Source organism: Streptomyces sp. NPDC026301 (assembly GCF_055567935.1).
Genome location: NZ_JBVHPN010000016.1, coordinates 1 through 114893, shown reverse-complemented (window position 1 = coordinate 114893; position 114893 = coordinate 1). Strand labels below are relative to the sequence as shown.

Genomic DNA, 114893 nt, shown 5'->3' with positions numbered 1-114893 from the left:
CCGCGACGGTGTGTCAGGTGCCCCGCACGGCACCGGACTTGTGGCCGACCGTCGGGTGGTCGGCCTTTGCCGACCGCCCTGGTGGTCAGCCCTCCAGCGAGGTCATGACGTGCTTGATGCGGGTGTAGTCGTCGAAGCCGTAGGCGGAGAGGTCCTTGCCGTAGCCGGACTTCTTGAAGCCGCCGTGCGGCATCTCGGCGACGAGCGGGATGTGGGTGTTGATCCACACGCAGCCGAAGTCGAGCTTCTTGGACATCCGCATGGCGCGGCCGTGGTCCTTGGTCCACACCGAGGACGCGAGCGCGTACTCCACACCGTTGGCCCACTCGGTGGCCTGGTCCTCGTCGGTGAAGGACTGGACGGTGATGACCGGGCCGAAGACCTCCTGCTGGACGATCTCGTCGTCCTGCTTGAGGCCGGAGACGACGGTCGGGGCGAAGAAGTAGCCCTTCTCGCCGACCTGCTGGCCGCCGGCCTCGATCTTGGCGTGCGCGGGGAGGCGCTCGATGAAGCCCTTGACCTGCTTGAGCTGGTTGGCGTTGTTCAGCGGGCCGTAGAGCACGTCCTCGTCGTCGACCGCGCCGGTCTTGGTCTCCGCCGCGGCCTTGGCGAGCGCGGCGACGAACTCGTCGTGGATGGACTCCTGGACGAGCACGCGGGTGGCGGCCGTACAGTCCTGGCCGGCGTTGAAGTAACCGGCGACGGAGATGTCCTCGACGGCCTTGGCGATGTCGGTGTCCTCGAAGACCACGACCGGGGCCTTGCCGCCCAGCTCCAGGTGGACCCGCTTGAGGTCCTTGGAGGCGGACTCGGCGACCTGCATGCCGGCGCGCACGGAGCCGGTGATGGAGGCCATCGCCGGGATGTGGTGCTCGACCATCAGGCGGCCGGTCTCGCGGTCACCGCACACGACATTGAACACGCCGCGCGAGTGGCCCAGCTCGTCCAGCACGCTGCCGATGATGTCGCCGATCAGGACCGTGGACGCCGGGGTGGTGTCCGAGGGCTTGATGACGACGGTGTTGCCCGCCGCCAGGGCCGGCGCGAACTTCCACACGGCCATCATCATCGGGTAGTTCCAGGGCGCGACCTGCGCGCAGACGCCGATCGGCTCGCGCCGGATGATGGAGGTCAGGCCCTCCATGTACTCGCCGGCCGAGCGGCCCTCCAGCATCCGGGCCGCACCCGCGAAGAAGCGGATCTGGTCCACCATCGGCGGGATTTCCTCGGAGCGTACGAGGGCGATCGGCTTGCCGCAGTTCTCGGACTCGGCGGCGATCAGCTCCTCCGCGCGCTCCTCGAAGCGGTCGGCGATCTTCAGGAGCACCTTCTGGCGCTCGGCGGGGATCAGGTCGCGCCATGCCGGGAAGGCCGCCTCGGCGGCGGCCATCGCGGCGTCGACATCGGCGGCCGCGGACAGCGGCGCTGTGGCGTACACCTCGCCCGTCGCCGGGTTGACCACGTCCGTGGTGCGGCCGTCGGCGGCGTCCCGGAACTCCCCGTCGATGTAATTGCGCAGACGACGCAGTTCGGTGGTCACGTGCGACCCCTCCTGTCAGGTGTCCGGTGTCTGATGACCGGTGTCTGGTGTCCGGTGGATGAGATGCCCACCCTAACCATGCGAGCCCCGTTTTCGACATACCCACGCGCCAGTAACAACGAATTTCGTGGCATGACCTTCAGTGAACAACTGATTTCGGCGAATCGGGCTTGCGCGACGGACGATGCTGGTGCACAGTGAGGGACGTGGCCACTCGTGACAGAAACGGCACTCCGTCGATCGACTCCGTCTCCCTGGCGATCATTGAGCAGCTCCAGGAGGACGGGCGTCGTCCGTACGCCGCGATCGGCAAGGCCGTGGGCCTGTCCGAGGCGGCCGTACGGCAACGCGTACAGAAGCTGCTCGACCAGGGTGTGATGCAGATCGTCGCCGTCACCGACCCCCTCACGGTCGGTTTCCGGCGGCAGGCAATGGTCGGAATCAACGTCGAAGGCGACGTCGACAACGTGGCAGAAGCCCTCACGGGCATGTCCGAGGTCGAGTACTGCGTCGTCACCGCCGGTTCCTTCGATCTGCTGATCGAGGTCGTCTGCGAGGACGACGATCACCTCCTGGACGTCATCAACAAGCGCGTCCGCACGCTTCCCGGCGTGCGATCCACCGAAAGCTTCGTCTACATGAAGCTGAAGAAGCAGACCTACACCTGGGGAACGCGATAACCATGAGCGCCGACCTTTCGAAGACGGCGTACGACCACCTGTGGATGCACTTCACCCGCATGTCGTCGTACGAGAACGCCCCCGTGCCCACCATCGTTCGCGGTGAGGGCACCAACATCTACGACGACAAGGGCAAGCGCTACATCGACGGCCTCGCGGGCCTCTTCGTGGTCAACGCCGGCCACGGCCGCGTCGAGCTCGCCGAGACCGCGTACAAGCAGGCCCAGGAGCTCGCCTTCTTCCCGGTGTGGTCCTACGCCCACCCGAAGGCCGTCGAGCTCGCCGAGCGCATAGCGAACTACGCCCCGGGCGACCTGAACAAGGTCTTCTTCACCACCGGCGGCGGCGAGGCGGTCGAGACCGCCTGGAAGCTCGCCAAGCAGTACTTCAAGCTCACCGGCAAGCCGATGAAGCACAAGGTGATCTCCCGCGCGGTGGCCTACCACGGCACCCCGCAGGGCGCCCTGTCGATCACCGGTCTGCCCGGCCTGAAGGCCCCCTTCGAGCCGCTGGTCCCCGGCGCGCACAAGGTGCCGAACACCAACATTTACCGCGCTCCGATCCACGGCGACGACCCCGAGGCCTTCGGCCGCTGGGCCGCCGACCAGATCGAGCAGCAGATCCTCTTCGAGGGTGCCGAGACCGTCGCCGCGGTCTTCCTGGAGCCGGTGCAGAACGCCGGTGGCTGCTTCCCGCCGCCGCCCGGGTACTTCCAGCGCGTCCGCGAGATCTGCGACCAGTACGACGTGCTGCTCGTCTCCGACGAGACGATCTGCGCCTTCGGCCGCCTCGGCACGATGTTCGCCTGTGACAAGTTCGGCTACGTGCCGGACATGATCACCTGCGCGAAGGGCATGACCTCGGGCTACTCCCCGATCGGTGCCTGCATCATCTCCGACCGCCTGGCCGAGCCGTTCTACAAGGGTGACAACACCTTCCTGCACGGCTACACCTTCGGCGGTCACCCGGTCTCCTCGGCCGTGGCGCTGACGAACTTCGACATCTTCGAGCGCGAGGGCCTGAACAAGCACGTCCTCGAGAACGAGTCGAACTTCTACTCCACGCTGCAGAAGCTGCACGACCTGCCGATCGTCGGCGACGTCCGCGGCAACGGCTTCTTCTACGGCATCGAGCTCGTCAAGGACAAGGTCACCAAGGAGTCCTTCACCGACGAGGAGACCGAGCGCGTCCTGTACGGCTTCCTCTCCAAGGCGCTGTACGACGCCGGTCTGTACTGCCGCGCCGACGACCGCGGCGACCCGGTCATCCAGCTGGCCCCGCCGCTGATCGCCGACCAGACCGTGTTCGACGAGATCGAGCAGATCCTGCGCGGCGTCCTCAAGGAGGCGTGGACCAAGCTCTGATCCGCGGTACCGAGCCGTCCCTCCGGCCCTCACCGGGGGGAAGGGGCGGAGCGGGGCCACGGACCCCGCTCCGCCCGACACGCTCGGCGGTCCGTGACGGGGTTCCGCACAGGGATCTCGAATAACGGAAGAAACGGCGGCCGAGGTCACTCATATCCAGCCATATGAGTGAACCTCGGCCGTCTTCCGTGCTGACCGGTGAATGGCGGGACCCGGCAGTACCTACCGTGCTTGTGACCGATACCCTCCATGGTCGTTCACCCGGTCAGGGGAACGAGGACGCGAGCGAGCACGAGGTGCGCAGATGGTGGCCCCGCCCGACAACGACGTTCTATGGGCTCGCGGACTGCACCACGCCCACGGTCAGAGCCCCGCACTCACCGGCATCTCCCTCGGTGTGCGCGAGGGCGAGATCCTTGCCGTCACCGGTCCGCGCGGCTGCGGCAAGACCACGCTCCTGGAATGCCTTTCCGGGCAGCTCGTCGCGGACAGCGGCGAGGTCTGGTTCAACAGTCATCCGGTCCACACCCTCTCCGCGACCAGCCGCGAACGGCTCCGGCTGGACCGCTTCGGCTGGATCGGCACCGAGCCCCGGCTGGTCCCCGAGCTGACCGCCTGGGAGAACGCGGCCCTGCCCCTCCTCGTACGGGGCGAGGGCCACCGCGCGGCCAAGCAGGCCGCCACCGAGTGGCTGGAGCGGCTGGACGTGGCGCAGTGCGCCAAGCAGCGGCCCGCGGCCCTGGACCGGGCGCAGCAGCAGCGGGTGGCCGTCGCCCGGGCGCTGGCCACCGCCCCGCAGGTGCTCTTCGCCGACGAGCCGACCGCGCCGCTGCACCGCGCGGACGCGGCCCAGGTGCTCCGTACGATCGTCAACGCGGCCCGCAGCCACGCCCTCAGCGTGGTGCTGGCCACCCAGGAAGCGGAAGCGGCGACGCTCGCCGACCGCACGATCGCCCTGCTCGACGGCCGGCGGGCCGGCGCCGCACAGGCCGAGGGCCCCGCCGAGACGGAAGGCAGGGAAGAGTGCTCGCTCTCCGTCTAGCCCGGGGCGCACGCCCGGCGGTGCAGCTGCGCCGCCTGCTGGTCGTCGCGGCGGCGGCCGGCACGGCCTTCCTGCTGCTGGCCACGCTCGGCCACGCCGTCGACGCGCCGCGCGGCGAGGCCGCCGGCTCGGCGCTGCGGCTGGCCTGGTGCCTGGTCCCGCTGGCCGCCACGGCCCAGTTCGCCGTCGCGGTGGCCCGTACGGACCCGGCCGCCCGGCTGCGCGGCGGCATGTCCGCGGCCGGCCTCGGCCCGGTCCGGCTCACCCTGATCGCCGCCGCCTCCACCGTGCTCGCCTGCGCCCTGGGCAGCGTGCTCGGCCTGCTGGTCTTCCTGCGGCTGCGCGGCGGCCTGGGCGGTACGCCGATGGGTCCGGCGGCGCTGCTGGGCCGCGGCCCGCTCCCGTACGCGGCGGTGGGCGTGCTGCTCGCGGCCGTCCCCGTGGTGGCCGCCGTCGCGACCGCCGCGGCGCTGCGGCCGGGGCGGAACGCGCCGGCCGAGCCGTGCGCCGACGCCCCGCCCCGTACGGCCACCGCCACGCCCGCCGGGCTCCCCTGGGGCATCGCGCTCGGCGCCGCCGGGCTCGCCCTGGAGGTCTATGCGGCGGGTCACACCGGCCCCGGCGCCCGGCTGCTGCCGCTGCCGGGACGGCTGGTCACCGGCGAGGCGGGCGTGCTGGTCGGCTGGCTGCTGTCGGCGGCCGGGCTGGTGCTGGCGGCGCCCGGCCTGGTCCACGCGAGCGGGCGGGTGCTGGGCGCGGGCCGGGCAGGCGCGGCACGACTGCTGGCCGGGCGGGTCCTCCAGGAGGAGTCCCGCCGGGTGGGCCGCCCGCTGGGCATCCTGATGGCGGCCGCGTCGGGCGCCTACACCGCGTTCACCCTGTACGGCCACGGCGCCCCCGGCTCCCTCGGCCCGCTCTCCGCGCTCGGCGGCGGGCTGGTACTGGCCTGTACCGCGCTCAGCGTCCTGACCGCGGTCACCGAATCCCGCACGGCCCGCGCCGCGACGACGGAAGCCCTCCGCCGCCTCGGCACCCCGTCCGGCCTCCTCCACCGCGCCGCCGCCCTGCGCACGTGCGTACTGGTCGTGGTCCTGACAGCGGTCACGGGCGGCGTGGCACATCTGGCGGCGGGACCGCTGGTGGGCTGAGGGGCCGGCTCTTCGGGGCACGCCGCTTGATTGGTGCGCCCCGTACGGATCAGTCCTCCGCCCGCAGGACCACCACGTCCTCCGCGACGAACGCCGCGCCGACCCTCTCGCCCACCTCCGGCGCGTCCGCGAGCGCGCAGGCCGCGTCCAGTTCCGGGCCGGCCGCCGGGCGCAGCCGGAGGGAGACGTGCGTACCGCGGAAGGTGCGGGCCGCGACCGTGCAGGGCAGGCCCTCGCGGGCGGGCACCAGGCGGACGCCGGCCGGGCGGACGAGCAGGCGGCACTCGCCCTCCGCCGTACCGTCCGGGACCGGCACCTTGCCCCACGGCGTGTCCGCGGCCTCGCCGGTGACGGTGGCCGGCACGACGTTGTCGAAGCCGAGGAAGCGGGCGACGAACTCGTCGGCGGGCCGCTGCCAGACCTCCAGCGGCGTACCGGTCTGCGCGATCCGCCCGTCGCGCATGACGACGACCCGGTCGGCGAGCGCGAACGCCTCGCCCTGGTCGTGCGTCACCGCCAGCACGGTCGTCCCCAACTCTCCGAAGAGCCGCCGCAGTTCGACGACCAGGCGCTCGCGCAGCCCGCGGTCGAGCTGGCCGAGCGGCTCGTCCAGCATCAGCAGCCGGGGGCTGGGCGCCAGCGCCCTGGCCAGCGCGACGCGCTGCTGCTCGCCGCCGGAGAGCGAGCCGACGGCCCGGCGCTGGGCGCCCGGCAGGCCCACCAGGTCGAGCAGTTCGGCGACCTTGCGCTCCTGCTCGGCGCGTGCGGCGCCGCGCATCCGCAGCCCGAAGGCGACGTTTCCGGCCACATCGCGCTGCGGGAAGAGCTGGTGGTCCTGGAACATGAGGCCGACGCCCCGCCGGTGGGTGGGCACGGTACGCAGGTCCCGGCCGTCCAGTACAACCTCACCCGCGTCGGCCTGCTGCAGCCCGGCGATCACCCGCAGCAGCGTGGACTTGCCGCTGCCGCTGGGCCCCAGGACGCAGACGGTCTCGTGCTCGGCGACGTCCAGCTCCACCGTGTCCAGCGCGGCGTGCGCCCCGAAGCGCACGGTGAGGCCGTTCAGCCGCAGGAGCGGGCCGTCGGTCCGGTCGTCCGTCCGGTCATCGGTCCGGTCATCGGTCCGGTCATCGGTCCGGTCGTCGGTCACCTAGAACTCTCCCGTCCGGTCGGTGCGTACCCGCTCCAGCGCCAGCAGCGCCCCCGCGCACACCACCATCAGAATCGTCGACAGGGCCATCGCCTGCCCGTAGTTGAGCTCGCCCGCGCGGCCCAGCAGCCGCGCCACGGCCACCGGCAGCGTGGGCTGGTCCGGGCGCGCGATGAACACCGTCGCGCCGAACTCGCCGAGCGAGACGGCGAACGCGAAGCCGGCCGCGATCAGCAGCGCCCGCCGCACCAGCGGCAGATCGACCTCGCGCCACACCTGCCAGGGCGTGGCCCCCAGTACCGCCGCGGCCTCGCGCAGCCGCCCGTCCACCGCGCGCAGCACCGGCAGCATGGTCCGTACGACGAACGGCACGCCCACCAGGGCCTGCGCGAGCGGTACGAGCCACCATGAGGCGCGCAGGTCCAGCGGCGGCTCGTCGAGGCTGATCAGGAAGCCGAAGCCGACGGTCACGGCGGAGACGCCGAGCGGCAGCATGAGCAGCGCGTCGAAGCCGCGGACGAGCCGTCCGCCGCGCCGGGTCAGCGCGGCCGCCGCCAGCCCGCCGACCACCACGGCGATGGCGGTGGCGGCGACCGCGTACGCCAGGGAGTTCCACAGGGCGGTCAGCGGCGGCACGGTGAACGTCGAGTCGGCGCCGGCCGCGGCCTGCAGCGCGCGGTAGAAGACCAGGCCGTAGCCGTCGGGCCCGGCGAAGGACCGCTCGACCAGTACGGCCAGCGGCAGCACCAGCAGTACGGCGATGACCACAAGCGTGCCCCACAGCAGCGCCCACTGCCCGGCCCCGCGCGGCCGGCGTGCCGTACGGGTCGCGTCGACCAGCTTCAGCGCGCTCTCGCGCCGCCGGACCGTCCAGGCGTGCAGCGCGAGCAGTCCGAGTACGGCGGCGAACTGCACGAGGGTGAGCACCGCCGCGGTCGGCAGGTCCAGGAAGTCGGCGGTCTGCCGGTAGATCTCCACTTCGAGGGTGGCGAAGCGCGGGCCCCCGAGGATCTGCACGATCCCGAAGGAGGTGAAGGTGAAGAGGAAGACCATCAGCGCGGCGGCGGCCACGGCGGGCGCCAGCGCGGGCAGCGTCACCCGCCGCCAGGCCGCGAACCGCCCGGCGCCGAGCACCCGCGCGGCCTCCTCCTGGCGCGGGTCCAGCGCGCTCCACAGCCCGCCCACGGTGCGTACGACCACCGCGTAGTTGAAGAAGACGTGCGCGAGCAGGATGGCCCACACCGAGGTGTCCAGCCGTACGCCCCACAGGTCGTCGAGCAGGCCGCCGCGGCCCACGAGGGCGAGGAAGGCGGAGCCGACCACGACGGTGGGCAGCACGAACGGCACGGTGACGACCGCCCGCAGCAGCCCCTTTCCGGGGAATGCGAAGCGCGCGAAGACATATGCGCCGGGGAGCGCGATCAGCAGCGTGAGCGCCGTGGAAGCCGCCGCCTGCCACCCGGTGAACCACAGGACGTGCAGCAGGTCCGGATCGGTGAGGACCTCCCCCACCCGCCCGAACTGCCAGCTCCCGCTCTCCCGCAGCCCCCGGCCGACGATCATGGCGACCGGGTAGGCGAAGAAGAGCACGAAGAAGACGAACGGCACGGCCATCAGCGCGAGCCGGGTGGCCGTGGCACGCCCCGGCCGCCGGAACCGCCCTCCGCCCCGGCCCGCCCCAGGGCCTTCGGTCTCTACTTCAGGACGAGCGAGGACCACTGCTTGATCCACTGTTCGCGGTTCTTGCTGATGTCGGCGGGCGCCACCGTCTTCGGATCGGCGATCCGCTGCCCGTACTTCGTGAACAGCTCGGGCACCTTCGCGCCCTCGACCACCGGGTTCACGAACATCTGCAGCGGCATGTCCTCCTGGAACTTCTTGCTGATCAGGAAGTCCAGCAGCGCCTTGCCGCCCTTCTCGTTCGCCGCGCCCTTCAGCAGTCCGGCGAACTCGGTCTGCCGGAAGCAGGTCCCGGTGGCGACGCCGGTCGGCGCCTCCTTCGGCGCCGGCTTCTTGTCCATGACCTCGGCGGGCGGGCTGGAGGCGTAGGAGACGACCAGCGGCTTGTCGCCCTTGCTGCCGGCCGCGCCGGAGAACCGCTCGTAGTACGCCTGCTCCCAGCCGTCGACGACCTCGACGCCGTTGGCCTTGAGCTTCTTCCAGTAGCCCTGCCAGCCGCCCTTTCCGTACTGGGCGATGGTGCCCAGCTGGAAGGCCAGCCCCGGCGACGAGGTCGCGGAGTTCTCGGTGACCAGCAGCCCCTTGTACCGCGGCTTCACAAGATCACCGAACGTCTTCGGCGGCGCGATCTTCTTCCGCTCGAAGTAAGCCTTGTCGTAGTTCACACAGATGTCGCCGTAGTCGACGGGCGTGACGCGGTGCTGCGCCTTGTCCAGCTGCAGCTGCTCCGGCACCTCACCCAGCCCCTTCGCCTCGTACGGCGTGAAGAGCCCCTCGTCCAGCCCGCGCGACAGCAGCGTGTTGTCGATCCCGAAGAAGACGTCCCCCTGCGGGTTGTCCTTCGTCAGCACCGCCTGGTTGACGGCCTTGCCCGCGTCCCCGCCCTTGACGAGCTGGACCTTGTACCCGCTCTGCTGCTCGAACTCCTTCAGAACGGACTTCGAGGCCGCGAAGGAGTCGTGGGTGACGAGCTTGACGGTCTTGGAGTCGCCCGCCTCGTCGCCGCCGGAGGCGCCGCAGCCGGCCAGCGCCGCGCCGCCTACCGCCAGGACAACGGTGACCGCGGTGGCTCTACCGAAAGATCTCACTTGTTCATTCCTCCTGGCTGGCCAGGAAGAGACGCGGCCCCGCCCGCGGCGTCCGGCGGGACCGGTGCCGCGGGCGGGGCGCAACAGCATGAGGAGACCGAACTTCCTACCCGGAATGACCCGGGCGAGGTTCAAGGGTCTGCGGCAGCGGCTTCGGCCTCACTGTCCGCACTCTCAGCGCTGTGGCGCTCCCCTGTCGGATGGTGCGTTATATGTGATGTAAACGTTCGACGCTACGGTACCAGCGCCCGCTCACGCGTCCGAGGCCGCGACCGGCCCGCACACGGACCGGCCCTGCTCGTCTTCGGGGATCGGTCCGCTCAGCGCTCCGAGGCGGCGAGCTGCCCGCACGCGCCGTCGATCTCCTGCCCACGGGTGTCCCGTACGGTCACGGGCACGCCGTGCGCCGCGATCGCCTCGACGAACGCCTTCTCGTCCTCGGGCCGCGAGGCGGTCCACTTCGACCCGGGCGTGGGGTTCAGCGGAATCAGGTTCACATGCACCCGCTTCCCCTTGAGCAGCCGCCCGAGCAGGTCCCCGCGCCACGCCTGATCATTGATGTCCCTGATCAGCGCGTACTCGATCGAGATGCGGCGCCCGGACTTCTCCGCGTACGTCCACGCCGCGTCCAGTACTTCCCGCACCTTCCACCGCGTGTTGACCGGCACGAGCGTGTCCCGCAGCTCGTCGTCCGGGGCGTGCAGCGAGACGGCGAGGCGGCACTTGAAGCCCTCGTCGGCGAAGCGCAGCATCGCCGGCACCAGTCCCACCGTGGACACGGTGATCCCCCGCTGCGACAGCCCCAGCCCGTCCGGCTCGGGGTCGGTCAGCCGCCGGATGGCCCCCGTCACCCGGTTGTAGTTGGCGAGCGGCTCGCCCATCCCCATGAACACGATGTTCGACAGCCGCGCCGCGCCACCAGGGATCTCCCCGTCCCTGAGCGCCCGCATCCCATCGACAATCTGATGAACGATCTCGGCAGTCGAGAGGTTCCGGTCCAGCCCCGCCTGCCCCGTCGCGCAGAACGGGCAGTTCATCCCGCACCCGGCCTGCGAGGAGATGCACATCGTCACCCGGTCCGGGTACCGCATCAGCACCGACTCGACCAGCGTCCCGTCGAACAGCTTCCACAGCGTCTTGCGCGTCTGGTCGTCGTCGCACGAGATGTGCCGCACCACGCTCATCAGCTCCGGCAGCATCTCGGCCGCCAGCTTCTCCCGCGCCGCGGCCGGGATGTCCGTCCACTGCTCCGGGTCGTGCGCGTACCGCGCGAAGTAGTGCTGCGAAAGCTGCTTGGCGCGGAACGGCTTCTCCCCGATCGCCGCGACGGCCTCCTTGCGCTCAGCAGGCGTGAGATCGGCAAGATGCCGCGGCGGCTTCTTGGCCCCCCGCGGCGCGACAAAAGTAAGTTCTCCAGGTGCAGGCATGGTCCGTCCAGTGTGGCAGATCATCCACCCCACCCCACCTGCCCACGAGGTGGAGCCGGTCACCCCGGGGGCCCCTGCTCGGCCGGCCGGCCACGCGCGCCGTCCCATGCGCAAGGGCCCGTCGTCCTGGAGGACGGCGGGCCCTTGGGGTGCGCGTGCGGCAGTGGGGGGTGTCGGGGCTGGTCAGCCCGTGCCGACGAAGATGACCAGGAGGAGCCAGACGATCGGGGCGGTCGGCAGGAGGGAGTCCAGGCGGTCCATGATGCCGCCGTGGCCGGGCAGGAGCGTGCCCATGTCCTTGATGCCGAGATCGCGCTTGATCATGGACTCGCCGAGGTCGCCGAGGGTGGCGCTGGCGGCGACCGCGAGGCCCAGGAGCAGGCCCTGCCACCACGCGCCGTTCTCGATGAGGAACTCCATGCACAGCGCGCCCGCCGCCATGGCGAAGGCGACCGCGCCGACGAGGCCCTCGCGGGTCTTGCCGGGGCTGATGCGGGGGGCGAGCTTGTGCTTGCCGAAGCGCCAGCCGACGGCGTACGCGCCGGTGTCGCTGACGACCGTGAGCAGCAGGAAGGTGAGGACCCGCTGCGGTCCGTCCGCGTCGGCGGCGAGCATCAGGGCGACGAACGTCGCCAGGAACGGCACGTAGAACGCCGCGAAGACGCCGGCCGTGACGTCCCTGAGGTACTGCTCCGGCGCCTCGGTCATCCGCCAGACCAGGACGGCGAGCGCGGTGAGCGCCATCGCCACCCAGGCGCCCTCGGCCCCGCGTACGTACCCGGCGACGACCATGGCCGTACCGCCGACCGCGAGCGGTACGAGCGGTACGCGGATGTCCTTGCGCTCCGCGAGGCGGGAGGTCAGCTCCCACAGCCCGACGACCACCGCCACCGCGATGACGCCCACGAAGACGGGCTTGTAGACGAACAGCGAGAGCACGATGACCGCGCCCAGGCCGATGCCCACCCCTATGGCGGCCCGCAGATTGCGGCCCGCGCTCTTCTTCGCCGGCTTGTCCGAAGAGGGGCTGTCGTCCGGTGCCGGCGGGGATGTGGGCATGGGTTCCTGGGGGTGGTCATCGCGGAAGAGGGGGCCACTCAGCCGAGCGGCCCCCCGATCGTCCCGGTGGTCGTCCTGGTCTCCGCCTGCGTCGGGCACGGTGGGCATGGGCCGAGTCTGCGCTGCCGCGGCCCAGTCGTGCACGGGACCCGCCGACGGGGCCGGGGGCCCCTCCCGGCCGTGGCCGGGGGTCGGTCCCGCGCCGGCTGCCCATGGGCCGGCGCCGGGTGGGGTCCCGCCTGCCGAAGGCGAGGGCCGGGCCCCCCAGGATGACTCGTTCATCACACCTCGAGCAGCTCGGATTCCTTGTGCTTGAGCAGCTCGTCCACCTGCGCGACGTACTTCGCGGTGGTGTCGTCGAGCTCCTTCTCGGCGCGGCGCACCTCGTCCTCGCCGGACTCCTTGTCCTTGACGAGCTTGTCGAGGGTCTCCTTGGCCTTGCGGCGGATGCTGCGGATCGAGATCTTCGCGTCCTCGGCCTTGTTCTTGGCGACCTTGATGAACTCCTTGCGGCGCTCTTCAGTGAGCTCGGGGAAGTTCACGCGAATGATGTTGCCGTCGTTGCTCGGGTTGACGCCGAGGTCGGAGTCGCGGATGGCCTGCTCGATGTTGCGCAGCGCGCTCTTGTCGAACGGGGTCACCACGGCCATCCGCGGCTCGGGCACCGAGAACGACGCCAGCTGGTTGATCGGCGTCAAGGCACCGTAGTAGTCCGCCACGATCTTGTTGAACATCGCCGGGTGCGCACGCCCGGTGCGGATCGCGGCGAAGTCCTCCTTGGCGACCACGACGGCCTTCTCCATCTTCTCCTCGGCCTCGAGGAGGGTCTCTTCGATCACCACTTGCTCCTGGTCTTAATCGTAAGAAGCAGAGCCTCGCCCCTGCGCGCGTCTTCTCCTGCACGGTGTCCGACCGGCAGGCGGTTGTCCATCCCCGTGCCGTGGTCTTCCCACGGCCGGGAGTTGCCGCGCGTACGGGTATGCCGTCCGTACGGCGCGTACGGACGTGTTCTCCGTACGGCCGTACGAACACGTGCTGCCCGTACGGATCCGCGGCGGTGCGGGCCGTCAGGCCCTGGTGCCCTGATCGCTGACGAGCGTGCCGATCTTCTCACCCTTCACGGCGCGCGCGATATTGCCCTCGGCGAGCAGCTCGAAGACGAGGATCGGAAGCTTGTTGTCGCGGCACAGCGTGATGGCGGTGGCATCGGCGACCTTCAGGTCGCGGGTGATGACCTCGCCGTATTCGAGCGCGTCGAACTTCACCGCGTCGGGGTTCTTCTTGGGGTCGGAGTCGTAGACGCCGTCGACCCCGTTCTTGCCCATGAGCATGGCCTGGGCGTCGATCTCCAGGGCGCGCTGCGCTGCGGTGGTGTCGGTGGAGAAGTACGGCATGCCCATGCCCGCACCGAAGATGACGACGCGGTCCTTCTCCAGGTGGCGGATGGCGCGCAGCGGGATGTACGGCTCGGCGACCTGGCCCATGGTGATGGCGGTCTGCACGCGGCAGTCGATGCCCTCCTTCTCCAGGAAGTCCTGGAGGGCCAGGCAGTTCATGACCGTGCCGAGCATGCCCATGTAGTCGCTGCGGGACCGGTCCATGCCCCGCTGCTGCAGCTCTGCGCCGCGGAAGAAGTTGCCGCCGCCGATCACGATGGCGATCTCGTACCCGTCACGGACCACGGCCGCGATCTCACGGGCGATGGCGTGCACGACGTCCGGGTCGACACCGAGTCCCCCGCCGCCGGCGAACGCCTCCCCCGACAGCTTCAGAAGGAAGCGCCCCTTCCCCTTTTTGTGGGACTCGTGGGCTTTGTCCGCGCCGTCGGCACCGTGATTCATTGCGCTCTCCTCGTGCACATACGAAGAAGGCCATTGCCGGGGGTCTGGTCAGATCCCTGTACGGCAATGGCCTCCTCGTCACATCTGCGGTCGGCCGATGAGCGGCCGACTGCGTACGACCCTAGCGGGGCCGCGGGTCATTCGCTGCCCTGCGACAGGCCCTCGGCCCCGAAGGCCGTGGCCCGGCGGCAAGGCTTCGGCTCAGCTCAGATGCCGACCTTGATGCGCGCGAAGCGCTTCAGGGTGACACCGGCCTCCTGGAGGACCTTCTCGACGGACTTCTTGTTGTCGAGCGCGTACGGCTGACCGAGCAGCGTCGCGTCCTTGAAGAAGCCGTTGAGGCGACCCTCGACGATCTTCGGCAGGGCAGCCTCGGGCTTGCCCTCCGCGCGGGTGGTCTCCTCGGCGACGCGGCGCTCGGCCTCGACGACCTCGGCCGGGACGTCCTCGCGGGACAGGTACTTCGGCGCGAAGGCGGCGATGTGCTGCGCGATGCCCTTGGCGACCTCGGCGTTCTCCTTGTCGAGCTCGACGAGGACGCCGATCTGCGGGGGCAGGTCGGGCATGGTGCGGTGCATGTACGACAGCACGAAGCCGTCGGTGAACTGCGCGAAGCGGTCCAGGACGATCTTCTCGCCGAGGTTGGCGTTGGCCTCGTCCACGAACGCCTGGACGGTCTTGCCGGCCTCGATCTCGGAGGCGAGCAGGGCCTGGATGTCGGCCGGCTTGGTGGCGGCGACGTGCTCGGCGATCTGCTGGGCGACGGCCTGGAACTTGTCACCCTTGGCGACGAAGTCGGTCTCGCACTTCAGCTCGACGATGACACCGGAGGTGTTGTCGTCGGCGATCAGGGAGACGACGGCGCCGTTCTCGGCGGAGCGGCCCTCGCGCTTGGCGACGCCCTTCTGGCCCTTGATGCGCAGCGCCTCGACGGCCTTGTCCACGCTGCCGTCGGCCTCGTCCAGCGCCTTCTTGCAGTCCATCATGCCGGCGCCGGTGAGCTCACGGAGCTTCTTGACGTCAGCGGCGGTGTAGTTCGCCATGATCTGTGAATCTCTTCTCGAAAGTCGAAAGATCTACGGGTGGACGGCGGGGCGGTGCTTGTGGCACCGGCCCCGCCGTCATCATCCGATGCTGAGGTGTCAGGCCTGCTCGGCCGGCTTCTCGGCCTCGGCCTCGGCGGCGGGCGCCTCGGCGGTGGGGGCCTCGGCAGCGGCGGGGGCCTCGGCGGCGGGCTCCTCGGCGGCGTCCTTGGCCTTCTCGCCCTCGAGCAGGTCACGCTCCCACTCGGCGAGCGGCTCGCCGGCGGCCTTCTCGCCCTTGGCCTCGGCACCACCGGAGCGGGCGATGAGGCCCTCGGCGACGGCGTCGGCGATCACGCGGGTGAGCAGGGTGACGGAGCGGATCGCGTCGTCGTTGCCCGGGATCTTGTAGTCGACCTCGTCGGGGTCGCAGTTGGTGTCGAGGATGGCGACGACCGGGATGTTGAGCTTCCGGGCCTCGCCGACCGCGATGTGCTCCTTCTTGGTGTCCACGATCCAGACGGCGCTGGGCACCTTCTGCATCTCGCGGATACCGCCGAGGGTCTTCTCCAGCTTGGCCTTCTCGCGCGAGAGCACGAGAAGCTCCTTCTTGGTGAGACCGGAGGCCGCGACGTCCTCGAAGTCGATCTGCTCGAGCTCCTTGAGGCGCTGCAGACGCTTGTAGACGGTCGAGAAGTTGGTCAGCATGCCGCCGAGCCAGCGCTGGTTCACGTAGGGCATGCCCACGCGAGTCGCCTGCTCCGCGATGGCCTCCTGGGCCTGCTTCTTGGTGCCGACGAACATGACGGAGCCGCCGTGCGCGACGGTCTCCTTGACGAACTCGTAGGCGCGGTCGATGTACGACAGCGACTGGAGCAGGTCGATGATGTAGATGCCGTTGCGCTCGGTGAAGATGAAGCGCTTCATCTTCGGGTTCCAGCGACGGGTCTGGTGCCCGAAGTGGACGCCGCTCTCCAGCAGCTCCCGCATCGTGACGACGGCCATGGCCGTTCTCCTCATGTTTCTCGGTTCCACCGCGGCCGGGCGGCCGCTGTGCCTGACGCCCCTGCGCGCCTGCCTGAACCGACTCCGGTGGTGTACCGGGAACCTTCCAGGACCGAGGGACGCGGCCACCGTGGTGCAGCGCGCTCCGCTGCGCCTCTGACGAAGCACGGGGAGTCACGCGCCGGTGGCGGGGCGTGCGAAGTCGACCCGGTCACCCGGATCGCCACAAGAAGTGTACGGGACCGCCGAACCGCCTAGCGACATGCTGCGGGCGGGGGAGGTTTGGCGGTGGGGAGGGAGGGGCGGAGACCGGAGGCCGAGGGGGAACGGAGAGTAAGCCGAAGGGGGCGAGGCGAAGGGAAGGCCGCTCACTCACACGCGTGACGGCGTTGTCCACAACCGCGAAGTAGTCCACAGCTTCCGACCAAGATCCCCCCGGATCTGCCCCGGTCCGCGACCGTCATGCCATGCGCCACTCACACCGCCTCCGGCTTCCCCGGGTCTCTCACTGTCCGCCACTCTCGCTCGGCCAATCTCCAAAGCCTCATCCGTCTCGCTTGGCTCGGCTGCTTCGCCTGCGGCTAACGGGGCTCTTGCTCCCTCCCGCCGTCATGCGGGTGCTCGCCTACTTGTCGTCCCGGCGTCCCGGTCGACTCCTCCCCCGCGTCATCCCCCGCGTGACGGCTCGCGCCGTCCTGAGCATTGCCGCTTGCGCGCTCGGCTGCATGATCGGCTGCGTGCTCCTGCTCGGCCCTGCGCTCTTCACTCCGCGCTCCCTCGGGCCGGACCACAACACCCCGACCACAACCGGCACCGCCCCCGCGCCACATCTCGCGCCCATCGCACATGCCCGTCCCTTCTCCGGCGACATGCCACCGCCGGAGGACCGTCCGGGCAGGGATTCCGGCCCCGGACCGAGTACCCCGGAGGGCACTTCCGAGAGCCCGCCACGACCCGCGGCATCCGGGGCATCCGGGGCATCCGGGGCTCGGGCGCGCTCAGGGACTTCCGGGACTCGGGCGTGGCCGGTGACCGGGTCGGCCGGCGCGCGTCCAGCCATCGCACGCCCCTGGTTGCCTCCACCCACCCCCTGGGCGGCCGGCCACCGCGGCGTGGACCTCACCTCGCGTGCCGGAGCGACCGTACGAGCCGCCGCCCCCGGCCGCGTCTCTTTCGCGGGCAAGGTCGCCGACCGAGGCGTCCTATCCATCGAGCTGTTCGGCTCCGGCCGACCACCGCTGCGCATCACGTACGAGCCCGTACGTCCCACGGTCCGCAAGGGCGATCGCGTCAAAGCGGGCCAGCCGGTCGCCGTCCTCCAGTCCGGCCCGTACCACTGCGACACCCCGTGTCTCCACTGGGGCTTACGCCGCGGCCGCACCTACTTGGACCCCCTGTCCCTCCTCCCACCGTCTCTGCTCGCCCCGCCCTCACCTCGCCTGCTCCCGGTTTTCCACATCCCCGAACCCACCCCGCCCCCAGCCCACAGAACGGAGACACCACCCCTCTCCCCCACAGCCGCCGACGCCCCCATCCTGGCGGCAACCACAGCCCTCGCAGCAATAGCCGCCTGGTCCCACGCCCGTATCCGGAGCCAACGCTCGCAGCAAGCTCCCATCGCCCCGCCCCGGGCCAGCCGCCATCACGGCGACACCGCCCTGCTCGACCAACGGCGCAACGAGAGAGCACTCCCCCGTTGACCGGCCGGCCGGAGCGACTAGCGACCGGCCGGAGCGGCGAGCAAACGGCTGGTCGGGATGACCGGCGTACTGAAGTACCGGGACGGCCCCCGGCTAGGTGAGTGGGGAGGAGGCAGGTGTGTCTGCCTTGGGGTGGTGGTGGTGGAGGGTGGGCGGGGGGGAGGGGGGAGGGGGAGGGGATCAGCCGCGGACGCCGTGGAGGGTCATGGCGACCGCCGCCTCCGTGATCTCCGTAGGATCCTCCGCCGCGCCCAGTTCGATGCGGCGGACCGCGGCGTCGACGACGCCCTGGAGGAGCATCGCGGCGAGCCTCGGCTGCTTGTGGCCCAGGGCGCCCAAGGCCTCGACGATCATGGCGATCAGGCCGCCGTGTGCGGCGCGGATCTTCTCGCGAGCGCCGGCGTCCAGCTCACCCGCCGAGATCGCGACGACCGCGCGGTGCCGGCGGTCGCCGACGAGGGCGAGCTGCTGCCGCACGTACGCCTCGATCTTCTCCTCGGGCGCCTCGACGCGCTCCATCGCGGCCTCGACCTCCGCCGCCCATACCGGGAAGTCGACCGCGCAGAGCTCTTCGACGACGGCGGCGCGGGAGCGGAAGTACTCGTACACGGAGGACCGCGCGAGGCCGGTGCGCTCGGCGAGGGCGGGGAAGGACAGCGCCTCCGTACCGCCTTCGGACAGCAGAGTACGAGCAGCGTCCAACAGGGCGTCGCGCTGCATGGTCCGGTGCTCGGCCACTGAGGCCGCTCGAATCCTGGGCACGCCACCACTGTACGGATGCGGCCCGGGCCACGGCACTCCGCGGCACGGGTAACGCCGTCAGTAGTACTCAGCGGCCCACATCGGCCAGCTTGGCGCGCAGCTGGAGGACGGACTTGGTGTGGATCTGGCTGACCCGGCTCTCGGTGACGCCGAGGACGTTGCCGATCTCGGCGAGGGTGAGTCCTTCGTAGTAGTAGAGCGTGACGACGGTCTTCTCGCGTTCGGGGAGGGTGTTGATGGCGCGGGCGAGCAGGCGCCGCAGTTCGCGGTCCTCGGCGATCTCGACCGGGTTCTCGGCCGCGGTGTCCTCGAGCGTGTCCATCAGGCTCAGCCGGTCGCCGCCCTCACCGCCGGCGTGCAGCAGCTCCTCCAGGGCGACGACGTTGGCCAGGGACAACTGGCTGAAGACGGTGTGCAGTTCTTCGAGCGCGATGCCCATCTCCGCGGCGACCTCCGCCTCGGAAGGGGTGCGGCGCAGCTGGGCTTCGAGCGTGGCGTACGCACGCTCGACCGCTCGCGCTTTCTGGCGGACCGAGCGGGGGATCCAGTCCAGGGCCCGCAGTTCGTCGATCATCGCGCCGCGGATGCGGGTGATCGCGTACGTCTCGAACTTGATGGACCGTTCCGGCTCGAACTTCTCGATGGCGTCGATCAGCCCGAAGACGCCGGAGGATACAAAATCCGCCTGCTCGACGTTGGGCGGCAGGCCGACGCTGACGCGCCCCGCGACGTATTTGACCAGCGGCGAGTAGTGCAGGATCAGCTGCTCCCGCAGGCGTTCGTCACCCGTCGCCTTGTAGGAGCGCCAGAGCTCCTCTAGCGAGGTGGGCGCTGCCGGGCGCACGCTGCCGCGGGCGGCGGGGGGTACCGCCGCGCGGTCAGACCCGGAAGTGTGCTGGGGCATTCGTCGCCTTGAGCCGTTCTGCCGAGACGCTGGTGAAGAGGTGCGTGAGGGTCGTGTGGTCCGTGGAGGGCGGATGCCTTGCGAGCGTAGCGTGACTGTGGTGTCGCGGTGTGCGATCGCAGCGTGTTCGTGCGTGCGCAGATTCGTCCGGTAGTCCGCACCCTCGGATGACGACGGGAGCCTGCGCGGCCGTCCGCACGAAACTCGCAAAGATGCATCCTGCGGTCATTCACCTCACCCTTTCACCCGTTCGCCCCAGGTCAAGGACCGCCTCGCCGGTAACCTCCTGTCGAATGGGCAACGGGAAGCAACTCCCAGCGACTACCGCATCTTTGAACGAATCCGAGCGCCTGTAGTTCGAAGAGCTTCGCTTGGGTCGTTTCCTGGGCCGTACCCGAGTCACGGGCGATCTTCGAGACGTCGGTCGCGCCCCTCAACGGCAGGGCTTCCAGCAGGCGGATGGCGACCGGATCCAGTAGATCGCGGGCCAGGACCGGGCCGCGGGGAACGGGGGCAAGATCACCGATGCTGCCCACCAGTTCGACCACCTCGGCCGCGTCGGCGACCAGTACGGCCTCGCCCCGCAGCAGTTGGTGGACACCGGCCGACAAGCCGCTGGTGACCGGGCCGGGAACACCCATTGTGAACCGTCCCAGCTCGGCGGCGCGGCGGGCAGTGGCCAGTGATCCGCTGCGCAGCGCGGCCTCGACGACGACCGTTCCCCTGGTAAGGGCGGCGATCACACGGTTGCGTTGGATGAACCGGCTCGCGGTCGGATGAGCGCCGGGTGGCAATTCCGCGACGATCAGCCCCTGTTCGGCGATGCGTCCGATCAGCTCGGCGTGTCCGCTGGGGTAGATGTAGTCGACGCCGGAGGCCAGTACCGCCACGGTCGGGCCGCCTGCCGCCAAGGTGCCCCGGTGCGCAGCGCCATCCACGCCGTACGCGGCACCGGACACCACCGACCAGCCGCGTTCGGCGAGTCCCGCGCCCAAGGTCCCCGCCACATGTGCACCGTACTCCGTACAGGCACGGGCGCCCACGAGGGCGACGGAGCGCAGGGCCCACAGGCGCAGGTTCGCCCTGCCGCGCACCCACAGGCCGACCGGGCGGGCATCTCGCAGGTCGTCCAGCTGGTGGGGCCATTCCTCGTCGCCGGGGCAGACGAAACGACCGTTGAGCGCGGTGGCGGCAGCGAGGTCGGCTTCGGGCGACGCTGCCTCGGCGCGTAACCGCAGGCCCGCGATCTTCGCCTCGCCGGCTCCTTCGGGCGGGTCGCCGTCCCCGAGGAGGGAGCGCCAGAGCGCCACCGGGCCCATTCGCCGCAGCCATGCGCCGGCCACTTCATCGCCCGGTTCGAGTACCCGGGTGAGAGCTGCCCGGGCCAGCCGATCGGCTTCCGGCGCGGAGCCGGCTTCCCTTCCTGCGGTGGAGTCACGGATTTGTCGTGTGGGCAGGTCACCGGACGCGGCTTCCAAACCGGACGCGTCTTCGAGAGAGGTCATGGCCGACTCACCGCCAGGGGAATGCCGCGGCGGACACCGGTACGCAGCTCCAGGGCCCAGTCGACGTCCTCGGCCGTCGGACGGTCGCGGCCCGCGAGGTCTGCCGTGGTCCAGGCGACGCGCAGGACGCGATCCAGGCCGCGGGCGGTGAGCAGGCCGTTCTCCAGGTCGCGCTCGGCCTGGACGAGCGCGCCCGGGGCCACGGTCCACCGGGTGCGCAGTTCATGGCCGGGGACTTCGTTGTTCGTCTGCCAGGGAGTGCCGGCGAAGCGGTGGGCGGCGCGTTCCCTGGCGGCGCGGATCCGGTCGGCGGCATCGGCGGTGGATTCGCCGCGGGCCCCCGCGACCAGTTCGCTGCGGGCGACCGGTTCCACGGCGATCCGCAGGTCGATCCGGTCCATGAGCGGCCCGGAGAGCCGGGCGCGGTAGCGGGTGATCGAGGACGGGCGACATTCGCAGCCGCCGGCGATGGTGCCGTGGCGTCCGCACGGGCAGGGATTGGCGGCCAGTACCAGCAGGAAGGACGCCGGGAGCCGCATCATTCCGGCGGCGCGCGCGACCACGACGTGTCCGGACTCCAGAGGCTGGCGCAGGGCGTCGAGCACCTTGGCGTTGCACTCGGCGGCTTCGTCGATGAACAGGACGCCTCGGTGGGCGAGGGACACCGCGCCGGGCCGGGGCAGTCCGCTGCCGCCGCCGACGAGCGAGGCCATCGTGGCGGAGTGGTGCGGTGCGCAGTACGGCGGGCGGCTCACCAGGGGCTGGCCGGGCGGCAGCATGCCCGCCACCGAGTGCACCGCGGTGACCTCCAGCGATTCCTTGGGCGACAGGGGCGGCAGCAGGCCGGGGAGCCGCTCGGCGAGCATGGTCTTGCCCGCGCCCGGTGGCCCCTTCAGGAAGATGTGGTGCCGCCCGGCGGCAGCCACCTCCAGTGCGCGGCGAGCGCCGTGCTGGCCCGCGACCTCCGCCATGTCCGGTGGGCGGGCGTCGGGAGGCAGCCCGGCGCAGGATCCCGAGCCCGGTACGACCAGCCCGGCGAGCAGCGGGTCCGGGCGGCCCGGCTCGTCGCCCTCGTCCTCCTCTTCGGGAACCGGTCCGTCGGTGAGCACGGCGATGAGCTGGCGCAGGCTGCGGACGCCCAGGACGGAGACGCCGGGGACGAGCGATGCCTCGGCGGCGGTCCGCTCGGGGACGACGACCTGGCGGTATCCCGCGTCGGCGGCCGCGAGGACCGCCGGCAGCACGCCGCGCACCGGTCGTACCCTGCCGTCCAGGCCCAGCTCGCCGATCATGACGAGGTCGGTCAGCTCGCGTGGGTCGATGAGCTCGGCAGCGCCGAGGACGGCGCAGGCGACTGCCAGGTCGAAGCCGCTGCCGCCCTTGGGGACGGAGGCCGGGCTGAGGCCTACGGTCAGCTTCTTCTGCGGCCACTCGGAGCCGGAGTTGACCACGGCGGCGCGCACCCGGTCACGCGACTCGATGAGGCTCTTGTCGGGGAGACCGACGAGGGTGAAGGCCGCGACGCCTGGTTCGAGGTCGGCCTGCACCTCGACGACCACGCCTTCGACGCCGACCAGCGCGACCGAGCACGTACGGGCGAATCCCATCAGGTCACCCCCCGTACGTGGGACACGACGGGCGCGCCGCGGGCGGGGAGCTGGACACCGATCACATCGATGCGGACGCCGCCCGGTGGCGGGCCTCCGTGCGCCGCGGTCCAGTGCTCGGCGAGGAGTCCCAGGCGCCGCGCTTTCGTGGGCGTGATGGCCGCCATGGGGTGTTCGTACGGGCCTGCGCGTCTGGTCTTGACCTCGCACACGACGAACGCGTCGGCGTCGGCGGCGACGATGTCGATCTCACCGAAGCGGCAGCGCCAGTTCCGGTCGAGGACGCGCATGCCGTGGGCGGTCAGCCACCGCGCGGCGAGGTCTTCGCCGTACCGCCCGAGTCCGGAGCGGCGGCATCCGCCGCGGGCACGGCCGCCGGGGCTGCCCCGGCCCTGCGGGCGCTTGCGCTGTGTCTTTGCCGAGTCGGCCGCTCGCGTCGAGCGGGGGCGTGATCGGGCTCGTACGGGCTCTGCCGCACCGCTTCCGGCCGCGGTGTTCTCTGCTGTGGCGTTCATCCGGCACCACCTCCGGCACCGACTGTGACGCTTCTGCCGCCGAGTATTGGATCTTGGTGGACAACTCAGCGGCTGTGCATAACGCCGTCACCCGTGAGGGTGAAATGACCGCGCCGCGCGTGGCAGCGAAATGCCCACTCGGCCGATCACGAGGAAACGGTCACTCAGCCGCTCGGCAGCTCGAGGTCGCTCTTGTTGAGCTCCTCGATGTTCACGTCCTTGAAGGTCAGCACGCGGACCTGCTTCACGAACCTGGCCGGGCGGTACATGTCCCACACCCAGGCATCTGCCATGGAGACTTCGAAAAAGACCTCACCCTGGACGGAGTGCACCTGCATCTCGTAGTCGTTGGTGAGGTAGAACCGGCGCTCGGTCTCGATCACGTATTTGAACAGTCCGACGACATCGCGGTACTCCCGGTAGAGCTTCAGCTCCATCTCGGTCTCGTACTTCTCGAGGTCCTCGGCGCTCATGGCAGATCCCCTTCAGCCGTGCGTCCCCCTATTGTGCGTCAGACACTCTCGGTCTCCAGGACCACCGGCGCACTAGGGGGTCCTTCGTCGAGCAGTGTGCGCAACAGCTCGGCAAGTCTGGTCGGATACACCGTCTCATGCGATGCGGAGAGTTCCGTCACCGTCCACCATCTCAGACCCGCCACGCTGCGCCGTTCCAGCTCCGTCAGGCCGCTCAGCCGCGTCGCGGTATTGCGTGTACGCGCCAGGTAGTACCACTCGTCCTGGTCCCAGCGCCGCCCGTCGAACGGGAACGAGCAGTGCCGCTGCCACAGCACCGGCCCGAGCTCCGCGTCCGTGATCCCGGTTTCCTCGGCGAGCTCCCGGAGGGCCGCCTCTTCCCGGCTCTCGGTGCCCTCCAGCCCGCCGCCCGGCGTGAACCACCATGTCCTCGACGGTTCGTCCGGTTCGAAGCCGTGCATCAGCAGGACCCGGTCCTCGGGGTCGAGCAGGATCACCCGGGAGACGCGCCGCAGTGCCGTGCCCGCCGGTATTCCGGCCTGCTCCTGTGTACCGGTATCCGCTTCAGACACGCGTACGCCTCCTCCGGTTCGCGATCGGCCCGTACGCCGCTCCCCCCAGTATCAGCACCGCGCCGGCCACGATCGCCACCACGATGGGCTGCACCGGGCCGGGCCGGGACGTGCCGCCCGGCAGGGCGGAGAAGGCCGTGGGCCGCTGCATCATGCCGAGGCCGGCGATCGGCCACGCCTTGGCGTCCACCCGGGCGTCGACCGCGTCGCGCGGCACGGCACCGTGATCGCCGTCCGTGAGGTGCACCCGCGAGTCCATGGAGTCGCTGCGGTGATCACCGAGCAGGAAGAGCTGCCCCTTGGGGACCCGGGCCTTGAAGCCGACGGGAGACGCCGGGCCATTGCCCTGGAGATACGGTTCTTCGATGGGCTTGCCGTTGACGGTGAGCTTGCCGTCGGTGTTGCAGCAGGCGACCTTGTCGCCGCCCACCCCGACGACCCGCTTCACCATGGGCATGTCGCCCCAGACGGAGTCCTGGAAGACCACGACGTCGCCGCGGCGCACCTCGGAGCCGTCCACATGCTGCGCAAGGACCCGGGCGCCGGCCGCGATGGTGGGCGCCATCGAATCGGTCGGGACCGTGTACGGACGGTAGAGCACCGCGCCCCATATAAAACCGCCCAGGAACAGCACACAGCCGACGGCCACCGCCAGACCGGACAGCACGCTGCCCACGGTCCGGCCGTGGCCGCCGCTCGTACGCCCCTTGCTCCTGCTCATCCCGCGCTCCCACCCCGCGGGCCGCCCCGCGTCGAAGATCCGGGACGGCACCTTACCTGGGGTTACTTTGCACAGTCAGCCTCCGGCCGACGGCCCGATGAGAGCCTTCGGGCGCCGTTTCCCGACGTACGCGGCGTATCGACGACACGTCCGCCGGACGCACACAGATCCCTCACCTACGGGCGGTGCGGTCAGCTGTCGCGGGGCTCCTTGCCGGTCGCTCCCACCGCCACATTGGCGGGCAGCTTGGCGAGCACCCGCCGGCGCCGCCACAGCACGATCGGTACCGCACCGGCCACGCCCAGCGCCGCCGGCGCAGCGGCCATCGCCTGGCTCAGCCCCGGCTGGTCGAAGGTGTCCGGCACCGGGAGCAGCGACCACCGGTTGATCGGCCAGGCGATCGTGAACGCGCGGCCCACGACCTCGTCCTCCGACACCGTGCCGTTGCCCTTCAGATCCTGGTGGTAACGCGAGTCCAGGGAGTCCTGGCGGTGGTCGCCCATCACCCAGATCCGGCCTTCGGGCACCTTGATCGGGCCGAAGGGCTTGTCACCGCACGGGGTGTTCCCGGCGAAGAGGTACGCGTCCTCCTGAAGTGCCTTGCCGTTGACCTTCACCGGTCCCGTGCCCTTGCACTCGACCGTGTCGCCACCGACCGCGATGACCCGCTTGATCAGGTCCTTCTCCTCCGCGGACGGCATCAGGCCGATCCAGCTGAGGACCTTCTGGACCGGATTCGGCGTCGGGGTGGGCACTTCGTTGAGCCAGCCGCCCGGGTCGTGGAACACGACGACCTCGCCGCGCTCCGGCTCCGCGCCGAACCACGGGGTCAGCTTGTCCACCAGCACCCGGTCGCCGCGCTGCAGGGTGTTCTGCATCGAGTCGGACGGGATCGAGAACGCCTGCACCAGGAAGGTCTTGATGACCAGCGCCAGGGCCAGCGCGATGAGGATCAGGAGCGGCAGCTCCTTCCAGAAGGAACGCGGCGGCTTCTTGTCCTTCGTCACGCCGCCGTTCTCCTCTTCCTGTCGCGCGTCCTGCGGCTGCTGTTCCTGATGCGCCGTGTCCGCTACGGGGGACCTATCGCGCCCCTCTGGTTCTTCGGGCTCTTCGGTTCCGGACCGTGCGCCGACCGCCACGTCCCCCACATTCACTCCTTACTCCAAGCCGCCGCCTGCTCGTCAAACGGTGCAGGCCCACCACTCCCATAACGAGCGGGAGTTCCGCAGGGGTCGGGAGGACGGTCAAACCTTCGGGTGACAGAGTATGCGGCGCCGTGGCCGCCGTCGCCGGTGCGCCCGGCGCGTCGCGCACAGAAGCGTACGTATCGGGCTCTTCCAGGCGCTGCCAGTGCTTGAACGGCCAGGCGATCACCACGGCGCGGCCCACGACGCTGCTCTCCGCGACCGTCCCCCGATACGGCTCGTTCAGGTGATACCGGGAGTCGGCGGAGTTGGACCGGTGGTCCCCCATGACGAAGAGCCGCCCGGTCGGCACGTTGACCTCGAACTTCAACTGCGAGGGCGGATTGCCCGGATGGACGTACGGCTCGCTCAACGGCGTCCCGTTGACGGTGACCCGGCCGCTCTTGTCGCAGCACTTGACGGTGTCGCCGCCGACCGCGACGACCCGCTTGATCAGGTCCTGCTCGTCCGCCGACGGCAGCAGCCCGATGAAGGTGAGGGCTTCCTTGATCTGCTTGACCCCCACCGGATCGTCGGCCACGGTGGTGCGCTCGCCCGCGAGCCAGTGGTTCGGGTCCTTGAAGACGACCACGTCCCCCCGGTGCGGCTCGGCGCCGAACCACGGGGTCAGCTTGTCGACGAGCACCCGGTCGCCGATCTGGATCGTCTGCTCCATGGAGCCCGACGGGATCACGAATGCCTGCACGAGGAACGTCTTCAGGACCAGGGCGATCGCCAGCGCCACCCCGATCAGGATCGGTATCTCCTTCAGGTACGAACGCTGTCTGCGCCTCTTGATGCGCTTCGCCTGGCGTCGTCTGTCGGCCCGCCCGCCGGTCGCCGGCAGCGTCGTACGGGTCGCGGTGCCGCCCGCGCCGAGGTCCGCGCCATAGGGGCCGGCACCTGCCCCATGGGGGGCAGCGCTGGGCACACCGGAGTCAGCGCTGGGCACACGGGAGTCGTGCGCGTCGTCCGGTACGGAGCCGTGCGCCTCCGTACCGTGGCCCTCCGGTGGTGCGCCTGTGCGGTGGTGCCCGTGGCGCGGGCGCCCCCTGTTACCCATGGGGCCCTGCCGGAGCCGGTATGCCGTCGAACGCGCGGGGTCGCTCCAAGGAGGTCCAGCGGCCGACCGGCCAGCCGATCCAGTCGGCGCGGCCGATCACCTTGTCCAGCGGAACGGTGCCGCCGCCCGGGTCGCCCAGGTGGTCGCGGGAGTCGCTCGACCTGGCGCGGTGGTCTCCCATGACCCACAGCTTCCCTTCGGGCACGACCACGTCGAAGGGCACGTCCGACGGGCTGTCTCCGGGGTGGAGGTAGGGCTCGTCCACCGGTTCGCCGTTCACCTTGATCCGTCCCCGTTCGTCGCAGCAGGTCACCCGGTCCCCGCCGACGCCGATCACCCGCTTGATGTAGTCCGTCTCCGCGGCCGGCACCAGGCCCACCGCGGCTCCGGCCCCGCGCAGCAGCTTCGTCACCGGGTTGCCCGCCGGCGCTTCCTGTACGAACGATCCCGTGCCGTCGAACACCACGGCGTCCCCCCGGCGCGGTTCGCCGCCGAACCGGTACGCCAGCTTGTTCACCAGCACCCGGTCGCCGACCCGGAGCGTGTTCTCCATCGACGAGCTGGGGATCAGGAAGGGCTGGACGACGAAGGCGCTCAGCAGCCCCACAAAGGCCAGACAGGCCAGTACCAGCAGAACCGGCCCACGCCGCAGCAGCGGGCGCTCAGCGGCCTCCTCGCGGCCTTCCTCGCGGCTCTCGCCGACGCCCGCCGCCGGCCCGTCGCCGGACGCGCGCGCGGCCCGCTCCCGCCGCCGGGAAAAACGCGCGGAGCGCGACCCCTTCTCCGCCCCTTGGTCAGGGGCTGGAGAGGAGTCGCGCTCCGGAAGCGTTGAAGGCTGTGCGTCGGTGTCCATCGAGCCCAGAGCCTATCCGGCCCGGGGTTAAGGACACCGTACGGCTGCTCAGCTCTCGCGCTTCTCCTTGATCTTGGCGGCCTTGCCGCGCAGCTCGCGGAGGTAGTACAGCTTGGCGCGACGGACGTCACCGCGGGTCACGACCTCGATCTTCTCGACGATCGGGGTGTGCACCGGGAAGGTGCGCTCGACGCCGACGGAGAAGCTGACCTTGCGGACCGTGAAGGTCTCGCGCACGCCGGCGCCCTGACGGCGGATGACAACGCCCTTGAACTGCTGCACACGGGAGCGGTTGCCCTCGATGACGCGGACGTGGACGTTGACGGTGTCACCCGGGCGGAAGGCGGGGACGTCGCTGCGGAGCGACCCGGCGTCGACGGAGTCGAGAAGGTGCATGACCTACTGCTTTCTTCGCTGATGCCACAGGTCATCAGCGGAATTCGTGATGATCGTTCGGAGGCCGGACGGGGAGTCCGGGTGCCGGTCCGTCGGGCGGGCGTCGTTCCCCCTGTGGCAGGGGCGCGCGCCGGACGCACAGCAGCGGCCTATTCTTCCACGGCCTCAGTCGTCCGCCCAAATCGCCCGTCCGTTCCCGGGGCCCATCCCAGGATGGAGAGGGTCTCGCGGTCCTTCTTGTCGAAGGCGGCGGGGTCGGCGCGTTCGATCAGGTCCGGGCGGTTCAGGTCCGTACGGCGGAACGCCTCGTCGCGGCGCCAGCGGGCGATCTTGCCGTGGTGGCCGCTGAGCAGCACCTCGGGGATGCCGCGACCACGCCACTCCGGAGGCTTGGTGTAGACCGGCCCCTCCAGGAGGTCGGCCATCGCTCCGGGTGCGAAGGAGTCGTCCTGGTGGGACGCGGCGTTGCCCAGTACTCCGGGGAGGAGACGGGCGATGGCCTCGACCATGACCAGGACGGGCGCCTCGCCGCCGGCCAGCACGTAGTCGCCGATGGAGACCTCACGGACGTCCAGCCGGTCGCCGTACTCCTCGATGACGCGGCGGTCGATGCCTTCGTAGCGGGCCGGGGTGAAGACCAGCCACGGCTTCTCGGAGAGCTCGACGGCGAGCTGCTGGGTGAAGGGCCGGCCGCTGGGCGTCGGAACGACGATCACCGGCTGCTCCTCCCCCTCGCCCGACGCGATGACCGAGTCCAGCGCCTCGCCCCACGGCTCGGGCTTCATGACCATGCCGGGGCCGCCGCCGTACGGGGTGTCGTCCACGGTGTTGTGCTTGTCGTGCGTGAACTCACGCAGGTCGTGGATGCGGACGTCCAGCTGCCCTCGGGCGCGCGCCTTGCCCACCAGGGAGACGTTCAGCGGTTCGAGGTACTCGGGGAAGATCGTGACGACGTCGAGACGCATGGTCAGGCGTCCTCACTGCGCGCTGCCCGACCGCCCTCGTGCGCCTCGCCGCCTTCGGACGCCTTGCCGCTTTCGGGCGCGGGGCCGTCTTCGGGCGTGCTCGCGGAGTCCGCGTCGGCCTCCGCGTCCCGGCGGGAGGCGACCTCCGCCTGGGCGTCGTCCAGCAGCCCCGGCGGCGGGGCGATCACCGCTCGCTGCTCCTCGAGGTCGATCTCCGGCACGATCTCCGCGACGAACGGGATCATGACCTGGCTCCCGTCGGGGCGCTCGACGATCAGCAGGTCGTGGTACGGCAGGTGGGAGACCTCGAGGATGCGGCCGACCTCGACGCCGTCCTCGGTCACCACGTCGAGGTCGATGAGCTGGTGGTCGTAGAACTCCTCGGGGTCCTCGGGAAGTTCCTCGGGGTCGATCTCGGCGATCAGGAGGGTGTTACGGAGCGCTTCGGCGGCCGTACGGTCCTTCACGCCCTCGAAGCGCAACAGCAGGCGACCGCTGTGCACGCGACCGGTCTCGATGGTCAGCGGGCCGGTGGACGCGGGGTCCGTGGTCAGGACCGCGCCCGGCGCGAGCCGCAGCTCCGGCTCGTCCGTGCGCACCTCCACCGTGACCTCGCCCTTGATCCCATGGGCGCGCCCGATCCGCGCGACTACCAGCTGCACAACTGTGCCTTGCCTTTCTTCACGGCTCATCCGCCGCCGCTCTCGCGGAGGTGGTTCTCGCCGGCGTGGTTCCTCAATGGATGGTTGCGGTCGAGGAGGTATCACCGCAAACCGGCACGGGCCGGGGAGGGCCGAAGCCCTCCCCGGCCCGTGCCGGTGTTCCGATGCTCAGCGGACCTGATCCACGTCGACGAGGTCGACACGGATACCGCGGCCGCCGAGGGCACCCACAACAGTACGCAGAGCGCGCGCGGTGCGGCCGTTACGGCCGATCACCTTGCCGAGGTCGTCCGGGTGTACCCGGACCTCCAGGACGCGTCCACGACGCAGGTTGCGCGAGGCGACCTGCACGTCGTCGGGATTGTCGACGATGCCTTTGACGAGGTGCTCAAGAGCCTCCTCGAGCATGCTCAGGCCTCGGTCGACTCGGACTTGGCCGTCTCGGCCTCGGCCTCGTCCGCCTTCTTGTCAGCCTTCTTGGCCTTGGGGGTGATGGCCTCACCCTTCGGCTCGTCACCGGCGTCCTTGGCGGCGGCCTCGAAGAGGGCGCGCTTGTCGGCCTTGGGCTCGGCAACCTTCATCGGGGCCGGGGCGGGCAGACCCTTGAACTTCTGCCAGTCACCGGTGACCTTGAGGATGGCCGCGACGGGCTCGGTCGGCTGCGCGCCGACACCCAGCCAGTACTGGACACGCTCGGAGTCGACCTCGATGCGCGAGGGGTTCTGCACCGGGTGGTACAGGCCGATCTCCTCGATGGCCCGGCCGTCACGGCGGGTACGGGAGTCGGCGACGACGATGCGGTAGTGAGGCGCGCGGATCTTGCCCAGACGCTTCAGCTTGATCTTGACTGCCACTGGAGTGGTGTCTCCTGGTCTTGACGTGGTTGGGCACAACGAGATGCCACGTGGGGTTGCGGTACTCGGAGTGCCCGATGGACGCGCCAGCCGGAGGCGAGAGGGTTCCTGTGCGGCTGTCGAGTACAGCTAGACATTGTGCCATACGAGCAGGGGGCCGCCGACCTCGGGCGCCCGGTCGCTGACCAGGGCGGGCCGGCCCGCGCCCCGCCGCCCGGGGTGTGCGGCCGGCCGCGGTCGGACGGGCGGCCGGCCCTGTGCCCCGGTCAGCCGACCGCGGCCACCTCGGGGATGCGGAACGGCTTGCCGCAGCCGCCGCACATGATGGGGGCCTGGGCGAGCACGGAGGGGACGACCCGGACGTTGCGCCCGCAGTCGCAGACGGCCTTGACCCTTACGCCGCCACCGGAGGAGCCGTGCCGCGCGGCCGGGCCGCGGAAGCTGCGGCTGCTGTCGGCCGCGGTGGCGACGGTGTGCGCCTTGAGCGCTCTGGCGAGCCGCTCGATGGTGGGGCGGTACCGCCTTCTGGCTTCGGGGTTGAGCGTGACCAGGGAGAAGCCGCTGCTGGGGTGCGGCTCGTCGGCGTGGTCCAGGCCCAGCTCCTCGGCGATCGCCAGGAATCGGCGGTTGTGGTAGCGACCGGCGCGTGAGGTGTCGCGGACGCCACGGGATGCGGCGATGCCGTGAACTGCCTCATGAAGCAGCCGTTCGAAGGAGAGCTCGGCGCCGCAGGCGGACGAGGACTCTCCGATCAGGGATTCGGGCGCGGCCAAATCCGGCAGCTCGGGATGGTGCCGTTGAATGTCGGCCCAAGCGAGCGCCAGCTCGGCGGCGAGAACAGGTGTCGTGCTCACGTCGTGACAACGAGCCGGTACCGCTCAGTGTTCCGATTCCGGGGCATCCCAAATAATTTGCACGTACCAGTCAGTTTCCACTCATGCGGCCCGTGGAGGGCGGGTGCGTCTTTCTGTGGACGAGACGCGCACCGGGTGCCGAGCCGGTATGTATCGACGTGTACGTCCGGCGCACCGGACGGGCGGACGCTACGGGGTGCCTGCGCACATCGTGTCCCGCGGGCCCCGAAGAGACGGCGTGGTCTCAGGGCCGGCCGCGTGATCATGGTGATCGTACCGGCGATGCCGCGACCGTCCGAAGGCGGCCCGTCCACGTGATGCGGACGCCCTACGGCCGGGGGTGCGAAGCGCCGTACGCCACCCGGGTGAGGGGCGCCTCGAAGCCCCTGAAGGGCGCCGGAGAGCGGCCGTCTCCATGTCCGCCGCCGACCGGTCGGCGCCCGGGCGGCGCAAACGGGGGCGCGCGGTAGACAACCGGGCGCAACCCCTGGACTCTGGGATCGATGGGGGGTTGTCTGGACCGGGGGGTACAGCGCAACAAATCGGGGGCGGAAGACCATTTTCCTCAAGCTCGGGCTCTCGGCGGATAGGGGCGCTTTCCATGACACCCACGCTCGTACAGCACGGCCTCCAGCGTTCCGGCCCTTCCGGTCACCCTGCACCGGACGGCTCCGGTTCGGGGGCGCGCGCCCGCGACTGGGCCGAAATCCAGGAACGGATGCTGGTGCCGCTGTATGAGGCCGTGTACCAGCGGCTGGATGTCGGCCCGCGCACTCGGCTGCTGGCACTGGGTTGTGGTTCCGGCCTCGCCCTGCTGATGGCTTCAGCCCGTGGCGCGCAGGTCAGCGGGGTGGACATGGACGAACCGCGGCTGCGGCTGGCCCGGGAGCGGCTGGCGCCGGAGCAGGGCCCCGAAGCGGGCGGCAGCTCCGGGGAGTCGGCCGCGTGCCTGGCGCACGGCGGACCCGAGTGCATGGATCCTCCCCAACAGGGCCGCTTCAATCTGGTGACGGCGTTCCACCCGGTGGGCTGCGTCAGCACCGTCGACGGGCTGACATCCTCCTTGCAGACGGCAACGGCCCTCGCAGAGCGCGGCAGCCCGGTGGTGCTGGGCGGCTGGGGCCCGGTGGAGCGATGCGCCACGGCAGGCGTACTCCGAGTGGCGCAACGGCTCACGGATCCGTCCCTCCCCCTCGAAAGGACGACCTCGCCCGCGGCGGCCGGCTGGCGGCCCAGCAGCCGGGACGACCTGGAGGAGCTGGCGGAGCGTGCGGGGCTGCGGCCGGACGGTTCGGGCCGGGTGGCCTGCCCGTTCGGGTACGCCGATCTTCCGAGCGCGATGCGCGGGTTGTTGTCGACGGGCCTGTTCGACGCGGCGCTGCAGGTCGCCGATCCGGCGCAGGTGGAGAAGGAGCTGTCGGAGGCGCTGCATCCGTACCAGCGCGCGGACGGCACGGTCTGGATGCCGAACGTCTTCCGCTACTTGATCGCCCGGACGCGCTGAGCTCACTCAGCTGCCGTCCATAGCCCTCAGTCCTCAAGCCTTCAGTCCTCAGTCCTCGGATCTTCCGAAGTCGCGGGAAGTGGACGCGGACGTCATTCGCGTGGGCACCACGGCTTGGCGCTGCGGCTCGGCGCCACGGCTCGGCGCTGCGGCTCGGCGCCAGCAGGTCGAGCCGCCATGAGTGCCGGCGATGACGTCCGCGTCGGCTGAGCTCCGCATATCGGCATCGCGCACTCACCCCCATTCGCCCGTTCGTGAAAATGGCTTGGCAAAATCCAGAATCCTGGTTATTGTCATTTGCATGAACAGCGTGGACGAGCGGTTCCTCACCCGCAACGGACTGGCTGCCCGGCAGCTCGCGGCCCTGTTGCTCAATCACGACGAGGACACCCGCCTCCCGCGCGTCCGCGACTTCGCCGAGGAGCTCGGCGTGGGCAACGGCACGGTCCAGGCCGCCCTTCAGCTCCTGGAGGAGGCAGGTGCAATCGAGACGGTCGCCCGCGGCCACCTCGGCACGTTCCTCCTGCGGGCCGATCGGACCATACTGTGGCGCCTGTCGGGGCTCGGCACGCTGCTCGCCGCCATGCCCCTCCCCTATTCGCGGCGGTACGAAGGACTGGCCACCGGCCTGCGCACGGCTTTCGAGGGCGCCGGCGCCCCGTTCGCGATCACGTTCATGCGGGGCGCGGCCACCCGCGTCGAGGCCCTGCTGGAGAGCAAGGTCGACCTGGTCGTGCTCTCCCGCTTCGCCGCCGACCGGTTCCTCGACGAGCTCCCCCTGGAGCTGGTCGCCGATCTCGGCCCGGCCACGTACGTCGGCGCGCACGGCCTGCTGCTGCGGCACGGAGTGGATCCGGAAAAGCCGGGGCTTCGGGTGGCCATCGACTCCGCGTCGGAGGACCTGCGGATGCTGGCCGGGCGGGCGTTCGCCGGACGCGACGACATCCAGTGGGTGGAGGCGTCATACATGCAACTGCGGGACTTGTTCGCACGCGGCGAGGTGGACGCCACGGTATGGAATCTCGATGAGGTCCAGGACCACCTCGGGCCGGATGTCGACGTACTGCCGCTGGGCGACGAAATCACCCGCGACCTGTCTCTGCGCAACTCCAGCGCCGCGCTCATAGGACGGGCCCAGGGCGCCGCCGCCCTGAGTGCGGTGCGAGACGGACTGGACCTGTCCCTCGTCACCGATCTGCAGGGGGAGGTACTGCGCGGCGAGCGCATGCCCTCGTACTGACCTTGGAAGCGGCGGACCCCGGAGAAACCCCGACGCCGCCGCCCTCCCCCGCCACGAAACCAACCGTCGGCCTCGCCCACGAACGGCTCCTCCCTGCCCGAACCGAGCGTCAACCGCAGAGCACACCTTCACTCATTCGAAAAAGAGTGCTCACGACTCTCCCCAATATCCAAAATCCTGGTTACTGTCGATACCAAGTCCACCGCAGGCATCGCGAGGAAAGGACGCCCCATGGAGGACCGACTCGCCCTCCGCCTCCAGCTCTTCCGGGACAGCGGACAGGCGCCGCCGCAGGTGACTCGATTCGTCGAGGAGGAGCTGACCGCCCTGGCGGGCGAAGGCCACCCCGTCACCGAGGACACCGCCGGCATGCTGACCAGTCACCTCGTGATGGCCCTCACCCGGCTGCTGAACGGCGAGCCCATAGAGCAGTTCCTCACCGACGAGGACGTGGCGGCGGAGCTCGCCGACCAGCCCCGGGCCGTCGAGCGGGCCCGTGCCATATCCCTGCGCGCCGAGAAGGAATTGGGCGCCGCGCTGCCCGACTCCGAGATCAATTTCCTGGCGATGCATCTCGCCGTACTCCGCAAGAACGGACTCAGAAGGGACGTGTCATGACGAAGATCCTCACCGGCGGTGTCCGCAAGCTCGAGGTCGCCGAGACGGTGCAGAAGCTGGCCCTGGACGGCGTCGACGTCGCCGTCTCCAGCGACATGGACGCGGCGATGAAGCTGCGTGCCGGACAGGCCGATTACTACCTGGGTACCTGCCACACCGGCGCCGGCGCCTCGCTCGGTGTCCTGCTGGGTCTCATGGGCAGCGCCGCCTGCCACACCTTCGGCCGCTCCGTCCCCACCGAGGAAGAGGTGCGCGTCCTCATCGGCGACGGCAAGAAGGTCTTCGGCTTCGGCATGGACAAGATCGACACCGTCGCCCCCGTCATCGCCCGCGCCATCGCGGCCCACGACGCCTGACCCGGTCAAGGCATTGAGGAGTGAGCCGTGAGTGGGAACATCGCCGCCGCAGCCGTCGGCAGCACAGATCTCAGCCTGTCGCTGCCACAGCAGCTGACCGTCATCGTCCTCTGCGCTCTGACGGCCTTCATCTCGCACCTGGCCCTGGCCGTCTTCAATGACGGTGTACGTCCCTTCATGCTGGACTTCATCCAGGGGCGTACGACCCGCAGTGCCACCACGGCCGTGTCCTTCGGACTCTCCGCGGGCTTCATCTTCGGCCTGGGCGCGCCGATGGCGCTGTCCACGGGGGTGCTGAACCCCTGGCTGGTCTTCTTGCCCACCGACATTCTCGGCATTCTCTCGCCGAAGAAGTGGCTCGCGCCGATCCTCGGGGCCGCCTGGGGCGCGGTCATCGTCTTCGGGCTGAACGGCGCCAACAGCCTCGCGCACGACCTGCCGGTCGACTTCCTCACCGCGATGCAGCAGATGTCGACACCGATCCTCTTCCTCTTCACGCTCTTTCCGGTACTGGCGATCAGCAAGCAGTTCGGCAAACTGCGCGGCGGCATCGCGGGCGTGGTCGAGCTGGCGTTGGTCATAGCCACGATGAAGCTGTGGCCGGGTGTCTTCGCCGGAGCCATCGCCATGGCGGTGGGCGTGCTGATGCTGATCGCGTTCGCCGTGGCCAAGGACCTGCGGCAGCGCAGGACGGAGCGGGCTGAGCAGGCCGGAAGGGCCGACGGCCCGGCAGAGGACGCGTCGGGCGGCGACGACCCGATGGCTTCGTTGTTCAGCGCGAGCGCGACCCGGCTGCGCAAGCACCTGCCGCTGTTCATGGTGCTGGGTGCCGGTGTCTGCCTGCTGGCCCAGATGCACATCTTCGGCGGTGGGGAGGCGACCAGCTTCCTGATCGCCAAGGGTGACTACAGCGGCGCGGCCCAAGTGGACTTCTATCGCGTCTTCGGCTTCGTCCCGCTGATCGCCACCACAGCGCTGGCCTCGGGCGCGTACGGCGTCGCCGGCTTCACGCTGGTCTACCCGATCGGCTATCTCCTGCCGAATCCCTGGCTGGCACTGATATGCGGTGCCGTGGTCTTCGCCGTCGAGGTGCTGGCGCTCTCGTGGATCGGCCGGGTGCTGGGGAGGCTGCCGTCGGTGCGGGACTCCTCTGAGCACCTGCGCAGCGCGATCAGCGACTCACTGCAGCTGGCCATCCTCTTCGGTTCCCTGATGGCGGCCAACACCATGGGCGGCGGTCTCGGCATTCTCATCGTCGGCGGGCTCTACCTGCTGAACGAGGCGATGGGCCGGGTCGTGGTCCGCATGGCCGCGGCACCCGCCGCCGTGATCGTCGGCGGCGTCGTCCTCAACCTCCTGTACTGGCTGGACCTGTTCACCCCCGTCAAGGGCTGACGCGCTCCGTACGCAGCTCCGACCGGCGGCGTACGCGAACGGGCGAGCCACCGACCTCCAGCAGGACCGGCCCTCCGCCCTCCGCCCTCCGGCAGGAAGAAAGCAAGGCAGCACCATGCACGACATCCGAACCGTCACCGGTCCTCTCGCCCCCGCCGCCGTACGGGGCCCCGCGCTCGCACACGAGCACTTGGCGCTCGACCTGCGCCGGGACCCCGACCGGGCAGCGGTGCTCGACAGCCGGCACGCCGACGCGGTCACCCGCGAACTCGCCGTGCTGCACGAGGAGTCCGGGCTGTCGCTGGTCATCGAGCTGAGCTGCCGGGGCATGGGCCGTGACGTGGCGGCACTGGCCCGGATCTCCAAGGACTCCGGCGTCCCGGTCGTCGCGGCCACCGGCTGGTACTACGAGCCGTTCCACCCCTCCGAGGTCGGCGACGCCGGCGTCGAGGAGCTGACCGACACACTGGTGCGGGAGATCGCCGAGGGCATCGGCCCGGAGGGCATACTCCCCGGCGTCATCGGGGAGATCGGCAGCCACGGCGACCGGCCCAGTGAGCCGGAGGTCCGCACGCTCAAGGCGGCCGCGCGGGCGGCTGTGGCCACCGGCCTCTCCGTGGCCACCCACGCCCAGCTCGGCCGGGGCGGCCTCGCCCAGCTGGCGCTGCTCACCGCCGAGGGGCTGCCGCCGCACCGGATCTGCATCGGCCATCAGGACCTGCTGGACGACCCGGGTGTGCACCGGGAATTGGCGGAGCGGGGGGCGTACGTCGCCTTCGACACGGTGGGCAAAGAGAGTTACCAGAGCGACGCGGCCCGGCTGCGGCTGCTGCTGGAGCTGGTGGCGGCCGGACATGCGGACCGGGTGCTGCTGAGTTGCGACATCTCCCGGCACGGCTATCTCCGGGACGAGGGCGGACAGGGGTACGGCCATCTGTTCCGGTCCTTCCTGCCGCGGCTGCGGGCGGCAGGGCTGGACGACGACCTGATCGACCTGATGACCCGCCGCAATCCGATCCGCTTTCTCACCGGAGCGCACACAGAGGAGGCGGTCTGAGATGCCCGCACAGGAACGGCTGGCTGGGCAGCGGCCGGGGACCGGGGACGGCCCCGGAGCGGCCTCGACGTCCAAGACCTTGCCGAAGACCTTCCCCTTGCCGACCGTGCCGCTGGCGGACGCCGTCGCGCGGCAGAACCGACTGCTGGAATGCGTCGCACGGCACTTCACAGGCGAGCAGCTCTTCGAGGCGGACGCCGGCGTCGTCCCCGGGCTCGGCCGGCCGCGTACGACCGCCCGGGTGGAGGCCGTACTCGCCGACTTCTTCGGGGCCGAGGACGCCGCCCTCGTCCAGGGGGCGGGTACCGGCGCGATCCGCGCCGCGCTCTCCGCGGTGCTCGGCGCGGGTGATCCGCTCCTCATCCACCGCGCACCGGTCTACCGCACCACCGCCGTCACCCTGCGCGGCCTGGGCATGGCGGTGACGGAGGTGGACTTCAACGACCGTTCGGCGCTGGCGGAGGCGCTGGACAGCGGGCGGTTCTCCTGGGCGTACGTGCAGCACACCCGGCAGCGGCTGGCCGACTCCTACGACCCCGGTGAGGTACTGGCGGCGTGCCGCGCGGCCGGCGTGCGCGCGGTCGTCGACGACAACTACGCGGTCATACGGGTTCCGAAGAGCGGAGTCGAACTGGGCGCCGACGCCTCCTGCTTCTCACTCTTCAAGCTGCACGGACCGGAGGGCGTCGGTGCCGTGGTGGGCTCGGCCGACCTGGTGTCGCGCGTGCACGCGGACAACTACTCCGGAGGCGGTCAGGTCCAGGGGCACCAGGCGCTCGACGCGCTGCGCGCCCTCACCCACGTACCGGTGATGTGGTCGCTGCAGTCCGCGATGGGCGCGGAGGTGGCCGAACGGCTGGCGGCGGGCGAGGTACCGGGCGTCGCCGAGGTCCGCATCGCCAATGCCCAGGACCGCTGTCTGCTGGTGCGGCTGGACCGTCCGGTGGCCCGCGAACTGCCCATCGTGGCCGCACGGTACGGGGCGGCGCCCTACCCCGTCGGCTCCAATTCCCGATACGAGATCGCCCCGTTGTTCTACCGCATGTCGAGCTCGTCCCTTGAGGACGCGCCGGAGCTCGCGGAGTGGACCGTGCGGATCAATCCCATGCGCGCCGGCGCGGATCTCGTGCTCGACATCCTGCGCCGATCGCTGCGCGACCTTCGTGAGACAGGGGGCTGACCGTGTTCCTCGACGCCGTCCTCCACCGCAACCCGGAACTGGTCGCGTTCGCAGCAGAGTTGCACGACACCGGGGCCATTCCGCCGGACACGTACGTCATGGATCTGGACGCCATCGAGTCCAATGCCGAGCTGCTGGCCCGGGAGGCGGACCGGCTCGGTCTGTCGCTGTGGTTCGTGGTCAAGCAGATCGGCCGCAACCCGGAGCTGATCGAGGCCATCGCGCGGCACATCCCGCGGTTCGCGGCCATCGATCCGCCCGAGGCCCGCATTCTGCACGCCGCGGGCGCGCAGGCCGGCAACCTCGGCCATCTCGTCCAGATCCCGGCCCGTGCGCTGCCCGAGATGCTCGCCTGGCGCCCGGAGACCGTCACCGTGTACGACCTGGCGAACGCCCGAGCCGTCTCGGACGCCGCCGCCCGGCTCGGATTCGTGCAGGACGTACTGATCCGACTGGAGGGCGCGGCCGGTGCGGTCTATCCGGGGCAGGAGGGCGGAGTACGGCTCGACGGCGGTGACGACGGCCCGGACGGTGCGGATGGCCCGGACCGAGCGGATGATCGATGCGGTTCCGTCGGTGGTCCGAGCGGTTCGATCGGCGACCGAACCGGGCCGGACGGTCTGGACGGTCTTACCGGCATGGACGGTCTCGCCCGCATGGACGGTCTGGACGCGTTTGTCGCGGAGGCCGAGCGGCTGCCGGGGATCCGGGTGGCCGGTGTCACGGCGTTTCCGTGTGTGCTGTGCGATCCGGATACGGGCGAGCCGCGACCCACGCCCAACTTCGCGCTGGCCCGTGCCGCCGTGGAGCGGCTGGCCGCCCGCGGTTACACAGACCTCAAGCTGAGCGCGCCGAGCGCCACATCGATGGCCACCCTGCCGCTGCTGGCGCGGCTGGGCGCGACGCACGGGGAGCCCGGCCACGCCCTCACCGGCACCACCCCGCTGCACGCCATCGACCATGCACAGCCGGAGAAGCCCGCGTACGTGTACGTCAGCGAGGTCGCCCATACGCTCGCCGACGGCCGGCCCGCGTTGTACGGCGGCGGGTTCTACGCCCGGGGCGGCGCCAAGGAGGCGCTGATCCCGCGTACCGGGGCTCGGTTGCGGGTCGAGGACGCCCCCGCCGCGAACATCGACTACTACCGGCTGCTCGCTCCCGGGGACGCGCGGGTGGGTGACACCGCCGTGCTCGCCTTCCGTACCCAGATCTTCGTCACCCGCAGCAGCGTGGCCGTCGTCTCCGGACTGGCCTCGGGCACGCCGAAGCTCAGCGGCCTCTACGACCCTCTCGGGAGGCCCTACTGATCAGCCACCACCGCCCGCCAGGCGGCCCCGCTCCCCCGTCGTCCCCTCCGTAATCCGTACCTGCTTCACCCGACTCGGACGCCAGGAACCGCCATGAGCAAGATTGTCATCCTCGTCGTCGACGGCTTCGGCATCGGCGCGATGCCCGATGCCGGAGCGCTGCGCCCCGGCGATATGAAGGCCGACACCCTCGGCCACCTCCTTGACCACCACCGCGCGACGACCGGCCGCCCGCTGGAGTTGCCCACGCTCGGCGCGCTCGGGCTGGGCTCCGTGCACCCGCATCCGGATCTCGCGCCACACCCCTCGCTGCCGGTCGCGGCCGGCCGGGCGGCGCTGGGGTATCCGGGCGCGGACACGTATGCGGGGCACCAGACGATGATGGGCGCCGACTTCAGCCGGGTGACGGTGGCCCGGCTCGCCGAGCACCTCCAGGAGGTGACCGCGGCGCTGCGGGCGGCCGGGCACCGTACGGAACTGCTCGACGGCAAGCCGTTGCTGGTGGTCGACGGGCGGGTGCTGGTGCACGACAACCTGGAGGCCGATCCGGGCATCAACTGGAACGCCTCGGCACGGCTGGACGAGGCGCCGTTCGCGCAGGTGCTGGCCGTGGCGCGGGTGGTCAGGTCGGTCGCGCCGGTCGCGCGGGTGATCGCGGTGGGCGGCCACGCCGACGGGCCGCTGCCCGGGTTCGTACGGCACGGGGAGGCCGGCACGGTCGGGCTGGACACCCCGGCCAGCGGCTTCTACCGCAACGGCGGGCTGGAGGTGCAGCATCTGGGCGCGCCGCTGGACCACACCCGGCAGTTGCCCGAGGCCGCCGCCCGGGCGGGCGTGCCCGTCACGCTCGTCGGCAAGGCGGCCGACATCCTTGCCTGCGAGGCGGCGGTGCGCCGGCCGGCGGTGGACACCGGGGAAGTACTGGGGCACACGCTGGACGCGGTGCGCGAGGCCGGGCGGGGCGGGAGCGCGGGGCCGGAAGGGGCGGTGCTGGTGGTCAGCAATGTGCAGGAGACCGATCTGGCCGGGCACCAGCAGGACCCGGAGCGGTATGCGGCCGTGCTGCGGCGGGTGGATGCGGGGATCGCGGCGCTGTTGCCGCTGCTCACGGCGCCCGGGGACCGCCTGATCGTCACCGGCGATCACGGCAACGACCCGACGATCGGACACGCCTTCCACACCAGGGAGTTCGTGCCGGTACTGATCCACCGTCCCGCCGCTGCGGCCACCGAGCGTCTCCCGGACGCCGCGTCGCTGGCGGACGTGGGCGCCACCGCGGCCGTCGCGCTGGGCCTGAGCCCGGCCGGCCTCGCCAGCGGCACTCCACTCCCCCAGGAGTGTCCTATACGCGGCGCAGAGCACACTCACACCTCGCACCTCGCCCATGCCACGGAGGCAGCGGGCCCGGAAGGCCGCACACACTGACGGGGGCGAGGGCGGTGGCAGGGGCCGAGTACGTACACGTCTCCCCGCCTGCGTACGAGGGCCCCAGCCGGATGGTGTACGCGTACGGCCCCGGCCGGAGGGGTCCGGGCGGGGCCGTAGAGGCGGAAGGCGGCTGGCGGTTGCGCGTCAGCCCATGAACTTCTTGAACTCGTCGGGGAGTTCGAAGTTCTGCGGGGCGTCCTGGCCGCCCTGCGGGAGGCCGAGCGGGTTGCCGTTCTGGGCCGCCTCGCGGCGGGCCGCGGCGGCCTCCTCCTCGGCCTTGCGCTTCATGGGGTTGCCGCTGCGCTGCTTGCCCTTGACCTTCTTCTGCTGCTTCTTCTTCTTGGCGCCGCCACCCATGCCCGGCATCCCGGGCATGCCCGGCATCCCCGGCATGCCGCCGCCCTGGGCCATCTTCGACATCATCTTGCGGGCGTCGAAGAAGCGCTCGACCAGGCTCTTCACGGCGCTGACGTCGACACCCGAACCGCGCGCGATACGAGCGCGGCGCGAGCCGTTGATGATCGTCGGATCCTGGCGCTCGACCGGGGTCATCGACTTGATGATCGCGGCGGTGCGGTCCACGTCCCGCTCGTCGAGGTTGTTGATCTGGTCCTTCATCTGCGCCATGCCGGGCAGCATGCCGAGCAGCTTCGAGATGGAGCCCATCTTGCGGACCTGCTCCATCTGGGCCAGGAAGTCGTCGAGCGTGAACTCCTTCGGGCCCTTCTGCAGCTTGGCCGCCATCTTCTCGGCCTCGGCCTGGCTGAAGGTCTGCTCGGCCTTCTCGATGAGCGACAGCATGTCGCCCATGCCCAGGATGCGGGACGCCATGCGGTCCGGGTGGAACGCGTCGAAGTCGTCCAGCTTCTCGCCGTTGGAGGCGAACATGATCTGCTTGCCGGTGACGTGCGCGATGGAGAGCGCGGCACCACCGCGGGCGTCGCCGTCGAGCTTGGAGAGCACCACGCCGTCGAAGCCGACGCCGTCGCGGAACGCCTCGGCGGTGTTGACCGCGTCCTGGCCGATCATGGCGTCGACGACGAAGAGGACCTCGTCCGGCTTGACCGCGTCGCGGATGTCCGCGGCCTGCTGCATCAGCTCCTGGTCGATGCCCAGGCGGCCGGCGGTATCGACGATCACGACGTCGTGCTGCTTGTCGCGGGCGTACTCGATGGAGTCCTGGGCGACCTTGACCGGGTCGCCGACGCCGTTGCCCGGCTCGGGGGCGAAGATCGCCACGCCGGCGCGCTCGGCGACGACGGAGAGCTGGTTCACGGCGTTCGGGCGCTGGAGGTCGCAGGCGACCAGCATGGGGGTGTGGCCCTGCGCCTTGAGCCAGCGGCCGAGCTTGCCGGCCAGCGTGGTCTTACCGGCGCCCTGGAGGCCGGCGAGCATGATCACCGTCGGCGGCTGCTTGGCAAAGCGCAGGCGACGGGTCTCGCCGCCGAGGATGCCGACGAGCTCCTCGTTAACGATCTTGATGACCTGCTGGGCGGGGTTCAGCGCCTGGGAGACCTCGGAGCCGAGCGCGCGCTCCTTGACCTGCTTGATGAAGGCGCGGACGACGGGCAGCGCGACATCCGCTTCGAGCAGCGCAATCCGGATCTCGCGCGCGGTGGCGTCGATGTCCGCCTCGGAGAGGCGCCCCTTGCCCCGGAGATTTTTGAAAGTACTCGCCAGGCGGTCGGAAAGCGTATCGAACACGGCGGTCGTCGATCCTCGGGGTCGGGGGTGGAGTCAATCGGCTTCTAGAGTATCCGCCCCACGGTACAGAACGTCCGGCCCTACCCGAAGAGACGGAGAGGGACGGGCTCACCCCGTGCGCCGGGCGCAGAACGACGCCCCTTCCGGCCGCCCGGGAGCGCCGGGGACACGGAGGACGCCGGGACCGCGAGTGCCGGGAGCGCCCGGTGGTGCGGCGCGGTCGCGGGGGCGGTGCTCCGGGTCACTTCAGGGCGCGTTCCACGGCCTGGGCCACTTCGGTCGCGGTGTCGGGCGGGAGCGGGGCGCCGTCGGGGTCCGTGACGTAGAAGGCGTCCACCGCGTTGGCTCCGAGGGTGCTGACGTGGGCGCTGCGGACCGTGACGCCCGCGTCCTCCAGGGCGCGGCCGATCCGGTACAGCAGGCCCTGGGCGTCCTGGGCGCGTACCTCGATGACGGTGGCGGAGCGGGAACCGCCGGGCGCCACCGTGACCCGGGGCGGCGGCGCCTGGAGCCGGCGCGAGCGCCGTGCGTAGGCGCGTTCGCGCTCGGCGAGGCGGGCCGGGATGTCGAGCGTGCCGTCCAGGGCCCGTACGAGGTCGGCGCGGAGCCGGACCGCTTGGGGCAGCGATCCGTACTCGGCCGCCACCCGCCAGCTGAGGAGCAGCATCGGGCGGCGGGCGGCCGCGGGCGAGGAGACCGTGCCCGTCGTGGGCCGAGGCTCGGCTTCTGGGCGCGTGTCCGCCCCACCGTCCTTCCCATGATCGGCCGCTCCGGACAGCTGCTCCGGCAGGGGCATGACGCGGAGGTCGGCGGCGCGGACCGTGAGGCGGTGCACGGCGAGTACGCCGGCGGTGGCGGGGAGGATTCCCGGGCGGTCCGGAACGGCGATGAGAAGTTCGACGCCGACCGGTTCCTGGGCCCCGGCGGGCTCCGGCCGGGGTGCGGTGTCGTTCGGCGGTGGCTCCGGCGCCTCCGTGGGCGGCTCCGCCCGGGTGTGGAGGGCCAGTACCGGTTCGCCGGTGCGCCATGCTTCGACGGCGAGGCGCTCCTGTTCCGCTGTGGGCTCCCACGGGGTGGGCGTGGTCGCGTCGGGTTCGCCCGCCAGCAGCCCGCCGACCCGGCGGACCAGGTCGGCGACCAGCCCCTCGCGCCAGCGGCTCCAGGCGGCGGGCCCGGTGGCCAGCGCGTCGGCCTCGGTGAGGGCGTGCAGCAGCTCCAGCGTGCCCGCCGAGCGGACCACCTGGGCGACCGCGGCGACCGTGGCCGGGTCGTCCAGGTCACGGCGGGTGGCGGTCTCGACGAGGAAGAGGTGGTGACGGACGAGGGTGGCGATGACGTCCGTGTCCTTGGCGTCGAAGCCGAGCCGGGTGGCCACGTCGCGGGCGATGGTCTCGCCGGACACCGAGTGGTCGCCGGGCCAGCCCTTGCCGATGTCGTGCAGGAGGGCTGCCATGAGGAGCAGGTCGGGGCGGTGGACGCGACGGGTCAGGGCGGAGGCCCGTACGGCCGTCTCGACGAGGTGCCGGTCGACGGTCCAGCGGTGCACGGCGTTGCGCTGCGGGCGGCAGCGCACGCGCTCCCAGTCCGGCAGCAGCCGCGTGATGATCCCCTCGGCCTCCAGCGCCTCCCATACGGGCACGGTGTGCGCGCCCGCGCCCAGCAGGGTCAGCAGCTCCTCGCGGGCCTCGGCCGGCCACGGCACCGGCAGCGGGCGGGCCGCCGCGGCCAGCCGACGCACGGCGTGCGGGGACAGCGGCAGGCCCGCCTGGGCGGCGGCGGCAGCGGCACGCAGCGGCAGCACGGCGTCCCGTTCGGGGCGGGCCGTGCGGGCCAGTACGACCTCGCCGTCGTGCTCCACGACGCCCTCGGCCAGCGGCGAACGCTCGCCCTTGGCCGCCATCCGCCCGCTCCTGCCGCTCATCAGCCCGCGCAGCGAGGGCCGTACGGAGCGGGAGCGCAGCACCCGGCCGACCTCGCGCCAGGTGACGTCACCGGCGTACGAGATCGTGCGGGCCGACTCGTACACCTGGCGCAGCAGTGTGTCCGCGTCGAGCAGGCCGAGGGCCGCCGCGACCTGGTCCTGCTCCTGGAGCGCGAGCCGGTCGGTGGCCCGGCCGGTGACCAGGTGGAGGGCGTCGCGTACGTCCAGCAGGCGGCCGCGGGCGGCCTCCAGGCCGGCCCGGGGGGCGTCGGCGAGCCAGGAGGCGGCCACCGCGCGCAGGGCGGTGACGTCGCGCAGGCCGCCTCTGGCCTCCTTCAGGTCGGGCTCGAGGAGGTACTGCAGCTCGCCCTGGCGGTCGGCCCGGTCCAGGCAGAGCGCGTGCAGCTCCGGGAGGCGTTTGGGGGCGGCCTCGCGCCAGTCGGCGAAGCTCGCGGTGCGCAGGGCGGTGGTGAGGTCGGGGCTGCCGGCGAGGTGGCGGGAGTCGAGGAGGCCGAGCTGGGCCTTGAGGTCGTCGCGGGCGGTGCGGCGGGCCTCGGCGAGCGTGCGGACGGAGTGGTCCAGGTCCAGGCCGAGGTCCCAGAGCGGATACCAGAGGTGGTCGGCGAGGGTCGCGACCTCTTGGGGTGACGCCTTGCCGTCGTGGAGGAGGAGCAGGTCGAGGTCGCTGCGAGGGGAGAGTTCGCCGCGGCCGTAGCCGCCTACGGCGACGAGGGCCGCGCCGGTCACGCCGCTCTGGGCGGCGGCGCGCTCGAAGAGTCCGGCCAGCCAGGTGTCGGTGAGGCGGGCGAGGGCCGCGCGGCGGTCGGGGCCGGTCGTGGTGTCGTCCTGGAGAAGGCGCAGGCGGGCGGCGGGGTAGTCGGGGGCGGGGCCGCCTTGGTCGGCGGGGGCGGCGTCGTGCGTGCTCGGGCTGCCGGTGCTGGGGCCGTCTGTACCGGGGCTACCCGGGGCGGGGCTGTCCGGGGTGCCGGTTGCGGCTGTGTTGCTGCCGGGGCCGGCCGTCCGGTCGACGCCTGCTGTCTCCTCGACGCTGTCGGTCACCTCGCGCGCTCCTTGTTCGTTCGGTGTGGCATCGGCTTGGGGTGGCATCGGCTGCCGGGTGTCTCGCGGCTTGCCGTTGCGTGTCCGGTCGGCGTGGTTGGCGGCCGGTGGTCGCCGCTGCCGGGCGGCTTGTGTGCCCCGGACCCACCCCTTCCCGAAACCGGGGCAACGGCCCCGGGCCCCGTGAAGATGTCCTCAAACGCCGGACGGGCTGGAAGTACCGCCGGGTGGGCGGCCCTCCGGATCGGCCGTCCGGATCGGCCGTCCGGTGCCCGACGGGGGCGGGGCCCCGGCCCCATCAGCGGGCTGGGTCCCGGGGATTCCGCTGGGCGGACCGAGAGGCCGGAGCCCGTCAGCGGGCCGGGGCCTCCGAGTAAGTACTCAGCGGGCCGGAGCCCCGAGCCCCGAAGTACTCAGTGGGCGGGGGTCGCGGAGTACACCGCGGGCGGACGGGCGGACCGTAGGGCATCAGGTGGGCGGCTTCCCGGAGCCAGCAGGCGGGCCGGTATTGCGGGAACCGTCAGGCGGCCAGGCTCCGGAGCCGCCCGCCAACCGAACGGACTGGAGTCCCCGGAGCGCCCCCGAACCGAACGGACCGAAGTCCCCGGAGCGCCCCCCAACCGAACGGACCCGAATCCCCGAACCCGTCCAGCGGGCCGGCCCCGCCGTGAGCCGGAAGCCCACAGAGCCCTTGCCTTCCGCGGACCCGAATAGACCGGTGAGGCCCCGGGCGATCCCGGCAGCACCGACAGCACCGGCAGTCCCGGCGATCCCGACGGTCCCGGCAGACCTGGCGACCCCCGCAGTCCCGGCGACCCCCGCGATCCCGGCGTCCCCAGCGGCCCCGGTGCCGACCCGCCCCCGCAAGGCGGGCACACCCGCCCCCCCCCGCCGAGCGACCCGCCCACCGGCACCCCGCCCACACCAGGGCGAGCGCCGCTCAGAGCGTCGCTCAGAGCGCGTCCGGGCCCCGTTCGCCCGTGCGGACGCGGACTGCCTCGTCGACCGGGACGGACCAGACCTTGCCGTCGCCGATCTTGCCGGTGCGGGCGGCCTTGACGACTACCTCGACCAGTTGTTCGGCGTCGGCGTCCTCGACCAGGACCTCGATGCGGATCTTGGGGACGAGGTCCACGGTGTACTCGGCGCCGCGGTACACCTCCGTGTGGCCGCGCTGCCGGCCGTATCCGCTGGCCTCGGTGACGGTCAGGCCGTGCACGCCGAATGCCTGCAGGGCCTCCTTCACCTCGTCCAGCCGGTGCGGCTTGATTACTGCCGTGATGAGCTTCACGCGTCCACCTTCTTCGCCTTGCCCGGAGTACCGTCCTGGGCCTGAGCCGATGATCCTGCCTGCGGGGCCTGGGCCGTGGCCCCGGCGGCCCCTGCCGGGGTGTCACCGGGGGCCGGCGCCGCTGTACGGGTCAGGGTCGTGCCGCCGCCGGTGCCGCCGTAGTCGTACGCCGTCTCCGCGTGGGCGGCCTGGTCCACGCCCGCCAGCTCCTCGTCCTCGCTGACCCGGAAGCCCATCACCAGGTCGACGACCTTGGCAAGGAGGAAGCTGACCACGAGGGAGTAGAGCAGGACGCAGACCACGCCCACGGACTGCTTGCCGAGCTGGGCCAGGCCGCCGCCGTAGAAGAGTCCCTTGGCGTCGCTCTGTACGCCGCCGGTGGCGAAGAGGCCGATGAGCAGCGAGCCGACGACACCGCCGACCAGGTGGACGCCGACGACGTCGAGGGAGTCGTCGTAGCCGAAGCGGTACTTCAGGCCGACGGCCATGGCGCACAGCACACCGGCGATGATGCCGATCGCGATGGCGCCGAGGGGGCTGACCGCGCCGCAGGCCGGGGTGATGGCGACCAGCCCTGCGACCGCGCCGGACGCGGCACCGAGCGTCGTGAAGGAGCCGTGCCGCAGCTTCTCGTACCCGAGCCAGCCGAGCATCGCCGCGCCCGTGGCGACCTGGGTGTTGAGGAAGGCGACCGCGCCCACGCCGTCGTCGTTGCCGAGCCAGGAGCCGGCGTTGAAGCCGAACCAGCCGAACCACAGCAGGCCCGCGCCGAGCATGACCAGCGGCAGGCTGTGCGGCCGCATCGGGTCCTTCTTGAAGCCGATCCGCTTGCCGACGACGAAGATGACGCCCAGGGCCGCCGCACCGGCGTTGATGTGGACGGCCGTACCACCCGCGAAGTCGATCACGCCGAGCTCGTAGAGCCAGCCGCCGGCGCCCCACACCCAGTGGGCGACCGGGAAGTACACGATCGTCACCCACAGGACGATGAAGAGGGCCCAGGCGGAGAACTTCACGCGGTCCGCGAGGGCGCCGCTGATCAGCGCGGGGGTGAGGATCGCGAACATCAGCTGGAAGGCCGCGAAGACGTAGACCGGGATGGTGTAGCCGTCCCAGAGCTCGGTGAGGCCGATGCCGCTGAGGCCGAGGTAGTCACCGGTCCAGCCGATGACCGAGCCGTGGTCGGTGCCGAAGGCGAGGCTGAAGCCGTAGAGCACCCACAGGACGGTCACCAGACCGAGGCTGATGAAACTCATCATCAGCATGTTCAGGACGCTCTTCACGCGGACCATGCCGCCGTAGAAGAACGCGAGCGCGGGGGTCATCACCATCACCAGGGCGGTGGCGATCAGCATGAATCCGGTGTTGGCCGGACTCAGCTCGACCTTGTCTGCTGCGAGCGTCAGGATGCCTGGGGGCATCGGCGTCTCCTCGTCGTCGATGCGGCCCGTGCGGGCGTGGTGCTGATGGGCCGGCTTTCGCCACGAGATTGACGCAGCGCCGTTTCCGGTGAAGCGTCCCGGTGTTTCGCCGCAGTGACGAAGGCGACCACGGTGTTACGCCCGGATGAACGCCTGTGGGGGCCACCTAAGCGGCTGTGGGGCCACCTGAATACCGAACCGGCCGTGACCGCGCCCGCAGACCTGGCGATGGGGGAGCCGAGTCGGGCTGTACGGGGCGTGGTCACGGCCGGGGTTTTCGGGGGCCTGCTCGCTAGACCGCCTCCGCGGTGGTCTCCGGCAGGTGGTGCTGCAGTTCCTCGGTCAGCTGGATCACCTCGGCGACCTCGGAGAAGTCCCGGGACGCGGTGTCCACGGTCTTGCGCAGCCGGGTGTTGACCCGCTCCGAGCGCACCTGCTTCGCGAACGGTATGGCCCGGTGCGCCATGTCCGCGCACTGTTCGGGCTCGCGCTGCAGCAGGTGGACCGTGGCCATGCCGATGAGGTTGAGGGCGTACGAGCGCTGGTGCTCGGGGTCCTTGCCGAACAGCTCGACGGCGCGCTCCATGACCGGGTGCGCCAGCGAGGCGTACGTCGGGCTGCGGCCCGCGACGTAGGCGAGGTCGCGGTACGAGTGGGCGTTCTCGGCGTTCAGCTCGGCCTCGGAGAAGAAGCGGATCCAGTCCGGCTCCAGCCGCGCGCCGGGCTCCACGTCGGCGAAGGTGTCCTCCGCCATCCGGACGGCCCGCTTGACCTTGCTGGGCTGGCCCATGCCGGCGTACGCGCGGGCCTCCATCGCATACAGCATGGCCTGCGTGCGCGGCGTGGCCATTTCGCGGCTGCCGTACTGCGCGAGATGGATCAGCTCCAGGGCGTCGTCGGGGCGCCCGAGGTGGATCATCTGGCGGCTCATGCTGGAGAGGATGTACGAGCCCAGGGGCTTGTCGCCGGCCTCCTTGGACGCGTGCAGCGCGAGGACGAAGTACTTCTGCGCCGTGGGCTGCAGACCGATGTCGTAACTCATCCAGCCCGCCAGCTCGGCGAGCTCGGCGGCGACCTTGAACAGCCGCTTGGAGACCGCTTGAGGGTGCGACTCCTGGAGCAGGTCGGTGACTTCGTGCAGCTGCCCGACGACGGCCTTGCGGCGCAGTCCGCCGCCGCACTGGGCGTCCCACTGCCGGAACATCGTGGTCGTGGACTCCAGCAGCTCCAGCTCGGGCTGCGAGAGCCGGCCGCCGCGGCGGCGCCCGGCCTCGGGCCCGGTCTCGTCCCCGGCCCCGGAGGGCGTGGGCACCAGCCAGCGCTGCATCGGCTCGATGAGGGCGGGCCCGGCGGACAGCGCCAGCGAGGTCCCGAGGAAGCCGCGCCGCGCCAGCATGAGGTCGCTGCGCGAGAACTCGCTGATGAGGGAGACCGTCTGGGGCCCGGCCCAGGGAAGGTCCACGCCGGAGACCGACGGGGACTGATGCGCGGTGCGCAGGCCGAGGTCCTCGATGCTCACGACGCAGCCGAAGCGCTCGGAGAAGAGCTCCGACAGGATGCGGGGGATCGGCTCCCGGGGCTGCTCGCCGTCCAGCCAGCGGCGGACCCGTGAGGTGTCGGTACTGATGTGGTGTGCGCCCAGCTGCCGGGCGCGGCGGTTGACCTGGCGGGCGAGCTCGCCCTTGGACCAACCGCTGCGCACGAACCACGAACCCAACTGCTCGTTCGGGCGCTTGTCAGCGCACGTGCCGCCGTTGCCGCCCAACTCGAACGCCCCCATCCGGATCTGTCGTCCTGTCACGAACCTCCGACAGGATGCCGCTCCTACGCGACGCCTGTCCTGGAGTGACCCCAGCCGACCACGGATTCCGGCCGCCGGAAAGCCACCAAGCGGTCACTCTGCTTGCCGTTGGCATACCCATGTGGCGGATACCCCTCCCGGTTCGTGCACCGAAAGTAATCCTACGATCACGCCTCCCGCGAGGCCGATCCAGGAAACGCCACCATTCGCCACCCCTTCGAATGAACTCCTCCGCGGCTCAGCGCGATTGACTTGACACAGGTCGAGAAGGGTTGGGCGGAGAGGAGCACTCGAGGGCGCGCGTGTCACGCCGCACAACCCACAGCACTACGTCACACCGTCAACGACCGCGACTGGCAACGGAGCGTCACGGCAACACTCCGGCACGTAACCACTGACCTGTAGGACCCGTTGGAGGGGGCATGGGCTTCACGATCGGCGGCATCCGGGAGTTTCGCGACATTCGCCACGGCGCCAGGCGGCGGGTCCGCTCCGCCGAGAGCACGGCGGTGGCGGAGTACACCGGGCTGTGGGGCTGGGACGTCGTGCCCGGCACCCGCGCGGCGCGGGGCGGCGACGGCCGGGCCGTCTGCTCGTGCGGAGCGGCGCGCTGCGCCGGCCCCGGCGCCCACCCGCTTCCCTTCGCCGACGTGCTGCCCGCCGGCACAACGCTGGAGAAGGCGGCGGCGGCCTGGGCGGAGACGCCGGGCGCCTCGGTACTGCTCCCGGTCGGCCGCAGCTTCGACATCCTCGACGTACCGGTCGCCGCGGGCCGCACGGCCCTGGTGCGCCTCGAACGGATGGGCCTGCCCCTGGGGCCGGTGGCCGCCACCCCGACCGGGCGGGCGCTGTTCTTCGTCGCGCCGGGCGCCGCCGCCGGACTGCCGACGCTGCTGTACCGCATGGGCTGGGACGACGCCTCGCTGGACCTGCGGCCGCTGGGCCCGGGCGACCACATCACCGCGCCGCCGTGCGACCTCGCGGGGCTCGGACCGATGCGCTGGCTGCGGCCGCCGACGCTGGACGGCGTGGGCCATCCCCCGGAGGCGAAGCTACTGCTGGGCACGCTGGCCTACGTATGCCATCGCCTCTGCGCCTGACCTGCACGAGCACCCGCAGGCGCGTACGCGTACGCGCACCGACCGTGCGCCCGCCCGCACCCCGCCCCGATCGGCCCCCGACCCGATCCAGCCGCCCCCCGCCCCGATCCCCTCGCACACCCGCCCGAAAACCACCGCCCACGCCCGGCGCGCGGGCGCGTCATCCCCGCGCCGCACCGCCGGACGCAAGCGCCGAGCCCCGTCGCACTCCGTGTGCGGCGGGGCTCGGTGTCTCCGTCTCGGTGCCGGGGCCCGGCGCGGGCCTCGGACGCGGGCTGCTAACCCGTCCACGCTCCGATCAGTCGCCGATCAGCGCGTCGACGAACGCCTCGGGCTCGAACGGCGCGAGGTCGTCCGGGCCCTCGCCCAGGCCCACCAGCTTCACCGGCACGCCCAGCTCGCGCTGGACGGCGACGATGATGCCGCCCTTGGCCGTGCCGTCCAGCTTGGTCAGCACGACGCCGGTGATGTCCACGACCTCGGCGAAGACACGGGCCTGCACCAGGCCGTTCTGCCCGGTGGTGGCGTCCAGGACGAGCAGTACCTCGCCGACCGGACCGTGCTTCTCCACGACCCGCTTGACCTTGCCCAGCTCGTCCATCAGGCCGGTCTTGGTGTGCAGCCGGCCGGCGGTGTCGATCAGTACGACGTCCGCGCCCTCGGAGATACCTTCCTTCACCGAGTCGAAGGCGACCGAGGCGGGGTCGCCCTCCTCGGGGCCGCGCACGGTGCGGGCGCCGACCCGGTCGCCCCAGGTCTGCAGCTGGTCGACCGCCGCGGCGCGGAACGTGTCGGCCGCGCCCAGCACGACGGACTTGCCGTCGGCGACCAGGACGCGGGCGAGCTTGCCGGTGGTGGTGGTCTTGCCGGTGCCGTTGACGCCGACGACCATGACGACGCCGGGGATCTCCTGGCCGGTCGGGCCCAGGCCGTTCGCCGTGTGCACGGAGCGGTCGGCCTCGGTGCCGATGAGGGCGAGCAGCTCCTCGCGGAGCAGGCCGCGCAGCTCGTCGGGGGTGCGGGTGCCGAGCACCCTTACGCGCTCGCGCAGCCGCTCGACCAGCTCCTGCGTGGGCTGCACACCGACATCCGCGGTGAGCAGCGTGTCCTCGATCTCCTCCCAGGTGTCCTCGTCGAGGTGCTCGCGGGAGAGCAGCGTGAGCAGGCCCTTGCCCAGGGTGTTCTGCGAGCGGGAGAGCCGGGCGCGCAGCCGGACGAGCCGGCCGGCGGTCGGCTCCGGCACCTCGACCTCGGGCGCGGCGGGCGCCTCCGGCTCGGCGACCGGCGCTTCCTCGACGAGCGTGGCGCCGGAGTCCGGCAGGCCCACTTCTTCGATGGTGCGACGTTCTTCGTCGCGGGGGGTCTCGGCGTCCTCACCGACCTGCGGTTCCGCAGGCGGCGCGGTGACGGACGGGGTGGTCGGCGGGGGCGGCGGCAGCTGCTTCTTCTTGCGGCTGCTGACGACGAGCCCGCTGATCGCGCCGAGCGCGACCACAGCGATGACTACAGCAAGGATGACGAATTCCATAACTCCCTCAGTATCGGGCACACACCGCCCCCGGGGCCGCAGGCCGCCAATCCTGGATGTCCACTGTCCGGATAAGAATCAGGATGTGTACTATCCAGATTCATCCCCGCGGAACGAGCCGCGGGGCACTGGAAGGAGAATCCGGATGCCGGACATCCTGATTGTGGGCGGCGGTTTCGCCGGGATGTGGGCCGCCGCGGGCGCCGCCCGCCTGCTGCGCGCCCACGACGCCTCCCCCACGGTCGCGCTGCTCACCCCGGACCCCGACCTCACGATCCGCCCCCGGCTGTACGAGGCGGACCCGGCCGCGTACCGGGTGCCGCTCGACCGGGTCCTGGGGCCCATCGGTGTGCCGCGCATCGCCGCGACCGCGACCGGCATCGACACCGCCCGCCGGGTGGTCACCGCCGACGGCCCCGAGGGACCCGCGGAGCTCCCGTACCGGCGGCTGGTGCTGGCCACCGGCAGCGCGCTGGTCCGCCCGCGCTTCCCCGGCGCCGGGCTGCTGCACGACATCGACACGATGGACGCAGCCGTCGCCCTGGAGAAGCACCTCCAGGGGCTGCCGGACGCGCCCGCGGGGCCCGGGCGATTCACGGCGGTGGTGGCCGGCGCCGGGTTCACGGGCGTGGAGGCCACGACCGAGCTGGTGGGCCGGCTGCGGGCGATCGCCGCGCCGCACGGACTGGCGGACGAGGTCGAGGTCGTACTGGTGGAGCGGGACACGGTCGTGGGGCGCGGGCTCGGCGAGGCGGCCCGGCCGGTGATCGAGCGGGCATTGGACGAGCTGGGCGTGGTGCGCCGGCTCGGCGTCTCGATCGAGCGCGTCGACGAGCGGGCCGTCCACCTCTCCGACGGCAGCGCGCTCCCCTCCCGTACCGCCGTGTGGACGGCCGGGGTGCGGGCCAGCGGCCTCACCGCCCAGCTCCCCGCCGAGCGGGACGGACTGGGGCGGCTGGCGGTGGACGGCTGGCTGCGGGTGCGCGGGCTGCCGGAGGTGTACGCGGCCGGCGACACCGCGGCCGCGCCCGCCGAGGACGGCCACACGGTGACGCAGAGCTGCCAGCACGCGACGCCGCAGGGGAAGTTCGCGGGGCACAATGCCGCGGCGGATCTGCTGGGGCTGGACCGGGCCCCGTTCGCCACTGATCCGTACGTCACCTGCCTCGATCTCGGCGGCGCGGGCGCGGTGCTGACCAGCGGCTGGGACCGGGCGCTGCGCGAGGTGCCGGTGGCGTACGCGAAGGCGCGCAAGCGCGCGATCAACGAGACCTGGATCCATCCGCCGGTGGACGACGCCGAGGAGATCCTGCGCCGGGCCGACTTCCGGGTGGGCCAGCGCCGGCCGATGCCGGAGCCCACCGGCTGACCAGCGTTTCCGGCCTGATCATGGACCCTCCGACGAAGAGTGTGACGCGAGTGACTCGTCGGAGGGTCCAACGGGTCTTACGGGAGGAAGTTGGTGCAAAGTACGATGGGAATGGCCGCGCAACGCGCGTAGAGTCCTCGACGGCCACCGCGCCCCGCAGCCTGGCACCACAGCCGCTGCCGACTGCCCCCTGTGGGGGTGCCCCTGCCCCAGCGCACGAGAGACACCTGCACCATGGACACCAAGGCCTCCCCCGAGACCGAAGGAACCGTAGAGACCCGCGGTATCGAGCCGGTCCCGGACCACGAACGCCGCGGACACGTCCGCGAACTGTTCTCGACCTACGTCGCCGCCAACATCAGCGTGCTGCTGCTGACCATGGGCGCCGCCCTGGTCGTCTTCAACCGGCTGAACTTCTGGCAGGTACTGCTCGTCGCGGTGATCGCCGCGGCCGTCTCCTTCGGCCTCACCGGCCTGCTGTCGGTCTCCGGCAAGTGGGGCGGCGCGCCCGGCCTGCTGCTCTCGCGCGCCACCTTCGGCGTCCGCGGCAACTACTTCCCCGGCATGATCCTGTGGATCGCCCGCTTCGGCTGGGAGACGATCAACGCGGTCACCGGCGCGTTCGCCCTGCTGACCATCCTCAAGCTGGTCTTCGGCATCGAGGCCAACAACGTCCTCACGATCGTCACGCTGTTCCTCTTCGTCGCCACGACGTTCCTGGTCAGCGGCATGGGCCGGAAGGTCCTCAACCTCTGCAACAAGTGGTCGACGTACATCTTCGGCGTCTTCAGCGTGCTGGTGCTGATCTACCTGATCGCCAAGATGGACTGGCACGAGATCTTCGCGCAGAAGGCCGGCTCGACGGCGATGGTGATCGCGGGCGTGGGCACCATCGCGGCCGGCGGACTCAGCTGGGTCCCCTCGGGCCCGGACTTCACCCGCTACCTCCCCGGCTCGGCCTCCGGCAAGAAGATCGTCGGCGCCACCGTCTCCGGTGCGGGCCTGGTCATGGTGCCGATGGTGCTGATGGGCGCGGTCATGACGTCCAAGACCCCGGACCTGGCCAAGGCCAGCGACCCGGTCGCGTTCCTCGGTGACATCCTGCCGACCTGGCTGGCCGTCCCGTACCTGCTCACCGCCGTGGTCGGCATGCTGCTGATCAACAGCCTGTCGATGTACTCCGCGGGCTTCACCGCGCAGACCATGGGCGTCAAGCTGCCCCGCCCCCTCGCGGTCAGCATCAACGCCGTCATCAGCCTGGTCGGCGGCGGCTTCATGATGCTGGTCGCGACCAGCTTCATCAGCCAGTTCATCACCTTCCTGACCCTGCTCGGCGTCTCCTTCTCGGCCTGGATCGGCGTGTACGCGATCGACATGGCGCGCCGCGCCCGCCGCACCGTCCGGTACGACGCCGAGGCGCTCATGGACACCTCGCGCGGCGGCCGGTACTGGTACCGGGCCGGCTTCTGCTGGCAGGCGCTGACCGCCTGGACCGTCGCGCTCGCCGCCGGCCTGTGCCTGACCAAGGTCAACTGGTTCACCGGGCCGCTGGCCGGCACCTGGCTGGGCACCCACGGCCTGGGCTGGGCGGTCACGATCGCCATCGCCGCCGTGGTCTTCGCGGTGCTGCCCACGCCGCGCGAGAACGTCCCCGCGGAGGGCGGCGCGACGCCGGAGCCGATACCGGCCGGGCGCTAGAGGCCCCTAGGGGGCTTCGTCCAACCCCTCCACATCTGACACAGCATCAGCTAACGTCCCCTTCGCCACCTCCGCGGCGAAGGGGACGTTGTCATGCCCGTCACGGTCCTGCGCTTCAACCTGGTCGACCCGGCCCCCACCCCGGAGGGCCTGGCGGCGCGCTATCAGGCGGCCGTCGCGATGGCGAAGTACGCCGACGACCTGGGCATCACGACGGTGCAGACCGAGGAGCACCACGCCACCGACAACGGCTGGATGCCCTCGCCGCTGACCTTCGCCGGCGCCGTGCTCGGCGCCACCCGCCGGGTCGCCGTCACGGTCTCCGCGCTGATCACCCCGCTGCACGACCCGCTGCGGCTGGCCGAGGACCTGGCCGTACTGGACCTCCTGGGCGGCGGCCGGCTGGTGACCGTCGCGGGCCTGGGCTACCGGCCCGAGGAGTACGCGGCGCACGGCGTGGACTGGCGGCGGCGCGGCGCGCTCCAGGACGAGGTGCTGGAGACGCTGCTGAGCGCCTGGACGGGCGAGCCGTTCACGTACCGGGGGCGCACGGTCCGTGTCACGCCGCGCCCCGCCACCCGGCCGCACCCGCTGCTGCTGGTCGGCGGCGGCTCGCGGCCCGCGGCGCGGCGCGCGGCACGGCTCGGGCTGCCGTTCTTCCCCAGCGCCCACCTGCCGGAGCTCATCGCGTACTACCACCGGCAGTGCGCCGAGCACGGCCACGAGGGCTGGGTGATGCAGCCGCCCGCCAGTACGGCGCTGCTGCACGTCGCGGAGGACCCGGACCGGGCCTGGGCGCGCTACGGGGAGCACTTCCTGTACGAGGCGCGGACGTACGCGGGCTGGCAGGGCGCCGGCATCCGCTCGGCCGTGCGGTCGGCGGCCACGGACGTGGCGGCGCTGCGCCGGGAGGGCGTGTACCGGGTGCTGACGCCCGAGGAATGCGTGACGTACGCAGAGAAGACAGAGAAGACGGAGGCGTCGGACTCGCTGATCCTGCACCCGTTGTGCGGCGGGATGCCCGTCGACGAGGGCTGGCGGTCGCTGCACCTCTTCGCGGAGCGGGTGCTGCCGCGGCTCAAGCCCTGAAGGCGCGCATCGGGCCCGGCCGCATTGTCAGTGGCCCCCGGTACTGTGCTGAGCAGGGGGCCTGCGTCCCCCCATGGGGGAAGGACGGGGCGAAACGGTACGGCGGGTCCGGTACGGCGAGCACGGTAACGCCGGCCCCTGACATGCGGCTGCCCCGGCTCCATCGGGGAGCCGGGGCAGATCCGTGGTGAGGAGAAAGGCTGGCGGGGTGGTTAGCCCATCTCCTCCAACGCCTTGCCCTTCGTCTCCTTCACGTACTTGAGCACGAAGGGGATCGAGAGCAGGGCGAAGATCATGTAGATCACGTACGTGCCGGAGAGGTTCCACTCCGACAGGCTCGGGAAGGTCGCCGTGATCGCCCAGTTGGCGATCCACTGGGCCGAGGCGGCGACGCCCAGGGCCGCGGCACGGATCTTGTTCGGGAACATCTCGCCGAGGAAGACCCAGACCACCACGCCCCAGGACAGGGCGAAGAAGAGCACGAAGAAGTGGGCCGCGATCAGGGCCACGGTGCCTTCGGTGGTCGGCAGCGTGCCGCCCGCGGTCTTCGCGGAGAAGGCCCACGCCTCCAGCGCGAGGGCGATGGCCATACCGGCGGAGCCGACCAGCGCCAGCGGACGGCGCCCGATCCGGTCGACGAAGAGCATCGCGATCACGGTGCCGAGGATGTTGATGATCGAGGTGGTGAAGCTGTAGAAGAACGAGCTGCTCGGGTCGATGCCGACGGACTGCCACAGCGTCGAGGAGTAGTAGAACGCGACGTTGATGCCGACCAGCTGCTGGAAGACCGAGAGGCCGATGCCGACCCAGACGATCGGCAGGAAGCCGCCCTTGCCGCCGAGCAGGTCCTTGAACGACGACTTGTGCTCGCTGCGCATCGCCAGCTCGATCTCCTCGACCCGCAGGTCCAGGTCGACCGAGCTGCCCTCGACCTCGGAGAGCACCTCCTTGGCCTTGTCCTGGCGGCCGACGGAGATCAGGAAGCGCGGCGACTCGGGGATCGCGAAGGAGAGCAGGCCGTAGAGCACGGCCGGGACGACCATGACGCCGAGCATCCACTGCCAGGCTTCCAGGCCGGCGATCTCGCCGCGCTGGTTGCCGTCGGCGAGGTTCAGGATGCCCCAGTTGACCAGCTGGGAGATGGCGATGCCGACGACGATCGCGGCCTGCTGGAAGGAGCCGAGCCGGCCGCGGTACGCGGGCGGCGCGACCTCCGCGATGTAGGCGGGGCCGATGACCGAGGCCATACCGATGCCGAAGCCGCCGATGACCCGCCAGATGGCCAGGTCCCAGACCGCGAAGGGCAGGGCGGAGCCGACGGCGCTGACCGTGAACAGCAGCGCGGCGATCTGCATGACGCGGATGCGGCCGATGCGGTCGGCGATCCGGCCCGCGGTGGCGGCGCCGATGGCGCAGCCGATCAGCGCGATCGCGATCACCTGGGCGAGCCCGGCGGAGCCGACGTGGTAGCGGTCGCGGATGGCCTCGACGGCACCGTTGATCACGGAGCTGTCGTAACCGAACAGGAAGCCGCCCATCGCGGCAGCCGCGGTGATGAAGATGACATGGCCGAGGTGGTCGGGCTTGGCCTTGCGGCCTTCCGCGACCGTCGGCTGCGCGGTGCTGGTCAACGTGTACTCCAGTGGCCCGGCTGCGCTGCCGGGCGTAGGGGGCTGGCCCTTCCAGTGGCGGCTGCGAACACGGCACGCACCACTTGAAGGTAAAAGCAACGTTGCAGAGACTATGCCTTCAAGTTTCGAAGTCAATAGGGGGTACGGAATTCATTGACCCCGTTACTGTCGGCAATCGCGTACATGTTGAGTTCATGTTGTGAACGGTGCAGCGAACGCCGCAGGTCGGCGGCCCACACCCGTGTCCGCGGCGGGCTCAGTGCAGTCGCCGACTGTCTCAGTGCAGTCGCTGGCTGATGACCTTCGATACACCGTCGCCCTGCATGGACACGCCATAGAGCGCGTCGGCGACCTCCATGGTCCGCTTCTGGTGCGTGATCACGATCAGCTGGGAGCTCTCCTGCAGCTCCTCCATGATCCGGATCAGCCGCTGCAGATTGGTGTCGTCCAGCGCCGCCTCGACCTCGTCCATCACGTAGAACGGGCTCGGCCGCGCCTTGAAGATCGACACCAGCAGCGCCACCGCGGTCAGCGAGCGCTCGCCGCCCGAGAGCAGCGACAGCCGCTTGACCTTCTTGCCCGGCGGCCGCGCCTCCACGTCCACGCCGGTGGTCAGCATGTTGTCCGGGTCGGTCAGTACGAGCCGGCCCTCGCCGCCCGGGAAGAGCCGCGCGAAGACACCCTCGAACTCGCGGGCCGTGTCCCAGTACGCCTCCGTGAACACCTGCTCGACGCGCTCGTCGACCTCCTTGACGACCTGCAGCAGGTCGGCGCGGGTCTTCTTCAGGTCCTCCAGCTGCTCGCTGAGGAACTTGTGCCGCTCCTCCAGCGCCGCGAACTCCTCCAGGGCCAGCGGGTTCACCTTGCCGAGCTGCTGGTACGCGCGCTCGGCGGCCTTGAGCCGCTTCTCCTGCTCGGCCCGCACGAACGGCACCGGCTGATTGCGCGGATGCTCCGGATCGTCCGGCAGTTCCTCGCCCTCGGCGGCCGGTGACGGCGGTACGAGCTGGTCCGGGCCGTACTCGGCGACCAGCCCGGCCGGCTCGACGCCCAGCTCCTCCAGCGCCTTCGTCTCCAGCTGCTCGATCTTCATGCGCTTCTCGGCGCCCAGCACCTCGCCCCGGTGCACCGAGTCCGTCAGCTTGTCCAGCGCGTCCTTCAGCTCACGCCCCTGGGACCGCTCGGCGACCAGCGCCTGCTCCCGCTCGGCCTTCGCCAGCTCGGCGGCGGCCCGCTCCTCCTCGGCCCGCACGAGCGAGACCTCGACATGCGCGAGCAGCTGCCGCGCGCCGTCCGCGACCGCCGAGGCGACCCGCGCCTCGTGGCGCAGCCGGGCGCGCCGCTGCTCGGCCCGCGCCCGCGCGTCGCGCTCGGCGCGCGCCGCCCGGTCCAGCCCGTCCGCCCGTCCCGCGAGCCCCTTGACGCGCTCCTCGTGCGTACGGACCTGGAGGCGCGCCTCCATTTCCGTCTGCCGGGCGTTGGCCCCGTCGGCGGCGAGCCGGTCCCGTACGGCGGTGTCCGGCTCCTCCGCTCCCCCCTCACTCGACGCGGCGTCCTCCTCGGCGACGGCGAGACGTTCCGCCAGCTCCTCGGCCTCCTCGGTGGCCCGGGCCAGCGCCTCCTCGGCCTTGGCGACCGCGGCCGCCGACCGCTCGGCCTCGCCCACCGCACCCCTGGCCTGCCCGCCGAGCCGCCCCAGCGACTGGGCGACCTGCGACTTCTCGCGGTCGGCCGCGCGCCGCCGCTCCGCCAGCTCCTCGACCAGCGCGGCCCGTTCGGCCCGCCGCTCGGTGGCCAGCCGCTGGTCCTCCGCCAGCTGCTCGCAGCGCGCGGCCAGCTCCGTCAGCTCCGCCGCCGCCTCGTCGACGGACGCCTGCACCTCCAGCAGGCTCGGCGCACCGGCCGACCCGCCCTGCGCGAAGTGCGCCCCGAGCAGGTCGCCTTCGGCGGTCACGGCGGTCACGCCGGGCCGCGCGGCGACCAGGTCCTCGGCGTCCTCCAGCGTGCTCACCACGACGATGTCGCGCAGCAGCCGCCGCACGGCGGGCAGCAACTCGGCGGGCCCGTCGACCAGTTCGGCGGCAGCGGGCGGCGACCCGTCGGGGGTACGGGCGGCCGGTACCGAGGCGACGACGGCGCCATCGCCGGGGAGTTCGGAGGAGTCGGAGGAGTCCGTCGCCGCGTCCGGACCGCTGCGCGCACCGGGAATCGCGGGGCCTTCGGTACTGTCCTGCCGCTCGTCGTACGAGGCCCCTCCGGGTCCCCCGGCGCTCCGGCTGTCATCCGTCGCCCCGTCAGCACCGGCGGTGCCAGCAGGCCCTGTCGCCCCGTCATGCAAGGCGGTATCCCTCGGCGACCCCGGCAGGGACCGCTCCCCCACCGTCCCGGCCAGCGGGTGCTCGGTCGCCGTCCCGGTCAGCGGGTGCTCGGTCGCCGTCCCGGTCAGCGGGTGTTCGGCCGGGGCGCCGGTCAGCTGGTGCTCCGCCGGTGTCGCCGGGAGGAGGACCGCGCGTCCCGCGTCCTGCTTGCGCAGCAGCCGGATGGCCTCCGCGGCGGTCGCCGGGTCCGCGACGGCGATCGCGTCGGCCGCGGCGCCGAGCGCCGCCGCCACCGGGATCTCGTACCCCGGCTGTACGGTCAGCAGCTCGGCGGCCGGGCCGAGCAGTCCGCCCAGCCGGTCGGCGGCGGCCAGCAGCGCGCCCGTACCGTCCTTGCGGCGCAGGCCCAGCGCCAGCGCGTCGTGCCGGGCTGCGGTCGCGGCGCGCTTGCGTTCCGCCGAGGTCAGCGCCTCGCGGGCCATGGTCAGCGCGCGCTCCGCCGCCGCCAGCTCCTCCTTGGCCCGCTCGTGCCGGCCCGCCAGCTCCTCGTCGCCCGCGTCCAGCCCGTCGACCTCGGCCTTGAGCTGCTCGTACTCCTGCTGCGCCGCCTCCGCGCGGGCCTGCGCCGCGTCCCGCGACTCGGCCAGCCGGTCGATCTCGGCCTGCGCCGAGGCGGCCCGGCCGCGGGCCGCTGTGACCTGGCCGTGCAGCCGGGCCAGCCCCTCGCGCCGGTCGGCGATGGCCCGCGCGGCGTCCCGCAGCCGGCGCTCCTCGTCCTGCAGCTGCCGCTCCAGATCGCTGCGGTGCTCGACCATGTCGTCCAGCGCCCGGGTCGCCGCCTCCAGCGCGGCCTCCAGCTCCGCCTCCTGCTCCCGGATGCGGGCCGCCTCGCGCTCCATCTCCTCCGGGTCGCGGCCGCGGCGCTCCTCGGGGGGCGCGGCCTGCGCGCTCTTCACGCGCGCGTCGGCGAGCGAGATCGTGCCGCGTACCCGCTCCGCGAGCTGCGACAGCTCGTACCAGGTCTGCTGGGCGCGCTGCAGCCGCGGCGTCAGCGTCCGTACCTCTTCCTCCAGGGCCGCCTCGCGCCGCAGCGCCTCCTTCAGCTCGGCCTCGGTGGCCTCCCTGCGCTGCTTCAGCGCGGCCTCGTCCGCGATCTCCGTACGGAGCGCCTCCCGCAGCGTGACCAGGTCGTCGGCGAGCAGCCGCAGCCGGGCGTCGCGGAGGTCGGCCTGGATGACGGCGGCGCGGCGGGCGACGGCGGCCTGCCGGCCGAGCGGCTTGAGCTGGCGCCGCAGCTCGTCGGTGAGGTCCTGCACGCGCGCGAGGTTCGCCTGCATCGCGTCCAGCTTGCGCAGCGCCTTCTCCTTGCGCTTGCGGTGCTTGAGGACGCCGGCGGCCTCTTCGATGAAGGCGCGGCGGCCCATCGGGTCGGCGTGCAGTACGCCGTCGAGCTGGCCCTGGCCGACGATGACGTGCATCTCGCGGCCGATGCCGGAGTCCGACAGCAGCTCCTGGATGTCCAGCAGCCGGCAGGTGTCACCGTTGAGCTGGTACTCGCTGCCGCCGTTGCGGAACATGATCCGCGTGATCGTGACCTCGGCGTACTCGATGGGGAGCGCGCCGTCGGAGTTGTCGATCGTGAGGGAGACCTCGGCGCGGCCCAGCGGCGGGCGCCCCGTGGTCCCGGCGAAGATGACGTCCTCCATCTTGCCGCCGCGCAGCGACTTCGCGCCCTGCTCGCCCATGACCCAGGACAGCGCGTCCACCACGTTGGACTTGCCGGAGCCGTTGGGGCCCACGACGCAGGTGATGCCGGGCTCGAAGCGCAGCGTGGTGGCGGAAGCGAAGGACTTGAATCCTCGCAGGGTCAGGCTCTTGAGGTGCACGCCGTTGGACTCTACCTCTCGCCTACCGGACTTTTCGCCCGTCCCGGCCCGTCCTGGCGCGCCGCGGCGGCCGCGCTCCTGCGGCCGGTCGCGCCCGGTGCCCGCTGCCGTGCCGGGACCTTTTCGGTTTCACCGCGGAACGTGCAGGGCACATCAGACGGTAAGAGGCCGCCGGGAGGCGGGGGCGTGAACGACGAAGGGACGCCGAAGCGTCCCTTGAATCTTCATAGAGCGGTGCCTCAAGTGGCTGTCGTTTCAGCCCGACCGTCCCTTGGGGCGATGGTCAGGTGAGCGCCGGCTCCGCCTGGGGTACGTCGATGCTGTCGAGCAGCGAGTCGCCGTGACGTGCGGCAGCGGACAGCGCGTCGTTCTCCGCCTGAATCCTGACGATCTCGGATTCCAGATCCTGAACACGCTGCTGAAGCCGTCGCATCTCGGAGAGGACTCGGGGGTCGGAGCCGCCGACGTAACCGAGAAGCGCCTTTGCCATGATGGATGGTCCTCCACAATGAGTGACCGACCGAAGCGGTGGTGGGTCGTGAGGGAATCGCACCCGCGGTGTCTGTCATTCTTTGGTCTACGCAATGCCAAACAGCTAAGGTGCGCGGGGATTCCAGAGTCTCACCAAATGGATTGACGGTCAACACGATCACGCCCCGTATCCGAGGGCTCGTGAGCGCACACGCCTGCTGAAGACTCGCGGCGGCGCTCCGGAAACGGCCCCGGGGGCGTGGAGATCATCCTTACTGCCGCAGCCTTCCATGGGACGGCGAAATTGGCAACCACCAGCCGGTTTCTGCCTCCAGCAGGTGCCCGCGGCATGTCACGGGGCGGGTCGCGGGCGGCCCGGGCGACGGGTCGGCGGCCCTTCGTCAGCGGATGGCGAAGGTGCCGTACCCGCCTCGCGGCGTGTCCCAAATCTCAGTGACGCCGTCGACCCGCCCGGGCGTGTCCCCGGTACGCAGCCACTCCAGCAACTCCTCGCACCGCTCCCGGGGCCCCTCGGCCACGACCTGGACGCGGCCGTCCTCCAGATTGAGGGCGAAGCCGACCAAGCTCCCGATGCGCAGCGCGTTGGCCCGGGTGAACCATCGGAAGCCGACACCTTGCACACGGCCGCGCACCCAGGCCGTCAGACGGACATCTTCGTTCATGTGAGCACGCTAACCGGCCAATTGCTCAACGAGCACTTCGGCCCCATGCGTCGTGCCGTACAGTCACGCGGCATCACCAGTCACTCGTACGGGTGATTCGCCATTGACGTTCGCGGACGGAAGGAAGTCAGGGGATGGGCCGCCATCGACGCACCGCTCCCGTACCCGGAGCGCCGGCAGCCGAACCCACGACGGGCCGCCACCGCTCCGGCGGGGCGCCCGGCCACACTGGCCCCTTCCGCCCTACCCACCCCTTGCGCCCCGGTGGCATCCTGCGCACCGCTCCCGTACGGACCGGCCTGCTGGGCGTGTCGGCGGCGCTGGCGATGGGGGCCGTGGCGGTCTCGGCGGGGCTGGTACCGGGGAACGGCCCGTACGACCCGGAGCGCGCGGACGGCCCCGGCGGCCGGGTCAGCGCCGGCGCGCTGCCGGACGTGACCGCCACCCAGGGCGCACGGTCCCCGCTCCCCGCCGACCGCGGCGCCCGCCCGGCCGACCGCGGCGCCGCCCGCCCGGACGCACCCGGTGCCCGCCCGTCGCCCAGCGCGTCTCCGTCGGCAGGCGCGGCTTCCGGTACGGACGACGCCGAGCCCTCGGGCAAGGCGGGCCGCGACGCCGGCGACGGCGACGGCCGCTCCCGCTCCACGCCCGACAACCGCGGCGCCTCCCCCGAGGCCGCGCAGCCCACCACGCCCGCTTCGTCCGCCGCCCCTGCCGCGGGCTCGGCCTCCGCTCGGGTCCTCTCCCTGGTCAACCAGGAACGCGACAAGGCGGGCTGCGCCCCGCTCACCGCGGACGCGGCCCTCACCGACCTGGCGCAGACGTTCAGCGAGGACATGGCCCGGCGCGACTTCTTCGCCCACACCGACCCGGACGGCGCCACGCCCTGGGACCGCGCGAAGACCGCCGGCGTCACCGGCCTCGGCGGCGAGAACATCGCCCGCGGCCAGACCACCCCCGAGGCCGTCATGGACTCCTGGATGAACAGCCCCGGCCACCGCGCCAACATCCTCAACTGCGCCTACCGAACCCTCGGCGTAGGCACCCACCAGGCCCCGGGCGGCCCCTGGTGGACCCAGGACTTCGGCTTCTAAGCCCCCCAAGGGCGACATCTGCGCACCCCTGCGCCCCCGATTGCCGCATCGGCCTCCTGGCCGTCCGCTGCTACGCCTGCTGGAGCGTTGCGTCAACGCACTCGCCTTGCAGGACCGCGCCCTCGCCCCTTCTCGCGGCGACCCCGGACCCGACGAGCACACGTGGCACGAGCCGCCGCCCTGCCCCGACTGCGGAGCGGTGGGCAGCGTCCGGCGCACCAACTACGACCGCTGGGTGCGCCTGGCCGCCAAGGATCTCCCGGCCAAGGACGTGCCTCCTGAGCACCGCTGGCGACTGGAGACCGTCCGGACTCGGCACTCCTCGTACGGCGTCGGCCTCGTGGCCATGCGCCTCGGTGCCATCGAACCGCTTCCATCCGATCTTGTCTGCCCCGCGCACCGGACTGTGTGCCTGTGCCCCGAAGCCGAAGAAGAACGGCAGCGGTGGTATCGCGGCGGCTGACGCGAGCGCCGGACTCCTACCTCGGCCGCGGCGCCCTCTGGCACTTCGGGCAGTAGTAACTCGACCGGTTCATCCACGAGCGGCGGCGGATCGGGGTCGTGCAGCGGCGGCAGGGTTCGTCCTCGCGGCCGTAGGCGTCCAGGGAGCGTTCGAAGTAGCCGGACTCGCCGTTGACGTTGACGTAGAGGCTGTCGAAGCTCGTGCCGCCGACGGCGAGGGCGGCCGTCATGACGTCGCGGATGTGGCCGAGGAGTTCGGTGGTGCGGGGGCGGGTGAGGGTGGCCGTGGGGCGGTCGTAGTGCAGCTTGGCGCGCCACAGCGCCTCGTCGGCGTAGATGTTGCCGACGCCGCTGATCAGGGACTGGTCCAGGAGCGCGCGCTTGATCGTCGTACGGCGGCGGCGCAGCGCTTCGTGGAACGCGGCGTCGTCGAAGGCCGCGTCGAGGGGGTCGCGCGCGATGTGGGCGATCACGTCGGGGAGGCCGTCCGGGTCGCCGGGGACGGTGGGGTGGAGGGAGAGGCCGCCGAAGGTGCGCTGGTCGACGAAGCGGAGTTCGGTGTCGGTCGTGTCCTCGGGGAGGTCGGCTGCCGGCGCGACGCCGGGGGCGGCGGCCGCGTCGTCCGGTACGGTCGCCGCGTCCGTGAAGCGGATGCGGACGCGGAGGTGCTTCTCGTCGGGCGCGTCCTGCGGCTGGACCAGGAGCTGGCCGCTCATGCCGAGGTGGGCCAGTACCGAGAGGTCGCCGGCGAGCGGCAGCCACAGGTACTTACCGCGGCGGCGGGCCTCGCCGACGCGGTGGCCGGCCAGCTGTGCGGCGAAGTCCGCGCCGCCCGCCGTGTGGCGGCGCACCGCCCGCGGGTGCAGGACCTCCACCGTGTCGATCGTGCGGCCGCTGACCCAGCGCTCCAGACCGCGCCGTACGACCTCGACCTCGGGCAGCTCGGGCAAGGGATCTCCTCGGGACGTTGAGCACGGTGTGCGCGGTGGGGCCGCTGCGACGAAGCGGGTTCCAGGCGCCGGGAAAAGGAAACCCCGCCCGTCCTGCCCCTGTGAAGGGGTGGTCGGGCGGGGATCCGCGTGCGCGGGGCACGCGGCGCGCATTCAGCTCGCGGGGCCGCCGGCAGCGGCTTCCGTGGTGGCTTCCGAGGCGGCCTTGGCCGCCTCGTCCGCCGCCGCGCGGATCTCCCGCCAGGCGGACTCCGCCGCCTGCTGCTCGGCTTCCTTCTTGCTGCGGCCGGTGCCGGTGCCGTACGAGACACCACCGACGCGGGCGGCAGCAGTGAAGGTCTTCTCGTGGTCCGGGCCGGTCTCCGTGACCAGGTATTCCGGGACCCCGAGTCCTTCGGTCGCGGTCAGTTCCTGGAGGCTGGTCTTCCAGTCCAGGCCGGCGCCGAGGCTGGAGGACTTCTCGATCAGCGGGTCGAACAGGCGGTGCACCAGTTCGCAGGCCGCGTCGAGGCCCTGATCCAGGTAGACAGCGCCGATGACCGCTTCGAGTGTGTCGGCGAGGATGGATGCCTTGTCCCGGCCGCCGGTGCCTTCTTCACCCCGGCCGAGCCGGATGAAGGCACCGAGGTCCAGGCCGCGGCCCACCTCGGCGAGCGCACGCGAGTTGACCACCGCGGCCCGCAGCTTGGCCAGCTGGCCTTCGGGCAGGTCGGGGTGGATGCGGTACAGCGTGTCGGTGACCACCAGGCCCAGGACGGAGTCCCCGAGGAACTCCAGCCGTTCATTGGTGGGCAGCCCGCCGTTCTCGTATGCGAACGAGCGGTGCGTCAGCGCACGCACCAGAAGGGCGGACTCGAGCTTGTACCCGAGCCGCCCTTCCAGAAGCGTGTGGGACGAGGCCGTGTCCGCAGACGGAGTCTTCGAGGAGTTCTTCGACGAATCAGCGTCTGACATTGAGCCCGTCACCAGCCGCTCAGACCTCGAGGACCTGGCGCTTGTTGTAGGTGCCGCAAGCCGGGCACGCGATGTGCTGCTGCTTGGGCTCGTGGCAGCGCTCGCACGCCACCAGGGTGGGGACCGCAGCCTTCCACTGCGACCGGCGGTGGCGCGTGTTGCTGCGCGACATCTTCCGCTTCGGAACAGCCACGGCTACTTCTCCTGCTTCTCGTCGACGCCCGCTTCGGCGCCGCCCATGTTGTCCTTCTCGCCGTCCTGGTCGGTCACAGCGAGTCCCTGCAGTGCCGCCCAACGGATGTCGACGGCGTCGTGATGGTGGTCCGGGTCGTCCGCGAGCCGGGCTCCACAATCGGAGCACAGGCCCGGACAGTCGTCCTGGCACACCGGCTGCAACGGCAGTGCGAGCACCACCGCATCGCGCAGCACGGCTTCGAGGTCGAACAAGTCGTCCTCGAGGAAGAGGGTGTCCTCCTCGTCCTCGGCGTCGTCGCCTGCGTCCGCTGGACGGACCCGGGCGTCGGCGTCGGGGTAGGAGAACATCTCCTGGAAGTCCGCTTCGAGCTCACGCTCGATCGGCTCCAGACACCTTACGCACTCCCCTGTCACGGATGCACGGCCGGTGCCTGTGACAAGCACCCCGTCCATGACCGACTCCAGGCGGAGGTCGAGCTCCACCGGCGCGCCCTCGGGCACTCCGATGACCTCGTTGCCGAGGTCCGAGGGGGCCTCGACGGAGCGGGACACCTTCTTCATCGCGCCGGGACGACGACCCAGCTCGCGTGTATCGAACACGAGCGGAGAACGGTGGTCGAGGCGGGCGTTGATGGCTTCCTGCTTTCTACGGCGGTACGGCCGCCCGTTTCCGCACGAGGCGGTGGTCGGGCAGCACAGATCGCGGACGTATGCGCGACCGAACAGCCAGGATACTGGACGTGCCGCGATTGACCCAATCCACGGCCGGCGCCCCCGGCACCGCCGGCCCTGCAGACGCGTCAGTGCCCCTGCTCGTACTGCCGCAGCTGGTCGAGGTCGATCATGCTGGTGTCGAAGAGGCTGGTCTCGTCCAGGGCGGCGGGCTGCTGTCCGTGGTGCTGGGGCTGCTGAGGCTGCTGCGGCTGCTCGCCGTGCGGGAACTGCTGGGCCTGCTGCGGGACGTACGCGGCGGGGTCGTAGCCCTGCTGCTGGGCCTGCTGCTGCCAGCCGTAGCCGTAGGGGTCCTGCTGCTGGGCGTACTGCTGCGGCTGCTGGTAGCCGTACGCGTCCTGGCCGTAGCCGGCCGTGGCGTAGTAGTCCTGCTGCGGCGCCCCGGCGGCGGGCTCCAGGCCGGGCTGCTGTACGAAGGGCTGTCCCGCCGGCTGCCCCGCCTGCTGGTCGCCGGGCTGGGCCGCGGGCGCCTGGGGCGCGGCGGGCTGCTGGGCGGCGGCGAGGTCGGCGAGGTACTCGGCGTCGCCGGACTGGGGCAGGCCCGTCGCGGGGTCCGTGTGCGCGGCGAACCGGTCGCCCAGCTCGTCGCTGGGCTGCGCCCCGAGCAGCTTCTGACGGCCGCGCCCGACCGCCTCCAGGGTCTTGGTCAGCACCGCCTCGAAGGCGCCGAACTTGGCGTCCACGTACGCGTCGGCCCGCTGCCGCAGCGTCTCCGGGTCGGCGCTGCGCTCGGGCGCCTCGGTGTCCGCGTACCCCGCCTCGTCCAGGCCGGGGCCGCGGCCGAGCAGCTTCTCGCGCCCCCGGTCCACCGACCCGATGGTCTTGGTCAGCACGACCTCGAAGTTGGCGAGCTTGCTGTCGACGTAGTCGTCGGCCTCGGCGCGGATCTCCTCGGCCTCCCGGCGGGCCTCCGCGAGGATGCGGTCGGCCTCCTCCTGGGACTGCCGGGCGACCTCGGTCTCGGAGAGCAGCGAGCCGCGCTGGGCGTGCGCGCTCTCGATGATCCGCTCCGCCTCGGCGCGGGCGTCCTCGACCATCTGCTCGCGCCCGCCGAGCAGCTCCTGCGCCTGCGCGAGCGACCCCGGGAGCGCGGCCCGCACCTCTTCGAGCTTGGCCAGCAGCTCGGCGCGGTTGACCACGCAGGAGGCCGACATGGGCATGGACCGGGCATGGCCGACGGTCTCGACGATCTCGTCGAGCTTCTTCTGCACGTCCACTGGGGGCTCGCCACTCTCTGGGGGATGAAACGACGGAACGGGGACGACTGTACGGCCCTCGCCCCCGCCCCCGACACCCACTGACGTACCGTCAGCCGGTCGGCCCCGCAACGCTTCCGGCGTCACTTCTCCCCGAGGCGCTCCGTAAGGGCTTCGAAGACGAAGTCCGGTACCAGGTGGGACACGTCACCGCCCCAGGCCGCGACCTCCTTGACCAGGCTGGAGGAGAGGAAGCTGTAGGTCGGGTTGGTGGGGACGAAGAGCGTCTCCACGCCCGAGAGGCCGTTGTTCATCTGGGCCATCTGCAGCTCGTAGTCGAAGTCGCTGACCGCGCGCAGGCCCTTCACGATGGCCGGAATGTCGCGCTGCTTGCAGAAGTCGACGAGGAGGCCGTGGAACGCCTCGACCTCGACATTGCCGTACTCGGCGGTCGCCCGGCGAATCAGCTCGATCCGCTCCTCGACCGTGAACAGGCCCTGCTTGGACTTGTTGATCATCACGGCGACGTGGACCACGTCGTAGAGCTTGGAGGCCCGGGCGATGATGTCCAGGTGCCCATTGGTGACGGGGTCGAACGACCCCGGACAGACGGCACGGCGCACTTGAGGTTCCTCGCTCTCCGATCCGGTCATGACTCGCTTGCCGACGTGGCGTTCCCGTCAGGGCGGTCGCCGGCGTTCCCGTCGGCGTCCTCGCACGTCGAAGCGGCGCGACCGTACCAAAGCGTGGCCTCGCCGTAGCGGCGGGAGCGCAGACCCGTGAATCCGTCGGGCCAGCGGAATTCCCCGCCCCTGGTGCTGCGCTCCACGGTGGCGAGCGCGTCGTCCGTGATCCAGCCCTGGGAGCGGAGTGTGAGGAGGATCTCGCGAAGATCGTCGTCGGTGACGGCGTACGGCGGGTCCAGGAAGACGAGGTCGTACGGCTCGCCGGAGACCGGCCCGGCCACGACCTGTTCGGCCTTCGCGGCGCGGAATTCGGCGCCCGGGAGGCCGATGCCGCGGATGTTCTCGCGGATCGTGCGGGCGGCCTTCGGGTCGGCCTCGGCCAGCAGCACGGCCGCGGCGCCCCGGGAGAGCGCCTCCAGGCCGACCGCGCCCGAGCCGCCGTACAGATCCAGCACCCGGGCCCCGGTCAGCGGGCCGTCCAGCGCCTCCCAGGTGGAGAACAGGCCCTCGCGCGCCCGGTCGGAGGTCGGGCGGGTGCCCGTGCCGGGCGGCACGGCCAGGCGCCGGCCGCCGGCCACGCCGGCGATCACGCGGGTCATACGATTCTCGTCCTCAGCTGTGCGGCCCATGCGGCCCATGGGCGGGGCGGGGCCGGGAGCGGTCCCGCACCCCCACGATATGGCGTACGGGCCCCGGAGCCCGCGCCGAAGCGGGCGCTACCGGTCGTCGGCCTCCTCCGCGCCACCCACCAGGGCCGGTGAGGCGTACCGCGACCAGGACAGGCAGCCGTCCGGCGGGCAGTACTCGGGGCGGCGCGGGTCGTGGCCGAGCTCGCGCAGCTTCGTCCGTACCGAATCGGGCGTGCGGCCGAAGCGGGCGGCGACGCGCGCGATGGTCTCGCCCGCGTGGAACCGGCGCGTCAGGTCCTCCTCGTGCTGCGGCACCCAGGGCGCGCCGTGCCCGGGGAACAGCTCGCGCAGCACATCGCGGTCCGGTATCGGCTCGGCCACGTCGGCGACCAGCGCGAGGGCGCGCAAGGCGCGGTTCAGTGCGATCCGCAGGGCCGGGACCTCGGCCAGGGGCAGGGTGAGGGCGCCGGAGGCGAGGAGGGTCTCGGGGGCCTCCTCCTGCCAGCCCGTGAAGGTGAGCGTGACGGTCGCGTCGTCGTCGCTGGCGAGCTCGATGCGGAAGATCTTGTCGCCGAGCGGGAGTTCGTTCAGATGCCGGAATGCCATGAAACGGCCCCCCTGGTCCGCGCACGGCCGGCCGCCGAGGAAACGCGCACGGGCCGGCTCGTACGGGATTCAGTCTCCCAGGGGGGTCTGACAATGGGCCCGCGCCGCACGCCTGTTGCGGCACCGCCCGGTCCCGGCGCGCCCCGGGCCGGGACCGTCGCCCTCACCCCTTGTCGAGGTAACTCTCCCGCTCGGTGTCCAGCAGCGCGTCCAACGCGACCCGCAGCTCGGGCAGTCCGGCCAGCTCCGGGTCGTTCGCCACGGTCGCCGTCGCCTCCTCCCGGGCCGCCTCGATCACGTCCTCGTCCTCGATGACGGCGAGCATCCGGAGGCTGGAGCGCACCCCGGACTGCGCCTGCCCCAGGACGTCGCCCTCGCGCCGCTGCTCCAGGTCGATCCGGGACAGCTCGAAGCCGTCCAGCGTGCTCGCCACGGCGCCCAGCCGGGCCCGCGCCGGGCTCGCCTCGGGCATCTCCGTCACCAGCAGGCACAGGCCGGGCGCCGAACCGCGGCCCACCCGGCCGCGCAGCTGGTGCAGCTGCGAGACGCCGAACCGGTCCGCGTCCATGATCACCATCGCGGTCGCGTTCGGGACGTTCACCCCCACCTCGATGACGGTCGTCGCCACGAGGACGTCGACCTCGCCGGCGGCGAACCGGCGCATCACGTCGTCCTTGTCGTCCGGCTGCATCCGCCCGTGCAGCACCTCCACGCGCAGCCCCGCGAGCGGGCCCTTGGCCAGCTGCTCGGCGACGTCCAGTACGGCCAGCGGCGGCCGCTTCTCGGCCTCCTCCGCCGCGCCGGCCTCCTCCTCGGCCGCCTCGGCCTTCTTCTTCGCGCCCTTCGCGCCCTTGGGCTCCTCCGCCTCGTCGCCGATCCGCGGGCAGACCACGTACGCCTGGTGGCCGCCCTCGACCTCCTCCCGCACCCGCTCCCAGGCGCGCGCGAGGAAGTGCGGCTTGTCCTTGGCCGGCACCACATGGCTGGCGATCGGCGACCGCCCGGCCGGCAACTGGTCCAGTACGGACGTCTCCAGGTCGCCGAAGACCGTCATCGCGACCGTGCGCGGAATGGGCGTCGCCGTCATCACCAGGAGGTGCGGCGGCTGCTTGCCCTTGGAGCGCAGCGCGTCCCGCTGCTCCACACCGAACCGGTGCTGCTCGTCCACCACGACCAGCCCCAGGTCGTGGAACTGCACCTTGTCCTCGATCAGCGCATGCGTACCGATCACGAGCCCCGCCTCGCCCGTCACGAGGTCCAGCAGCGCCTGCCGCCGCGCGGCCGTGCCCATCGAACCGGTCAGCAGCACGACCTTCGTCCCGCGCTCCGCCCCGCCGAGCATCCCGCCCTCGGCCAGCTCCCCCATCATCTCGGTGATCGAGCGGTGGTGCTGCTGCGCCAGCACCTCGGTCGGCGCCAGCATCGCCGCCTGCCCTCCGGTGTCCACCACGGCGAGCATGGCCCGCAGCGCCACCATGGTGTTGTGCGTCACCGTGAAGTGGTCGGTCACGTACGCATGGCTCGGGTGCGCGACGCTGATGCACTGCACGGGCTTCCTACCGACGTACTCCACGGCCCGGATGCCCCGGCGGAAGGTGTTGTACTTCGGCCGTCCGTGCATGCGGCCGGCCTTCCGGGCGAGCCTGAACGGCGGGTATTCGTCGGGCAGAGCCACGGAAACGTTGAAGGCGTCCCGCTTGGGCAGGACCCGTGCGCGCCCGCCCAACGAGCGCACGAGCCACGCCACGTCATCGGCCAGCCGTCGCGAGGCCGAGCAGAAGGAGGCGGCCAGGCCGTTCTGCTGGACCGTACCGTCCGTGTCCATGAGCCCCTGCAGGGCGGCCAGCCGGTCCTTGACCGGCGCGTTCTTGTATCCGGCCGGAACGAACTTCTCGTGCGACGTGACGCCCCAGAGGCCGAGATCGCGCAAGGCCTGGATCACGGGGTTCCGGCGAGCTCCCCCCTTGGGTGCGGACAGCTGGATCGTGTGGTCACAATCCGAGCCGGTGACCGGCACGAGCCTGCAGTGCGGCGCCACTGCGGCGCCTGCCGCCACAAGCAGTTCGTCGTCCATGCTGGACAACCGGAGGTTGTGCCGGAAGGAACCGTCTCCCAAGAGGAGACCCAGCAGATACGAATCCAACGGGCGGCCTTCACCGCCCTCCAGGTCCACCGGCACTGCGGGCGCGATGTACCACTTCGACGAGCCGTTGGCCTTGAAGGTGTCCGTTCTGATCTCGCGGGTCGTCAGCACCTTCGGCCGTTCGCCACGGTGCAGCGCGCAACTCGTCCCGACGATCCAGAGGTGTTCGTCGTCGCATTCGACAGAACTACCGTCGGAGAGCACGAGACGCCACACCTCCCGCTCGCCTTGCGGAAAGACACCGTCCACCACAGCGATCTCGCCATTCGGCACCACCACTTCGTCACCGAGCGCCATGTCCCCCATGCGGCGGAATCCCTGGGGGGCCAGGACCGAGGAATCGAGCGGCTGTGCCTTCCCGCTGCCCACCTCCCCCTGGAGGAGGCGGTGCATCGGGTGGTCCGTGGCCAGGTCGTCGAAGATTTCGCGGCTGACCTTCTGCTGGCCGTCGGTGAGGGTGAAGGGCAGCCGGGCGTCGAAGGCGTCCAGCAGGCCGTCCTCGGTCAGCGGGCGGGGGACGGCGGGGAGCTGGGTCTCGGCGAAGCGGCGGCGGGCCAGCGCGACCTGGAGGACGAACGCCTCGTCCCACTTCAGGCGGGCCCGGGCGTCGGCGATGTCGGCCTTGGTGGCGGGCCGGTGGATCTTCAGCAGGGCCTCGGGCAGCGGGACCAGGCCGCGGCCCTCGCGGAGCGCGGGCGGCAGCGGGTCGACCGCCTCCCGGGCGCTGGGCAGCACCGCGTCGACCGCCTTGGCGACCTTCCAGGACGGCATCTTCTGGGCCGCCGGGTAGATCGGCAGGAGCTGGCCGGCGAAGGCGTCCACGGCGTCGTCGCCGCCCTCGCCCGCGAGGAGTTCGTACTCGGGGTGGGCGAGCTGGAGCTTGCGGTTGAAGACCGAGACCTTGCCCGCGAACATCGCGCGGCGGCCCGGGAGGAGGTCGTGCCGCGGCTTGTGGATGCCCTTGCCGAAGAAGACCAGCTGGAGCCGGCCGCTGCCGTCGGTGAGCGTGACCTCCAGGCGCTGGCCGCGGCCGTGGTTGAAGGTGTGCACGCGGGCGTCGGCGACCCGGGCGACGACCGTGACGTGCTCGTCGAGCGGGAGGTCGGCGAGGGTGGTCAGCTCGCCGCGCTCGGCGTACCGCCGGGGGTAGTGGTGCAGCAGATCGCCGACCGTGTGCAGGCCGAGGTGCTCGGCCAGCACCTTCGCGGTGGTGCCGCCGAGGATCTTCTTCAGTGGTTCATCCAGCACGGGTCCATTGCACACCACGCCACTGACAAGCGGCGGGAGGACCGGTGAACAGGCCGCGGGGAGGCGGCTACTCCACACCGATCAGCAGCAGCGACGACTGCCGGCCCCCGGCGTACACCACCGTGTCCACGGCCAGGTAGCGCTCGCGTACGTGGCGTTCGAGGCGGTCGGCCAGGTCCTGGGGGAAGTCCTCGCCGCACACGAGGGTGACCATCTCGCCGCCCGCCGAGAGCATCCGGTCCAGTACGTCGAGGGCGGTGGCCGCCGGGTCCGCGCCGATCACCGCGACGTCGCCGTCCACCAGCCCCAGTATGTCCCCGGCCTGGCAGACCCCGGCCATCGTCCAGGACTGCCGCTCGGCGACCGTCAGCTCGCCGTAGCGGGTGGCGCCCGCCGCCGAGGTCATCGCCACCACGTCCTCGTCGAACGTGCGGCCGGACTCATGGACGGCCAGCGCCGCGATGCCCTGGACCGCGGCCCGGGTGGGGATCACGGCGACGCGCACGCCTTCGGTACGGGCCTGGCCGGCCGCTGCCGCGGCCGTGTGCCGCAGGTCGGCGTCGTTCGGCAGCAGCACCACCTCGCGGGCGTGCGCCTGCCGGATCGCCTGGACCAGCTCGCCGCTGGCGGGCGGCTCCCCGGGGCGTACGGAGACCACCGTCGCGCCGGCCTCGGCGCACAGCCCGGCCAGCCCGTCTCCCGGTACCACCGCGACCACGGCCCGTTCCGCGCGCTCCGGGGCCGCGCTCCGGGCGGCCTCGGCGCCCGCGAAGTGCGTGATGCGGATCCGGTACGGGCGGCCCGCCTCGATGCCCGCCTCGACGGCCGCGCCCGCGTCGTCCACGTGCACGTGGACGTTCCACAGGCCGTCCCCGCCGACCACGACCAGGGAGTCGCCGAGCCCGTCGAGCCGGGTGCGCAGCCGGGCCACGGCCTCGTCGTCGGCCTCCAGGAGGTAGATCACCTCGAAGGCGGGGCCGTCGGCGGCGGCGTGCTCGTCGGGGCCGCAGCCGCCGGCCTCGGTGACGACCGTGGCGGGGTCCGTGCCGCTCCAGGAGGCGGGGGCGCCCACGGCGATCCGTACGCCGCCGGTCGCTGCCGTGCGCTCCCCGGACAGCGCGTCCGCGAGCGCGCCCAGGACGGCGACCAGGCCGCAGCCGCCCGCGTCGACCACACCGGCCCTGCCCAGCACCGCGAGCTGCCCAGGAGTGGCGTCCAGCGCCTTCCTGGCGCCCTCGTGGGCCGCGCGGGCCACCGCCACCACGTCACCGGCCGGCACGGCCCCCTCGGCGGCGTCGGCGGCGGCCGTCGCCACGGTGAGGACCGTGCCCTCCACGGGGTGCGCCACCGCCTCGTACGTGGACGCCGCGGCCCGCCGCAGTGCACGCGCCAGTGCCTCGGCCGTCCCGTGATCCGCCGCCCCGGGGGCGTGCGCCAGTACCTCCGTCATGCCGCGCAGCAGCTGCGCCAGGATGGTGCCGGAGTTGCCGCGGGCCCCGATGAGCGCGCCGTGCGCCATCGCGCCGATCGCGTCGGCGAGGCCGGGCGCGGTACCGGAGGCGGCGTGCCCGTCGAAGGCGGCGTCGACCGCGCGGGCGGCGGATTCCACGGTCAGGTAGAGGTTGGTGCCGGTGTCACCGTCCGCGACCGGGTAGACGTTGATCGCGTCGATCCGCTCGCGGTCCCGGCCGAGCGCCTCCAGGGCCAGCCCGCACCAGGCGCGGACCGCGGCAGCGTCGAGCGTGTGCGGCACCGTGCGTCCTCGGGGCACCGTGCGTCCTCCTCGGTCGCTGTATGTCCTCCCCGGTCGGGGCAGGCAGTGCACCGCAGGGTAGCCGCGGACGGGACCGGTGCTCGGGCGGGGGCCCCGGGCGGTCATGGTAGTTTCGTAGGGCGGGAGCGGTCGTTGTATGCTGCTCCGGTTGCCCGATGCGAATCGGGCTTTTTCCCCTCCCGGCACCGCTTGTCGTTCAATGCACTCGGCGCGCTGGGAATTACCGTAAGTGCATCTGAAGTCTTTGGAGTGACCCGTGGCTGCCAACTGCGACGTCTGCGGCAAGGGGCCGGGCTTCGGCAAGAGCGTTTCTCACTCGCACCGCCGCACCAACCGTCGTTGGAACCCCAACATTCAGACGGTGCGCGCTGTGATCGGGCGCACGCCGAAGCGGCTCAACGTCTGCACCTCGTGCATCAAGGCCGGCAAGGTCGCGCGCTGACGTTACGTCGTGGCGCAGCCTCTGCCGGTTGCCTTGAAGCCGGTCCACCTCCGGGTGGGCCGGCTTTTCTGTTGTCCGGGGGGCCGCGCGGGCGGGGCGTGCCCCACGAGGGACGCCCCCGCGGCGGCGGTCAGCGCAGCCGCCACCCGTGGTCGACGGGCCCGATGCCGCCGCCCAGCCGGAAGCCGGCCGCGATCGCGCCCGTGACGTACTCCTTCGCCGCCGCCACGGCCTCCGGAACGGTATCGCCGTGCGCCAGCCGGGCGGCGATCGCGCTGGCGAGCGTGCAGCCCGTGCCGTGCGTGTGCCGGTTGTCGTGGCGCGGGGCCCGGAGCCAGTGCTCCTGATCACCGTCGGTGAGCAGGTCCACCGCGTCGCCCGCCAGGTGCCCTCCCTTGATCAGCGCCCAGCGCGGCCCGTGGGCCAGGATCGCCGCGGCCGCCCGCCGCAGGTCGGCCTCTTCCCGCACCTGTACGCCCGTGAGCTGGGCCACCTCGTCGAGGTTGGGGGTGGCGACGGTCGCGGTCGGCAGCAGCTTCGTACGGACCGCGTCCAGGGCCGTGGCGGCGAGCAGCGCGTCGCCGTGCTTGGAGACGCCCACGGGGTCGACGACGACGGGCGCGGCGATCTCCGCGAGCAGCCCGGCGACCGTCTCGACCAGCTCGGGCGAGGAGAGCATGCCGGTCTTGACCGCCTGGACGCCGATGTCGTCCACGACGCTGCGGAACTGGGCCCGTACCGCCTCGGCGGGCAGCTCCCAGGCGCCCTGGACGCCCAGGGAGTTCTGCGCGGTGACGGCGGTCAGCACGCTCATGCCGTGCGTGCCGAGCGCCAGCATCGTCTTCAGGTCGGCCTGGATGCCGGCGCCGCCGCCGGAGTCGGAGCCTGCGACGGTCAGGACGCGGGGTGGTGTGTGCATGCCCCGAATCTAATCGACCGCCGGATCCGGCCGGCCACGTCGCCCCGGCCCAGGAGGCGTCTCAGCCGACCACGTCGTCGTCGCCGAAGTGGTCCCAGCCGCCCTTGGTCCAGGGCGCGCCGTCCACCGTCACCTGGGGCAGCGCGGAGGGGTTGAGGACCTCGCCGATGACCTTCCAGCGGGCGGGGAGCTTCACGTCCGGCGGGAAGGTCGCCACGATCGCGTGGTCCTCGCCGCCGGAGAGCACCCACTGCAGCGGGTCCACGCCGCAGGCCGTACCGATGTCGGCCATCTGCGAGGGCACGTCGATCTTCTGGGACTGCAGATCGATGCGGACCTTGCTGGCCTCGGCGATGTGCCCGAGGTCGGCGACCAGGCCGTCGCTGACGTCCGTCATGGCGGTGGCGCCGAGCCCGGCGGCCGCGGGGCCCGCGTGGTACGGCGGCTCCGGCCTGCGGTGCGCCTCCACGAAGGCGCGCGGGGAGCGGAAGCCGCGGGTGAGGACGGCGTGGCCCGCCGCGGACCAGCCGAGCCAGCCGGTGACCGCGACGACGTCGCCGGGCTGGGCGCCGCCCCGGGTGACCGGCTCGGCGTTGCGCAGGTCGCCGAGGGCGGTGATGGCGACGGTGATGATCTCGCCGCGCACGACGTCGCCGCCGACCACGGCGGCGCCCGCCACCTGGCACTCGTCGCGCAGCCCGTCCATCAGCTCCGTCGCCCACGTCGCGGGGAGTTCGGCGGGCACCACGAGGCCGAGCAGGATGGCGGTGGGGACCGCGCCCATGGCGGCGATGTCGGCGAGGTTCTGGGCGGCGGCCTTGCGGCCGACGTCGTAGGCGGTGGACCAGTCGCGGCGGAAGTGCCGCCCTTCGAGGAGTACGTCCGTACTGGCCACGACCCGGCGGTCCGGCGCGGTGACCACGGCGGCGTCGTCGCCCGGTCCGATGCGTACGGCCGGGGTGGAGGTGAGCCGCGAGGTCAGCTCTCTGATGAGGCCGAACTCCCCCAACTCGCCGACGGTGCCCTTCATGCTGTTGCCCTTCCCATGCGTACGGACCTTCCGTACTCCACTGACGCGTCGCGCACGGCCGACGCCGCCTTCCCGGACGGCCGCGCTCCGGATGACGCGTTCCGCGTCGGCGGCCGCGAACTGTTCGCCGCGTCCGCCGCGCGGGTCTCCCCGCTCCGCTCGGCGACGCGGTACCGTGGCGTCCCTTCTTCCCACATGATCCTCGAAGCCGCCCTGGAGGTCCCGTGGTACAGGCGTACATCCTGATCCAGACCGAGGTCGGCAAGGCGTCCGCGGTCGCCGAAGTGATCGCCAAACTGCCCGGCGTGCTCCAGGCCGAGGACGTGACCGGTCCCTACGACGTGATCGTGCGTGCCCAGGCTGACACGGTCGATGATCTGGGCCGCATGGTGGTCGCCAAAGTCCAGCAAGTGGACGGCATCACGCGCACCCTGACCTGCCCGGTGGTTCATATCTAGTCCCCCGTATGCTCGGCCGGGTGAAATCCTCGCCAGGCCGGTCGCTCGCTGCTCCGCCGCTGCTCGCCGTGCTGATCACAGTGGCGGGCTGTGCCCCGTCCGACGATTCGGCGAGCGTGGCGGTTCCCGCCCCGAAGGGGGAGCCGGCCCGGCTCTGCCGAGCGCTGCACGGGAAACTGCCCGACACCGTGGACGGTCTGAAGCGGCGGACCGCCGATCCCGTCTCCGACTTCACCGCCGTGTGGGGATCGCCCGCCGTGCGCCTGCGCTGCGGCGTGCCGAAGCCCGACGTGCTGAAGCCTGGTAATGAACATTACAACCCGCTGCAGGACGCCGCGGAAATCAACGGCGTCGAGTGGCTCTTCGAGAAGCAGGACGACGGCTATCGCTTCACGACCGTGCTGCGCCGCGCGAACGTCGAGGTGACCGTGCCGGGGAAGTACGCGCCCGAGGTCGATGTGCTCACCGACCTGGCGTCGGCCGTGAAGAAGACCGTTCCGGTCGGAGTCGTGTAGGACCCGGTCAACGTCGCGCAGAATCCGGTCGAGGTCGCGCAGGACACGCCCCGACCGGTCGCCGCGGAGGCTCAGCGCAGGCCCGTGGAGCGCCGCAGCGCCGCCTGGATGAGCCGGTCCACCAGCTCGGCGTAGCTCACCCCGGACTCCTGCCACATCCGCGGGTACATCGAAATGGGCGTGAAGCCCGGCAGGGTGTTGATCTCGTTGATGACGAACTCGCCGTTGTCCTGCAGGAAGAAGTCGGCGCGCACCAGGCCCTCGCAGGACGCCGCCTCGAACGCCTCGACGGCCAGCTCCTGGACGCGCGCCGTCTGCTCCTCGGTGAGCGGCGCGGGCACCAGTCCGGCGGCGGAGTCGATGTACTTGGCCTCGAAGTCGTAGAAGTCGTGCGCGGTGACCGGCGGGATCTCGGCCGGGACGCTGGCCCGCGGGCCGTCCTCGAACTCCAGCACGCCGCACTCGATCTCCCGGCCGCTCAGCAGCGACTCGACCAGGATCTTGGGGTCGTGGCGGCGGGCCTCCTCGACGGCCTCGTCCAGCCCGGAGAGGTCGTCCACCTTGGAGATGCCCATGGAGGAGCCGGCCCGGGCGGGCTTCACGAACAGCGGCCAGCCGTGCTCGCCGGCGAAGTCCACGATCTTCTTGCGCGCCGCAGCGGGGTCCTGCTCCCACTCGCGCGGGCGGATGACCTCGTACGGGCCGACCGGCAGCCCGAAGGAGGCGAACACCCGCTTCATGTAGTCCTTGTCCTGGCCGACGGCCGAGGAGAGCACGCCGGAGCCCACGTAGGGCACGCCGGACAGCTCCAGGAGGCCCTGGAGGGTGCCGTCCTCGCCGTACGGGCCGTGCAGGACGGGGAAGACCACGTCGACGTCGCCGAGCACCTTCGGCACCTGGCCGGGCTCGCTGTAGACGACCTCGCGGCTGGTGGGGTCGACCGGCAGGACCACGGAGCCGTCGGCGGACTCGGCCAGCTCCGCCACGCTCGGCAGCTTCCGGTCCGTGATGGCCATCCGCTCCGGCGCGTCGGCGGTCAGCGCCCAGCGGCCGTCCGACGTGATGCCGATCGGCAGCACGTCGTACTTCTCGCGGTCGATGGCGCTCAGTACGGCGCCCGCGGTGACCACGGAGATGGCGTGCTCGGAGCTGCGCCCGCCGAACACGACGGCGACGCGGGGCTTCTGGGAGGAGGTCTCGCTGCTCATATCGCGTCGAGACTACCTGTTGGTACGGCCGATGCGAATGACTTGGGGGGCGTGGGGCGCTTCAATGGGCCATGGTCGGCGGGGGCGTGGCGGGGGCCTCTCCCTCTCCGCGTTCCTGGCAGGGCCCTCCGCCTCCGCGTTCCTGGCAGGGCCCTCCGCCTCCGCGTTCCTGGCAGGGCCCCTCCCCCTCCGCGTTCCTGGCAGGGCCCCTCCCCCTCCGCGTTCCTGGCAGGGCCCCTCCCTCTCCCCAGACCAGCGGGAGAGCTCCCGTATCCGTGGCCAAGGCCCCTCCCCCACCTCCACCACACAAGCCGCGCAGAAGCGGCGTACCGCGAAGGTAGCGCTCACGGCTCGAGGCCGTCGGGCCCTGTGGACAACCGTGGGTTCAGTGGCGCTCGGGCTTCGCCGAGCGCGACATCAGTTCCTTCAGGGCCACCAGCGGCGGCTTGGCGTCGTGGACGATGCTCACGACCGTCTCGGTGATGGGCATCTCGACACCGTGCCGGCGCGCCAGGTCCAGCACCGATTCGCAGGACTTCACACCCTCGGCGGTCTGCTTGGTGACGGCGATGGTCTCTTCGAGGCTCATGCCGCGGCCGAGGTTCTGGCCGAAGGTGTTGTTGCGGGAGAGCGGCGAGGAGCACGTGGCGACCAGGTCGCCCATGCCCGCCAGCCCCGCGAACGTGGCCGGGTCGGCCCCCAGCGCGAGCCCCAGCCGCATCGTCTCGGCGAGGCCGCGGGTGATGAGGGACGCCTTGGCGTTGTCGCCCAGGCCCATGCCGCCCGCGATGCCCACCGCGAGACCGATGACGTTCTTCACCGCGCCGCCCAGCTCCGCGCCCACCACGTCGGTGGTGGTGTACGGGCGGAAGTACGGGGTGTGGCAGGCGGCCTGCAGGCGGGTGGCGACGGCCTCGTCGGTGCAGGCGACGACGGCGGCGGCGGGCTGCCGGGAGGCGATCTCCTTGGCGAGGTTCGGGCCGCTCAGCACGGCCACCCGCTCGGCGGGCACCTTGGCGACCTCTTCGATGACCTCGCTCATCCGCTTGGCCGTACCGAGCTCGATGCCCTTCATCAGCGACACCAGGACGGTGTCGGAGGGCAGCAGCGGCGCCCAGTCCGCGAGGTTGGCGCGCAGCGTCTGGGACGGCACGGCCAGGATGGCGAACTCCGCGCCGGCGGCGGCCTCGGCGGGGTCGGTGGTGGCCCGTACGGTCTGCGGCAGCTCCACGCCCGGGAGGTAGTCGGGGTTGGTGCGGCCGGTGTTGATGGCCTCGGCGAGCTCGGCGCGGCGGCCCCACAGGGTCACCTCACAGCCCGCATCGGCCAGCACCATCGCGAATGCGGTGCCCCACGACCCCGTGCCGTAGACGGCGCAGCGCGTCACTTGCCTTCATCCTCCTGAGTGGGGCCGGGCGTCTCGTCCCGCCGCATCTGCTGGTTCTTCCGGCGCTGTTCGGCGCGGGCCTTGCGGTGGTCGTACGGCTCGGCCGGCGCGGGCTCCTCGCGGACCTCGGCCAGGATGCCGGTCACCGAGGCCATGATGCGGTCGGTGACGGCGCGCAGCACCTCGGCGGTGGGTTCCTGGCCGTAGAACTCGTTCAGGTCGACCGGCGGGCCCGCCTTCACGCGCAGCGTCTTGCGCGGGAAGAGCCGGAGCTTCTTCTCCTTGGCGTACGGCGGCATCGCCTCGTTGGCGCCCCACTGGGCGACCGGGATGACGGGCGCCTTGGTGAGCAGGGCGACCCGGGCGGCGCCGGTCTTGCCCTGCATGGGCCACATGTCGGGGTCCCGGGTGAGGGTGCCCTCGGGGTAGAAGGCGACGCACTCGCCCCTGTTGATGGCGTCGACGGCGGCCCGGAACGCGGTGGCCGCGTCCGTGGATTCGCGGTAGACCGGGATCTGTCCCGTGCCGCGCATGACCGCGCCGACGAAGCCGCCCTTGAAGAGGCCGCTCTTGGCGAGGAATCGCGGGACCCGTCCGCTGTTGTACTGATAGTGCGCGTAGGAGAGCGGGTCGAGATACGAGTTGTGGTTGACCGCGGTGATGAATCCGCCCTCGGCGGGAATGTGCTCCATTCCCTGCCAGTCCCGCTTGAACAGCACCACGAGCGGCGGTTTTGCGATGACCGCTGCGAGGCGGTACCAGAAGCCGATTCTGTGGCGGGACACTCGGACACCCTCCTAATGGGACCTGCTGAGCTGCGGCGACCCGGCAGCCGCACAAGTGTCGCCCCCGGTACCCGGTCTGTCGAGGACACCGTATCCCCGCGCCCTGCTGCGGGCGGCGGCAGCGGGTGACAATGCTGCCGATGCGAGAAGAAGGAGCGGATGCGGTGTGGAGTCTGGTGGTGCCCCTGAAACCGCTGGTGCGGGCCAAGAGCAGACTGTCCGCCGCGGCGGACGCGCGCTTTCGGCCCCGGTTGGCGCTGGCGTTCGCCCTGGACACGGTGGCCGCGGCGCTGGAGTGCCCGGTGGTGCGCGATGTGGCGGTTGTCACGGACGATCCGCAGGCCGGTGAGGCGCTGGCGGCTCTCGGGGCGCGCATCGTGGCCGACGTGCCGGCGGCGGGGCTGAATCCCGCGATCGCGTACGGCGCGCACACCGTACGGGCGCACCGCCCCGGTGCCGCGGTGGCGGCGCTCAATGCGGATCTTCCGGCGCTGCGCACGGCGGAACTGGAACGGGTGCTCACCGCGGCCGCGCAATTCCCGCGCGCATTTCTCGCGGACGCGGCGGAAATAGGGACGACGCTGCTGACCGCGGCGCCGGAGGTGGAATTGGCCCCGGCTTTCGGCGGTGCCTCACGGGCCCGGCACGCGGCCTCCGGCGCTCAGGAGCTGGCGTTGTCCGACGTGCGGTCGGTGCGGCAGGACGTGGACACTCCGGAGGATCTCCGAGTGGCGCTGGAATGGGGCGTGGGGGCGTGGACGGCCCGCCATACGGCGGCCATCTCGGCGGGAATCGCGGCGCTGGGCGCTCCGGGGGCCTGAGCGGCCGCCCGGCCTTCCGGCAGGTGCGTCAGAACGTCTGGAGCGTGATGAGGGTGATCCGGCGGTCCGCGCCCTCGCCCGTCACGTCGATGCGGACCCGCTGGCCGGGGCGGAGCAGCCGCAGGCCGCCCGCGTCGAAGGCGGGGGCGTCGAAGGGCAGCGGGGTGCCGTCGTCGAGCAGCACGCTGCCCGTGCGGCGCTCGGCGTCGTAGGTGTATGCGGTGGCCTGCATGGTCAGAGCCTAAACGGGAGGGGGCGGGCAACGCACCGCGGGCCGGGCTCCTCAGGGGAGCCCGGCCCGTCGCGAGGTTCGCCGCGGGGCGGTCAGCGCTTGCGGGCGGTGGCCTTCTTGGCGGTGGTCTTGCGGGCGGTGGCCTTCTTGGCCGGGGCCTTCTTCGCCGTGGTCTTCTTGGCGGGGGCGGTCTTCTTGGCCGTGGCCTTCTTCGCCGTGGTGGCCTTCTTGGCCGGCGTCGCCTTCTTGGCGGTGGTGGCCTTCTTGGCCGGCGTGGCCTTCTTGGCGGTGGTGGTCTTCTTCGCCGTGGTGGCCTTCTTGGCCGGCGTGGCCTTCTTGGCGGTGGTGGTCTTCTTCGCCGCCGTGGTCTTCTTCGCCGCCGTCGCCTTCTTGGCGGTGGCCTTCTTGGCCGCGGCCTTGGCCGTCGTACGGGTGGAAGCACCGCCCGAAAGGCTGCCCTTCGGGGCCTTCTTGACGGCCACGTCGTTCTTCGGGAGCTTCTTCGAGCCGCTGACCAGGTCCTTGAAGCCCTGTCCGGCGCGGAATCGCGGCACGGAGGTCTTCTTCACCCGCACCCGCTCACCCGTCTGCGGGTTACGGGCGTAACGGGCCGGGCGGTCGACCTTTTCGAACGAGCCGAATCCGGTGACCGAAACGCGGTCGCCGCCGACCACGGCACGGACGATGGCGTCCAGGACCGCGTCGACCGCGTCCGCGGCGTTCTGACGTCCGCCGAGCTTGTCGGCAATGGCTTCTACGAGCTGCGCCTTGTTCACGTCTTCCCCTTCGGAGACATTGCTGGAACGAATGTGTTCAAGCTTTTTCGCACGTTAGGCAGATATATACCGCAAATCAAACACGAAACGGGCTAATCACCCTTGTGCCGCAACGAACTCGACCGTCACGGAGTTCCGTCGGCATCCACGTCTTCGGGATAACGCCCTTCGTCGAGGTCGTTCATGAAGCGCTCCAGACGCCGTGCCGCGCCGGCCAGATCGTGTTTCGCCGCAGCCGTGATGACAAGCAGCTTCCGGGTCAGCGCCATCCGTACGCCCTCCGGGACTTGCAGTGTCCGCACGCGTGTGTGTGCGGCCTTGAGACGGTCGGCGACGAGACCGTAGAGCTCCAGTTGGCCGTCGCGTTCCATGCGCTAATTGTGCCATCTGCGGTGAGTTGTCGCTTCACGGGGCCTCAACACGCCACTCAACAAGACGAAGCGCCCCTTGCCAAGTGACAAGGAGCGCATCGTATGCAAGATGTCTTTCAGCCAGAAAACCCCGAGGTCAGGCCACTACTGTACGCGGCTTGAAGGGCGGCCTGTTCGCTTCGTACGCGGCGATGGAGTCTTCCTCCCGGAGGGTGAGGCTGATGTCGTCCAGCCCCTCCAGCAGCCGCCAACGGGCGTTCTCGTCCAGCTCGAACCCGGCGGTGATGCCCGGGGCGCGGACCTCGCGGGCGACCAGGTCCACGGTGATCTCCGTGGTGGGGTCGGCCTCGGCCAGCTGCTGCAGCGCCTCCACGGTCTCCTGCGGCAGTACCACCGTCAACAGCCCGTTCTTGAGGGAGTTGCCGCGGAAGATGTCGGCGAAGCGGGAGGAGATGACGGCCTTGAAGCCGTAGTTCTGCAGCGCCCACACGGCGTGCTCACGGGAGGAGCCGGTGCCGAAGTCGGGGCCGGCCACCAGCACGGTGGCGCCCCGGTAGGCGTCCTGGTTCAGCACGAAGTCGGGCTGCTTGCGCCACGCCTCGAACAGGCCGTCCTCGAAGCCGTCGCGGGTGACCTTCTTCAGCCAGTGCGCGGGGATGATCTGGTCGGTGTCCACATTGCTGCGGCGCAGCGGGACGACCCGGCCGGTGTGGGTGGTGAAGGCTTCCATGTTTTCAGACTCCAGCGGGCGCGGGGGCGGCGGCATCGGACAGGTCGGCCGGGGAGGCCAGGTGGCCGAGAACCGCTGTGGCGGCGGCGACCTGGGGAGAGACCAGGTGGGTGCGGCCCCCCTTGCCCTGCCGGCCCTCGAAGTTGCGGTTGGAGGTGGAGGCGGAGCGCTCGCCGGGCGCCAGCTGGTCGGGGTTCATGCCCAGGCACATCGAGCAGCCCGCGTGGCGCCATTCGGCGCCGGCGGCGGTGAAGACCTTGTCCAGGCCCTCCTCGACGGCCTGCAGGGCGACGCGTACCGAGCCGGGGACGATGAGCATCCGCACCCCGTCGGCGACCTTGCGGCCCTCCAGGAGGGTGGCGGCGGCGCGCAGGTCCTCGATGCGGCCGTTGGTGCACGAGCCCACGAAGACGGTGTCGACCTTGATGTCGCGCAGCGGCTGACCGGCCGTCAACCCCATGTACTCCAGGGCCTTTTCGGCGGCGTAGCGCTCCGAGGCGTCTTCGTAGGAGGCGGGGTCGGGGACGTTCTGGGACAGCGGGGCGCCCTGGCCGGGGTTGGTGCCCCAGGTGACGAACGGCGCCAGCTCGGCGGCGTCGATGACCACCTCGTGGTCGAAGACCGCGTCGTCGTCGGTGCGCAGCGTCTTCCAGTACTCCACCGCCGCGTCCCACTCCGCGCCCTCGGCCGGGGCGTGGTCACGGCCCTTGAGGTAGGCGAAGGTGGTCGCGTCCGGGGCGATCATGCCCGCGCGGGCGCCGGCCTCGATCGACATGTTGCAGATGGTCATCCGGGCTTCCATCGAGAGCTTCTCGATGGCCGAGCCGCGGTATTCGATGACATAGCCCTGGCCGCCGCCGGTGCCGATCTTCGCGATGATGGCGAGGATCAGGTCCTTGGCGGTGACGGTGTCGGGCAGCTCGCCCTCCACCGTGATGGCCATGGTCTTGAACGGGGAGAGCGGCAGCGTCTGGGTGGCCAGCACGTGCTCGACCTGGCTGGTGCCGATGCCGAAGGCCAGCGCGCCGAACGCGCCGTGCGTGGAGGTGTGGCTGTCGCCGCAGACCACGGTGGTGCCGGGCTGGGTCAGGCCCAACTGCGGGCCCACGACGTGAACGACGCCCTGCTCGACATCGCCGAGGGGGTGCAGGCGCACGCCGAACTCGGCGCAGTTCTTGCGCAGCGTCTCCAGCTGGGTGCGCGAGACCGGGTCGGCGATCGGCTTGTCGATGTCCAGCGTGGGGGTGTTGTGGTCCTCGGTGGCGATCGTCAGGTCCGTACGGCGCACCTGGCGGCCGGCCTTGCGCAGGCCGTCGAAGGCCTGCGGGCTGGTCACCTCGTGCAGCAGATGAAGATCGATGAAGAGCAGGTCGGGCTCGCCTTCCGCGCGCCGGACGACATGGTCGTCCCAGACCTTCTCCGCGAGTGTCCGTCCCATCGCTGTCCCTCCGGCCGGCCGACTTCGCCGGCCCAACTCGTCTGATTGCGCGCCGCTCGTACCCCTCGTACCGGGCGGTACACGGGCCCCGGTCCAGGGCCTCGCTTCAAGAGTGGCGACTTCCGCAGAAAATTGAACTTGCGTTTCACAGTGTGAGACGCGAGTATCGTTGCATGGACAACTCTAGCGGCGTCGGTGTTCTCGACAAGGCGGCTCTGGTATTGAGCGCTCTGGAGTCCGGTCCGGCCACCCTCGCCGGACTGGTCGGAGCGACCGGGCTCGCGCGCCCCACGGCGCACCGGCTTGCGGTAGCACTGGAACACCACCGGATGGTGGCGAGGGACATGCAGGGCCGGTTCATCCTCGGACCGCGGCTGTCGGAGCTCGCCGCCGCGGCGGGCGAGGACCGCCTGCTGGCCACGGCGGGACCGGTACTGACACACCTGCGCGATGTGACGGGCGAGAGCGCCCAGCTCTATCGCCGGCAGGGCGACATGCGGATCTGCGTGGCCGCCGCCGAGCGGCTCTCGGGCCTGCGGGACACCGTCCCGGTGGGCTCCACGCTCCCGATGAAGGCGGGCTCCGCCGCGCAGATCCTGATGGCCTGGGAAGAGCCCGAGCGGCTGCACAGGGGCCTTCAGGGGGCACGCTTCACCGCGACCGCGCTCTCGGGCGTACGGCGCCGCGGCTGGGCCCAGTCGATCGGCGAGCGGGAGCCGGGCGTGGCCTCGGTCTCCGCGCCCGTACGCGGCCCGTCGAACCGCGTGGTGGCCTCCGTGTCGGTCTCCGGGCCGATCGAGCGGCTGACCCGCCACCCGGGCCGGATGCACGCCCAGGCCGTCATCGACGCGGCGGCCCGCCTCAGCGAGGCCCTGCGCCGCACCACGGGCTGACCACTCCCCCACGCCTGCCGTCGCCAACGCCGCCGGCGGTGGGCAGGGGGCCTTTTCCGCTCTTTTCTTCTCGCGCTTTTTCTTTTCATCATGACCGACGCCGGCCATTGCGAAAGCGGGCGCACGAAAAAGGCCCTCCACCTGAGTGGAGGGCCTTTCTCGCTGTGTACCCCCGACCGGATTCGAACCGGCGCTACCGCCTTGAGAGGGCGGCGTGCTAGGCCGCTACACAACGGGGGCTCACCTGCGGTGTGAGCAGGAAGTTTGCAGTCCACCTGCTCAACTGCGCTGGGCTACCAGGACTCGAACCTAGACTAAATGAACCAGAATCACTCGTGCTGCCAATTACACCATAGCCCATGGTGGTTGAGACCGATCCAGGATCGGCACCAGTACCCCCGACCGGATTCGAACCGGCGCTACCGCCTTGAGAGGGCGGCGTGCTAGGCCGCTACACAACGGGGGCCCTAGCGATCCTCATCATCACCGCATCCGGGAGCGACCCGAAGGAGGTGGAGTGCAAGGATCTGTACCCCCGACCGGATTCGAACCGGCGCTACCGCCTTGAGAGGGCGGCGTGCTAGGCCGCTACACAACGGGGGCTGGCACTGCGATCAAGAGACTGCACTTCCGAGAAGACGATCTCTTGCTGGGCTACCAGGACTCGAACCTAGACTAACTGAACCAGAATCAGTCGTGCTGCCAATTACACCATAGCCCACCAAAACGCAACCCCTTGCGGGATTTTGTTTGGCTTGCGCTTCCCGCCGGGCCTGTCGGCCCTCTCGGGCGGCGCAGAAAGAACATTACCCGAAGGCGTCCGGCGCTCCAAAACGGGTATCGCCGCGCAGCAGGCCGGGCAGCTGGTTCAGGCCGGTGATCCGGATCAGCTCGGGCCGGCCGCCCAGTCCCCGGCGGTCCAGCCAGATGCCCGTGAGGCCCGCGGCCACGGCGCCACCGGCGTCGATGTCGGGCTGATCGCCCACGTACGCCACCTCCGCCGGCGGCAGCCCCAGGGCCTCACAGGCGGCGTGGAAGGCCCCGGCGGCGGGCTTGGCGATCCCCAGCTCCGCCGCGCACAGCAGCGCCTCGAAACGGTCCCGTACGCCCAGGACCCGCAGCTTGCGGTCCTGATTGCGGGTGGAGGAGTTCGAGAGCACCGCGTGCCGGTACTCCGCCGCAAGCAGCTCCAGTACCGGCAAGGTGTCCGGGAAGAGCGCCCAGGCGGCCTCGTAGTGCGCGAGGTACCGCCCGAACCACCCGTCGGCGTCCTCGTCGCTCATGGACGTCATACCGAGGAATTCACGCACCCGGTCCCGGCGCTGCGCCTCGAAGGTGATCCCGCCGGCCTCGAAGCGCCGCCAGTGGATCTCCGTGACCTCTTTCCAACGGGCGAGGGCCTGGTCGACGGAGACGAATCCGTCGGCCAGGCCCTCGGCGAGGAGATGCGCCTGCATCCCCGCCAGGTCGGCGCTCGCGTAATCGAAGATCGTGTCGTCGACGTCCCAGAGGACCGCGCGTATGGGCATACCCCGCACGCTACCGGCACCGCCGCTCTCAGGAGACCCAGTTCTTGAGCGGTTCGGTGTCGAGGGTCAGGTCCACGGGGTCGGGGAGGATGACTTTCATGCCGAAGGCCACGCTGACCACCTGGTCATAGCGGCTGCCGTCCGGCTGCGAGAAGACCTTGACCTCGCAGCTGTCCCGGTCGATCAGGAGGTAAACGGGGATGCCGGTCCCGGCGTAGGCGCGGGGCTTGTCGATGCGGTCGCGGCGGTCGGTGTCCGAATCGAACGAGGTCACCTCGACGACCATGAGCGCCGGGTCGGGATCGGCCCAATCACCCGCGCCGACGAAGGCGTCACTTGGTGCGAGAACACCGTCAGGAATGGCATAGCCGGTGCGGTACGCCTCCACCCTCAGTCCCTGATCATGTACCCACAGCTCAGGACGCGTCTGCAGGCAGAGACGCGTGAGCCATTGGATGATCCTCCCGTGATCCCCGTCCGCCACCGTTTTGACCCCCAGCCGCCCGTTGATGAACTCAAGACGCAGCCCCTCGGTGGTACGAGCGGCGACCCGGGCCAGCTCCTCGAATTCGCCCTGCAGCATGTGCGGTCGATCGGCAGTCACAGACATGTTCGCCCTCCTCGTCGCGTCCCGCTCAGTGTTCCGCGTCATGTCCGGCACCGCCCCTGCGTAGACGTTCCTGCACCCTCAGTCATACACGAAAGAGGGGCGGCGACCGGTGTGGTCGCCGCCCCTCTCGGAGACGAGGTAACTCCGAGCGCGTTACGCCGCGAGCTTCTTCAGGGCCGCGTCGATCCTGGAGAGCGTGCGGGGCTTGCCGAGGATCTCGAGGGACTCGAAGAGGGGGAGGCCGACCGTGCGGCCGGTGGTGGCCACGCGGACCGGGGCCTGGGCCTTGCCGAGCTTGAGGCCGTGCTCCTCGCCGGCGGCCAGTACGGCCTCCTTGAGGGACTCCGGGCTGCTCCAGTCCGCGGTCTCCAGCTTGGCGCGGGCGGTGGTGAGCAGGGCCACCGGGTCGCCCTTGCCCATCGCCTTGGTCCAGGACGCCTCGTCGAAGACCGGCTCCTTGAGGAAGAGGAAGTCGACGTTGTCGGTGATCTCGGAGAGGACCTTCAGGCGGCTCTGGGCGTGCGGGGCGATCGCGTCGAACACCGACTGGTCGAAGTCCGCCTCGTCCCAGGGGGCGAAGGGGGCGCGCAGCCAGGGGGCGCAGCGCTCGGTGAAGTCCTTCACGTCCAGCTGCCGGATGTGGTCGGCGTTGATCGCCTCGCACTTCTTGAGGTCGAAGCGCGCCGGGTTGGCGTTGACGTCCTCGATCTCGAACTTCGCGACCATCTCCTCGACGGAGAAGATGTCCTGGTCCTCGGAGAAGGACCAGCCGAGGAGGGAGAGGTAGTTCAGCAGGCCCTCGGGGAGGAAGCCGCGCTCGCGGTAGAGGTTGAGCGAGGACTGCGGGTCGCGCTTGGAGAGCTTCTTGTTGCCCTCGCCCATGACGTACGGCAGGTGGCCGAAGGCCGGGACCTGCTTCGCGACGCCCAGCTCGATCAGCGCCTTGTAGAGCGCGATCTGGCGCGGGGTGGAGGAGAGCAGGTCCTCGCCGCGCAGGACGTGGGTGATCTCCATGAGCGCGTCGTCGACCGGGTTGACGAGGGTGTACAGCGGCGCGCCGTTGGCCCGCAGGATGCCGTAGTCGGTGACGTTCTCCGCGGTGAAGGACAGCTCGCCGCGGACCAGGTCGGTGAAGGTGATCGTCTCGTCGGGCATCCGGAAGCGGACGATCGAGGTGCGGCCCTCGGCCTCGTACGCGGCCTTCTGCTCGGGGGTCACCGTGCGGCACTTGCCGTCGTACCCGGAGGGCTTGCCGGCCTTGCGCGCGGCCTCCCGGCGCTCCTCCAGCTCCTCGGCGGTGCAGTAGCAGTGGTAGGCGTGGCCGCCGTCCAGCAGCTTCTTCGCGACGTCCTGGTAGATGTCCATGCGCTGCGACTGGCGGTACGGGGCGTGCGGGCCGCCTTCGCCCTTGCCGCTGCTGTCGAACGCCGCGGGGCCCTCGTCCCAGTCGAAGCCCAGCCAGCGCATGGCGTCCAGGAGCTGCTCGTAGGACTCCTCGGAGTCGCGGGCCGCGTCGGTGTCCTCGACGCGGAAGACGAACGTGCCGCCGTGGTGCCGGGCGTAGGCCCAGTTGAAGAGGGCGGTGCGGACCAGGCCCACGTGGGGGTTGCCGGTCGGCGAGGGACAGAACCGTACGCGGACGGGGGTCGCGTTAGCCACGCTTGATCACCTTGTTGGTGAGAGTGCCGATGCCTTCGATGGTGACGGCGACCTCGTCGCCGACGTTGAGCGGGCCGACCCCGGCGGGGGTGCCCGTGAGGACGACGTCGCCGGGGAGCAGCGTCATCGCCTCCGTGATGTGGACGATCAGGTCCTCGATCGAGCGGACCATCTCGCTCGTGCGGCCCAGCTGGCGCTGTTCGCCGTTGACCGTGCACTGGATGGTCAGATCGCTCGGGTCCAGCTCGGTCTCGACCCAGGGGCCGAGCGGGCAGGAGCTGTCGAAGCCCTTGGCCCGGGCCCACTGCGCCTCGCGCTTCTGCACGTCGCGCGCGGTGATGTCGTTGGCGCAGGTGTAGCCGAGGATGACGTCCTTCACGCGCTCGCGGGGGACCTCGCGGCACATGCGGCCGATGACGACGGCGAGCTCGGCCTCGTGGTGCACCTCCTGCGAGAAGGAGGGGTACACGACGGGGTCGCCGGGGCCGACCACCGAGGTGGAGGGCTTGAAGAAGGCGACCGGCACGTCGTCGACCTCGTTGCCGAGCTCCTTGGCGTGCTCGGCGTAGTTGCGGCCGATGGCCACGACCTTGTTCGGGAGGACGGGCGGCAGCAGCCGCACCTTGTCCAGGGGGACCTTCTGGCCCGAGCGCTCGAACTCGGCGAAGGGGTGTCCCTTGATGACATCGAGGTCACTGCCCTCGACGACGCCGAAGCCGACGTTGCCGTCGATGGAAAATCTGGCGATGCGCACGGAAGCCGCTGCCCCTCTTGATCTCTTACCGGGAGTGGACACCCCAGGCTATCGCGGGAGCAGGACCCGTCCTCTGTCCTTTTTGTGCGTCGCGTCCTACTCGGGCGCGTCCATCAGGACGGTGCGGCGGGGGTTGGCGGTCTGGGCGGGCAGCTCGACGGCGTCCTCGGGCCGGGTCGCGTCCTCGGCCGGCGCGGTCTGCAGCTCCTCGGCGTCCTTCAGGTGCATCAGGGTCGTGCGCCGCGGGTTGGCTATGGAGCGGAACATCATCGTCGTCTTCACTGCGGAATGCCTCGCGTATCTCGCGTGTGGTGGTCACTGCCCGGGCAACGTGCCGCTGGGCGATTGCGGCACGTGTGTAAAGCGTCAGGCTATGCGCGCTATTCCCGTCGATCTTGCGGTCAAGTCGGCGATCACCGTGTGAGTTTGCTCACGAACTGTGCGGCAAATGCCGCAATTTTCATGATCGAAAGCCGTTGGCGAAACGGACATTGGCGGAGCGAAGCGCACGTTCCACTCCCCATCACCGCACCTGGGGCAGCGCACAACTGCGACCGGAACGCTGCCAAAAGTCCGTTATAAGGGGGGAGACCTTCTACGACTCGTGACACACCCCGTACATTGCGTCACGCATGTCACAGCCAGGGGCTCCGCTCTTGTTGCCGCTCCGGCACTGTGCTGGAATTCCCCGGACCGCCGCATGTTTCACACGGCGCGCAGGGGGCGCAGAGCAGCGCCGCGCGGTGGGTGCCGCTCTCTTCGCCAGAGGGAGTAAGCACGCCGGTCACACTCACGACCGCCATGGGGCCCGGCCCCCTACGACTCGACACCGTCCCGCCGTCACCGCGGAGGGACGCCTGGTCCAGAGGTTGCGACGCTAGTGCAGGGACGTTTCAAGAGGGATGGCAGCGCTGCGGCTGACCCGGAGCTGCGCGGCGGGACCGACCGCGCCGCCTCCCAGCAGCGCGCCCAGAGCAACGGTCCGGCGAGCGGCACGTTGCCGACCGACCGGACCGACCCGGCGCCGGCCGGCGACTCCGCCGCCGAGCGCCCCAAGGCCAAGGGCCCCATGGGCCCCGGGGCCCGTCTGTCGCTGCGCAACTGGCGCATCAGCACACGCCTGGTCTCCCTGATCGCGCTGCCCGTGGTCGCCGCCACCACGCTGGGCGGCCTGCGCATCAGCAGCGAGCTGGACAACATCGACCAGCTGGACCGGATGCAGCTGCTCACGGAGATGACGCGGCAGGCCACCGAGCTGGCCGACGCGCTCCAGGAGGAGCGGGACCGTTCGGCGGGCCCGCTGGCCGGCTCCGGCAACACCAAGGACGACACCGATGTGGTGGCGCCGCGCGAGGAGACCGACCGCGCGATCAAGTCCTTCAAGGAGCACACCGACGACGTCGACTCGGCACGCGGCTCGATGGCCGGCGTGCGCGCCACGATCGTCGACATCCAGCGCCAGCTGGGCACGCTCAACGAGGTACGGAACAAGGCGTACACCGACAACGAGAACGTCGCCCAGACCGTCACCGCGTACAACCAGCTGATCACCTCGCTGCTCGCGCTCTCCCAGGACATGGCGCAGGCGACCAGCAGCCCGGAGATGATCCAGAGCACCCGCTCCCTGGCCGCGTTCTCCTCCGCCAAGGAGTACGCGTCGATGCAGCGGGCGTTCGTCAGCGCCGGTCTGTCGCACAAGGGCCACGCGCACCTGTCCGCGAACGACCGGCTCGCCGGCCGTACCGCCGAGGACAGTGAGGAGTCCGCGCTCAAGCGGTTCTCCAACATCTACCCCGGCGCCGCCTCCCTCATGGAGGGCCTGGACAGCGGCAACGACGACATCGAGCACGCGAACTCGTTCGCCGACCGCAGCTTCAAGACCGAGTCGGGCATCCGCGGTGAGGAGATGTCGTACCTGGACTGGTACGACCTCGACACCAACAAGGTCAACCTGATGTCGCGCATCGAGACCACGCTGCTCTCCCAGATGGAGCAGAAGTCCCGCGAGCTGCGCAACGAGGCCACGACCGGCGCGATCATCAACGGTGCGGTGATCCTGCTCGTCCTGGGCATCTCGCTCATCGGCGCGTTCGTCGTCTCCCGCTCCATGGTCCGCTCGCTGCGCCGGCTGCAGGACACCGCGCAGACGGTCTCCCAGAAGCGGCTGCCCGAGCTGGTCAAGCACCTCTCCGAGGCCGACCCGCAGGACGTGGACACCTCGGTCGAGTCCGTCGGCGTGCACAGCCGGGACGAGATCGGCAAGGTGGCCACCGCGTTCGACGAGGTGCACCGCGAGGCCGTCCGGCTGGCGTCCGAGCAGGCGCTGCTGCGGGGCAACGTCAACGCGATGTTCACCAACCTCTCGCGCCGCAGCCAGGGCCTCATCCAGCGGCAGCTGTCGCTGATCTCGGAGCTGGAGTCCCGCGAGGCCGACCCCGACCAGCTCTCCTCGCTCTTCAAGCTCGACCACCTCGCGACCCGTATGCGCCGTAACGGCGAGAACCTCCTCGTCCTCGCGGGCGAGGAGCCGGGCCGCCGCTGGACCCGCCCGGTCCCGCTGGTCGACGTGCTGCGTGCGGCCGCCTCCGAGGTGGAGCAGTACGAGCGCATCGAACTGAGCGCGGTGCCGACCACCGAGGTCGCGGGCCGCGTCGTCAACGACCTCGTGCACCTCCTCGCCGAGCTGCTGGAGAACGCGACCTCGTTCTCCTCGCCGCAGACCAAGGTCAAGGTGACCGGTCACGCGCTGCCCGACGGCCGGGTACTGGTCGAGATCCACGACACCGGCATCGGCCTCTCCCCCGAGGACCTCTCGGCGATCAACGAGCGCCTCGCCAGCCCGCCGACCGTGGACGTCTCGGTGTCCCGCCGGATGGGTCTGTTCGTGGTCGGCCGGCTGTCCCTGCGGCACGGCATCCGCGTCCAGCTGCGTCCCTCGGATTCCGGCGGTACGACGGCCCTGGTCATGCTGCCGGTGGACGTCGCGCAGAGCGGCGGCGCGAACAACGCGAACAAGAAGCCCGGCCAGGGCGGCAAGCCCGCCGGCGGCCGCGGCTCCGGCGACGCCGGCGGCCAGCACTCCAGCCGCCTCGCGGGCCTGCAGCCGCGCGGCCAGATGGGCTCCGGTCCCCGTACCGCGCTGCCCGGCCGCCCCGGAGCGGGCGCGCCCGGCGGTGCGCCCGGTGGCGCCCCCGGTGCCCCGGCCGGTCCGCAGCACAACAACGCCTTCGGCGGCCGTCCCGCGGCCCCCGCCGGCCAGGACCGGCCCACGCTGCCGGTGCGCGGCGGCGAGCCGGCCCAGCCGCCGGCCGCGAGCCACCAGCCGACCGTCGCCCCGCCCACCGGCGCGCCCGCGCCGCGCGGCGAGCGGCCGCAGCTGCCCACCCGCAGCCCGGCCGGCGAGCTGACCGGCGGCCCCTCCGGCCCGGCCGAGTCCGCGCCGCGCGAGCCCAGCCAGCAGCCCGGCTCCAGCTGGGGTGCGCGCCGCGAACGCGGCGAGGCGGCCGACGACTGGCCGCTGGCGCCCCGCCCCGGCCAGGAGGACCACCCGCGCGGCCACGAGGAGCCGGAGAGCACCGGCCAGCACCGGCGTCCGGAGCTGACCGGCCAGTACCAGCGTCCCGAGCCGACCGGGCAGTTCGAGCGCCCGGCGGCCGGCGGCCCCGGTGACACGGCGCAGTTCGAGCGCCCGGACTTCGGCGGCCGGCGCCCCGGCGCGAACCCCCCGGCGCGCGGCACGTCCCCCGCTCAGGGCGGCACGTCCCCCGCACAGGGCGGCGCGCCCTCCCCGCAGGGCGGTACGCCCGCACAGGGCGCCCGCCCCATGTGGACCGGCGAGTTCGAGCTGCCCTCGGCACCGTCCTCCGGACAGTCCGCCGAACAGGCGCCCGCGTCTCCCCCGGCGCCCGCCGGGCCCACCAGCCCGATGTGGAGCGGCGAGTTCGCCCCGCAGTCCGAGCAGGGCGGCCGCCCCGCCGAGGAGAGCGCTCCGGCGGCAGCACGCGGCGAGGAGGCCCCGGCGCGCGGCGGCCAGGCGTACGACGCCGACTCCTTCGGCCGGGACGACGCGTTCGGCCGCGAGGACGCCTTCGGCCGGGACGGTGCCTTCGGGCGCGCGCCCCGGTCCGGTGAGGTCCCCGTACAGCAGCAGCCGCACTCCGCTCCGGACGACGCCGACCTGCTCGGCGGCCCCGCGCCGCGGAGCACGGGCGACGCGGGTTCGCCGATCTTCGACACGATCGAGTCGAACTGGTTCACCCAGCCGGGCGGCAGCGCGGCCGAGGAGCCCGTGAGCCGGCCGCAGAGCGCCCCGGAGGCGCCGCGGCTGCCCCGGCGCGAGCCGGCCGACAGCGGCGCTCAGGCGCAGGCCCAGTGGCGTTCCTCGCCCAACGACGACGTCTGGCGCCGGGCCGAGCAGGTCCGCCAGCCGGCGGCGGGCGGGATCACCACCTCCGGTCTGCCGCGCCGCGTTCCCCGTGCGAACCTCGTGGCAGGCACCGCGCAGCAGGAGCAGCGTCCGGGCGGCCCGCAGGTCTCCCGTTCGCCCGACGACGTGCGCGGCCGGCTGACCAATCTCCGCCGGGGCATCCAGCAGGGCCGGCAGGCCGGGCACACCGGCACGCATCCCGTCGTGGACCCCACTCACCAGCAGGAGCGTTAGTTGAGTCCGATGAGCCAGGCGGCGCAGAACCTGAACTGGTTGATCACCAATTTCGTGGACAACACCCCCGGGGTGTCCCACACGGTGGTCGTCTCGGTGGACGGTCTGCTGCTCGCGATGTCCGAGGGCTTCCCGCGGGACCGGGCCGACCAGCTCGCCGCGGTGGCCTCCGGGCTCACCTCCCTGACATCCGGCGCGTCCCGCATCTTCGAGGGCGGGAACGTCAACCAGACCGTGGTGGAGATGGAGCGGGGGTTCCTCTTCCTCATGTCGATCTCCGACGGATCGTCGCTGGCCGTACTGGCGCACCCCGAGTGCGACATCGGCCTCGTCGGTTACGAGATGGCCCTGCTCGTGGACCGTGCGGGCGGCGTGCTGACGCCGGACCTGCGGGCCGAGCTGCAGGGCAGCCTGCTCAACTGACCCGCCACCGATTCCACGTGCCGAAGAACCCCCCACCGGCCCGACCCGACGACAGCCAGTTGTCCAGCCCGGAGGACCCATGACCCCGCCACCCGCTTCGCCCGGCCCGTACGGCTATACCAGCCAGCCGTACGGCGACGACGGGGGCGACCAGCCACTGGTCCGCCCTTACGCGATGACCGGAGGCCGGACCCGGCCGCGCTACCAGCTCGCCATCGAGGCGCTGGTCAGCACCACGGCCGATCCCTCCCAGCTGCCCGGGCTGCTGCCGGAGCACCAGCGCATCTGCCATCTGTGCGCCGAGGTGAAGTCGGTGGCGGAGGTCTCCGCGCTGCTGCACATACCGCTGGGGGTGGCCAGAATCCTGGTCGCCGACCTGGCCGAGGCCGGCATGGTGGCGATCCACCAGCCCGGCGGCAGCGGTGAGGCCGGCGGCACGCCCGATGTGACCTTGCTGGAGAGGGTGCTCAGTGGACTTCGCAAGCTCTGACGCCGCGCCCCGTTCGACCACGTCCGCGAAGATCGTGGTGGCGGGCGGTTTCGGCGTGGGCAAAACGACCTTTGTCGGGGCGGTTTCCGAGATCAATCCGCTGCGTACCGAGGCCGTGATGACGTCCGCTTCCGCGGGCATCGACGACCTCAGTCACGTCCAGGACAAGACGACGACCACCGTCGCCATGGATTTCGGGCGTATCACCCTCGATCAGGATTTGATTCTTTATCTGTTCGGCACACCCGGCCAGGACCGTTTCTGGTTCATGTGGGATGATCTGGTCCGCGGTGCGATCGGTGCCGTGGTACTCGTCGACACCCGCCGGCTCTCCGACTGCTTCCCCGCGGTCGACTACTTCGAGAACAGCGGGCTGCCGTTCGTGATCGCGCTGAACGGGTTCGAGGGGCAGCAGCCGTACACCCCCGACGAGGTGCGCGAAGCGCTGCAGATCGGCCCCGACACGCCGATCATCACCACCGATGCCCGGCACCGCGACGAGGCCAAGGGTGCCCTCATCACGCTCGTCGAACACGCTCTCATGGCGCGACTCAAGTAGCGCTGCCGTACGGTCAGTTGCGCCGGGGTGCGCTGTGTCCTTGGACACGCCGGGCCCCGGCGTTCATAACGTTTCGACAGAGAAATCCCGGGACCTCGACACCGGATGCGCACAGGCGGCTCCACTGTGTTCACGTTTCCCCCGCCTTTTGCCGCGCCTCGCCCTTAACGCCCCTTTTATCTGGCGTCCCGCAGGGCTTGCTCATCTTTTGCGCACTGTTTGGAACGCGCGGCCCTGACGTGCTGGAATTCGCTGAACTCCGGAGTAGGTAACGCCCAGAACGAAAACGGCACAGCGAGATACGTGCGTGCCGGCGCCGAGAGGTTGTTGGTCGAGTGAGGCGAAGCAAGTCGGGCCCCGCGCCGCAGCAGGCGGCGCAGCGGGGCAACTTCACACCGCCGCCGCGTCATACGGCGTCGCCTTCCGACGCGCCTGAAAGTCCGCTGAGCAGCCAGCCCGTGCGCGGCAACCGGATGTCCCCGCGCAACTGGCGCGTGGCCACCCGCCTGAACGCCATCCTGCTGCTCCCCGTCATCCTGGCGCTGATCTTCGCCGGGCTGCGGGTGAACACCTCGGTCGGGACCTGGAACGAGGCCCAGGACGCCGAGAACACCGCGAAGCTGGTCCAGGCGGCCGCCACCTACGGCCAGGCCCTCGTCGACGAGCGGGACCGCACCGCGGCGCCGCTCCTCCAGGGCAAGCCGAACGACCCGGTCGTGCGGGACGCGCGGGCCGACACCGACGCCGCCGCCGCCGACTTCCACGACGCGGTCAAGAACATGCCCGACAAGGAGGGCCTCAAGCGCCGCCTCGCGGTCTTCGAGAAGGTCGAGCCCAAGCTCGACATGCTGCGCAAGGTGGCCTACACCTCGCAGCTGACCGGCGTGCAGACCGAGGAGGGCTACACCGAGGTCCAGCACCCGCTGATGGAGTTCTCCAACGAGCTGGGGCTGGGCACCGGCAACATCACCTCCTACGGGCGCACGGTCTACGCCGTCTCGCTGGCGAAGGCCGCCACCTCCCTGCAGCGCTCCATCGGCACCCACCTGCTGGTGCACCCGGCGGCCGGCGCCAAGGAGCGCAAGAAGCAGCTCACCGCGTTCGCGTCGTACGCCTACCTGGAGAACATCGCCATCGGCGAGTACACCTCCGGCGGCACCCCCGAGGACGTCGAGCGCCTGAAGAAGGACTCCGCGGCCCTCAAGAAGAAGGGGCAGGAGCAGGCGGCCCAGGCGCGGAAGCAGGCCACCGCGGCCGGCCGGTCGTTCCGGGCGCCGCCGTCCATCGACGCGATGGTCCAGGCGATCTCCTCCGGCGCCCCGCCGCAGCTGCTCGCCGCCAAGGGCGTCACGCCGCAGACCTGGTTCGCGGCGTCCACCGGCAAGTTCGACATGTACCGCGGCATCGAGAAGGACCTCGCCGACAAGGCGGTGGCCGAGGCCGCGCAGATCTCCTCGGACGCGCGGCAGACCACCTTCGTGGACTCCGGCGTCGCGCTCGGCGCGCTGATCATCGCCTTCCTCATCGCCGGCCTGATGGCCCGCTCGATGACCCGCAACATGCAGCAGCTGCGCACCGCGGCCTTCGGCATCGCCGAGCAGCGGCTGCCGATGCTGGTCGACCAGCTCTCCCGTACGGACCCGGGCCGGGTCGACACCCGCGTCAAGCCGATCCCGATCTCCACCACGGACGAGATCGGCGAGGTCGCGCGGGCGTTCGACCAGGTCCACCGTGAGGCCGTGCGGCTGGCCGCCGAGCAGGCGCTGCTGCGGGGCAACGTCAACGCGATCTTCACCAACCTCTCGCGCCGTAACCAGGGCCTGATCGAGCGGCAGCTGACCCTCATCACGGAGCTGGAGAACAACGAGGCGGACCCGGACCAGCTGGAGAACCTCTTCAGCCTGGACCACCTCGCCACGCGCATGCGCCGCAACGGCGAGAACCTCCTCATCCTCGCGGGCGAGGAGCCGGGCCGCCGCTGGACCCAGCCGGTCCCGCTGATCGACGTGCTGCGCGCGGCCACCTCCGAGGTGGAGTCCTACGAGCGCATCGAGCTCCAGGGCGTCCCCGAGAGCGAGATCCACGGCCAGGCCGTCACCGACCTCGTGCACCTGCTCTCGGAGCTGCTGGAGAACGCCACCACGTTCTCCTCGCCGCAGACCAAGGTGCGGGTCACCGCGACCCGTCTCCCGGACGGCCGCGTGATGGTCGAGATCCACGACAAGGGCATCGGGCTCACCCCCGAGGACTTCGCGGACATCAACCACAAGCTGGCCAACCCGCCGACCGTCGACATCGCGATCTCCCAGCGCATGGGCCTCTTCGTGGTCGGCCGGCTGGCGGACCGGCACGGCATCCGCGTCCAGCTGCGCCCCTCGGGCGAGACGGCCGGCACCACCTCGCTGGTCATGCTGCCGGAGGCGATCACCCACGGCGGTGGCGGCGAGGACACCTTCGAGGACGACTTCACGGTCTCCCGGATCATGCCGGAGCACCCGCAGCCGTTCCAGCAGCCCGAGGACATGCGCACCGCCGCGGAGCTCGGCTTCGACGACCACTACCGGCCGTCGGACGGCTCAGCGGAGCTGGACCCCGTGGGCCGCTCGCTGCTCCGCGAGGAGCGCCGCGCGGCGCTGGAGGCACAGAACGGCGCTCCGCAGCACGGTGCGCCCGGCCAGGAGTCCGCTCACCACCCGGCGCGGAACCCCGCGCAGGACTTCGGCGGACTCCCCCGGCGCGGCGAAGCGGAGGGCTCGGGCGCCGCGTACGACGGCTTCCACGAGCAGCCGTACGCCCCCCAGGAGGCCGCCGGGCAGCAGTCCTACGACGGGCCCGCCGGCGCCTACGACGACCGCTCCTTCGGTGGTCAGAACCTGTTCGACCAGGGCTCTTCGGAGCTCACCGGCGAGCAGCCGCAGTACCCCGCCGACGGCCGGCAGCACCCCGGATGGAGCGAACCCGCTCCGTTCCAGGGGTACTTCGGCGGTCAAGCGGAATCGGACCACAATGGTCCCGACGCTCCCGCGCAGCCGCAGGAACGCGTAGCATTCGATCGTCCGGGTCCCACCCCGAGCGAAACCCACTCCCTGACCGACGCCGGCCTTCCGCGCCGCGGAGGTGACAAGGCCCCAGGGCAGCAGGAGTGGCAGCAGCCCGAGGAGCCGGCGTCGCCCCCGCAGCAGCGGAGCACGTCGGAGGACAGCTTTGGTTGGCGTACCGCCAACGACGAGCGCTGGCAGCGGGCGGAGCAGCTTCGCGAGCCGAAGGCGGGCGGAATCACCTCCTCCGGTCTCCCCCGGCGGGTGCCCAAGGCCAACTTGGTCGAGGGCACCGCGGAGCAGACCCCGCAGGGCGGCCCCCAGGTCTCCCGTGCGCCCGAGGACGTCCGGGGCAGGCTGAGCAACCTGCGCCGCGGTGTCCAGCAGGGACGCAGTGCCGGTATGGAGGCACCCAAGAATGACCAACAGGGCTTCGGCCCCGGCAGCACCTACGATCAGGAGCGTTAGTGTGAGCCCGATGAGCCAGGCGGCGCAGAACCTGAACTGGTTGATCACCAACTTCGTGGACAACACCCCCGGTGTGTCCCACACGGTCGTGGTCTCCGCAGACGGTCTCCTCCTCGCCATGTCCGAGGGTTTCCCTCGGGACAGAGCCGATCAGTTGGCGGCGGTGGCCTCCGGGCTCACCTCGCTGACCTCGGGTGCCTCCCGCATCTTCGAAGGCGGGAGCGTCAACCAGACCGTGGTGGAGATGGAACGCGGGTTCCTCTTCATCATGTCCGTCTCGGACGGATCGTCGTTGGCCGTACTGGCGCACCCCGAGTGCGACATCGGCCTCGTCGGTTACGAGATGGCCCTGCTGGTCGACCGCGCGGGCAGCGTTCTCACGCCCGACCTGCGCGCCGAACTGCAGGGCAGCCTTCTCAACTGACAGACAGGCAGTGCGTTTCTCGCCACCGCACCATAGGGTGCGGTGGCGCGACCGGCGTCGGATTGGCAAGTTGGAGGAGGAAACGTGGCAACGCCCCCTAGCGGATACCCGTACGATTCCGGGCATCTGCCCGAGTCGCAGGGCGAAACCCAGTACAACCGCTTCAACTTCCCGTCCGCGCCGAGTCGTCGGCAGCCGCGGCCCGCGCCGCAGCACCAGCCCTACGACACGACGTACGGCAGCCCCTCCCCGTCTCCTTACGGCTACGGCGACGAGGGGCCCCGGGTTCCGCGCATAGAGCCGGTGCAGCCGCACCGGCGCACCGAGCCGTCGGCGCCCACCGGCGGCGCGCAGAACCCGCTGGTCCGCCCGTACGCCATGACCGGGGGCCGCACCCGGCCGCGCTACCAGCTCGCCATCGAGGCACTGGTGCACACCACGGCCGCGCCGGCTCAGCTCCAGGGCCAGCTGCCGGAGCATCAGCGCATCTGCCATCTGTGCCGCGAGATCAAGTCGGTCGCCGAGATCTCCGCGCTCCTCTCCATTCCCCTCGGCGTCGCCCGGATCCTCGTCGCCGACCTGGCGGAGGCCGGACTCGTCGCCATCCATCAGCCCGGCGGTGACGAGTCCGCCGGCGGACAGCCAGATGTGACACTGCTCGAAAGGGTGCTCAGTGGACTTCGCAAGCTCTAGCGGTGCAGCCCGCTCCACCACCTCCGCGAAGATCGTGGTGGCGGGCGGCTTCGGCGTGGGCAAGACGACCTTCGTCGGGGCCGTCTCCGAGATCAATCCGCTGCGTACCGAAGCCGTGATGACCTCCGCCTCGGCGGGCATCGACGACCTGACGCACGCGCCGGACAAGACCACCACGACGGTGGCGATGGACTTCGGCCGTATCACGCTCGACCAGGACCTGATCCTGTACCTGTTCGGCACGCCCGGCCAGGACCGTTTCTGGTTCATGTGGGACGACCTGGTCCGCGGCGCCATCGGCGCCGTCGTCCTCGTCGACACCCGCCGCCTGGCGGACTGTTTCCCCGCGGTCGACTACTTCGAGAACAGCGGCCTGCCGTTCGTCATCGCCCTCAACGGCTTCGACGGACACCAGCCGTACACGCCGGACGAGGTCCGTGAGGCCCTCCAGATCGGCCCGGACGCCCCGATCATCACGACGGACGCACGGCACCGCAGCGAGGCCAAGAGCGCGCTCATCACGCTCGTGGAACACGCGCTGATGGCGCGCCTGCGCTAGCGCCTGACGGCGCGGTCGCACGACCGCCCGTACGCGAAGGGCCCTGCACACCATGGTGTGCAGGGCCCTTCGCGCGCTCAGGGGCGCGGGGCGTGTCGATATGCGGCTCCGCCGCGTGGGCGCGACCAGCCACGACGGCGGGACGGTCGTCAGCCGAGCGACGCCCCCACGGCGGTGACGATCAAGGCCAGAGACGTGGCGCCCGCGTCGGCGTGTCCGTAACCGAGGTCGCCCATGCGCGCCGCCCGGCCCCGGGCCGGTACGAGTTCCGCCGTCGCGGCGGCCGCCTTCGTGGCGACCTCGGCCGCGGCCCGCCAGGCCGTGGCCAAGTCCTCGTCCGCACGGGCGGCGGACAACTCGGCCCGGAACGGGTCCAACGCATCCAGCATCGTCTTCTCACCCACCTGCGCCCCGCCCAGCTCGCTCACCGCCCGCTGCGCCGCGGCCACCGCCTCCGCGAGCAGCGCCGTCGTACAGGAGGCGCCTTCCGGGGCCCGTACGAGGACGGCACCCGTTTCGGCCAGCAGCGCCCCGTACAGCGCGCCCGACGCGCCCCCGGATGCGTCCGCGAGGGCCAGCCCCGCGGCGAGCAGCGCGTGCCCCGCGGAGCGCGGGTCCCCCGCGGGCCCCGGCTCGGCGGCGCGGCTCGCCGCGACCGCAGCGCGCAGCCCCCGGACGATCCCGATGCCGTGGTCACCGTCGCCCGCGACCGCGTCCAGCCGCCCCAGCTCGTCCTCGTTCGCCGCGACCAGGTCCAGCGCGGCCTGCAGCGCCGCGGTGGCGGGCAGGTCGGCGGCGGACGGCCCGGCCTGCGGCCGCTCCTCGGGCGCGGCCGGGCTCTCCCGTACGTCGTCGGTCTCCCCACGGGGCCCCGGCAGGCTGCGGAAGGCCGGGGTGTCGCAGGGCGCGTCGTACAGCGTCGCCAGCTCCTCGTCGAGGACCATCACCGACAGCGAGACGCCCGCCATGTCGAAGGAGGTGACGAACTCGCCGACCTCCGGGCGGAAGGGCGTCAGCCCCGCCTCCTTCAGGCGCCGGTTGACCTGCCGGAAGACGACGAACATCTCCTCGTACTTGGTCCGGCCCAGCCCGTTGAGCAGCACCGCGACCCGGCCGTCGCCGTCCTTGGGCGGCTCGGGCAGCTCCGGGAGGAGGTTGTCGACCAGCTCGTCGGCGAGTTCGCGCGCGGTGAGGCTGCGGGTGGTGCGCAGCCCCGGCTCGCCGTGGATGCCCATGCCCAGCTCCGTGGTGCCCTTGTTCACGGTGAACAGCGGCTCGCTCGCGCCGGGCAGGGTGCAGCCGGAGAAGGCCGCGCCGAAGGTTCGGGTCGTGGCGTTGGCGCGGGCCGCCACGCGCGCCACGCCCTCCAGGTCGTCGCCGCGCTCGGCGGCGGCACCGGCCACCTTGAAGACGAAGAAGTCGCCGGCGACACCGCGCCGGTCGCGCGAGGGGTCGATCTCCTGGCCGTCCACCGGCGGCGGGCCGCTGGCCACGTCGTCGGTGACCAGGACGGTGCGTACGGGGACGCCCTCGGCGGCGAGCCGGCGGGCCGCCAGCCCGAAGTGCATCACGTCGCCGGCGTAGTTCCCGTAGGACATCAGGACGCCGGCGCCGCCGTCGGCGGCCTTGGCGGTGCGGTAGATCTGCTCGGCGCTGGGGCTCGCGAAGACGTCGCCGACCGCGGCGGCGTCCGCGAGCCCCGGGCCGACCAGTCCGGCGAAGGCCGGGTAGTGGCCGGAGCCGCCGCCGATGAGGACGGCGACCTTGCCGGGGCGCGGGGCGTGGCGGCCGACCACGCCGAAGGTGCCGGGGACCCGCCGGAGCGTGCGCGCGTACGCGTCGGCCAGTCCTTCCAGCCAGTCCTCGCGGAAGGTCGCGGCGTTGTGTCCGAGGCCGTCGGGCGTCGTGGTCATCAGGGCGCACTCCTTTGTTCTGTCCCTGTTGGATTTAACACCCGGATCACAGATTCGTCACCCCTCAAGGCGTAAATCACGCTCAGTACTGTGAGAATCACGGCCCAGAAAACTCTGCATCACATCTTGCATGTGAAGTTCACAGGATTCATGCTGCTGATGTCCCACCGTCACCACCCTCGCTCCTACGGAGGCGCGACATGGCTCCACCATCGGCGCTCTCACTGCCCGACCGCCTCGGCATCCCCAAGGCGCTGGTCTTCGGCTACCTCGGCGTCCTGCTCTTCATGGTCGGCGACGGTGTCGAGTCGGGCTTCATCGCGCCGTACATGGCGGACCACGGTGCCGGTACCGAGGTGCACGCCTCGTACGTCATCACCGCCTACGGTGTCACGGTCATGCTCGCCTCGTGGCTCTCCGGCGCACTGTCGGACCTGTGGGGTCCGCGCCGGGTGATGCAGCTGGGGCTGGCCGTCTGGATCGTCTTCGACGTCCTCTTCCTGGTCTTCGCGCTCGGCCCCGAGAACTACCCGCTGATGCTGGTCTTCTACGGGCTGCGCGGCTTCGGCTACCCGCTCTTCGCCTTCGGCTTCCTGGTCTGGATCACCGCGACCGCGCCCGTGGCCCGGATGGGCACGGCGGTGGGGTGGTTCTACGTGGCGTTCACCGGCGGTCTGCCGACCCTCGGCTCCCTGGTCGCCGGCGTCACCAACCCGCTCTTCGGCCAGTTCGGCACGCTCTGGGTGGCGCTCGGGATCATCGCGGTCGGCGGCGCCTGCTGCCTGCTCGGCGTCCGGGAGCGCACCGGCTTCGCGCGGCTCGCGCCGCCCGAGGTCAGGCCGGTCCAGTCGCTGGTCTCCAGCCTCTCCATCGCCTGGACCCACCCCAAGGTCGCGGTCGGCTGCGTGGTGCGCATCATCAACACCGCGCCCGAGTTCGGCTTCCTGGTCTTCCTGCCCACCTTCTTCGCGAAGGAGCTGGGCTTCGGGGAGGGCCGCTGGCTGACCCTGCTGGCCGTCATCTACGGCACCAACGTCTTCTGCAACCTGCTCTTCGGCTGGATCGGCGACAAGATCGGCTGGCGGCGGACGATCGCGTCCTTCGGCGGTATCGGCTGCGCGGTCACCACGCTCACGCTGTACTTCGTGCCGCAGGCCGTCGGCAGCAACTACCCGGTCGCGATCGTCTGCGGCATGCTCTACGGCGTGACGCTGGCCGGCTTCGTCCCCATCTCGGCCCTGATCCCCGCCCTCGCGCCCGACAAGAAGGGCGGCGCGATGGCCCTGCTGAACCTGGGCGCGGGCGGCGCGGCCTTCGTCGGCCCCGCCATCGTCAGCGTCTTCCTCGACCCGCTCGGCCCGGCCGGCGTCGTCATCATCTTCGCCGCGCTGTACGTGGTGTCGTCGCTGCTGACGCTGTACTTGAAGCTGCCGGAGCCGCAGGGCGACACCACTCCCCCGCCGGCCCCGACGGCCGAACCGGCAGCGGCACGGGCCTGACCCCCGCCGCGACGCGAAGGGCCCCGCACACCGGATGGTGCGCGGGGCCCTTCGGCGTCGCGTGAGTTACCCCTGCCAGGAGCGGGCGCCGCGGAAGCCGCGCTGGCGCTCCAGCCGGCGCCAGCGGGCGGCCGTGGCGTGCGGCTGCGCCGGGAGCGCGGCCGGCTGGTGGGCGGCGCGGGCGAGCAGCACCGCGGTCAGCGCGGCGAGCTCCTCCTCGCTGGCCTCGCCCTTCTCGACACGGACCAGGGAACGGTCGGAGGTATCGGCAGGATTCACTTTCGTCGTCTCCAAGGTCGCAGGGTGGCTGCGGTACAGAGCGGTATCGGAATTACTGCGGCGGGTTGCCGTGCTTGCGGGCCGGCAGGTCGGCGTGCTTGGACCGGAGCATGGCCAGCGAGCGGATCAGCACCTCGCGGGTCTCGGCCGGGTCGATCACGTCGTCGACCAGGCCGCGCTCGGCCGCGTAGTACGGGTGCATCAGCTCGGACTTGTACTCCTTGACCATCCGCGCCCGCATGGCCTCCGGGTCGTCCGCCTCGGCGATCTGCTTGCGGAAGATCACGTTGGCCGCGCCCTCGGCGCCCATCACCGCGATCTCGTTGGTCGGCCAGGCATAGGTGAGGTCGGCGCCGATGGACTGGGAGTCCATGACGATGTAGGCACCGCCGTACGCCTTGCGCAGCACGACCGAGATCCGCGGCACGGTGGCGTTGCAGTACGCGTACAGCAGCTTCGCGCCGTGCCGGATGATGCCGCCGTGCTCCTGGTCGACGCCCGGCAGGAAGCCGGGGACGTCCAGCAGCGTGAGGATCGGGATATTGAAAGCATCGCACATCTGGACGAAACGGGCAGCCTTTTCCGACGCCTCGATGTCCAGCACGCCCGCCAGCGACTGCGGCTGGTTGGCGACGATGCCCACGACCTCGCCGTCCAGGCGGGACAGCGCACAGATGATGTTGGTCGCCCAGCGCTCGTGGACCTCCAGGAACTCGCCGTCGTCGACGAGCTCCTCGATGACCTTGCGCATGTCGTACGGGCGGTTGCCGTCGGCCGGCACCAGGTCCAGCAGCGCGTCGCCCGCGCGCTCCGCCGGGTCGTCGCAGGGGACGGACGGCGGGTTCTCGCGATTGTTGGACGGCAGCAGGGCGAGGAGGTAACGGACCTCCTCCAGGCAGGTGGCCTCGTCGTCGTACGCGAAGTGGCACACGCCGGAGGTCTCGGCGTGCACGTCCGCGCCGCCCAGCCCGTTCTGCGTGATCTCCTCGCCGGTCACCGCGCGGACCACGTCAGGCCCGGTGATGAACATCTGCGAGGTCTCGCGGACCATGAACACGAAGTCCGTCAGGGCGGGGCTGTAGGCCGCGCCGCCCGCGCACGGGCCGAGCATCACCGAGATCTGCGGGATCACGCCCGACGCCTTGGTGTTGCGCTGGAAGATGCCGCCGTACCCGGCGAGCGCCGAGACGCCCTCCTGGATACGGGCACCGGCGCCGTCGTTCAGCGACACCAGCGGCGCACCGGCCTGGATGGCCATGTCCATGATCTTGTGGATCTTCGTGGCGTGGGCCTCGCCCAGCGCGCCGCCGAAGATCCGGAAGTCGTGCGCGTACACGAACACGGTCCGGCCGTGCACCGTGCCCCAGCCCGTGATCACACCATCGGTGTAGGGCTTCTTGTTCTCCAGCCCGAAGCCGGTCGCCCGGTGCCGGCGCAGCGGCTCCACCTCGTTGAACGATCCCTCGTCCAGCAGGAGGTCGATCCGCTCGCGGGCGGTGAGCTTGCCCTTGGCGCGCTGGGCCTCGGTGGCGCGCTCACTCGGGCCTCGCCGGGCCTGCTCACGGATCGCGTGCAGCTCGGCGACGCGCCCGCGGGCGTCGTTCGCCTCGGCGGGCGCATCTTCGACAGTGGTCATGCATCGACGGTACGCGGACACGTGCTCATGAACCGATGTCGGTTTCGTACAACGTCGAGCGCGATTTCGTGGGCAGGCAGAACAGAACCACGCTGTACGGGGGACGCGGAAGCGGCACGGACGCGCAGGAGCGGTTTCCGGTCACTGTGGAGGAGCCACAAAAGACACTGGTGTGGTCTTGTGGCGGTCCGCTGGTCGACCGCGGATACCGGCCACCGGGCCACGCTCCGCGGGGCGGCGCGGGATTCCCCCGCACGCCGCCCCGCGACCGGGTCAGTGTGTGGTGACCGTACAGGTATGCGTGGCGCAGACCTTCCCGGGACCGATCCGCAGCCGCAGCCGGCGGCCCGTCTCCAGGACCGTGACGCCGGGCCCGGCGCTCACCACCTCGCGCACCGGGCGGTCCCAGACGATCTCCACCGGCCGCCCCGTGCGCGGCGGCTCCGCCACGCACAGCGTCGCCGTCCGGCCCTGCCCGCGCACCAGGACGGACGACGGCGCCGAGGCGGTCAGCGGCCCCGCCGTCCCGGCCGTCCAGAAGTTCGCCGCCAGCACCCCGAGCGCGAGCACCTCCACCGCCTGCACCGCGCCCGTATTGGCGGTGATCCGCAGCCAGTTCCGGTCGGCGGCGCGCGCCGCGAGGGTGCGCGGCCCGGCCCCCGGCATCAGCAGATAGGCGTACGAGGCGTCCGCCGGGTCCGTGCCGTGGTCCCGCCAGAGCGTCAGATAGCGGCGGGTGACGCGATCCGGCGAGGACCCCGTATTGATGTCCCGCCAGGCGCCCGTGCGCGCCTCGCGCAGCGCCCGCAGCGGCATGCCGCCGGGGAAGACGTACCCGCCGTGCCCCGCGAGGTGCGCCCAGTGGGCCCGCGGGAAGGCGCCGGTCCAGCCGGTCGTCGCGGGCTGGAGGACGCCGTCGACGGTGAGCGCCGCGGTCCCCGAGGCGCCGAGGTTGCGGTTGTCGACGACGGTCTCGGCAGGCACGCCGTCCCGGCCGGTGATCCCCGCGCCGAGGCAGACGACGGTGTCGGCGAGGCAGAACCAGGACTTCTTGGCGCGCAGCGTCGAGGCGAGCCCGCGCACGTCCTGCCCGACGGCCGCGAACTCGCCGTCCGTGGCGCCGCCCACCCAGGTGGCCGCCGGCTTCGGCGCGCCCCAGCCGCCGCCCTCGTTGTCGGCCAGCCGCTTGGTGGAGACGGTCGTCCCCGGGAGGCGGTACGGGTCCACCGTCGGCCAGAAGAAGTCGGTGTACTGGCCGCCGCCGAAGTCCGCGCCCCACCAATAAAGCATCCCGGCGCCGGTGTGCCAGCCGCGCGGATTCTCACCGTTGCCGTTCTCGTAGTACGTGATCCGGTCCGAGGCCATGGCGATGTTGGCGGCGAAGCCCGGGCGCCGGTGCACCGCCCGGTCCATGGCGGGGAAGAGCTTGTGTCCGACCGGCTCGGGCGCCGCGGTGCCCGGCCCCGCGGCCACGGCGGCCAGCCGGGCGGCGTCCGCGACCGTGTACTGCCGATCGGTCAGCACGTCCAGCGTGGTGTCCCGCTCGATCCAGCCCTTGACCATGGCGTGCCAGCGGTCCCGCTCGGCGGCGGAGGCGCTCTGCGCGAGCATGGCGACGGCGGCCAGCAGCGCGTGCCCGTGGAAGTGGTCGCTGCGCATGACGTGCCGGTCGTCGCTGAGCAGGTAACCGCGGCTGATCGCCCGGCCGTTGACGCTGTCCATCATCAGGCCGTTGTGCAGCAGCGGCGCGTAGGCGTTCTCGACGCTGTCGAAAATGATCTGCCGCTTCGGGTCGGTCACCTCCCAGCTGCTGCCGCCGAGCAGACGGAACAGCCGTCCGAGCCCGTCCAGCAGCACGTATCCGTACGTGCCGGAGTACGCGACCCAGGTGTGCTGCACGAACGAGCCGTCGGCGTACAGCCCGTCGCCCTTCTCCACGTACGGGAAGACGGGCGAGAGGGCGTCGCGGGCGAGCGCGAGCTTCGCCGCCGACCGGCCGAGGACGCCGCGCAGCGCGACCACCCGGCACAGGTCGACGCGGTTGGCGCCGGTGCTCGTCCCCGTGTAGTCGCCGAGCATGGAGTCCGGTACGAAATGGTCCACCGCGGCGAGGTACCCGGCGCGCTGCGCGTCGGTGAGCGCGCCGTCGACGAGCGTCATCGTGTCGAGGAGCAGCCGCGGGCTGCCGATCTGCCAGTCCCACCAGTTGCCGTACCGCGTGGTGGCCGTGTTGTAGATCTTGGCGTCGAGGTGGTCCAGGCCCTTGAGCACGTCGGCGAGGAGGCCGGCGTCCCCGGTGAGGCCGGTGCCGGGTTGGGCGTATGCCTGCGCCATGGTGTTCAGCCGGCTGTAGCTCTGGGTGATGCCGGCCGACGGGTCGAACGGGCAGTCGGGCCAGAGCGAGGAGGCGGCCGGCGCCATCGCCGTCCGGAAGCGCCGCGCGAGGTCCCCGGTCTCCTTCAGCAGGGAGGCGTACGGCTCGGCGGCCGGGTCGTAGCCGGTGCCCAGCTGGAGGTCCCGCCAGCGCTCCCGGAGGGTGCCGAACTCCTCGGCTGCGGGGGCGACTTGAGCGGTGGCGCCCCGAGCGGTGGCGTGGGCGCCGGTGGCCGGCAGCCCGAGGGCGGCCGCGCCCGCGCCGCCCGCCACGAGGAAGCCCCTGCGGGTCCAGTGGGAAGGGTGCGCCGCCATGGTCAGCAACCGCCGCAGTTGTAGTAGAGGACGTCCCAGTGCGACCCCTCCTTGGCGTAGATGTTGCCGGAGCCGGACTTGTACATCGGTGCGCCGTCACCCCGTACGCCGGCGTAGGTGAACGTACCGGTCACGTAGTTGCTGACGCAGGTGGACAGGGCGAAGTCCAGTTTGTAGCCGTTCCAGTGGCTGTACGTGCCGCTCGCGTGGCCGGTCTCGGTGCCGCCGGTGATGTTCAGCGCGCAGCCGCTGGCCTTCTTCAGCGTGACCGCGCCCTGGGCGGTGGGCTGGTTCAGCTGGTCGAAGGACGTGCAGGTGGGGGTGTTGCGGTCGGAGCAGCCGCCGGAGGAGGACCAGGTGATCCCGGCGTTCCGGAACATCGTGGTGGCCTGGGCGTGGGTGAGCTTGGTGACGGCGTGCGCCTCGCTCGCGTCGGTGAGGACGCCGAAGCCGGGGGCGAGGAGCGCTCCCAGGACGAGGACCAGTGCGCTGAGGACGGTACGGACTCTCACGGGGGCCTCCTGCGGTGAACCGGTGAACCGTGCGACGGGTGATTCGGCGGTGCAGGTGGAGCACCGCAGATGATGCCCGACCTCTACGCGCGTCGCCAGTACCTGGTGACCAGGGCTTTCGGGGGTCGCGCGGCCTCGCCCCGACGGAAAGGTTGAAACTTGAACCAGTAAGGGTTACGCTGAATCTCGTTGAAGCTTAAACAACAACTCCCGAGGTCTCCCCGACCCGTCCCCCGAGGAGGAGCCATGGCTCTGTTCAACCGCAAGCGCACCGCCGAGACCGCCGCCCCCGCCGCCACCGCGACCCTCGCGGCGGACCCGGCGCTGGCCGCCCTGACCGGCGACTACACCATCGACCCGGCACACAGCAGCATCGGCTTCACCGTGCGGCACGCCATGGTCACCAACGTCCGCGGCTCCTTCGCCGAGCACGAGGGCACGCTGCACCTCGACGGCAGCAACCCGGCCGCCTCGACCGCGAACATCGACGTGAAGATCGACAGCATCGACACCGGCATCGCGGACCGCGACGGCCACCTGAAGAGCGCCGACTTCTTCGACGCCGAGCAGTTCCCGCTGATGACCTTCCGCTCCGTCGGGGTCGAGCAGGTCGGCGCCGAGACGTACCGCGTCACGGGCAACCTCACGATCAAGGACGTCACCAAGCCGCTCGCCATCGACCTGGAGTTCAACGGCGCGGCCACCGACGTCTACGGCGCGCAGCGCGTGGGCTTCGAGGGCAGCGCCGAGATCCTGCGCTCGGAGTGGGGCCTGACCTGGAACGCGGCGCTGGAGACGGGCGGCGTGATGGTCAGCGACAAGGTGAAGCTGACGTTCGACATCTCGGCGGTCAAGGCGGCCTGACCCGGACCCGCTTCCCCCGCACAGTGGCAGGGCCCCTCCCTCTCCCCACGAGCCGCCCTGGGGTGAGTGGGGTGAGCGGTGAGTCACCCACCAGTGGCAAGGCCCCTCCCCCACCTCCACCACGCATAAGGCGAAGGTAGCGCCGCCCGCCGACTCCCGGCGGCGCCTGTGGATAAAACCACCGGGCGTCGGCCTCCTGGTGCGCGGCCAGTACGGTGACGGCGAACCGCCTGCCGTGCAGGGCGTGGCTGAGGAGCCGGGAGCCGTTGCC

102 protein-coding genes and 5 tRNA genes are annotated in these 114893 nt (G+C 71.3%); 35 read left to right on the top strand and 72 right to left on the bottom strand.

Going from position 1 to position 114893, the window contains the following annotated elements:
- Nucleotides 1-85: 85 nt before the first annotated feature.
- The gene (locus ACZ4MH_RS26385) at nt 86-1540 is read right to left on the bottom strand and encodes a gamma-aminobutyraldehyde dehydrogenase (protein ID WP_351599642.1); all 1455 of its coding nucleotides are present in this window, start codon (nt 1538-1540) and stop codon (nt 86-88) included.
- Nucleotides 1541-1746: 206 nt separating this feature from the next.
- Here ACZ4MH_RS26385 and ACZ4MH_RS26380 point away from each other — a divergent pair, with 206 nt between their 5' ends.
- The 4 genes from ACZ4MH_RS26380 (at nt 1747) to ACZ4MH_RS26365 (ending at nt 5774) form a co-directional block, all read left to right on the top strand.
- Entirely contained in the window at nt 1747-2220 is a 474-nt protein-coding gene (locus tag ACZ4MH_RS26380) for an Lrp/AsnC family transcriptional regulator (RefSeq protein ID WP_351599643.1), read from the top strand.
- Nucleotides 2221-2222: 2 nt separating this feature from the next.
- Nucleotides 2223-3584 carry an aspartate aminotransferase family protein gene (locus ACZ4MH_RS26375; RefSeq protein WP_351599644.1) on the top strand — a complete coding sequence of 454 codons (1362 nt, stop codon included), beginning with the start codon at nt 2223-2225 and terminating at the stop codon, nt 3582-3584.
- A gap of 304 nt (nt 3585-3888) precedes the next feature.
- Nucleotides 3889-4626: an ABC transporter ATP-binding protein gene (locus tag ACZ4MH_RS26370; protein ID WP_351599645.1), complete on the top strand. Its 738-nt coding sequence runs from the start codon at nt 3889-3891 to the stop codon at nt 4624-4626.
- Nucleotides 4608-5774, top strand: a complete 1167-nt coding sequence (locus tag ACZ4MH_RS26365; protein ID WP_467754720.1) for a hypothetical protein — start codon at nt 4608-4610, stop codon at nt 5772-5774. Before ACZ4MH_RS26370 ends, ACZ4MH_RS26365 begins: the two co-directional genes overlap by 19 nt.
- A gap of 49 nt (nt 5775-5823) precedes the next feature.
- On the opposite strand, the gene ACZ4MH_RS26360 is transcribed toward ACZ4MH_RS26365, so the two are convergent.
- The 9 genes from ACZ4MH_RS26360 to rpsB all read right to left on the bottom strand — a co-directional run bounded on the left by ACZ4MH_RS26360 (nt 5824) and on the right by rpsB (nt 16046).
- Nucleotides 5824-6846 carry an ABC transporter ATP-binding protein gene (locus ACZ4MH_RS26360; RefSeq protein WP_351598552.1) on the bottom strand — a complete coding sequence of 341 codons (1023 nt, stop codon included), beginning with the start codon at nt 6844-6846 and terminating at the stop codon, nt 5824-5826.
- 78 nt (nt 6847-6924) lie between these two features.
- Complete coding sequence (locus tag ACZ4MH_RS26355; protein WP_467754727.1) at nt 6925-8643, bottom strand: ABC transporter permease; 1719 nt, start codon at nt 8641-8643, stop codon at nt 6925-6927.
- Nucleotides 8619-9692 carry a thiamine ABC transporter substrate-binding protein gene (locus ACZ4MH_RS26350; RefSeq protein WP_351598542.1) on the bottom strand — a complete coding sequence of 358 codons (1074 nt, stop codon included), beginning with the start codon at nt 9690-9692 and terminating at the stop codon, nt 8619-8621. Before ACZ4MH_RS26350 ends, ACZ4MH_RS26355 begins: the two co-directional genes overlap by 25 nt.
- A 320-nt stretch (nt 9693-10012) precedes the next feature.
- On the bottom strand, nt 10013-11119 hold the full coding sequence (rlmN, locus tag ACZ4MH_RS26345; protein WP_351598540.1) for a dual-specificity RNA methyltransferase RlmN: 1107 nt from the start codon (nt 11117-11119) through the stop codon (nt 10013-10015).
- A gap of 183 nt (nt 11120-11302) precedes the next feature.
- Nucleotides 11303-12460 carry a phosphatidate cytidylyltransferase gene (locus ACZ4MH_RS26340; RefSeq protein WP_351598538.1) on the bottom strand — a complete coding sequence of 386 codons (1158 nt, stop codon included), beginning with the start codon at nt 12458-12460 and terminating at the stop codon, nt 11303-11305.
- Nucleotides 12460-13017 carry a ribosome recycling factor gene (gene frr, locus ACZ4MH_RS26335; RefSeq protein ID WP_030266530.1) on the bottom strand — a complete coding sequence of 186 codons (558 nt, stop codon included), beginning with the start codon at nt 13015-13017 and terminating at the stop codon, nt 12460-12462. The genes ACZ4MH_RS26340 and frr overlap by 1 nt, the downstream gene beginning before the upstream one ends.
- A gap of 228 nt (nt 13018-13245) precedes the next feature.
- Nucleotides 13246-14019, bottom strand: coding sequence for a UMP kinase (gene pyrH / locus ACZ4MH_RS26330; protein ID WP_351598535.1), 774 nt, complete (start codon nt 14017-14019; stop codon nt 13246-13248).
- Between the two features lie 206 nt (nt 14020-14225).
- Nucleotides 14226-15062, bottom strand: coding sequence for a translation elongation factor Ts (gene tsf, locus ACZ4MH_RS26325; RefSeq protein WP_351598533.1), 837 nt, complete (start codon nt 15060-15062; stop codon nt 14226-14228).
- Between the two features lie 99 nt (nt 15063-15161).
- The gene (rpsB, locus tag ACZ4MH_RS26320) at nt 15162-16046 is read right to left on the bottom strand and encodes a 30S ribosomal protein S2 (RefSeq protein ID WP_351598531.1); all 885 of its coding nucleotides are present in this window, start codon (nt 16044-16046) and stop codon (nt 15162-15164) included.
- Between the two features lie 467 nt (nt 16047-16513).
- On the opposite strand from rpsB, the gene ACZ4MH_RS26315 reads away from it, so the two are divergent.
- A complete protein-coding gene (locus tag ACZ4MH_RS26315) occupies nt 16514-17746 on the top strand; it encodes a peptidoglycan DD-metalloendopeptidase family protein (RefSeq protein WP_467754719.1) in 1233 nt (410 codons plus the stop codon).
- Between the two features lie 180 nt (nt 17747-17926).
- Here ACZ4MH_RS26315 and ACZ4MH_RS26310 read toward each other — a convergent pair whose 3' ends face one another.
- From ACZ4MH_RS26310 to ACZ4MH_RS26230, 17 genes are all read right to left on the bottom strand, one after another.
- Complete coding sequence (locus ACZ4MH_RS26310; RefSeq protein WP_351598550.1) at nt 17927-18466, bottom strand: TetR/AcrR family transcriptional regulator; 540 nt, start codon at nt 18464-18466, stop codon at nt 17927-17929.
- Between the two features lie 109 nt (nt 18467-18575).
- Complete coding sequence (gene whiG / locus ACZ4MH_RS26305) at nt 18576-19412, bottom strand: RNA polymerase sigma factor WhiG (protein WP_223732959.1); 837 nt, start codon at nt 19410-19412, stop codon at nt 18576-18578.
- A gap of 260 nt (nt 19413-19672) precedes the next feature.
- Nucleotides 19673-20917 carry a DNA-processing protein DprA gene (gene dprA, locus ACZ4MH_RS26300; RefSeq protein ID WP_351598528.1) on the bottom strand — a complete coding sequence of 415 codons (1245 nt, stop codon included), beginning with the start codon at nt 20915-20917 and terminating at the stop codon, nt 19673-19675.
- Nucleotides 20914-22524: a YifB family Mg chelatase-like AAA ATPase gene (locus ACZ4MH_RS26295; protein WP_351598526.1), complete on the bottom strand. Its 1611-nt coding sequence runs from the start codon at nt 22522-22524 to the stop codon at nt 20914-20916. The genes dprA and ACZ4MH_RS26295 overlap by 4 nt, the downstream gene beginning before the upstream one ends.
- Nucleotides 22524-22829: a YraN family protein gene (locus ACZ4MH_RS26290; protein WP_351598548.1), complete on the bottom strand. Its 306-nt coding sequence runs from the start codon at nt 22827-22829 to the stop codon at nt 22524-22526. The genes ACZ4MH_RS26295 and ACZ4MH_RS26290 overlap by 1 nt, the downstream gene beginning before the upstream one ends.
- 374 nt (nt 22830-23203) lie before the next feature.
- A complete protein-coding gene (locus tag ACZ4MH_RS26285; RefSeq protein ID WP_003993268.1) occupies nt 23204-23512 on the bottom strand; it encodes a DUF2469 domain-containing protein in 309 nt (102 codons plus the stop codon).
- Between the two features lie 38 nt (nt 23513-23550).
- A complete protein-coding gene (locus tag ACZ4MH_RS26280; protein ID WP_351598524.1) occupies nt 23551-24084 on the bottom strand; it encodes an NUDIX hydrolase in 534 nt (177 codons plus the stop codon).
- Nucleotides 24077-24805 carry a signal peptidase I gene (lepB, locus tag ACZ4MH_RS26275; protein ID WP_351598522.1) on the bottom strand — a complete coding sequence of 243 codons (729 nt, stop codon included), beginning with the start codon at nt 24803-24805 and terminating at the stop codon, nt 24077-24079. The genes ACZ4MH_RS26280 and lepB (ACZ4MH_RS26275) overlap by 8 nt, the downstream gene beginning before the upstream one ends.
- Before the next feature lie 191 nt (nt 24806-24996).
- Nucleotides 24997-25812: a signal peptidase I gene (gene lepB, locus ACZ4MH_RS26270; RefSeq protein WP_467754718.1), complete on the bottom strand. Its 816-nt coding sequence runs from the start codon at nt 25810-25812 to the stop codon at nt 24997-24999.
- Nucleotides 25813-25885: 73 nt separating this feature from the next.
- The gene (lepB, locus tag ACZ4MH_RS26265; protein ID WP_467754717.1) at nt 25886-27052 is read right to left on the bottom strand and encodes a signal peptidase I; all 1167 of its coding nucleotides are present in this window, start codon (nt 27050-27052) and stop codon (nt 25886-25888) included.
- On the bottom strand, nt 27045-27905 hold the full coding sequence (gene lepB / locus ACZ4MH_RS26260) for a signal peptidase I (protein WP_351598516.1): 861 nt from the start codon (nt 27903-27905) through the stop codon (nt 27045-27047). Before lepB (ACZ4MH_RS26260) ends, lepB (ACZ4MH_RS26265) begins: the two co-directional genes overlap by 8 nt.
- Before the next feature lie 48 nt (nt 27906-27953).
- Nucleotides 27954-28301 (bottom strand): 50S ribosomal protein L19, encoded by a 348-nt coding sequence (gene rplS / locus ACZ4MH_RS26255; RefSeq protein ID WP_030267158.1) that lies wholly within the window; start codon nt 28299-28301, stop codon nt 27954-27956.
- 149 nt (nt 28302-28450) lie between these two features.
- The gene (gene trmD / locus ACZ4MH_RS26250; RefSeq protein ID WP_351598514.1) at nt 28451-29266 is read right to left on the bottom strand and encodes a tRNA (guanosine(37)-N1)-methyltransferase TrmD; all 816 of its coding nucleotides are present in this window, start codon (nt 29264-29266) and stop codon (nt 28451-28453) included.
- A gap of 2 nt (nt 29267-29268) precedes the next feature.
- Complete coding sequence (gene rimM / locus ACZ4MH_RS26245) at nt 29269-29928, bottom strand: ribosome maturation factor RimM (RefSeq protein WP_351598512.1); 660 nt, start codon at nt 29926-29928, stop codon at nt 29269-29271.
- A 168-nt stretch (nt 29929-30096) separates the two neighbouring features.
- Complete coding sequence (locus ACZ4MH_RS26240) at nt 30097-30336, bottom strand: RNA-binding protein (RefSeq protein WP_030267150.1); 240 nt, start codon at nt 30334-30336, stop codon at nt 30097-30099.
- A 2-nt stretch (nt 30337-30338) separates the two neighbouring features.
- Entirely contained in the window at nt 30339-30782 is a 444-nt protein-coding gene (gene rpsP / locus ACZ4MH_RS26235; protein WP_351598509.1) for a 30S ribosomal protein S16, read from the bottom strand.
- Nucleotides 30783-31048: 266 nt separating this feature from the next.
- A complete protein-coding gene (locus tag ACZ4MH_RS26230) occupies nt 31049-31636 on the bottom strand; it encodes a hypothetical protein (protein WP_351597284.1) in 588 nt (195 codons plus the stop codon).
- Between the two features lie 601 nt (nt 31637-32237).
- Here ACZ4MH_RS26230 and ACZ4MH_RS26225 point away from each other — a divergent pair.
- The 9 genes from ACZ4MH_RS26225 to ACZ4MH_RS26185 all read left to right on the top strand — a co-directional run bounded on the left by ACZ4MH_RS26225 (nt 32238) and on the right by ACZ4MH_RS26185 (nt 41718).
- Nucleotides 32238-33140, top strand: a complete 903-nt coding sequence (locus tag ACZ4MH_RS26225) for a class I SAM-dependent methyltransferase (protein ID WP_351597281.1) — start codon at nt 32238-32240, stop codon at nt 33138-33140.
- A gap of 301 nt (nt 33141-33441) precedes the next feature.
- A complete protein-coding gene (yhfZ, locus tag ACZ4MH_RS26220; protein WP_351597279.1) occupies nt 33442-34380 on the top strand; it encodes a GntR family transcriptional regulator YhfZ in 939 nt (312 codons plus the stop codon).
- 231 nt (nt 34381-34611) lie between these two features.
- The gene (locus ACZ4MH_RS26215) at nt 34612-34998 is read left to right on the top strand and encodes a PRD domain-containing protein (protein WP_351597277.1); all 387 of its coding nucleotides are present in this window, start codon (nt 34612-34614) and stop codon (nt 34996-34998) included.
- The gene (locus ACZ4MH_RS26210; RefSeq protein ID WP_351597275.1) at nt 34995-35354 is read left to right on the top strand and encodes a DUF2620 domain-containing protein; all 360 of its coding nucleotides are present in this window, start codon (nt 34995-34997) and stop codon (nt 35352-35354) included. Before ACZ4MH_RS26215 ends, ACZ4MH_RS26210 begins: the two co-directional genes overlap by 4 nt.
- A gap of 27 nt (nt 35355-35381) precedes the next feature.
- On the top strand, nt 35382-36749 hold the full coding sequence (locus tag ACZ4MH_RS26205; protein WP_351597273.1) for a YhfT family protein: 1368 nt from the start codon (nt 35382-35384) through the stop codon (nt 36747-36749).
- Between the two features lie 115 nt (nt 36750-36864).
- Entirely contained in the window at nt 36865-37806 is a 942-nt protein-coding gene (locus ACZ4MH_RS26200; protein ID WP_351597270.1) for a phosphotriesterase family protein, read from the top strand.
- 1 nt (nt 37807) lies between these two features.
- Nucleotides 37808-38986 (top strand): aminotransferase class V-fold PLP-dependent enzyme, encoded by a 1179-nt coding sequence (locus ACZ4MH_RS26195; RefSeq protein ID WP_351597267.1) that lies wholly within the window; start codon nt 37808-37810, stop codon nt 38984-38986.
- Between the two features lie 2 nt (nt 38987-38988).
- Entirely contained in the window at nt 38989-40293 is a 1305-nt protein-coding gene (locus ACZ4MH_RS26190; protein WP_351597264.1) for an alanine racemase, read from the top strand.
- 93 nt (nt 40294-40386) lie between these two features.
- Nucleotides 40387-41718, top strand: coding sequence for a phosphopentomutase (locus tag ACZ4MH_RS26185; protein WP_351597261.1), 1332 nt, complete (start codon nt 40387-40389; stop codon nt 41716-41718).
- Between the two features lie 147 nt (nt 41719-41865).
- On the opposite strand, the gene ffh is transcribed toward ACZ4MH_RS26185, so the two are convergent.
- The 5 genes from ffh to nsdA all read right to left on the bottom strand — a co-directional run bounded on the left by ffh (nt 41866) and on the right by nsdA (nt 50897).
- A complete protein-coding gene (ffh, locus tag ACZ4MH_RS26180) occupies nt 41866-43425 on the bottom strand; it encodes a signal recognition particle protein (protein ID WP_351597258.1) in 1560 nt (519 codons plus the stop codon).
- 241 nt (nt 43426-43666) lie between these two features.
- Nucleotides 43667-46405: a [protein-PII] uridylyltransferase gene (locus ACZ4MH_RS26175; RefSeq protein ID WP_351597255.1), complete on the bottom strand. Its 2739-nt coding sequence runs from the start codon at nt 46403-46405 to the stop codon at nt 43667-43669.
- 952 nt (nt 46406-47357) lie between these two features.
- Nucleotides 47358-47696, bottom strand: a complete 339-nt coding sequence (locus ACZ4MH_RS26170; RefSeq protein ID WP_030267115.1) for a P-II family nitrogen regulator — start codon at nt 47694-47696, stop codon at nt 47358-47360.
- Nucleotides 47693-49117, bottom strand: coding sequence for an ammonium transporter (locus ACZ4MH_RS26165; RefSeq protein WP_351597252.1), 1425 nt, complete (start codon nt 49115-49117; stop codon nt 47693-47695). The genes ACZ4MH_RS26170 and ACZ4MH_RS26165 overlap by 4 nt, the downstream gene beginning before the upstream one ends.
- 292 nt (nt 49118-49409) lie before the next feature.
- On the bottom strand, nt 49410-50897 hold the full coding sequence (gene nsdA, locus ACZ4MH_RS26160) for a transcriptional repressor NsdA (protein WP_351597287.1): 1488 nt from the start codon (nt 50895-50897) through the stop codon (nt 49410-49412).
- A gap of 443 nt (nt 50898-51340) precedes the next feature.
- Here nsdA and ACZ4MH_RS26155 point away from each other — a divergent pair, with 443 nt between their 5' ends.
- Entirely contained in the window at nt 51341-52018 is a 678-nt protein-coding gene (locus ACZ4MH_RS26155) for a bifunctional DNA primase/polymerase (RefSeq protein ID WP_351597249.1), read from the top strand.
- Nucleotides 52019-52316: 298 nt separating this feature from the next.
- Here the strand turns inward: ACZ4MH_RS26155 and ftsY are convergent, their stop codons facing one another.
- A complete protein-coding gene (gene ftsY / locus ACZ4MH_RS26150) occupies nt 52317-53546 on the bottom strand; it encodes a signal recognition particle-docking protein FtsY (RefSeq protein ID WP_351597246.1) in 1230 nt (409 codons plus the stop codon).
- Between the two features lie 145 nt (nt 53547-53691).
- Between ftsY and ACZ4MH_RS26145 the strand changes: the two genes are divergently transcribed.
- From ACZ4MH_RS26145 to ACZ4MH_RS26135, 3 genes are all read left to right on the top strand, one after another.
- On the top strand, nt 53692-54915 hold the full coding sequence (locus tag ACZ4MH_RS26145) for an NAD(P)/FAD-dependent oxidoreductase (protein ID WP_351597243.1): 1224 nt from the start codon (nt 53692-53694) through the stop codon (nt 54913-54915).
- A 234-nt stretch (nt 54916-55149) separates the two neighbouring features.
- Nucleotides 55150-56613 carry a purine-cytosine permease family protein gene (locus ACZ4MH_RS26140; protein ID WP_351597241.1) on the top strand — a complete coding sequence of 488 codons (1464 nt, stop codon included), beginning with the start codon at nt 55150-55152 and terminating at the stop codon, nt 56611-56613.
- Between the two features lie 93 nt (nt 56614-56706).
- The gene (locus tag ACZ4MH_RS26135; RefSeq protein ID WP_351597238.1) at nt 56707-57702 is read left to right on the top strand and encodes an LLM class flavin-dependent oxidoreductase; all 996 of its coding nucleotides are present in this window, start codon (nt 56707-56709) and stop codon (nt 57700-57702) included.
- Between the two features lie 212 nt (nt 57703-57914).
- On the opposite strand, the gene ACZ4MH_RS26130 is transcribed toward ACZ4MH_RS26135, so the two are convergent.
- From ACZ4MH_RS26130 to ACZ4MH_RS26115, 4 genes are all read right to left on the bottom strand, one after another.
- Nucleotides 57915-59333, bottom strand: a complete 1419-nt coding sequence (locus ACZ4MH_RS26130; RefSeq protein ID WP_351597235.1) for a sugar porter family MFS transporter — start codon at nt 59331-59333, stop codon at nt 57915-57917.
- Between the two features lie 277 nt (nt 59334-59610).
- Nucleotides 59611-63537 carry an AAA family ATPase gene (locus tag ACZ4MH_RS26125; RefSeq protein WP_467754716.1) on the bottom strand — a complete coding sequence of 1309 codons (3927 nt, stop codon included), beginning with the start codon at nt 63535-63537 and terminating at the stop codon, nt 59611-59613.
- Between the two features lie 283 nt (nt 63538-63820).
- Complete coding sequence (locus ACZ4MH_RS26120) at nt 63821-64027, bottom strand: hypothetical protein (protein WP_351595734.1); 207 nt, start codon at nt 64025-64027, stop codon at nt 63821-63823.
- 382 nt (nt 64028-64409) lie between these two features.
- Nucleotides 64410-64691 carry an acylphosphatase gene (locus ACZ4MH_RS26115; protein WP_351595737.1) on the bottom strand — a complete coding sequence of 94 codons (282 nt, stop codon included), beginning with the start codon at nt 64689-64691 and terminating at the stop codon, nt 64410-64412.
- Nucleotides 64692-64825: 134 nt separating this feature from the next.
- On the opposite strand from ACZ4MH_RS26115, the gene ACZ4MH_RS26110 reads away from it, so the two are divergent.
- Both ACZ4MH_RS26110 and ACZ4MH_RS26105 read left to right on the top strand, forming a co-directional pair.
- Nucleotides 64826-65785: a CAP domain-containing protein gene (locus tag ACZ4MH_RS26110; RefSeq protein WP_467754715.1), complete on the top strand. Its 960-nt coding sequence runs from the start codon at nt 64826-64828 to the stop codon at nt 65783-65785.
- Between the two features lie 106 nt (nt 65786-65891).
- A complete protein-coding gene (locus ACZ4MH_RS26105) occupies nt 65892-66248 on the top strand; it encodes a DUF6083 domain-containing protein (protein ID WP_351595743.1) in 357 nt (118 codons plus the stop codon).
- 16 nt (nt 66249-66264) lie between these two features.
- On the opposite strand, the gene mutM is transcribed toward ACZ4MH_RS26105, so the two are convergent.
- The 10 genes from mutM to ACZ4MH_RS26055 form a co-directional block, all read right to left on the bottom strand.
- Nucleotides 66265-67197, bottom strand: coding sequence for a bifunctional DNA-formamidopyrimidine glycosylase/DNA-(apurinic or apyrimidinic site) lyase (gene mutM / locus ACZ4MH_RS26100; protein WP_351595746.1), 933 nt, complete (start codon nt 67195-67197; stop codon nt 66265-66267).
- Between the two features lie 153 nt (nt 67198-67350).
- Entirely contained in the window at nt 67351-68151 is an 801-nt protein-coding gene (rnc, locus tag ACZ4MH_RS26095) for a ribonuclease III (RefSeq protein WP_351595749.1), read from the bottom strand.
- Between the two features lie 19 nt (nt 68152-68170).
- On the bottom strand, nt 68171-68344 hold the full coding sequence (gene rpmF / locus ACZ4MH_RS26090) for a 50S ribosomal protein L32 (RefSeq protein WP_028802425.1): 174 nt from the start codon (nt 68342-68344) through the stop codon (nt 68171-68173).
- Between the two features lie 2 nt (nt 68345-68346).
- On the bottom strand, nt 68347-68946 hold the full coding sequence (locus ACZ4MH_RS26085; RefSeq protein ID WP_351595752.1) for a YceD family protein: 600 nt from the start codon (nt 68944-68946) through the stop codon (nt 68347-68349).
- A 200-nt stretch (nt 68947-69146) separates the two neighbouring features.
- Nucleotides 69147-70295: an ATP synthase F0 subunit B gene (locus tag ACZ4MH_RS26080; protein WP_351595755.1), complete on the bottom strand. Its 1149-nt coding sequence runs from the start codon at nt 70293-70295 to the stop codon at nt 69147-69149.
- Between the two features lie 122 nt (nt 70296-70417).
- A complete protein-coding gene (coaD, locus tag ACZ4MH_RS26075; protein WP_351595758.1) occupies nt 70418-70897 on the bottom strand; it encodes a pantetheine-phosphate adenylyltransferase in 480 nt (159 codons plus the stop codon).
- A gap of 26 nt (nt 70898-70923) precedes the next feature.
- Nucleotides 70924-71589, bottom strand: coding sequence for a 16S rRNA (guanine(966)-N(2))-methyltransferase RsmD (gene rsmD / locus ACZ4MH_RS26070; RefSeq protein ID WP_351595761.1), 666 nt, complete (start codon nt 71587-71589; stop codon nt 70924-70926).
- 87 nt (nt 71590-71676) lie between these two features.
- Nucleotides 71677-72195 (bottom strand): hypothetical protein, encoded by a 519-nt coding sequence (locus tag ACZ4MH_RS26065; protein WP_351595764.1) that lies wholly within the window; start codon nt 72193-72195, stop codon nt 71677-71679.
- A gap of 163 nt (nt 72196-72358) precedes the next feature.
- Nucleotides 72359-75586, bottom strand: coding sequence for a helicase-related protein (locus ACZ4MH_RS26060; protein ID WP_351595767.1), 3228 nt, complete (start codon nt 75584-75586; stop codon nt 72359-72361).
- 67 nt (nt 75587-75653) lie between these two features.
- Nucleotides 75654-77339: a DAK2 domain-containing protein gene (locus ACZ4MH_RS26055; RefSeq protein WP_351595823.1), complete on the bottom strand. Its 1686-nt coding sequence runs from the start codon at nt 77337-77339 to the stop codon at nt 75654-75656.
- A gap of 277 nt (nt 77340-77616) precedes the next feature.
- Here ACZ4MH_RS26055 and rpmB point away from each other — a divergent pair, with 277 nt between their 5' ends.
- Entirely contained in the window at nt 77617-77802 is a 186-nt protein-coding gene (gene rpmB / locus ACZ4MH_RS26050; RefSeq protein WP_030267048.1) for a 50S ribosomal protein L28, read from the top strand.
- Between the two features lie 130 nt (nt 77803-77932).
- Here the strand turns inward: rpmB and thiD are convergent, their stop codons facing one another.
- Nucleotides 77933-78721, bottom strand: coding sequence for a bifunctional hydroxymethylpyrimidine kinase/phosphomethylpyrimidine kinase (gene thiD, locus ACZ4MH_RS26045; protein WP_351595771.1), 789 nt, complete (start codon nt 78719-78721; stop codon nt 77933-77935).
- A gap of 61 nt (nt 78722-78782) precedes the next feature.
- Complete coding sequence (locus tag ACZ4MH_RS26040; RefSeq protein ID WP_030267042.1) at nt 78783-79751, bottom strand: thiamine-phosphate kinase; 969 nt, start codon at nt 79749-79751, stop codon at nt 78783-78785.
- 224 nt (nt 79752-79975) lie between these two features.
- Here ACZ4MH_RS26040 and ACZ4MH_RS26035 point away from each other — a divergent pair, with 224 nt between their 5' ends.
- A complete protein-coding gene (locus ACZ4MH_RS26035; RefSeq protein WP_351595775.1) occupies nt 79976-80209 on the top strand; it encodes an Lrp/AsnC family transcriptional regulator in 234 nt (77 codons plus the stop codon).
- 8 nt (nt 80210-80217) lie between these two features.
- Nucleotides 80218-80724, top strand: a complete 507-nt coding sequence (locus ACZ4MH_RS26030; protein ID WP_351595778.1) for a DUF3515 domain-containing protein — start codon at nt 80218-80220, stop codon at nt 80722-80724.
- Nucleotides 80725-80795: 71 nt separating this feature from the next.
- On the opposite strand, the gene ACZ4MH_RS26025 is transcribed toward ACZ4MH_RS26030, so the two are convergent.
- The 3 genes from ACZ4MH_RS26025 to ACZ4MH_RS26015 form a co-directional block, all read right to left on the bottom strand.
- Nucleotides 80796-81932 carry a D-alanine--D-alanine ligase family protein gene (locus tag ACZ4MH_RS26025; RefSeq protein ID WP_351595781.1) on the bottom strand — a complete coding sequence of 379 codons (1137 nt, stop codon included), beginning with the start codon at nt 81930-81932 and terminating at the stop codon, nt 80796-80798.
- 385 nt (nt 81933-82317) lie between these two features.
- On the bottom strand, nt 82318-83319 hold the full coding sequence (locus ACZ4MH_RS26020; RefSeq protein ID WP_351595784.1) for an NAD(P)H-dependent glycerol-3-phosphate dehydrogenase: 1002 nt from the start codon (nt 83317-83319) through the stop codon (nt 82318-82320).
- Nucleotides 83316-84104, bottom strand: coding sequence for a lysophospholipid acyltransferase family protein (locus ACZ4MH_RS26015; RefSeq protein WP_351595787.1), 789 nt, complete (start codon nt 84102-84104; stop codon nt 83316-83318). The genes ACZ4MH_RS26020 and ACZ4MH_RS26015 overlap by 4 nt, the downstream gene beginning before the upstream one ends.
- 131 nt (nt 84105-84235) lie before the next feature.
- Here ACZ4MH_RS26015 and cofC point away from each other — a divergent pair, with 131 nt between their 5' ends.
- A complete protein-coding gene (gene cofC, locus ACZ4MH_RS26010; protein ID WP_467754714.1) occupies nt 84236-84925 on the top strand; it encodes a 2-phospho-L-lactate guanylyltransferase in 690 nt (229 codons plus the stop codon).
- A 28-nt stretch (nt 84926-84953) separates the two neighbouring features.
- Here cofC and ACZ4MH_RS26005 read toward each other — a convergent pair whose 3' ends face one another.
- From ACZ4MH_RS26005 to leuC, 5 genes are all read right to left on the bottom strand, one after another.
- Entirely contained in the window at nt 84954-85157 is a 204-nt protein-coding gene (locus tag ACZ4MH_RS26005; RefSeq protein WP_351595793.1) for a hypothetical protein, read from the bottom strand.
- Between the two features lie 92 nt (nt 85158-85249).
- Nucleotides 85250-85933 (bottom strand): HU family DNA-binding protein, encoded by a 684-nt coding sequence (locus ACZ4MH_RS26000; protein ID WP_351595796.1) that lies wholly within the window; start codon nt 85931-85933, stop codon nt 85250-85252.
- Nucleotides 85934-86058: 125 nt separating this feature from the next.
- Nucleotides 86059-86304, bottom strand: coding sequence for an SCO5555 family protein (locus tag ACZ4MH_RS25995; RefSeq protein WP_030267010.1), 246 nt, complete (start codon nt 86302-86304; stop codon nt 86059-86061).
- A gap of 136 nt (nt 86305-86440) precedes the next feature.
- A complete protein-coding gene (gene leuD, locus ACZ4MH_RS25990) occupies nt 86441-87034 on the bottom strand; it encodes a 3-isopropylmalate dehydratase small subunit (RefSeq protein ID WP_351595799.1) in 594 nt (197 codons plus the stop codon).
- Nucleotides 87035-87038: 4 nt separating this feature from the next.
- Nucleotides 87039-88472, bottom strand: a complete 1434-nt coding sequence (gene leuC, locus ACZ4MH_RS25985; RefSeq protein ID WP_351595801.1) for a 3-isopropylmalate dehydratase large subunit — start codon at nt 88470-88472, stop codon at nt 87039-87041.
- 173 nt (nt 88473-88645) lie between these two features.
- Between leuC and ndgR the strand changes: the two genes are divergently transcribed.
- On the top strand, nt 88646-89365 hold the full coding sequence (ndgR, locus tag ACZ4MH_RS25980) for an IclR family transcriptional regulator NdgR (RefSeq protein ID WP_351595803.1): 720 nt from the start codon (nt 88646-88648) through the stop codon (nt 89363-89365).
- Nucleotides 89366-89532: 167 nt separating this feature from the next.
- Here ndgR and ACZ4MH_RS25975 read toward each other — a convergent pair.
- The 10 genes from ACZ4MH_RS25975 to ACZ4MH_RS25930 form a co-directional block, all read right to left on the bottom strand.
- Nucleotides 89533-89605: transfer RNA gene (locus ACZ4MH_RS25975), tRNA-Glu, on the bottom strand.
- A gap of 48 nt (nt 89606-89653) precedes the next feature.
- A tRNA-Gln gene (locus tag ACZ4MH_RS25970) sits at nt 89654-89725 on the bottom strand.
- Nucleotides 89726-89758: 33 nt separating this feature from the next.
- Nucleotides 89759-89831 (bottom strand) — tRNA-Glu (locus ACZ4MH_RS25965).
- A gap of 64 nt (nt 89832-89895) precedes the next feature.
- Nucleotides 89896-89968, bottom strand: a tRNA-Glu gene (locus ACZ4MH_RS25960).
- 46 nt (nt 89969-90014) lie between these two features.
- Nucleotides 90015-90086 (bottom strand) — tRNA-Gln (locus tag ACZ4MH_RS25955).
- A gap of 85 nt (nt 90087-90171) precedes the next feature.
- Nucleotides 90172-90894, bottom strand: coding sequence for an HAD family hydrolase (locus ACZ4MH_RS25950; protein WP_351595805.1), 723 nt, complete (start codon nt 90892-90894; stop codon nt 90172-90174).
- A gap of 28 nt (nt 90895-90922) precedes the next feature.
- Complete coding sequence (locus ACZ4MH_RS25945; protein WP_351595808.1) at nt 90923-91504, bottom strand: Uma2 family endonuclease; 582 nt, start codon at nt 91502-91504, stop codon at nt 90923-90925.
- A 153-nt stretch (nt 91505-91657) separates the two neighbouring features.
- The gene (gltX, locus tag ACZ4MH_RS25940) at nt 91658-93163 is read right to left on the bottom strand and encodes a glutamate--tRNA ligase (protein WP_351595811.1); all 1506 of its coding nucleotides are present in this window, start codon (nt 93161-93163) and stop codon (nt 91658-91660) included.
- Nucleotides 93156-93917, bottom strand: coding sequence for a fumarylacetoacetate hydrolase family protein (locus tag ACZ4MH_RS25935; RefSeq protein ID WP_351595814.1), 762 nt, complete (start codon nt 93915-93917; stop codon nt 93156-93158). Before ACZ4MH_RS25935 ends, gltX begins: the two co-directional genes overlap by 8 nt.
- A gap of 96 nt (nt 93918-94013) precedes the next feature.
- Nucleotides 94014-94199, bottom strand: a complete 186-nt coding sequence (locus ACZ4MH_RS25930; RefSeq protein ID WP_351595817.1) for a hypothetical protein — start codon at nt 94197-94199, stop codon at nt 94014-94016.
- Between the two features lie 598 nt (nt 94200-94797).
- Here ACZ4MH_RS25930 and ACZ4MH_RS25925 point away from each other — a divergent pair.
- From ACZ4MH_RS25925 to ACZ4MH_RS25890, 8 genes are all read left to right on the top strand, one after another.
- Nucleotides 94798-98577 (top strand): sensor histidine kinase, encoded by a 3780-nt coding sequence (locus ACZ4MH_RS25925; protein ID WP_467754713.1) that lies wholly within the window; start codon nt 94798-94800, stop codon nt 98575-98577.
- A gap of 9 nt (nt 98578-98586) precedes the next feature.
- Entirely contained in the window at nt 98587-99000 is a 414-nt protein-coding gene (locus ACZ4MH_RS25920) for a roadblock/LC7 domain-containing protein (RefSeq protein ID WP_030257979.1), read from the top strand.
- Between the two features lie 79 nt (nt 99001-99079).
- Nucleotides 99080-99490, top strand: coding sequence for a DUF742 domain-containing protein (locus ACZ4MH_RS25915; protein ID WP_031051532.1), 411 nt, complete (start codon nt 99080-99082; stop codon nt 99488-99490).
- The gene (locus ACZ4MH_RS25910; RefSeq protein ID WP_351601307.1) at nt 99471-100049 is read left to right on the top strand and encodes a GTP-binding protein; all 579 of its coding nucleotides are present in this window, start codon (nt 99471-99473) and stop codon (nt 100047-100049) included. Before ACZ4MH_RS25915 ends, ACZ4MH_RS25910 begins: the two co-directional genes overlap by 20 nt.
- Nucleotides 100050-100384: 335 nt before the next feature.
- A complete protein-coding gene (locus tag ACZ4MH_RS25905; protein ID WP_351601304.1) occupies nt 100385-103555 on the top strand; it encodes a sensor histidine kinase in 3171 nt (1056 codons plus the stop codon).
- 10 nt (nt 103556-103565) lie between these two features.
- Nucleotides 103566-103979 (top strand): roadblock/LC7 domain-containing protein, encoded by a 414-nt coding sequence (locus ACZ4MH_RS25900; RefSeq protein WP_030257992.1) that lies wholly within the window; start codon nt 103566-103568, stop codon nt 103977-103979.
- 84 nt (nt 103980-104063) lie between these two features.
- Nucleotides 104064-104672, top strand: coding sequence for a DUF742 domain-containing protein (locus ACZ4MH_RS25895; protein ID WP_351601301.1), 609 nt, complete (start codon nt 104064-104066; stop codon nt 104670-104672).
- Nucleotides 104653-105231: a GTP-binding protein gene (locus tag ACZ4MH_RS25890; RefSeq protein ID WP_073447656.1), complete on the top strand. Its 579-nt coding sequence runs from the start codon at nt 104653-104655 to the stop codon at nt 105229-105231. Before ACZ4MH_RS25895 ends, ACZ4MH_RS25890 begins: the two co-directional genes overlap by 20 nt.
- A gap of 149 nt (nt 105232-105380) precedes the next feature.
- On the opposite strand, the gene ACZ4MH_RS25885 is transcribed toward ACZ4MH_RS25890, so the two are convergent.
- Nucleotides 105381-107144, bottom strand: coding sequence for a dihydroxyacetone kinase family protein (locus tag ACZ4MH_RS25885; protein WP_467754712.1), 1764 nt, complete (start codon nt 107142-107144; stop codon nt 105381-105383).
- Between the two features lie 200 nt (nt 107145-107344).
- Between ACZ4MH_RS25885 and ACZ4MH_RS25880 the strand changes: the two genes are divergently transcribed.
- A complete protein-coding gene (locus tag ACZ4MH_RS25880; RefSeq protein ID WP_351598395.1) occupies nt 107345-108643 on the top strand; it encodes an MFS transporter in 1299 nt (432 codons plus the stop codon).
- 66 nt (nt 108644-108709) lie between these two features.
- On the opposite strand, the gene ACZ4MH_RS25875 is transcribed toward ACZ4MH_RS25880, so the two are convergent.
- The 4 genes from ACZ4MH_RS25875 to ACZ4MH_RS25860 form a co-directional block, all read right to left on the bottom strand.
- On the bottom strand, nt 108710-108922 hold the full coding sequence (locus tag ACZ4MH_RS25875) for an acyl-CoA carboxylase epsilon subunit (protein WP_031051542.1): 213 nt from the start codon (nt 108920-108922) through the stop codon (nt 108710-108712).
- Between the two features lie 52 nt (nt 108923-108974).
- Nucleotides 108975-110558 carry an acyl-CoA carboxylase subunit beta gene (locus tag ACZ4MH_RS25870; RefSeq protein WP_351598400.1) on the bottom strand — a complete coding sequence of 528 codons (1584 nt, stop codon included), beginning with the start codon at nt 110556-110558 and terminating at the stop codon, nt 108975-108977.
- 273 nt (nt 110559-110831) lie between these two features.
- A complete protein-coding gene (locus ACZ4MH_RS25865) occupies nt 110832-113246 on the bottom strand; it encodes a polysaccharide lyase 8 family protein (RefSeq protein WP_351598403.1) in 2415 nt (804 codons plus the stop codon).
- Nucleotides 113247-113248: 2 nt separating this feature from the next.
- The gene (locus ACZ4MH_RS25860) at nt 113249-113758 is read right to left on the bottom strand and encodes a hypothetical protein (RefSeq protein WP_351598406.1); all 510 of its coding nucleotides are present in this window, start codon (nt 113756-113758) and stop codon (nt 113249-113251) included.
- Between the two features lie 246 nt (nt 113759-114004).
- Between ACZ4MH_RS25860 and ACZ4MH_RS25855 the strand changes: the two genes are divergently transcribed.
- Nucleotides 114005-114622, top strand: coding sequence for a YceI family protein (locus ACZ4MH_RS25855; protein WP_351598409.1), 618 nt, complete (start codon nt 114005-114007; stop codon nt 114620-114622).
- Nucleotides 114623-114893: the final 271 nt, after the last annotated feature.

Coding starts and splice junctions, on each gene's coding strand:
- ACZ4MH_RS26375 (WP_351599644.1), top strand. CDS start 2,223: ATGAGCGCCGACCTTTCGAAGACGGCGTACGACCACCTGTGGATGCAC.
- ACZ4MH_RS26370 (WP_351599645.1), top strand. CDS start 3,889: ATGGTGGCCCCGCCCGACAACGACGTTCTATGGGCTCGCGGACTGCAC.
- rlmN (WP_351598540.1), bottom strand. CDS start 11,119: ATGCCTGCACCTGGAGAACTTACTTTTGTCGCGCCGCGGGGGGCCAAG.
- ACZ4MH_RS26340 (WP_351598538.1), bottom strand. CDS start 12,460: ATGAACGAGTCATCCTGGGGGGCCCGGCCCTCGCCTTCGGCAGGCGGG.
- pyrH (WP_351598535.1), bottom strand. CDS start 14,019: ATGAATCACGGTGCCGACGGCGCGGACAAAGCCCACGAGTCCCACAAA.
- tsf (WP_351598533.1), bottom strand. CDS start 15,062: ATGGCGAACTACACCGCCGCTGACGTCAAGAAGCTCCGTGAGCTCACC.
- rpsB (WP_351598531.1), bottom strand. CDS start 16,046: ATGGCCGTCGTCACGATGCGGGAGCTGCTGGAGAGCGGCGTCCACTTC.
- ACZ4MH_RS26315 (WP_467754719.1), top strand. CDS start 16,514: ATGCGCCACTCACACCGCCTCCGGCTTCCCCGGGTCTCTCACTGTCCG.
- ACZ4MH_RS26310 (WP_351598550.1), bottom strand. CDS start 18,466: ATGCAGCGCGACGCCCTGTTGGACGCTGCTCGTACTCTGCTGTCCGAA.
- whiG (WP_223732959.1), bottom strand. CDS start 19,412: ATGCCCCAGCACACTTCCGGGTCTGACCGCGCGGCGGTACCCCCCGCC.
- dprA (WP_351598528.1), bottom strand. CDS start 20,917: ATGACCTCTCTCGAAGACGCGTCCGGTTTGGAAGCCGCGTCCGGTGAC.
- ACZ4MH_RS26295 (WP_351598526.1), bottom strand. CDS start 22,524: ATGGGATTCGCCCGTACGTGCTCGGTCGCGCTGGTCGGCGTCGAAGGC.
- ACZ4MH_RS26285 (WP_003993268.1), bottom strand. CDS start 23,512: ATGAGCGCCGAGGACCTCGAGAAGTACGAGACCGAGATGGAGCTGAAG.
- lepB (WP_351598522.1), bottom strand. CDS start 24,805: ATGAGCAGGAGCAAGGGGCGTACGAGCGGCGGCCACGGCCGGACCGTG.
- lepB (WP_467754717.1), bottom strand. CDS start 27,052: ATGGGTAACAGGGGGCGCCCGCGCCACGGGCACCACCGCACAGGCGCA.
- lepB (WP_351598516.1), bottom strand. CDS start 27,905: ATGGACACCGACGCACAGCCTTCAACGCTTCCGGAGCGCGACTCCTCT.
- rplS (WP_030267158.1), bottom strand. CDS start 28,301: ATGCACCTTCTCGACTCCGTCGACGCCGGGTCGCTCCGCAGCGACGTC.
- trmD (WP_351598514.1), bottom strand. CDS start 29,266: ATGCGTCTCGACGTCGTCACGATCTTCCCCGAGTACCTCGAACCGCTG.
- ACZ4MH_RS26240 (WP_030267150.1), bottom strand. CDS start 30,336: ATGCTCGAGGAGGCTCTTGAGCACCTCGTCAAAGGCATCGTCGACAAT.
- ACZ4MH_RS26225 (WP_351597281.1), top strand. CDS start 32,238: ATGACACCCACGCTCGTACAGCACGGCCTCCAGCGTTCCGGCCCTTCC.
- yhfZ (WP_351597279.1), top strand. CDS start 33,442: ATGAACAGCGTGGACGAGCGGTTCCTCACCCGCAACGGACTGGCTGCC.
- ACZ4MH_RS26215 (WP_351597277.1), top strand. CDS start 34,612: ATGGAGGACCGACTCGCCCTCCGCCTCCAGCTCTTCCGGGACAGCGGA.
- ACZ4MH_RS26210 (WP_351597275.1), top strand. CDS start 34,995: ATGACGAAGATCCTCACCGGCGGTGTCCGCAAGCTCGAGGTCGCCGAG.
- ACZ4MH_RS26200 (WP_351597270.1), top strand. CDS start 36,865: ATGCACGACATCCGAACCGTCACCGGTCCTCTCGCCCCCGCCGCCGTA.
- ACZ4MH_RS26195 (WP_351597267.1), top strand. CDS start 37,808: ATGCCCGCACAGGAACGGCTGGCTGGGCAGCGGCCGGGGACCGGGGAC.
- ACZ4MH_RS26185 (WP_351597261.1), top strand. CDS start 40,387: ATGAGCAAGATTGTCATCCTCGTCGTCGACGGCTTCGGCATCGGCGCG.
- ACZ4MH_RS26165 (WP_351597252.1), bottom strand. CDS start 49,117: ATGCCCCCAGGCATCCTGACGCTCGCAGCAGACAAGGTCGAGCTGAGT.
- nsdA (WP_351597287.1), bottom strand. CDS start 50,897: ATGGGGGCGTTCGAGTTGGGCGGCAACGGCGGCACGTGCGCTGACAAG.
- ACZ4MH_RS26155 (WP_351597249.1), top strand. CDS start 51,341: ATGGGCTTCACGATCGGCGGCATCCGGGAGTTTCGCGACATTCGCCAC.
- ftsY (WP_351597246.1), bottom strand. CDS start 53,546: ATGGAATTCGTCATCCTTGCTGTAGTCATCGCTGTGGTCGCGCTCGGC.
- ACZ4MH_RS26145 (WP_351597243.1), top strand. CDS start 53,692: ATGCCGGACATCCTGATTGTGGGCGGCGGTTTCGCCGGGATGTGGGCC.
- ACZ4MH_RS26140 (WP_351597241.1), top strand. CDS start 55,150: ATGGACACCAAGGCCTCCCCCGAGACCGAAGGAACCGTAGAGACCCGC.
- ACZ4MH_RS26135 (WP_351597238.1), top strand. CDS start 56,707: ATGCCCGTCACGGTCCTGCGCTTCAACCTGGTCGACCCGGCCCCCACC.
- ACZ4MH_RS26120 (WP_351595734.1), bottom strand. CDS start 64,027: ATGGCAAAGGCGCTTCTCGGTTACGTCGGCGGCTCCGACCCCCGAGTC.
- ACZ4MH_RS26115 (WP_351595737.1), bottom strand. CDS start 64,691: ATGAACGAAGATGTCCGTCTGACGGCCTGGGTGCGCGGCCGTGTGCAA.
- ACZ4MH_RS26110 (WP_467754715.1), top strand. CDS start 64,826: ATGGGCCGCCATCGACGCACCGCTCCCGTACCCGGAGCGCCGGCAGCC.
- rnc (WP_351595749.1), bottom strand. CDS start 68,151: ATGTCAGACGCTGATTCGTCGAAGAACTCCTCGAAGACTCCGTCTGCG.
- rsmD (WP_351595761.1), bottom strand. CDS start 71,589: ATGGGCCGCACAGCTGAGGACGAGAATCGTATGACCCGCGTGATCGCC.
- ACZ4MH_RS26065 (WP_351595764.1), bottom strand. CDS start 72,195: ATGGCATTCCGGCATCTGAACGAACTCCCGCTCGGCGACAAGATCTTC.
- thiD (WP_351595771.1), bottom strand. CDS start 78,721: ATGCACACACCACCCCGCGTCCTGACCGTCGCAGGCTCCGACTCCGGC.
- ACZ4MH_RS26040 (WP_030267042.1), bottom strand. CDS start 79,751: ATGAAGGGCACCGTCGGCGAGTTGGGGGAGTTCGGCCTCATCAGAGAG.
- ACZ4MH_RS26030 (WP_351595778.1), top strand. CDS start 80,218: ATGCTCGGCCGGGTGAAATCCTCGCCAGGCCGGTCGCTCGCTGCTCCG.
- ACZ4MH_RS26025 (WP_351595781.1), bottom strand. CDS start 81,932: ATGAGCAGCGAGACCTCCTCCCAGAAGCCCCGCGTCGCCGTCGTGTTC.
- cofC (WP_467754714.1), top strand. CDS start 84,236: ATGCTGCCGATGCGAGAAGAAGGAGCGGATGCGGTGTGGAGTCTGGTG.
- ACZ4MH_RS26005 (WP_351595793.1), bottom strand. CDS start 85,157: ATGCAGGCCACCGCATACACCTACGACGCCGAGCGCCGCACGGGCAGC.
- ACZ4MH_RS25995 (WP_030267010.1), bottom strand. CDS start 86,304: ATGGAACGCGACGGCCAACTGGAGCTCTACGGTCTCGTCGCCGACCGT.
- leuD (WP_351595799.1), bottom strand. CDS start 87,034: ATGGAAGCCTTCACCACCCACACCGGCCGGGTCGTCCCGCTGCGCCGC.
- leuC (WP_351595801.1), bottom strand. CDS start 88,472: ATGGGACGGACACTCGCGGAGAAGGTCTGGGACGACCATGTCGTCCGG.
- ndgR (WP_351595803.1), top strand. CDS start 88,646: ATGGACAACTCTAGCGGCGTCGGTGTTCTCGACAAGGCGGCTCTGGTA.
- ACZ4MH_RS25950 (WP_351595805.1), bottom strand. CDS start 90,894: ATGCCCATACGCGCGGTCCTCTGGGACGTCGACGACACGATCTTCGAT.
- ACZ4MH_RS25945 (WP_351595808.1), bottom strand. CDS start 91,504: ATGTCTGTGACTGCCGATCGACCGCACATGCTGCAGGGCGAATTCGAG.
- ACZ4MH_RS25920 (WP_030257979.1), top strand. CDS start 98,587: ATGAGCCAGGCGGCGCAGAACCTGAACTGGTTGATCACCAATTTCGTG.
- ACZ4MH_RS25915 (WP_031051532.1), top strand. CDS start 99,080: ATGACCCCGCCACCCGCTTCGCCCGGCCCGTACGGCTATACCAGCCAG.
- ACZ4MH_RS25900 (WP_030257992.1), top strand. CDS start 103,566: ATGAGCCAGGCGGCGCAGAACCTGAACTGGTTGATCACCAACTTCGTG.
- ACZ4MH_RS25885 (WP_467754712.1), bottom strand. CDS start 107,144: ATGACCACGACGCCCGACGGCCTCGGACACAACGCCGCGACCTTCCGC.
- ACZ4MH_RS25880 (WP_351598395.1), top strand. CDS start 107,345: ATGGCTCCACCATCGGCGCTCTCACTGCCCGACCGCCTCGGCATCCCC.
- ACZ4MH_RS25870 (WP_351598400.1), bottom strand. CDS start 110,558: ATGACCACTGTCGAAGATGCGCCCGCCGAGGCGAACGACGCCCGCGGG.
- ACZ4MH_RS25865 (WP_351598403.1), bottom strand. CDS start 113,246: ATGGCGGCGCACCCTTCCCACTGGACCCGCAGGGGCTTCCTCGTGGCG.
- ACZ4MH_RS25855 (WP_351598409.1), top strand. CDS start 114,005: ATGGCTCTGTTCAACCGCAAGCGCACCGCCGAGACCGCCGCCCCCGCC.